The organism is Microbulbifer variabilis (assembly GCF_052468405.1).
Map to the genome: position 1 here is coordinate 4,532,823 of NZ_CP174343.1, position 115,343 is coordinate 4,648,165.

Annotated in this window: 80 protein-coding genes and 1 tRNA gene (2 of these 81 cut by a window edge); 56 read left to right on the forward strand and 25 right to left on the reverse strand. The window is 51.6% G+C overall.

Going from position 1 to position 115,343, the window contains the following annotated elements; translation table 11 throughout:
• On the reverse strand, positions 1 to 2,411 hold the 5' portion of the coding sequence (locus tag ACJJJB_RS20515; RefSeq protein ID WP_445365406.1) for a DUF6531 domain-containing protein. Its footprint begins 670 nt before the window's first position; the window shows 2,411 of its 3,081 coding nt (coding positions 1–2,411); it begins with the start codon at positions 2,409 to 2,411; its stop codon lies off the left edge, out of view.
• Between the two features lie 23 nt (positions 2,412 to 2,434).
• Positions 2,435 to 3,298: a Stp1/IreP family PP2C-type Ser/Thr phosphatase gene (locus tag ACJJJB_RS20520; RefSeq protein ID WP_020413613.1), complete on the reverse strand. Its 864-nt coding sequence runs from the start codon at positions 3,296 to 3,298 to the stop codon at positions 2,435 to 2,437.
• 191 nt (positions 3,299 to 3,489) lie between these two features.
• Here ACJJJB_RS20520 and ACJJJB_RS20525 point away from each other — a divergent pair, with 191 nt between their 5' ends.
• From ACJJJB_RS20525 to tssH, 18 genes are all read left to right on the forward strand, one after another.
• On the forward strand, positions 3,490 to 4,209 hold the full coding sequence (locus ACJJJB_RS20525) for a transposase (RefSeq protein WP_020413612.1): 720 nt from the start codon (positions 3,490 to 3,492) through the stop codon (positions 4,207 to 4,209).
• Positions 4,210 to 4,284: 75 nt separating this feature from the next.
• Entirely contained in the window at positions 4,285 to 5,781 is a 1,497-nt protein-coding gene (locus ACJJJB_RS20530; protein WP_353375733.1) for a type VI secretion system contractile sheath domain-containing protein, read from the forward strand.
• A 143-nt stretch (positions 5,782 to 5,924) separates the two neighbouring features.
• Entirely contained in the window at positions 5,925 to 7,673 is a 1,749-nt protein-coding gene (tagH, locus tag ACJJJB_RS20535; protein ID WP_444902340.1) for a type VI secretion system-associated FHA domain protein TagH, read from the forward strand.
• A 28-nt stretch (positions 7,674 to 7,701) separates the two neighbouring features.
• On the forward strand, positions 7,702 to 8,319 hold the full coding sequence (tssJ, locus tag ACJJJB_RS20540) for a type VI secretion system lipoprotein TssJ (RefSeq protein WP_245556697.1): 618 nt from the start codon (positions 7,702 to 7,704) through the stop codon (positions 8,317 to 8,319).
• A 74-nt stretch (positions 8,320 to 8,393) separates the two neighbouring features.
• On the forward strand, positions 8,394 to 9,731 hold the full coding sequence (tssK, locus tag ACJJJB_RS20545; protein WP_282951870.1) for a type VI secretion system baseplate subunit TssK: 1,338 nt from the start codon (positions 8,394 to 8,396) through the stop codon (positions 9,729 to 9,731).
• A 1-nt stretch (position 9,732) separates the two neighbouring features.
• The gene (gene icmH, locus ACJJJB_RS20550) at positions 9,733 to 10,602 is read left to right on the forward strand and encodes a type IVB secretion system protein IcmH/DotU (protein ID WP_282951869.1); all 870 of its coding nucleotides are present in this window, start codon (positions 9,733 to 9,735) and stop codon (positions 10,600 to 10,602) included.
• A 54-nt stretch (positions 10,603 to 10,656) separates the two neighbouring features.
• Complete coding sequence (gene tssM / locus ACJJJB_RS20555; protein WP_444945818.1) at positions 10,657 to 14,196, forward strand: type VI secretion system membrane subunit TssM; 3,540 nt, start codon at positions 10,657 to 10,659, stop codon at positions 14,194 to 14,196.
• Between the two features lie 16 nt (positions 14,197 to 14,212).
• Entirely contained in the window at positions 14,213 to 14,890 is a 678-nt protein-coding gene (gene tagF, locus ACJJJB_RS20560; protein WP_282951867.1) for a type VI secretion system-associated protein TagF, read from the forward strand.
• Between the two features lie 29 nt (positions 14,891 to 14,919).
• On the forward strand, positions 14,920 to 15,633 hold the full coding sequence (locus ACJJJB_RS20565) for a SapC family protein (RefSeq protein ID WP_026305104.1): 714 nt from the start codon (positions 14,920 to 14,922) through the stop codon (positions 15,631 to 15,633).
• 167 nt (positions 15,634 to 15,800) lie between these two features.
• Positions 15,801 to 16,583 (forward strand): hypothetical protein, encoded by a 783-nt coding sequence (locus ACJJJB_RS20570; RefSeq protein WP_282951866.1) that lies wholly within the window; start codon positions 15,801 to 15,803, stop codon positions 16,581 to 16,583.
• Between the two features lie 187 nt (positions 16,584 to 16,770).
• Entirely contained in the window at positions 16,771 to 18,075 is a 1,305-nt protein-coding gene (gene tssA, locus ACJJJB_RS20575; RefSeq protein WP_445365407.1) for a type VI secretion system protein TssA, read from the forward strand.
• Positions 18,076 to 18,120: 45 nt separating this feature from the next.
• A complete protein-coding gene (tssB, locus tag ACJJJB_RS20580) occupies positions 18,121 to 18,642 on the forward strand; it encodes a type VI secretion system contractile sheath small subunit (protein ID WP_020413601.1) in 522 nt (173 codons plus the stop codon).
• Positions 18,639 to 20,126, forward strand: coding sequence for a type VI secretion system contractile sheath large subunit (gene tssC / locus ACJJJB_RS20585; RefSeq protein ID WP_020413600.1), 1,488 nt, complete (start codon positions 18,639 to 18,641; stop codon positions 20,124 to 20,126). The genes tssB and tssC (ACJJJB_RS20585) overlap by 4 nt, the downstream gene beginning before the upstream one ends.
• 132 nt (positions 20,127 to 20,258) lie before the next feature.
• Entirely contained in the window at positions 20,259 to 21,746 is a 1,488-nt protein-coding gene (gene tssC / locus ACJJJB_RS20590) for a type VI secretion system contractile sheath large subunit (RefSeq protein ID WP_445365408.1), read from the forward strand.
• A 4-nt stretch (positions 21,747 to 21,750) separates the two neighbouring features.
• Positions 21,751 to 22,224: a type VI secretion system baseplate subunit TssE gene (gene tssE / locus ACJJJB_RS20595; protein ID WP_020413598.1), complete on the forward strand. Its 474-nt coding sequence runs from the start codon at positions 21,751 to 21,753 to the stop codon at positions 22,222 to 22,224.
• The gene (gene tssF, locus ACJJJB_RS20600) at positions 22,224 to 24,053 is read left to right on the forward strand and encodes a type VI secretion system baseplate subunit TssF (RefSeq protein ID WP_020413597.1); all 1,830 of its coding nucleotides are present in this window, start codon (positions 22,224 to 22,226) and stop codon (positions 24,051 to 24,053) included. The genes tssE and tssF overlap by 1 nt, the downstream gene beginning before the upstream one ends.
• The gene (gene tssG / locus ACJJJB_RS20605; RefSeq protein WP_020413596.1) at positions 24,017 to 25,147 is read left to right on the forward strand and encodes a type VI secretion system baseplate subunit TssG; all 1,131 of its coding nucleotides are present in this window, start codon (positions 24,017 to 24,019) and stop codon (positions 25,145 to 25,147) included. Before tssF ends, tssG begins: the two co-directional genes overlap by 37 nt.
• Before the next feature lie 39 nt (positions 25,148 to 25,186).
• Complete coding sequence (tssH, locus tag ACJJJB_RS20610) at positions 25,187 to 27,856, forward strand: type VI secretion system ATPase TssH (protein WP_020413595.1); 2,670 nt, start codon at positions 25,187 to 25,189, stop codon at positions 27,854 to 27,856.
• A 97-nt stretch (positions 27,857 to 27,953) separates the two neighbouring features.
• Here tssH and ACJJJB_RS20615 read toward each other — a convergent pair whose 3' ends face one another.
• From ACJJJB_RS20615 to ACJJJB_RS20640, 6 genes are all read right to left on the reverse strand, one after another.
• Positions 27,954 to 29,108 (reverse strand): lipase family protein, encoded by a 1,155-nt coding sequence (locus ACJJJB_RS20615; protein ID WP_020413594.1) that lies wholly within the window; start codon positions 29,106 to 29,108, stop codon positions 27,954 to 27,956.
• Between the two features lie 21 nt (positions 29,109 to 29,129).
• The gene (locus ACJJJB_RS20620) at positions 29,130 to 29,534 is read right to left on the reverse strand and encodes a DUF6795 domain-containing protein (protein ID WP_020413593.1); all 405 of its coding nucleotides are present in this window, start codon (positions 29,532 to 29,534) and stop codon (positions 29,130 to 29,132) included.
• A 583-nt stretch (positions 29,535 to 30,117) separates the two neighbouring features.
• Positions 30,118 to 30,411: a PAAR domain-containing contractile injection system baseplate protein gene (locus ACJJJB_RS20625; RefSeq protein ID WP_020413592.1), complete on the reverse strand. Its 294-nt coding sequence runs from the start codon at positions 30,409 to 30,411 to the stop codon at positions 30,118 to 30,120.
• 2 nt (positions 30,412 to 30,413) lie between these two features.
• Positions 30,414 to 30,992: a DUF6931 family protein gene (locus ACJJJB_RS20630; protein WP_020413591.1), complete on the reverse strand. Its 579-nt coding sequence runs from the start codon at positions 30,990 to 30,992 to the stop codon at positions 30,414 to 30,416.
• A gap of 16 nt (positions 30,993 to 31,008) precedes the next feature.
• Positions 31,009 to 32,916, reverse strand: coding sequence for a type VI secretion system Vgr family protein (locus ACJJJB_RS20635; RefSeq protein WP_282951857.1), 1,908 nt, complete (start codon positions 32,914 to 32,916; stop codon positions 31,009 to 31,011).
• Positions 32,917 to 33,079: 163 nt separating this feature from the next.
• Positions 33,080 to 33,568 carry an Hcp family type VI secretion system effector gene (locus tag ACJJJB_RS20640; RefSeq protein ID WP_020413589.1) on the reverse strand — a complete coding sequence of 163 codons (489 nt, stop codon included), beginning with the start codon at positions 33,566 to 33,568 and terminating at the stop codon, positions 33,080 to 33,082.
• A gap of 596 nt (positions 33,569 to 34,164) precedes the next feature.
• Here ACJJJB_RS20640 and ACJJJB_RS20645 point away from each other — a divergent pair.
• The 3 genes from ACJJJB_RS20645 to ACJJJB_RS20655 all read left to right on the forward strand — a co-directional run bounded on the left by ACJJJB_RS20645 (position 34,165) and on the right by ACJJJB_RS20655 (position 57,609).
• Positions 34,165 to 36,783, forward strand: coding sequence for a bifunctional serine/threonine-protein kinase/formylglycine-generating enzyme family protein (locus ACJJJB_RS20645; protein ID WP_445365409.1), 2,619 nt, complete (start codon positions 34,165 to 34,167; stop codon positions 36,781 to 36,783).
• 73 nt (positions 36,784 to 36,856) lie between these two features.
• Positions 36,857 to 38,818, forward strand: coding sequence for a ShlB/FhaC/HecB family hemolysin secretion/activation protein (locus tag ACJJJB_RS20650; protein WP_282951855.1), 1,962 nt, complete (start codon positions 36,857 to 36,859; stop codon positions 38,816 to 38,818).
• 56 nt (positions 38,819 to 38,874) lie between these two features.
• Positions 38,875 to 57,609: a filamentous hemagglutinin N-terminal domain-containing protein gene (locus ACJJJB_RS20655; RefSeq protein WP_445365410.1), complete on the forward strand. Its 18,735-nt coding sequence runs from the start codon at positions 38,875 to 38,877 to the stop codon at positions 57,607 to 57,609.
• Between the two features lie 989 nt (positions 57,610 to 58,598).
• Here ACJJJB_RS20655 and ACJJJB_RS20660 read toward each other — a convergent pair.
• Positions 58,599 to 59,045: a hypothetical protein gene (locus ACJJJB_RS20660; protein ID WP_445365411.1), complete on the reverse strand. Its 447-nt coding sequence runs from the start codon at positions 59,043 to 59,045 to the stop codon at positions 58,599 to 58,601.
• A gap of 871 nt (positions 59,046 to 59,916) precedes the next feature.
• A tRNA-Leu gene (locus ACJJJB_RS20665) sits at positions 59,917 to 60,003 on the reverse strand.
• Positions 60,004 to 60,248: 245 nt separating this feature from the next.
• On the opposite strand from ACJJJB_RS20665, the gene rnr reads away from it, so the two are divergent.
• The 6 genes from rnr (at position 60,249) to ACJJJB_RS20695 (ending at position 67,118) form a co-directional block, all read left to right on the forward strand.
• Positions 60,249 to 62,987, forward strand: a complete 2,739-nt coding sequence (gene rnr, locus ACJJJB_RS20670; protein ID WP_444945812.1) for a ribonuclease R — start codon at positions 60,249 to 60,251, stop codon at positions 62,985 to 62,987.
• 15 nt (positions 62,988 to 63,002) lie between these two features.
• Positions 63,003 to 63,758 (forward strand): 23S rRNA (guanosine(2251)-2'-O)-methyltransferase RlmB, encoded by a 756-nt coding sequence (rlmB, locus tag ACJJJB_RS20675; RefSeq protein WP_444945811.1) that lies wholly within the window; start codon positions 63,003 to 63,005, stop codon positions 63,756 to 63,758.
• Positions 63,759 to 64,001: 243 nt separating this feature from the next.
• Complete coding sequence (locus tag ACJJJB_RS20680; RefSeq protein WP_444945810.1) at positions 64,002 to 64,559, forward strand: RNA polymerase sigma factor; 558 nt, start codon at positions 64,002 to 64,004, stop codon at positions 64,557 to 64,559.
• Between the two features lie 18 nt (positions 64,560 to 64,577).
• Entirely contained in the window at positions 64,578 to 65,147 is a 570-nt protein-coding gene (locus ACJJJB_RS20685; RefSeq protein WP_444945809.1) for a hypothetical protein, read from the forward strand.
• A gap of 60 nt (positions 65,148 to 65,207) precedes the next feature.
• Entirely contained in the window at positions 65,208 to 65,756 is a 549-nt protein-coding gene (locus ACJJJB_RS20690; RefSeq protein WP_445365412.1) for a hypothetical protein, read from the forward strand.
• A gap of 81 nt (positions 65,757 to 65,837) precedes the next feature.
• A complete protein-coding gene (locus tag ACJJJB_RS20695; RefSeq protein ID WP_445365413.1) occupies positions 65,838 to 67,118 on the forward strand; it encodes a hypothetical protein in 1,281 nt (426 codons plus the stop codon).
• 129 nt (positions 67,119 to 67,247) lie between these two features.
• On the opposite strand, the gene ACJJJB_RS20700 is transcribed toward ACJJJB_RS20695, so the two are convergent.
• Both ACJJJB_RS20700 and ACJJJB_RS20705 read right to left on the reverse strand, forming a co-directional pair.
• Complete coding sequence (locus ACJJJB_RS20700; protein ID WP_445365414.1) at positions 67,248 to 68,051, reverse strand: isocitrate lyase/PEP mutase family protein; 804 nt, start codon at positions 68,049 to 68,051, stop codon at positions 67,248 to 67,250.
• A 213-nt stretch (positions 68,052 to 68,264) separates the two neighbouring features.
• Entirely contained in the window at positions 68,265 to 69,095 is an 831-nt protein-coding gene (locus ACJJJB_RS20705; protein ID WP_445365415.1) for an alpha/beta fold hydrolase, read from the reverse strand.
• 364 nt (positions 69,096 to 69,459) lie between these two features.
• On the opposite strand from ACJJJB_RS20705, the gene rpsF reads away from it, so the two are divergent.
• The 6 genes from rpsF (at position 69,460) to ACJJJB_RS20735 (ending at position 74,213) form a co-directional block, all read left to right on the forward strand.
• Positions 69,460 to 69,903 carry a 30S ribosomal protein S6 gene (gene rpsF, locus ACJJJB_RS20710; protein WP_020411627.1) on the forward strand — a complete coding sequence of 148 codons (444 nt, stop codon included), beginning with the start codon at positions 69,460 to 69,462 and terminating at the stop codon, positions 69,901 to 69,903.
• Between the two features lie 12 nt (positions 69,904 to 69,915).
• The gene (gene rpsR, locus ACJJJB_RS20715) at positions 69,916 to 70,146 is read left to right on the forward strand and encodes a 30S ribosomal protein S18 (RefSeq protein WP_020411626.1); all 231 of its coding nucleotides are present in this window, start codon (positions 69,916 to 69,918) and stop codon (positions 70,144 to 70,146) included.
• Between the two features lie 43 nt (positions 70,147 to 70,189).
• Positions 70,190 to 71,032, forward strand: a complete 843-nt coding sequence (locus tag ACJJJB_RS20720) for a hypothetical protein (protein WP_353377111.1) — start codon at positions 70,190 to 70,192, stop codon at positions 71,030 to 71,032.
• A 37-nt stretch (positions 71,033 to 71,069) separates the two neighbouring features.
• On the forward strand, positions 71,070 to 71,516 hold the full coding sequence (rplI, locus tag ACJJJB_RS20725; protein ID WP_020411624.1) for a 50S ribosomal protein L9: 447 nt from the start codon (positions 71,070 to 71,072) through the stop codon (positions 71,514 to 71,516).
• A 108-nt stretch (positions 71,517 to 71,624) separates the two neighbouring features.
• A complete protein-coding gene (dnaB, locus tag ACJJJB_RS20730) occupies positions 71,625 to 73,067 on the forward strand; it encodes a replicative DNA helicase (RefSeq protein ID WP_445365416.1) in 1,443 nt (480 codons plus the stop codon).
• Positions 73,068 to 73,121: 54 nt separating this feature from the next.
• Positions 73,122 to 74,213, forward strand: a complete 1,092-nt coding sequence (locus ACJJJB_RS20735) for a winged helix-turn-helix domain-containing protein (RefSeq protein ID WP_445365417.1) — start codon at positions 73,122 to 73,124, stop codon at positions 74,211 to 74,213.
• Here ACJJJB_RS20735 and ACJJJB_RS20740 read toward each other — a convergent pair.
• The 6 genes from ACJJJB_RS20740 to ACJJJB_RS20765 form a co-directional block, all read right to left on the reverse strand.
• Positions 74,203 to 74,877 (reverse strand): DUF6515 family protein, encoded by a 675-nt coding sequence (locus ACJJJB_RS20740; RefSeq protein WP_020411621.1) that lies wholly within the window; start codon positions 74,875 to 74,877, stop codon positions 74,203 to 74,205. The genes ACJJJB_RS20735 and ACJJJB_RS20740 overlap by 11 nt on opposite strands.
• Before the next feature lie 108 nt (positions 74,878 to 74,985).
• Positions 74,986 to 75,855, reverse strand: coding sequence for an agmatinase (gene speB, locus ACJJJB_RS20745; protein WP_445365418.1), 870 nt, complete (start codon positions 75,853 to 75,855; stop codon positions 74,986 to 74,988).
• Positions 75,856 to 75,924: 69 nt separating this feature from the next.
• Positions 75,925 to 77,118 carry a carboxynorspermidine decarboxylase gene (nspC, locus tag ACJJJB_RS20750; RefSeq protein ID WP_445366294.1) on the reverse strand — a complete coding sequence of 398 codons (1,194 nt, stop codon included), beginning with the start codon at positions 77,116 to 77,118 and terminating at the stop codon, positions 75,925 to 75,927.
• A gap of 74 nt (positions 77,119 to 77,192) precedes the next feature.
• Positions 77,193 to 78,386 carry a saccharopine dehydrogenase family protein gene (locus ACJJJB_RS20755; protein ID WP_445365419.1) on the reverse strand — a complete coding sequence of 398 codons (1,194 nt, stop codon included), beginning with the start codon at positions 78,384 to 78,386 and terminating at the stop codon, positions 77,193 to 77,195.
• A gap of 57 nt (positions 78,387 to 78,443) precedes the next feature.
• The gene (gene speA / locus ACJJJB_RS20760; protein WP_353377108.1) at positions 78,444 to 80,366 is read right to left on the reverse strand and encodes a biosynthetic arginine decarboxylase; all 1,923 of its coding nucleotides are present in this window, start codon (positions 80,364 to 80,366) and stop codon (positions 78,444 to 78,446) included.
• Positions 80,367 to 80,607: 241 nt separating this feature from the next.
• Positions 80,608 to 81,309 (reverse strand): DUF6515 family protein, encoded by a 702-nt coding sequence (locus ACJJJB_RS20765; RefSeq protein ID WP_445365420.1) that lies wholly within the window; start codon positions 81,307 to 81,309, stop codon positions 80,608 to 80,610.
• A 294-nt stretch (positions 81,310 to 81,603) separates the two neighbouring features.
• Between ACJJJB_RS20765 and panC the strand changes: the two genes are divergently transcribed.
• Positions 81,604 to 82,452 (forward strand): pantoate--beta-alanine ligase, encoded by an 849-nt coding sequence (panC, locus tag ACJJJB_RS20770; RefSeq protein WP_020411615.1) that lies wholly within the window; start codon positions 81,604 to 81,606, stop codon positions 82,450 to 82,452.
• A gap of 14 nt (positions 82,453 to 82,466) precedes the next feature.
• Complete coding sequence (panD, locus tag ACJJJB_RS20775; RefSeq protein ID WP_020411614.1) at positions 82,467 to 82,853, forward strand: aspartate 1-decarboxylase; 387 nt, start codon at positions 82,467 to 82,469, stop codon at positions 82,851 to 82,853.
• Between the two features lie 44 nt (positions 82,854 to 82,897).
• On the opposite strand, the gene ACJJJB_RS20780 is transcribed toward panD, so the two are convergent.
• A complete protein-coding gene (locus tag ACJJJB_RS20780; RefSeq protein ID WP_444945804.1) occupies positions 82,898 to 83,815 on the reverse strand; it encodes a polysaccharide deacetylase family protein in 918 nt (305 codons plus the stop codon).
• 180 nt (positions 83,816 to 83,995) lie between these two features.
• On the opposite strand from ACJJJB_RS20780, the gene ACJJJB_RS20785 reads away from it, so the two are divergent.
• The 11 genes from ACJJJB_RS20785 (at position 83,996) to ACJJJB_RS20835 (ending at position 93,767) form a co-directional block, all read left to right on the forward strand.
• Complete coding sequence (locus ACJJJB_RS20785) at positions 83,996 to 84,481, forward strand: 2-thiouracil desulfurase family protein (protein WP_444945803.1); 486 nt, start codon at positions 83,996 to 83,998, stop codon at positions 84,479 to 84,481.
• Between the two features lie 57 nt (positions 84,482 to 84,538).
• Entirely contained in the window at positions 84,539 to 84,904 is a 366-nt protein-coding gene (locus ACJJJB_RS20790; protein WP_444945802.1) for a cupin domain-containing protein, read from the forward strand.
• Between the two features lie 242 nt (positions 84,905 to 85,146).
• Entirely contained in the window at positions 85,147 to 87,084 is a 1,938-nt protein-coding gene (acs, locus tag ACJJJB_RS20795) for an acetate--CoA ligase (protein ID WP_282953634.1), read from the forward strand.
• A 194-nt stretch (positions 87,085 to 87,278) separates the two neighbouring features.
• Positions 87,279 to 87,695, forward strand: a complete 417-nt coding sequence (locus tag ACJJJB_RS20800) for a RipA family octameric membrane protein (RefSeq protein WP_020411609.1) — start codon at positions 87,279 to 87,281, stop codon at positions 87,693 to 87,695.
• Between the two features lie 231 nt (positions 87,696 to 87,926).
• The gene (locus ACJJJB_RS20805; RefSeq protein WP_020411608.1) at positions 87,927 to 88,304 is read left to right on the forward strand and encodes a VOC family protein; all 378 of its coding nucleotides are present in this window, start codon (positions 87,927 to 87,929) and stop codon (positions 88,302 to 88,304) included.
• Positions 88,305 to 88,344: 40 nt separating this feature from the next.
• On the forward strand, positions 88,345 to 88,728 hold the full coding sequence (locus tag ACJJJB_RS20810) for a DUF6632 domain-containing protein (RefSeq protein ID WP_020411607.1): 384 nt from the start codon (positions 88,345 to 88,347) through the stop codon (positions 88,726 to 88,728).
• 156 nt (positions 88,729 to 88,884) lie between these two features.
• On the forward strand, positions 88,885 to 90,384 hold the full coding sequence (locus ACJJJB_RS20815) for a catalase (protein WP_445365421.1): 1,500 nt from the start codon (positions 88,885 to 88,887) through the stop codon (positions 90,382 to 90,384).
• 54 nt (positions 90,385 to 90,438) lie between these two features.
• Positions 90,439 to 90,909: an ankyrin repeat domain-containing protein gene (locus ACJJJB_RS20820; protein WP_444902326.1), complete on the forward strand. Its 471-nt coding sequence runs from the start codon at positions 90,439 to 90,441 to the stop codon at positions 90,907 to 90,909.
• Between the two features lie 160 nt (positions 90,910 to 91,069).
• The gene (locus ACJJJB_RS20825; protein WP_020411604.1) at positions 91,070 to 92,056 is read left to right on the forward strand and encodes an SrkA family protein kinase; all 987 of its coding nucleotides are present in this window, start codon (positions 91,070 to 91,072) and stop codon (positions 92,054 to 92,056) included.
• A gap of 1 nt (position 92,057) precedes the next feature.
• Complete coding sequence (gene cysE / locus ACJJJB_RS20830; RefSeq protein ID WP_245556646.1) at positions 92,058 to 92,885, forward strand: serine O-acetyltransferase; 828 nt, start codon at positions 92,058 to 92,060, stop codon at positions 92,883 to 92,885.
• An 81-nt stretch (positions 92,886 to 92,966) separates the two neighbouring features.
• Positions 92,967 to 93,767 (forward strand): GNAT family N-acetyltransferase, encoded by an 801-nt coding sequence (locus ACJJJB_RS20835; RefSeq protein WP_020411602.1) that lies wholly within the window; start codon positions 92,967 to 92,969, stop codon positions 93,765 to 93,767.
• A gap of 37 nt (positions 93,768 to 93,804) precedes the next feature.
• Here the strand turns inward: ACJJJB_RS20835 and epmA are convergent, their stop codons facing one another.
• The 4 genes from epmA to ACJJJB_RS20855 form a co-directional block, all read right to left on the reverse strand.
• Positions 93,805 to 94,758: an EF-P lysine aminoacylase EpmA gene (gene epmA / locus ACJJJB_RS20840; RefSeq protein WP_020411601.1), complete on the reverse strand. Its 954-nt coding sequence runs from the start codon at positions 94,756 to 94,758 to the stop codon at positions 93,805 to 93,807.
• A 53-nt stretch (positions 94,759 to 94,811) separates the two neighbouring features.
• Positions 94,812 to 95,384, reverse strand: a complete 573-nt coding sequence (gene efp, locus ACJJJB_RS20845) for an elongation factor P (RefSeq protein WP_020411600.1) — start codon at positions 95,382 to 95,384, stop codon at positions 94,812 to 94,814.
• A gap of 282 nt (positions 95,385 to 95,666) precedes the next feature.
• The gene (locus tag ACJJJB_RS20850) at positions 95,667 to 96,461 is read right to left on the reverse strand and encodes an aldolase (protein WP_020411599.1); all 795 of its coding nucleotides are present in this window, start codon (positions 96,459 to 96,461) and stop codon (positions 95,667 to 95,669) included.
• A 167-nt stretch (positions 96,462 to 96,628) separates the two neighbouring features.
• Complete coding sequence (locus ACJJJB_RS20855; protein ID WP_020411598.1) at positions 96,629 to 97,339, reverse strand: iron-containing redox enzyme family protein; 711 nt, start codon at positions 97,337 to 97,339, stop codon at positions 96,629 to 96,631.
• Positions 97,340 to 98,015: 676 nt separating this feature from the next.
• Between ACJJJB_RS20855 and epmB the strand changes: the two genes are divergently transcribed.
• Positions 98,016 to 99,056 (forward strand): EF-P beta-lysylation protein EpmB, encoded by a 1,041-nt coding sequence (gene epmB / locus ACJJJB_RS20860; RefSeq protein WP_445365422.1) that lies wholly within the window; start codon positions 98,016 to 98,018, stop codon positions 99,054 to 99,056.
• Between the two features lie 342 nt (positions 99,057 to 99,398).
• Positions 99,399 to 101,486 (forward strand): EAL domain-containing protein, encoded by a 2,088-nt coding sequence (locus ACJJJB_RS20865; protein WP_445365423.1) that lies wholly within the window; start codon positions 99,399 to 99,401, stop codon positions 101,484 to 101,486.
• 82 nt (positions 101,487 to 101,568) lie between these two features.
• Here the strand turns inward: ACJJJB_RS20865 and ACJJJB_RS20870 are convergent, their stop codons facing one another.
• Positions 101,569 to 103,230 (reverse strand): alkaline phosphatase D family protein, encoded by a 1,662-nt coding sequence (locus tag ACJJJB_RS20870; protein ID WP_445365424.1) that lies wholly within the window; start codon positions 103,228 to 103,230, stop codon positions 101,569 to 101,571.
• 311 nt (positions 103,231 to 103,541) lie between these two features.
• On the opposite strand from ACJJJB_RS20870, the gene ACJJJB_RS20875 reads away from it, so the two are divergent.
• Positions 103,542 to 105,485 carry a M1 family metallopeptidase gene (locus tag ACJJJB_RS20875; protein WP_020411593.1) on the forward strand — a complete coding sequence of 648 codons (1,944 nt, stop codon included), beginning with the start codon at positions 103,542 to 103,544 and terminating at the stop codon, positions 105,483 to 105,485.
• A gap of 514 nt (positions 105,486 to 105,999) precedes the next feature.
• Here the strand turns inward: ACJJJB_RS20875 and serB are convergent.
• Complete coding sequence (gene serB / locus ACJJJB_RS20880; RefSeq protein ID WP_445365425.1) at positions 106,000 to 107,115, reverse strand: phosphoserine phosphatase SerB; 1,116 nt, start codon at positions 107,113 to 107,115, stop codon at positions 106,000 to 106,002.
• A gap of 361 nt (positions 107,116 to 107,476) precedes the next feature.
• On the opposite strand from serB, the gene ACJJJB_RS20885 reads away from it, so the two are divergent.
• The 7 genes from ACJJJB_RS20885 to ACJJJB_RS20915 all read left to right on the forward strand — a co-directional run.
• On the forward strand, positions 107,477 to 108,559 hold the full coding sequence (locus ACJJJB_RS20885) for a hypothetical protein (RefSeq protein ID WP_040628081.1): 1,083 nt from the start codon (positions 107,477 to 107,479) through the stop codon (positions 108,557 to 108,559).
• A 129-nt stretch (positions 108,560 to 108,688) separates the two neighbouring features.
• The gene (locus tag ACJJJB_RS20890) at positions 108,689 to 109,105 is read left to right on the forward strand and encodes a MerR family transcriptional regulator (RefSeq protein ID WP_020411590.1); all 417 of its coding nucleotides are present in this window, start codon (positions 108,689 to 108,691) and stop codon (positions 109,103 to 109,105) included.
• Between the two features lie 134 nt (positions 109,106 to 109,239).
• Positions 109,240 to 110,409: an isovaleryl-CoA dehydrogenase gene (locus ACJJJB_RS20895; protein WP_020411589.1), complete on the forward strand. Its 1,170-nt coding sequence runs from the start codon at positions 109,240 to 109,242 to the stop codon at positions 110,407 to 110,409.
• Between the two features lie 118 nt (positions 110,410 to 110,527).
• A complete protein-coding gene (locus ACJJJB_RS20900) occupies positions 110,528 to 112,135 on the forward strand; it encodes a carboxyl transferase domain-containing protein (protein WP_445365426.1) in 1,608 nt (535 codons plus the stop codon).
• 72 nt (positions 112,136 to 112,207) lie between these two features.
• Positions 112,208 to 113,005, forward strand: a complete 798-nt coding sequence (locus tag ACJJJB_RS20905; RefSeq protein WP_445366295.1) for an enoyl-CoA hydratase/isomerase family protein — start codon at positions 112,208 to 112,210, stop codon at positions 113,003 to 113,005.
• A 4-nt stretch (positions 113,006 to 113,009) separates the two neighbouring features.
• Positions 113,010 to 115,010: an acetyl/propionyl/methylcrotonyl-CoA carboxylase subunit alpha gene (locus tag ACJJJB_RS20910; protein WP_445365427.1), complete on the forward strand. Its 2,001-nt coding sequence runs from the start codon at positions 113,010 to 113,012 to the stop codon at positions 115,008 to 115,010.
• Positions 115,010 to 115,343, forward strand: partial view of a hydroxymethylglutaryl-CoA lyase gene (locus tag ACJJJB_RS20915; protein WP_444938240.1) — the beginning only. The gene runs 566 nt beyond the window's last position; the window shows 334 of its 900 coding nt (coding positions 1–334); it begins with the start codon at positions 115,010 to 115,012; the stop codon falls past the right edge of the window. Before ACJJJB_RS20910 ends, ACJJJB_RS20915 begins: the two co-directional genes overlap by 1 nt.

The window sequence follows — 115,343 nt, forward strand, 5'->3', positions numbered from 1 at the left end:
TCAAATTGCCAGGTTAAGGCGAGGCCACTGTCCAGGGCTGCTAGCCGGCCTGCGTCAAATTTATAGGTGCTGCGAATATCCCCCTGGACATGTATATGGTTTTGTCCGTCTATTTCAGTGCGGAGGATTGGCTCACCATTGGCGTCAATACCGTACAGGGAACCACAAGGTGTCAGGGTATAGGCTAGATCGAGATTATCGGAGCTGGCACTTTTCAGCCATCCGCGTGAGTCGTACTGATATCTCAGGCTGAAATCGCGAACGTCGCTGCTGTCGTGGTTCTCGGCGATCACCCGGTTGCGCTGGTCGTATTTAAAACGCACGGAAGAGTGTAAATTGTTGGCCTGGATCAGGCGCTGGTGCGCATCGTAATGAAATTCACTGCTCTGGCCGTTGTTGTTTCGGATTCCGGCAATGGAGCCATTTTCATTGTAATTAAAATACCAGCGGCAGTCGTTGTCGCAGTATTCGCTGATGCTGCCATCAGTATTGTAGTGCCAGCGCAATTGGCGTTTATCCGGTGTGTGAAATGAGACTAACTGGCCGACGGGGTCGTAGTGCCAGCGGTAGCTCCCTTTAGCAGTATCCAACTGGGTTAACTGGCCGTGGGCATTGCAGTGCAGTTCCCAGCTGTTGCCATCGGCAAATTGGATCTGGCATATATTGCCGGCACTATCGTATTCGCAGTGCAGGCTCTGGCTGTTGCCGGCGTGAATTGCGTAGGGTAGTCCCCGCTCTGAGTAATCCAGGCCATATTGGTGCATGCCAATTCGGGACTCACGCAATTCACCTTCCGGACCATAGCGCCATTCGCACCAAGTGTCCTCATTGACAACCAGTGCACTCATTCGCTGCCAGTGATCGTACTCAAACCCCCAAGCTTTATCCCCGTAGCGTACGGTTTGCAGCTGACCCTGCCCATCCCAGGTGAAGTCCACCCGGCCGCCCTCAGGGTCGACGATCTGCGTCAACTGCCCGCGATCGCTGTAGAGGAATTTCCACTCCTGTTTTCCTGGGTCGACGATTGTCAGCGGCCGGCCTTTATCACTAAAGCGATACAGCCATGGCTGGTCCCCATTGAGTAGTATGCCTTCGGGGAAGCCGTTCTCATCGTATTGATAACGATTGCTGGTGCCTGCGCAAGTGCTGCGTCGGATTCGTCCCAATTCATCGTAGCGGAGGAAGGTGTTCAGCCCATCTGCTCCGATATGTTGGCAGAGATTGCCGTAGGTGTCATAGAGCCAACTGCACTGGCGCTGGCCCTGGACTTCATGAATCAGTTGGCCGAAGCGATCAAAGCGAAGCTGCTGTGATTCCCTGTCGATGGTTTCTACAAGGCAGGTATTGTGCGTGTGCTGCCAGCTGAGGAGGGTCTCTGTCTCCTCTCTTCTCAACTTATGGCAGCGGCCCTGGTGGTCGTACTCAAACTGGGTACTGCCATTTCGGCTGCTGTGCGCCTCAACCAGAGAGAGATCATGGTAACTGTAGTGTTCCCTCTCGCGACCCCGGGAAACACCAGTGAGCAGCCCACCGTGAAAATCGTAAGCACACAAAGTTTGTTGCTCTTCAGGGGCGTGGCTGTTGAGCAGCCTGCTAATGCGACCACCGTGGCTGTGGAATTCCAGTACCCGCCCCCAGGAGCTTACAATTTTCCTGGGCAGTCCCTCGCTGTAGTCGATGGTCAGGGCATTGCCAAACTGATCCCGGATTTCGGTAAGAGGCAGGGCGCTGTTGACCCCGTCGGCACGAAAAATTTTGTGAGGCTCGCTAAATGCCGTGAGGCGATAGCTATGCAGGCTCTGGCGAAACAGCAGCAGGCGCTCAAAACGGTTGTAACAACCGTGGCCAATCGCGGGCAGTTGAAAGTGGACCCTACGCCCCTCCGCAGTGTGTAATTCGACGGTATTGCCCTGTACTGACAGTTTTTCGCTAAGGGAGTGGCGCCAGCCGGCGCCGATGCCACAGTCGTCGCTAATTGAGGAGCGATAGTAGCGTTTCCATTGGAAGGGCAGTGGGCCCGGTAGTGCTAAGTCAATGCTTTCGAAAGCCAGCTCGCCACTTGCCCCGTTAACCCAGCCCTCAATGCGCAGGCTGCGCTGCATTGGCGGGACACAGGTGTCGAGGGGATTGACTCCGGGAATATTGATCAGGCTTGTCGGGCCATCGCCGATACCGGGAAGTAATTGCCCCGCAGGTGCTGAGGCGAGGGTGTAGGTATTAACTGATACGTCAGGAGCCTGTGGCCACAACGGGTGGATATGATCGGTAGTATCGGTTGGTGAAAGTAAGTTCTGAATTTCAGCCAGCCAAAGGCAAGCCGCGGCCGGGTCCCCCTGTGAGAAAGTAACAGGGGGAGGGCTAAGGGTTTTGAACAGGTTGGGTACTAGCTGGGTGAGACGTTCCGGTGTCATGCTTCAGCTTCCGGCAAACAGGTTTAGCGTTGTGATTTACGGATAGTCACATCAGGTGACTGCGGTCTTTGAGTCACACTCTGCTCTTGTGCGAGCATCTGTGGCATAGATTGGGAGGAGTATTCGAGGATGCCTGCACTGATATTGTCTCGTCCCCCCAGTCTGTTGGCATCGTCGATAAAGCGGTATACGCATTCCAGAGCGGGGCGATGAGTGGCAAGGACCCGCTCGATTGCATGGTCGTCCAGATATTCAGTTAGGCCATCACTACATACAAGCAGCAGCGCGTTTTCAGTTAGTTTCCAACTGTTAATTTCTGCTTCCACACTGCTGGAGATACCCAGGGCGCGGGTAATATGATTGCGCACATTGGACTGCTTGGCCTGTTCCGGGGTCATTTGACCGCTATCGACCATTTCCTGTACCACGCTGTGATCTCGTGTAAGGCGCTGTAACCCGTAGTTGTTCCATAAATACGCCCTTGAATCCCCTATATGGGCAACGATCAGGAAGTCGCGCCACATAACTGCAACAACAATAGTTGTTCCCATTTTGGAAAATTGGGGGTTCATATTTTTGGTATTCAGAAGCGCACTATTGGCATTGTTGATGGCATCAATCAGGGTCGCGCGTAAAATCAGTTGTTGCTGTTCAGGTGTGCAGGAAATAAAGGTGTGTTCAAGCAGATTGTCCAGGTGGGATTGAATGGTCTCAGCCGCGATTTTGCTTGCTGTGGCACCGCCCGTATAGCCTCCCATACCGTCGGCTACGACCATGTAGGCGAAGGGTTTATCCGCGCTAGCATGCCAGCGGATGCTATCTTCATTTTCCTCGCGAACTTGACCGATGTCAGTGCGCCCGTTGACCGCCAGACTTATCTGATCCATGTCTGGTGCAACTCCCCTTTATTAAATAGCAATAAAATGCGGCGTAACATTATTACAACCGAATAACCAGTTCTTATGTTAACTTGGCCGCAGACTAAGTTTGAAATTTTTTTCCTTGGTTTGCGATAATAAAACCTTTAATCATCACTAGAAAAGGCACTGCGCCTGTTTAATAAGGATTCGCTGGCAAAATGCCCCGTTTGCCTAGGCTCAATCTGATAAATATTCCCCAGCACATAGTGCAGGTTGGTCACAATAACCTGCCTTGTTTCTTTGATGAGGAAGATTATCAATATTATTTGATTAGTTTGCGTAATGCCGCTGACCAGTACAGCGTAGATGTTCACGCATACGTTTTGTTACCCAATATGATCCAGATTATTGCGTCGCCACGGATTCCCGATGGAATATCCTCAATGATGCAGTCCCTGGGGCGTCGCTATGTCCAGTTTGTAAATCACCGTTACAAGCGCTCCGGTACCCTCTGGAGAGGGCGCTATAAATCAAGCCTGATTGACTCCGATGCCTACCTGCTGACCTGTTACAGGTATGTCGAGTTGCGCCCTCTCTATCTGGGATTGGCGGACTCCCTTGGGAACTACCAATGGTCGAGTTTTAATCATCATGTGAACGATAAACATGACCATTTGATTAAGGATCACCATTTATACACCGCCCTGGGAGAAAGTGCTCAGGAGCGTGCTCAGGCATACAGAAAACTTTTCCGTTACAGCTTTGATAGACGTCTGCTCGATTACATTGCAGAAACCATTAAATTAGGGCATGTATTGGGTGGCGATGCGTTTAAAGAGAAAATTGAACAAATTGCGAATCAGCGAGTACGGCCATTAAAGCGAGGCCGTCCCAGAAAGACAAAAAAAATCGAAAAAGAAGCTATAGAAACCGAATAAATAAAAACGCATGATGGGTACAGGGAAGTAGCGCTAATCGCTGCGTAGTTTTTGCCGCCATTGGAATCTTAAAAAGTGAGTAGAGCCACCATAGCGACGGGATTTGAAATTCCCGGCGACAATAAAAAAGGAAGAAATATGGATTTGGGCACTGATAATCTGAAGGTCGCAATTATCGGCGATTTTAGTGGGCGAGCCAGCCGTCGCCAGTGTGAGCCGGATACTATTGCCGAGCGCCGTGTTTACTTGTTAAACCGTGACACTTTTGAAGGCGTATTCGCCGACCTGGGGGTGAGCCTACAGCTGCCGGTTATGGAGAAACCACTGTTTCTTCCCTGTTTTGATGACTTGCACCCGGACTACCTGTACAGCCGCCTGCCGCTATTCAAAAAATTTATTGAGCTGGAGCAGCGCCTGCGCGACCCAGTGCAATTCCAGCAGGCCGCAGAGGAAATTCAGCAGTGGAAGCCCGAATTACGTGAGCCTTCTACTGAGGCTACCTCCTATTCTGCTGATCAATCCTTTCTTGATGAAATTCTTGCAGCGGGTCGCGAGCGCTATGCCAGAGAGAATGGCAATAGCCTCGAAGTGGACCAGTTGATTAAGGATATCGTTGCGCCCTATGTGCAGAAGAGTGCCGACCCTCGCCAGGGTGAATACCTTGATGCACTTACTGAAGCTACTTCGGATGTGATGCGCAAGTTGATGCATCACAGTGATTTTCGCCAGCTGGAGGCAAGCTGGCTCAGCCTGCAGTTTTTACTCAGGCGTTTAGAAGAACATCCCAATTTACAGCTGTACCTTATCGACATTAGTAAAGAGGAGTTGCTTGCCGACTTTGCCAGTGCGGAGAGTGACCTGGAAAATTCACAGGTCTTCAAATTGCTGGTCGAAAGGGAGACCGTATCAGGTAGTCGCCCATACAATTTGGTTCTAGGTGATTTTTATATCACTGATGAGGAGCGGGACCTGCATCTGCTGATCGACCTTTCAACGATCGCTGAAGCGGCTGGCAGTGCTTTGTTGTTAGGTGGTGATACCAAATTGGCGGGCTGTCCCAATCTGGCAGGGTCCGTTGACCCCGATGATTGGTATTACCCCTTGAGTGAACGTTTTGCAGAGAGCTGGCAAGCCGTGCGGGAGTACTCCGGGAGTGAGTATGTGGCGTTGGCGGCCCCCCGGTTTATGTTGCGTCTGCCTTTTGGCAGCGAAACATCTACTACTGAGCACTTTGATTTCGAGGAGTTGACTCCCGAGCAAGGGCACCAGTATTACCTGTGGGGTAACAGCGTTTATCTGCTGGCTTTGGCTATATGCCAAGGGTTCTCCGCAAGTGGCAGACTTCGTGCGCCGTCATCGGCCACTTATGAAAGCCTGCCGTTGCATTTGCGCAAACTCCCCCAGGGACAGTGGATTACGCCCTGTGCCGAGGCTTTGCTTACCGATCGCGGAGCAACAAGATTTATGCAAGCGGGGCTCAGTACCATGCGCTCTGTACAGGGACGGGACCAGATTATTCTGCCCCGATTAAGTTCCCTTGCCGGTGGGGCCCTGAAAGGCCCCTGGGACTAAAAGAAATGAACTGGATTGTCTTTGGCAGCCCGGATTAATTGACATGACTGGCAGATTTTTCCCGATCATTTTGCGTGACTTGGCGGCTTCCGGAAGCCGCCTGTGTTATTGCAAAGTCTATTAACAGCGTGAGTCAGGAAGACATGGATCTAATTCTCTCGGTATTGGCGGATCCCGCAGGGGCCAATATGCTCAAGCATACAAAACTGTTCACGAAAGAGGGGGGCAGTTTAGGTCGCTCTGCAGATAACTACTGGGTGTTACCTGATCCCGATCGCGTCGTCTCTTCCAAGCACGCACAGATCTCTTTCAGTGAGAATCAGTTTTTCCTGATAGATACCAGTACTAATGGCACCTATCACAATGATGGTGACAGCCCCTTGGGCAAGGGCAATAAAATAGCGCTTAAAGAGGGGGATATTGTTAATGTGGGAGAGTATCGACTCAAAGTGACGCTGCGAAAACCGCAGGCGCAAAGTGACTTGCCCAAGGGGCTGGACAGCGCAGATTTTCTCGATACTTCGGATCGCACAACTTTTAATGCCAGTGCCATGGCAAAGATGCAGAGCCAGGCAGAGGCTAAGCAGTTGGATAACTGGCTGGAACCTGGTGCTGGCAGCAATAGTGATATCTCTCAGACCGGTGAGTGGGGTTATGTTACTTCAGGCAGCCAGAGTGCGCCTTCAGGAGATAGCCTTCTCGGTGCGGATTCTGGGCCCCTGGATCCACTTTCTACTTTTGACAAGCCACAGGCTTTTGCTGGCACAGAGGCTCCCGGCCTGGGATCACTGCCCGGATCCACCGGCCAGAATGATTCGAGCCAGTGGTCGGACGATGAATGGTGGAAAGATGGTAGTGATCAGGACCATGTACCAGCGGATCGTCATGCAGTACATATCGCTCCAGAGCCACAGCCTGTGGAGCCAATGCCTCCCGTACAGCCGCAGGTAACACCACCACAACAGTTCCAGGCTCCCCCTGTGCAGCCTCAGTTGGCGCAACCGCAAGCGCCAATGGCTCAACCGCAGACACCTGTCACGCCTCCTCAACCCCAGGCGCCTCCGGCCCAGGTCCAACCGCAGGTAGCTCCTCAAACTCCACAAGATAACCCGTTCGCCGATTCCTTTGCGGCGATACAGGGGCAGCAGGTTGAAGGTGCTCCAGGTTTTGATACGTCTCAGGGGCTGGCGAGCGGCCCGGCCAATTTTGCCGCGCAGGGGCAGAGTTTTTCCCAGCTACAGCAGCCGCAAGCTCAACCACAGGTGCCCGAACCGCAGCCCGAACCACAACCACAAGCGGTGGCACCACCATCCGTCCCTAGTGCTGGTGTGTTGGCCTCGACCCTGGGCCTGAATATAAACCCAGCCCAACATCAGTTGGCCGATCAGCAGGCGGCGGAGATTGTACGCGAGACCGTTGCGCGCCTGATTGACCTGCTGCGTGCGCGTACCAGCATTAAAAATGAGTTGCGTGTACAGCGCACCATGATACAGACCGAGGCCAATAACCCGCTTAAATTCAGTGCTACAGAGCGCGATGCCCTCGAAGCGATGTTTGCCGGCAATGGGGCCTTTATGCAACCTAAAGAGGCTGTGCGCGATAGCTTCGATGATTTGTCGGATCATCAGGTGGCAGTGCTCGCCGGAATGCGTGCAGGTTACAGTGCGATGCTGAAATATTTCAGCCCTGACAATATCGAGCGTCGCCTGGGAAACACCTCGGGGATGTTTGGCAATAAAAATGCAAAAAAGTGGGAAGGTTTCAGTGCGATGTATCGCGACCTGGTTGGCGATCCCGATGCCTGTTATCGCAAGTTATTTGGCGATGAATTTGCAGTGACTTATGAAAATCAACTGTCTGAGCTGAAAAATGCCAGACAATTGAAAAATTAATTAATTGATCGAAAAGAGGGAGTTGGTCGTGTCGATAAGAAAATTATTGCATTTTACTTTGCTGGGAATATTAGTGATTACCCTGACGGCTTGCCAGACCACCAGGCGTACCCTGAATCTGGAGACCAGTGTGGAGTTGTCGGTAAATATCCGCGAGGACGTCAATCCCGATGATGATGGGCGGGCTTCGCCAGTTGTGGTGCGGGTATTTATGCTGGCGGATGACCGTCAGTTTGCCCGCGAGGATTTTCTGAACCTATATGAAAATGCACAGTCGCGGCTGGGCAAGGATTTGTTGGATACCGTAATCCTGAAAGAGTTTGCACCCGGAGAGCAGCGTATAGAAGAATTGCAGCTGACTCCAGATGTAAAATATATCGGCCTTCTTGCTGAATTTGTGCAGTATCAAAAGGCCGACGCTCTGCTGGTCTTGCCTATTACGGATCACAAGAAAAATGAGTACCGCGTAGCCCTGGCCGATACCCGTATCGGTACGCCAGATGATATTAATAAGCGCCGTCGCGGAATTGTTTCTCCTTTGTCTCGTCAGGATTCCGGAAAGCGCCAGAGCGATACTGTGACTATTTCCAGCGAAGATTATGAGGCGATGCAAAAACGCCTGCAGGAAATGGAAAAATCTAAATAGATCGGTAAACCTTTCTGATCAGCCCCTTTTATTGAGCCCCTCCTGAAGCGAGATGGGCCCTGCAAGGAAGACTTATGTCGGCAAACAACAAGGTGATCTGGAGCGAGGGTATGTTTTTACGCCCTCAGCATTTTCAACAGCAGGATCGCTATCTTGAACAGTTGGTTGAGGCGCGCACGGCCTCGCTGGGGCCCTATACCTGGGGTGTGATTGAGCTGGGCATCGACAGTGAGCCGCTGTCTATGGGTAAAATTTCCGTGTCCCGCGTACGCGCTATCTTTCCTGATGGTACCCCGATATTGGCACCGGAAAACGAGCACCTGCCTGACGTTTTGGATGTACCGATCAATACGCGCGATGAAGTGGTTTACCTCTGTGTGCCGATGAAACGGCCGGGTAGCCAGGAATCCATACGGGATCAGGAAGATTTTCCCCAGGCGCGCTATCAAACGGCCAATTTCGACGCGCGTAACAGCGCCGCTGCTTCTGGTGAGTCTGCCCGCATCCAGGTGGGTAAGTTGCGTGTGTGTCTCAAGCTGGAAAGTGATGACCTGAGCGGCTATGCCGCGATCGGTATTGCGCGTATACGTGAGCGCCAGCCAGAGAAGCCGGTGGAATTGGATGCGGACTATATTCCACCGCTTTTAAATACAGAAACCTCGGCGGTAATTAAAGCCTATATCGAGGAGGTTAAGGGGCTACTCGATCATCGTGGTTCGGCTCTCGGGCACCGCCTCAGTGATAGTGGCAGAAGCGGCTCTGCGGAGATCGCCGATTACCTTTTACTGCAAGTGATTAACCGTTTCGAGCCACTACTGAAACAGATTACTGCCCAGCCGCGCTTGCATCCGCACTGTCTGTTTGTGGAACTTCTCCAGCTGGCTGGTGAGCTATCGACTTTCACTTCATCGACCAAACGCCCGCCGGATATTCCCAGTTATGCGCATGAAAACCTGCAACTTAGCTTTGCCGGGCTGTTTTCGGCTCTTCGCCAGTCGCTCTCTACCGTGCTGGAGCAGACAGCCATTCCCATGGAGCTGGTGCAGAGAAAATTTGGTATTTATGTCGCGCCAGTTACCGATCCCTCACTACTAAAGGGCGCCAGCTTTGTGATGGCCGCGAAAGCGGATATGCCTGGTGACCTGCTGCGCAGCCGTTTCCCCACCCAGTCCAAAGTGGCACCGGTAGAAGCTATTCGCGAATTGATTTCTGCGCAGTTACCCGGCTTGAAATTGCGCCCACTGCCTGTGGCGCCACGGCAAATTCCCTATCATGCCGGGTTTACTTATTTTGAGTTGGAGCGCAGCGGTGAGCTGTGGCAGGCGATGTTACGGTCTGGCGGTTTTGCCGTGCATCTCGGAGCGGAGTTCCCCGGGCTGACCATGGAGCTCTGGGCGATAAGGAATAACTGATATGAGCAATGAAAGCTTTACTCCACCGCCGACACCCAATGCGGGTGACAGAACCGTAATGATTCCAACTCCGGGTGCGGCAGCCCCGGCGCAGCCGGCAGCGCCGTCCCAGCAGCCATTTTTTGCCAGCCCTGGTGGCAGTGTGGATATGCAGATCCGCAACAGCTTAAACCCGCTGGTTTCTGCCGCCTCCAAATTGCTCGGTGTGATCATCAAGCTGCGCACAACCATGAATCATTCCAATGTGCCGGATTTACACAAGCGCTTGACCAAGGAAATCCAGGCGTTTGAACGAGAGGCCAAACAGTTGGCTCTGGCTCCGGAGTCGGTTCTCACTGCGCGCTACCTGCTGTGTACTGTAGTAGATGAAGTGGTGCTTACTACTCCCTGGGGAACCGCCAGTGGCTGGAGCCAGCACTCGTTATTAAGTCTGTTCCATAAAGAGACTTTTGGTGGAGAAAAATGCTTTGCTATTTTGCAGCGCATGCTCGAAACGCCGGCCTCCCATCTGGAACTGCTGGAGCTTTTCTACTTGTGCCTAAGCCTCGGCTTCCAGGGCAAGTACCGATTGGTGCAGCGCGGCCACGAACAGATCGAACAGATACGCGATGAACTGTACCGAACGATTGAGCAACACAAGCCGGCTATGGACCGGGACCTGTCCCCCCGCTGGCAGGGCTGTGTCGAGCGCAAATCAGGCCTGATTCACTACGTGCCCTTATGGGTCGTTATGAGTGTTGCCTTGGGCCTGTTGGTCGCCACTTATAGCGGCTATCGCTGGTGGCTATACGAAACGACGACGCCAGTGGCTGATCGCGTTGTAGATCTCACAGGCAGTGACAGCGAAGCCCCGCAAGGGGAAGAAGGGTAACACTCGGACTGAACCGATCCGGCGCGGCAAAGCCCCGGGGAGATGGAGCTATTCATGAAACGCTTGCGCGACTTTTTTACCAATAAATGGGTGCTAGGACTGATCGGACTGTCAGCACTCTCTGTGCTCATTTGGTTTGGGGCGGATTACATCAAATTTGGCAGTGAAAACGCCACTCTTTCGCCAACTATTCGTATCACAATAATCGTATTTATTTTCGCCCTCTGGCTGGTGTGGAACTTGAGCCAGTGGTTGGTGGAGCGCCGCCAGAATCAGGCATTAATTAAGGGCATTGAAGAGTCTCAGGAGGCAGCACAGGATCCGGATGAGGAGCACTCCCGCGAGGAACTGGATGCACTGTCGGGGCGTTTCCGTGAAGCTATGGAAGTGTTGCGCAACGCCCGCTTCAAGTCAGACAAAGGTAAGATATCTCTATATCAGTTGCCCTGGTACATCATTATTGGTCCGCCTGGATGTGGTAAAACCACGGCTCTGGTGAATTCCGGCTTGGAGTTCCCCCTTGCGCAAAGTCACGGGAAAGAGGCTTTGGGTGGGGTTGGCGGTACGCGCAACTGCGATTGGTGGTTTACCAATGATGCGGTGCTGATAGATACCGCAGGCCGCTATACCACTCAAGATAGTCATAGGGTATATGACAACAGTGCTTGGAAGGCTTTCCTGGGGTTATTGAAGCGCTATCGTCGCCGCCGCCCGATCAACGGCGCCATGGTTGCTATCAGTTTGCAGGATTTGATGGTGCAAACTGAGGAGCAGCGCCAGCATCAGGCAAAAACAATTCGCCAACGCGTAAATGAACTGCAGCAGGAATTGGGCATTCGCTTTCCTATCTATCTCACCTTCACCAAGTGTGACCTGGTGGCGGGCTTTAGTGAGTTCTTTGATAACCTGTCCCAAGCTGAGCGTGAGCAGGTTTGGGGCGTGAGTTTCCCACGCGAAACCAATGCTACGATCGGTGCGCCTTTGGATAACTTCAAGGCGGAATTCAACCAATTGATAGAGCGCCTGAATCAGCGCGTTTTGTGGCGAGTGCACCAGGAGCGCAATGTAGAGAAGCGCGCTTTATTGCAGGGTTTCCCTGCTCGAATGGAAAATCTCGCAGATATTCTGGCCGACTTTATCAAGCAATCCTTCGAGCCAAACCGCTACGAAACTGTGCCAATGGTAAGGGGCATTTACTTTACCAGTGGTACCCAAGAGGGTAGCCCGGTAGACAGAATGATGGCTTCGGTCACCGCAGACTTTGGTCTTGAGCGCAGTGTTGCGCACAAATTCCAAGGGGCGGGGAAGAGCTTTTTCCTACACCGCTTACTCAAGGATGTTATTTTTCCAGAGGCGGAGCTGGTTGGCGTTAACCGCAGGGTAGAAACAGCCAATCAGTGGCTGCGCAGAGGGGTGTATGCCACGCTGGCGGCGGTATTCGTGGGCTCGATTTTCCTTTGGAGTGGCAGTCTTGCGTCAAATAAGCTGTCTATGGGGGAGGTTAATGACAGCCTGGCTGCCTATCAACAGGCTGAGGATGAGCTCAAGGGTAAACGGCCCACGCCAGCAAATACCTTGAAAATGCTTGAACCCCTGCGCCGGGCAACCTCAGTGTACGATCGCGAGGAGCACCCCTGGATATCTAACCTGGGTTTGTATGACAAACGCATCGACCAGGCGGTAGACCAGCTCTACCGTCATAAATTGGAAACTGTTTTCCTGCCGGCATTGTTGCGCGATATTGAGAGTAACCTCAGCCGCTTGGGCAGTGATGACCCGGCTCTGGTCAGTACGCTGAAAACTTACTTGATGTTCTTTAACCCGGACAAGCTCGATATTGCCAGTGTTGAGGGTTACTACAATTCACGCTGGGAGCGACAGTTGCCGGGGGAGGCCGGTGAGCAGGAGAATTTGCGCTATCACCTCGACCAGTTGTTAGCCCAAGCGATCCCCGCAAGTGTCCAGCAGAATGATCGCGTAGTGGCGCGTGCGCGCCAGCAGCTGCGACGTATCCCGGTACCGCAGCGTCTTTTCGCCCAGCTACAAAATAGCGATCTGGGTCAGACCTCGGTAGATCTTTATCAGGAGATTGGAGGTGATACCCAGCAGGTTTTTGGTGTAGCAGCTAATGATCCACGATTCAGTATCCCCTTCTTGTATACCAAAGCCGGATACAAGGAAATGGACTTCGGGGCCGATTCCCAGCTGATGACAAACATGGCCGAGGAGCGCTGGATTTATGGTGGCGATCTCACTGGTGAGGACTTTACCGAGGCAGATCGCGCGAAACTTGGCGAGGATGTGAAGCGTATTTATTTGAGTGAATATCTGCAACAGTGGCAGTCTTTCCTCGGCGGTTTCAGTATCCGGAGATTTAACAGTACCTCCCAGGCTCTGGAGGTTCTCTCGACATTATCTGATCCCATCTATTCACCACTACTGGCCGTGACAGAAATCACCGCGGATAACACTCGTCTGACCCCTCGCCCTGAACTGCCCGTAGATGCTAAAGGCGTGCCGCTGCCGGTATCCAGCACTACTCGCAGGCTCGGGGGCGCTGCGCTGGATAGTGCTGCAGGTGCCCTTAAGGATCACTACAAGCCCAATATTGTCGATGTGCGTTTTGAAGAGGTGCAGCGCATTACCCAAAGTGAAAAGGGCAGGCCGGCGAGGATTCAGGAGTACCTTGTCACCATCAACAAGATTCAGGAGTACCTGACTGAGATTGATAGTGCACCCGATTCCAATGAGGCCGCTTTTGCTAGCGCCAAGAGTCGTTTTGCAGGGGGCGGTGACGCTATCAAGCAGCTGAGGGTTAAAGCGGCCAATGCGCCAGCTCCCTTTGATAGGTGGCTAACAGATATTGCTGACGGCACCTGGGCACTGGTGATGAGCAAGGCAAAAGGCCATCTCAACCGGGTGTGGCGGGAGCAGGTCTATTTCAGTTATGCCAATACCCTGGCCAACCGCTACCCACTGCGCAGTGACCGCGACCAGGAAGTACCGGTGATGGAATTTAATCAATACTTCAAACCGGGTGGCATTCAGCAGAAGTTTGTCGACGAATACCTGAAGCCATTTGTCGATACTAGAAACTGGAAAGTGAAATATGTGGAGGGACAAGGCATGAGTCTTTCCCAGGAGACTCTGTCACAGTTGCGACGTGCGGAAAAAATCCGCAAGACCTTCTTCGCTGCAGGAGCAAACGCATCCTATTCGTTTCGCATTGAGCCGACCAAGTTGGATTCCAGTGTGAGACTGTTTGAGCTGGAGCTGGGAGACCAACGGGTTCCTTATTCCCATGGGCCCAAGACCAGTAAGAAACTCACTTGGCGCGGTGGTGAGAGCAACAGGGCGCGGATTATTTTTGAAGACCTGAATGAAACTGTGCACCGCAAACATTTTGAAGGGGACTGGGCATGGTACCGTCTTCTCGCCAGTTCTGATGTGGAATCTGGCCGCAGTAATGCTGAGCGATTAGTGACCTTCTCAGAAGAAGGGCGTAAGGCACAGTTCAGGCTGATCGCCTCCAATGTAAACAATCCGTTTGATCGCAGCCTGCTGCGTGGGTACAGGTGTCCAGAGACCCTGTGAGCAGAGAGAGAGTAATTTGCAAAACTCTATAGGTATTTTTGGCAAGCTGCCGGGACATGGGGATTTTATCCAACGCCAGTTACCCGCCAGCTTTGTCAGTGTGTGGGATGAATGGCTACAGCGCGTTGTACATGGCTCCCGAGAGATTATGGGCAATGAGTGGCTGGATTATTATTTAACCAGCCCGGTCTGGCGCTTTGTGCATGCTAAGGGAGTGATTGATGAAAGCGCCTGGGCGGGGATCCTGGTTCCCAGTGTGGATAGCGTTGGCCGTTATTTTCCGCTAACGATCACGGCACCGTTGCCCGCAGCTACCGATGCATTTACCTTCATGGCGCATGAAAAAGACTGGTTTCAGGGACTCTCTGAACTGGCGATCGGCGCTCTGCAAAATATGCTGCATGTCGATCAGCTATCTGTGGCTTTTGCACCAGTTCCTACGGGGTTATATACGACGATTTTGCCCGGACCTCAATCAGACTTTTATGTATCCAGTGGTGATGCATCGGGTATTGAGAGCAGTTATGCGGGGCTGCTAGGACAGTTGTGTAAAAAGAGCTTTGCCAGCTACAGCTTGTGGTGGTGTGAAGGGTCACAACATCTGGCTCCGACCAGTCTGTTATGTCCGTCACTGCCGAGTCCTGAGTTCTACTGTTCCATGCTGGGTGCAAGGCAGCCGCAAGTGGCGATGTAAGAAGTGGAGGGAAATATCGCGTGGCACAAATGATTATATTGGACAAGAACAAACACCACAGGCACAGCGTTCTGGTGGGGGATATTTCTCATAGTGATAAGCGACATGTCTGTCCGGTTTACCCTGGTGAATTCCATACGGTAGCGCAGGACTGTCCAGTTGTGTTTGCCAAGTCCGATGACGGCCAGGCGCTGGAAAGCTGTGCCATGTTGGGAATCAAGCCTGGCAAGAATCTGTTTTGGCAGGAGGGGAAGTGGCAGGGCACTTATATACCGGCAGTATTGAGAGCCCATCCCTTCTACTTACATTATCAGGATGTGGACTCCAAAAGTGCGGTGATTTGTATTGATTCATCGGCATTGTCGGCGGAAGCTGGTGAGACAGCCCACAAACTTTTTGAGGAAAACGGCGAGCCAACTCAGCATTTAGCTGGGGCCAGGAATCTGTTGTACAAAATTCATCAGCAGAAGTTGCAGGGTAAAGAGTTTATCCGCTGTCTCACTGAGTTGGATCTGTTGCAGGAGCAGGTTGTATTAGTCGACCTGCCGGGTAATACAAAACACCACCTCACCGGGGTGTTTTGTGTATCAGAGAAGCGCCTGAATGAGCTGGATGAGCGGGATTTTTTAACTTTGCGAAAGCGTGGTTATTTAGCATATATCTATGCTCATATTTTCAGTTTGAAGCAATCAGTGAATTTGAGTGGCTTGTTTAAAAAATATCACGCTCGTTCACTACATTGATTTATCGGGTCATAAGTATGGAACTCAATTAATAATAGAGTGATTGAGTTGAGAAAATAATTGATCGATGGTCTCCCCTATGGGGGGTATCGCTTGTTGGCAGGACATGCGGAGTGTGTCCAGAGGTTGCCTACCTATCAATCGCTGCAGGAAGCTAGGGTTAGGGTATGTCTTACGTGGTGGTATTTACAGGGGAAATAAGGAAGCTTTATGAAAGGCGCCGGGCAATTGCGGCACTGGATAGTGATTTTGGATTTAGTTTCAGTCAAATAAAAGCCCTGATGGCCAGCTCCAGGTCACGATTAAAGAAAACTGATGATAGGGCGGAAGCCTGTCGATTTATGCACAAATTGTGGAACTCCGGTTGGCACTCTCAATTGTACTTGGACGTTGAGCTTTTGCACTGCACTAAAGCATCCAGTGAAAGTGGTGGATCGGAGTTGCCAGTAGTACTGGGTAAACTGCACAGTACAGATCCCGGAATTTCTGTGAGTGCGCCGCGCAGCTGGAGTTCATGCGATAACCTGAATCCTGGTGCGGTGATTCAGGCTGGAAATGTAGAGGCCAATCGCTATCTGATTGTTTTGGCGCAGAACCGTTCAGAGCTTCCTGCTGAACTCACGCTTGCCGATTACGGTGAAGCGCAGATGAAGCAGTGCCTGGAGAAGGTTGCTGGCGGAGAGCGGTTGAGTGGCCCCGATCCGGTGGAACACTCATGGCAAACAGGACTTTTGTACGAGATGAGTGCGAATATTGGCCAGGATTCCGTGCAGTATCTGGTCGCTTTTTTTCAGAATTCGCAGAGTTTTTATACCTTGTTTTTGTGGACCGATTTGCAAAGCTTTACACAGAGCAAAGTAGAATTTATTCAGGTAGTGGCTACTTTCCAGTCATTACATCCTGATTCAGGTACCGCAGAAAATAAGGGCTCAGCTGTAATCACCGTGTAATGACCCCTGAAAAAATCCTAAATACTAAAAATTTAACAAAAATAATTTGCACAGCTTTGTGCTTCATGCACTTTTTTTAGGGTAATGTTGGCTCATCGTGTCATTTGCCTTGATTAGATCTTTACAACGTGTACTCTTCTCGAGATTCTTATTGAAGGAATTGTTTCGGTAGAAGGGACTTATTTTCATGGCATTCCCAAATACAATAAATATCGAAGAACTCATTGCTCCAATCACCTCGGACAGCCCCGTCGGAGAGGATATCCGAGAGGATCGCTCTCCAACCTCGGATTACTACTCCATCAAGGATGCGCGCAATAGCGCCCGGGCTGCTGAGCGCTCGGCTATGTTCGATGAAACAGATGCTGATCTTCTGGCGCCCTGGCGTGATGTAGCTAAATCTGCCGAAAAGATTCTTACCAAGAAAGGTAAGGATCTGGAGGTGGCCAGTTGGTATACCGAGGCACTTATCCGGCTGCATGGCTTTACCGGGCTGCGCGACGGTTTCCAATTGATAGACCAGCTTATAGAAGAATTTTGGGATGGCTTATTCCCGTTGCCGGATGAGGATGGCATTGAGACAAAAGTTGCCCCCCTGACAGGCCTCAACGGTGATGGTGGCGATGGTACTCTAATGATGCCGATCCGCAGTGCGCCGGTCACTCCCGAAGGAGACTACGGAGATTTCTCCTTCTTCCAGCACCAGCAGGCGCGAGATGCTGATCGCATTGCTGATGACGATGCTAAAGCCGCACGAATTGAAACTTTGGGTTATAGTTTTGAGGACGTCAATCAGTGTGTGAACAGTGCGAGTAATGAGTGGGCTCAGAACCTGATTGAGACAATAGAGTCCAGCATTGCTCACTACAAAAATATTAATGATGTGCTGCGTAAGAGTTGCGGCCATGATGCCCCTCCTTCGACCAATATTTCCTCTCTTTTGGATGAAGTGCTGCGCACAGCCAGATTTATTTATAAAACCCAGTTGGAATCGATAGCGGCTCAGGCTGAAGCAACAACGACCCAAGGTGATGAGTCAGCATCAGCTGAGGCTGTCTCAGATGATGCTGTCCCAAATGTTGCGGCCACATTGGTGGCCAATGCTATCGCGGCACCTACAGGGCCTGTGTCCTCGCGTGAGGATGCACTTCGCCTGTTAGAGCAGGCCGCCAAGTATTTCAGGACTTACGAGCCCCATACTCCGCTGGCACCAGGTCTGGAACGACTGATTGGCTGGGGGCGTATGACGGTTTCAGAATTGATGACAGAGTTGCTGCCGGATGAGCAGTCCCGAGCGCTCTATTCCCAGCTCACAGGAGTGCGCCTGGATGGCACCGATACTCAGCGCTATGTGGCGCCACCAGTATCGAGCAGCACCCCTTCGTCTGCACCGGCTGCATCTGAGCCTGCGCCTGCCACTTCTGAGCCAGCGCCTGCCTCCGATGATGCTTGGGGCGGTCAACCACAAGAAGAAGCCAGCACAGGTTGGTAGTTAATTGAGAACAGCAGTCCCTAAATCTAGGAAAGGAGACCTGAGATGTCTGAAAGCATCCACAATAAACTAAAGCGTGTGCGCAAGCCGCGTGTACATATTACTTATGATGTTGAAACTAATGGCGCAGAAGTCAAAAAGGAGCTTCCTTTCGTGGCGGGCGTTATGGGCGATTATTCAGGTGATAACACTGAAAATCGCAAGGCGTTGAAAGATCGTAAATTCGTTCAAATCGATCGTGACAATTTCAACGATGTAATGACCAAGGTAAACCCGAAGTTGAACCTACAGGTGGAGAACACCCTGTCAGGTGACGGCAGTAAAATGGCCGTGGATCTCGATTTCAGACAAATGGACGACTTTTCCCCAGAGCAGATTGTGGATCAGGTTGAGCCGCTCAAGCAGCTTTTGGAGGCGCGCAGTAAATTGCGTGACCTATTGAGCAAGGCTGACCGTTCAGAAGAGCTGGAGAAAGTTCTGGAAGATATTCTGAAGAGCACGGAAAACGTAGGCGCTATTTCCGAGCAGCTGGGCCTGAACAAGGATAAAGGAGAGGACTCAGAATGAGCACAGAAGTAGAAAATGTAGCGGAAAGCGAAGCTGAGGAACAATCTTCCAGCCTGTTGGACCAGGCGATTGCCGCAACTAAGCAAACTGAGCCTCAAGAAGCGCAAGACCTGATTGCAAACCTCACTGAACAGGTCCTAAAAGGTACCGTTACCTGGGATCGCAACCTGACTCAGACCATTAAAACTGCGGTTAGCGCGATTGACCAGGCTATGTCCAAGCAGCTGTCCGCAATCCTGCACGATGAAAAATTCCAAAAGCTGGAAGGCTCCTGGCGTGGGCTCAACCACTTGGTGATGAACTCTGAAACCGGGGCGACAATGAAGATCCGCATGCTCAATCTGAGCAAGCGTGAACTGTTCCGTGACCTGGACAAAGCTGTTGAGTTTGACCAGAGCCAGACCTTTAAGAAAATCTATGAAGAAGAGTTTGGCACCGCTGGTGGTGAGCCTTATGGCTGCATGATTGGTGATTTCGAATTTACCAGCCACCCAGAAGATATCGAGCTGCTGAGCAAGATGTCGAATGTTGCTGCAGCGGGCTTCTGTCCGTTTATTTCCGCTGCCGGCGCCGGTATGTTCGGTTTTGATGATTACACTGAGCTGTCCAAGCCCCGCGATCTCGGCGGTATTTTTGAGTCAGCTGAATACATTAAGTGGCGCAGCTTCCGCGACAGTGATGATTCCCGTTTCGTGACTTTGGTAATGCCGCGCACCCTGGCTCGTACCCCTTATGGCGCCAACACCAAGCCCATCGAAGCTTTTGATTTTGAGGAGTTTGAAGTTGATGAGTCCGGTGTTTCCCGTCCGGCTGAGCACGACCAGTACTGCTGGATGAATGCTTCTTATGTTATGGGTACCACCATGACCAAAGCTTTCGCTGAAAACTCCTGGTGTACTGCAATTCGCGGTGCAGAGGGTGGTGGTAAGGTGGAAGGTCTGCCCTCACACGTGTTTAAAAGTGATGACGGCGATCTTGACCAGAAATGCCCTACTGAAATCGGTATTACCGACCGCCGTGAAGCGGAACTCAGTGCTCAGGGCTTCCTGCCGCTGTGCCATTATAAAAATACTGACTATTCCGTATTTTTCGGTTCCCAGAGCGCACAGAAAGCCAAGACTTATGATGACCCGGACGCAACTGCAAACGCAGCTATTTCCGCGCGTTTACCTTATCTGATGGCCACTTCTCGTATCGCCCATTACCTGAAAGTAATGGCTCGGGACAAGGTGGGTTCTTTCATGGAAGCCAGTGACTGTGAGCGCTGGTTGAACAAGTGGATTTCCCAATACACCAACTCAAATCCGGATGCGAGCCCGGAAATGAAGGCGAAGTACCCGCTCTCTGAGGCCCGTGTGGAAGTGAAGGAAATTCCAGGACAGCCTGGCTGTTACAGTGCAGTTGCTTATTTGAAGCCTTGGCTGCAGATGGAAGAGCTGACTACATCCATGCGTATGGTGGCGAATATCCCGTCCGCTGGATAATGCCACAGGCCCGCCTGTTTGAGGCGGGCCACCTCTTCAAAGGGCCTTGCTCAAGGCCAGGATTCTGTCGAATCTCTCAGGAACAATGCTTGTGGGAGTTTTCCGGTGCCTTGCGCAACACATGACCAGATAATGGAAGATCACGTAGACGTACTACCGGAAAAGTTGGCCAAGGGAGAGCAGCGCGAACTTCGGCGCTTTTTAAGTGAGCCAGATGATCTGTTTGCCTTTGAATATTGGCTAACTGAAATTTGTCCCTGCTCAAAGAAGGATAATTTTTCTGTTCGCCAGTATCTCAGCCGCGTGATTATGGAGCTGGATGAGCTTATTTGTGATCAGGTAAACCGGATCATTCATCACCCTCGCTTCCAACAACTCGAAGCAAGTTGGCGTGGTTTGTCCATGCTGATTTTTAATACGCCGCACTCGGACAATATTAAGATCAAATTACTGGATGCCAACTGGCGGGATTTGAGCAAAGATATGGAAAGAGCTCCGGATTTTGATCAGTCCGGTCTTTTCCACCTAATCTATAATGAGGAGTTCGGCACTCCGGGTGGTGAGCCATTTGGCCTACTACTAGGCGATTACTATATCTGCCATCGACCAATGCCGGATCACCCCTACGATGACGTATTTACACTGCAGGGGATAGCGCATACGGCAGCAGCTGCTTTTGCTCCTTTCATTTGTGCCGCCACTCCGTATCTCTTTGGTATTGATCATTTCGATGACCTTGCAAAACCAATCCAGTTTTCCGAGGTTTTTCGCCAGAAAGAGTATATTCGCTGGAATAGTTTGCGCGACCTGGAAGATAGCCGCTTTGTTGCGGTTACCCTGCCGCATGTACTAATGCGCGAGCCTTACAGTGTTGAATTTTCCCGCTATCGTGGATTGCGATTTCAGGAGCAGGTTAATGCCTCTCACAACCGACACTATTTATGGGGTAATGCCTGTTTTGCCTTAGGCGCCGTGCTGCTGCGTGAATTTAGTGAGGTGGGATGGTTTTCCCATATTCGTGGCGTAGCCCGCGATCACCTGGGTGGCGGTCTGGTAACCCAGTTGCCGAAAATACCCTATAGACCGGATAGCAATCCTTCCATGGTGCGTATGTCCACCTCGATTCTGGTTACAGATTTTGCGGAAAGGGATTTGTCTGAGCTGGGATTTGCCTGCTTGAGCCACTGTTATGATACCCCTTACAGCGCATTTAATAGTGTGCCGTCTCTACAAAAGGCTAAGCAATACACCTCGAAAGCCGCCACAGCGAATGCGCGTATCAGTTCCATGTTACAGCAGATTCTTTGTGCGTCCCGCTTTGCACACTATATCAAGGTAATGATCAGGGATAAGGTTGGTGCCTATATGAATGCCGCTGACTGTGAACGCCAGTTACAACAGTGGCTCGATCGTTATACCACTGGCCGTGACGATCTTTCGTGGGAGATGCTTGCGCGCTATCCATTGCGCGAGGCACGAGTCAGGGTGGTTGATGAGCCTGGCAAGGCAGGTAGCTATCAAAGTGTTATCCACTTGAAAAGTCATTATACCGTTGATCATTTGGTTTCTGAACTGAAGCTGACTACGGCCTTGGCGACCATAGGTGTAGGAGGCACTTAGGTTTATGGCAAAGGAAAAGCGCCTGCTGGCACCGGTTCTGGACAGACTGCTGGATTCTTCTAGCAGAATGGATATACATCAATCCCATCAGGTTCTGAGGCAATTACGTGAGGGAGTGCGACGCGATCTCGAGTACCTATTTAATACGCGCTATCGCTGTATTTCTGCTCCTGATGGACTGGATAATCTTGAGCACTCTAATATTAATTATGGTCTCCCGGATTTATCCACAGTAAATTTATCTTCATTGGGCAGCAGGAAACAGTTTTGCCGGGATATAGAAAAAACAATCCTAAATTTTGAGCCAAGAATTCGCTCGGTAAAAGTCACAACCCAGGAAAAGGTTGATGTAGAGGATCCGAGTATTCGTTTTCGAGTCGAAGCTGTATTGCATGTGAACCCGGCGGCAGAAGTGATTGTGTTTGATTCGGCCCTGAACCCTGTGACCCAACTGGTAGACGTGTCTGAGATTATGTAATGAGTGAAAAATTAATCGATCTCTATGAGCGCGAATTAGCCTTTATTCAGCAAACTTCTGCTGAATTTGCTCGGATGCATCCCGCAGCGGCCTCGCGATTACAATTGGATGCGGAAACAGTTGACGATCCTCTCGTGGGACGCTTGTTATCGGGTTTCGCTTATATGAATGCGAGGGTACAGCAGAAACTCAGCGATGATTTTCCCGAGCTGACAGATGCTATGCTGGAAACCCTTTATCCGCATTATCTAAGGCCAATTCCCTCCTGCGCTATTGTACAGTTTGAGCCGGATGCAGATCTCGATGCTATCACTCCGGTGGCAGCTGGTACTTTATTGGAAAGTGAAAGTTTTCAAGGACAGACCTGCCGCTTTACTACTAATTATCCGGTAGATATCAGTCCATTTCAGCCCGTGAGCGCTAGTCTGATGCCCAGGCCCTTTATTGCACCTGGTTGTAATGATATCCAGGGGGCAAATGCGGTTCTTAAATTGTCCTTAAAAGCTTTGAGCCCGGATTTAAGTTTTGCGGAAATGACACCGGAAAATTTGCGTTTTTTCCTGCGCGGTCAAGCTACGCACGTATATGCTCTTTACGATTTGTTGCTGACAAAGTGTGTAAAGTTGGTAGTAGCCAATGGTGAGAGTGACCCTAAACCAACATTTCTATCTCCTGATGATATCAAACAGGTAGGGCTGGACGAAGATCAGGGATTGTTGCCTTACCCCGATACAGCATTTATTGGCTATCGGCTACTGACAGAATATTTTGCTTTTCCAGAAAAATTCCTATTTCTGGATATTGCCAATTTGCAGAATGCTCTGAATGAGAGCTATGGTGATACACTAAATCTCTATTTCTATCTTTCTGAAACCCATGAAGAATTGGAAAAACAACTGGTTCCCAGTATGTTTGCCCTTGGCTGCACTCCGGTAATCAACTTATTTAGTCAGAGTGCTGATCCAATCCCCTTGAGTCACACTCAATATAATTATCATATTGTGCCCGATGCTCGCCGCAGTGATGGCTTGGAGATTTATTCCATTGACGAGGTCGCTGCGACAGATGGTGATGGAGAAACGACCAATTACCGACCATTTTATGGCATTAAGCATAGTCAGCATCATGCGGAGCAATCGGCATTCTGGTACAGCCAGCGCAGAGATGTTATTGAAGGTGAGCATCGCAATGAACAGGCTTCAGAGGTTGATATCAGCCTGGTAGATCTCGATTTTAATCCACACAGAATCAGTGACCAGACGCTGGATATCAAGCTAACTTGCTGTAATCGCAATTTGCCAAAAAAACTACCCAGTGGAAATTCGCAACCTTATCTAGAGGTGGTGGATGGAGATGTTCCAGCCAGTCGTATTTCCAGTGTGGTTGCGCCAACAGCGACATTGAGACCTCCGAGAAGAGAGCGTGGTTTCTGGCGATTAATTTCGCACCTGAATTTGAATCATCTTTCACTATCAGGTGATCAGGGTTGTGACGCCCTCAAGGAGATATTCAGGCTATATGATTTTCGCGATTCTGCCAGCACGCGCAACTTAATTGAGTCGTTGCTTAAGTTGCAAACCAAGCCTGTTACCGCACCGATACAGATCGATCAGAGTGTAGTTTTGTGCCGGGGTACTGAAGTGGAAATAGAACTCGATTCTATGATGCTTACTGGTACTAGCCCACTCTTATTTGCCAGTATTATTGAGCGCTTTTTAGGACTCTATTGCTCTATTAATTCATTTACCAAATTGATTGCCACTATGAGTGGCAGAGATGGAGACTTGAAGAGATGGCCACCTCGCGCCGGCGAAAAAGCTTTACTGTAATAGAGCGGCTGCGCCGAGAACCCTACAATTTCGACTTTTTTCAGGCTGTACGTCTGGTAGAGCGGGCAGTGTCAATGTCGGATGGCGGGTTTTGTAAAGAGCCTATTGCCGGAGCCGCACCACCATCCAAAGAATTGGTTCGTTTTAGCGCTCAATCGGGGCTTTCATTTGTTGGGTCAGACGTTCTACGCCTTGAGAAAAAACAATCCGTTGGGGCACAAGGGCAGGACGCCGATGTCAGCCAATGGCATATGGAGGTTGGGTTTACCGGTTTGATCGGTAGTCAGGGGGTTATGCCTTACTACCTGACTGAGCTTGTGCAAAAAGAGCTGAGGGAAAATAACACGGCTCTGCGTGATTTTCTCGATATGTTCAATCATCGTCATGTGTCACTGCTCTACCAAGCTTGGTACAAATATCAACTTCCAGTGAATTATGAACGGCAGCGCCTACGCACTGAGCGTGAACCTGATCTTTTCACCCAAGCTATTGCTTCCCTGGCTGGACTCGGCACGAGTGAAATGCGTTACCGGATGCCTATACCTGATGAGGCAATGTTGGGAATGGCCGGCCACCTTGGTCAGGAGCGATGCTCTGCGGCAGCTCTGACCAGTATGATCAAGCACTACTTTAATCTTATCGTGAGTATTGAGCAGTTCCAGGGGCAATGGGATGCGTTACCCAAAGATATTCTCTGTAGACTTCCGTGTGATGAGGCTCCTGATGGGGTGAATAATTGCCTTGGTACCAACACGATCCTGGGGACTCATTGCTTCCAGGCACAGAATAAATTCCGGGTGATTATAGAACCAATGGCCTATGAGCAATTTATGACAATTGCTCCTGGAACCCAGAAATTGGAAGCATTAAAAGCGTTTATTAAGTTTAGCGCAGGTATTGAAATGGATTTTGAACTTTCCGTATCACTGCCTTCCAAGCAAGTGTCACCGGTACAGTTAAATCGGAAATCTGAACATGAGCCCCTGCTGGGATGGAATACTCATATGGCCAGTGAGCAGGAAGCTGTAGATCCAGTGCAGATTACGCTAAGTGCTGAAAATTTATCACCCGATGAAGCTTTACCAGCAGCATAAGTAATATTTAACAATAATTTTTAAAAGGACCTTTACGCCGTGATTAATATTGATCTGAAGCGGTTAGTGGATACCATGACACCGCACATGCGTGACTCTCTTGAGGGGGCTGCCGGCTTGTGTTTGGCACAGAACCAGTACAATGTAGAGTTAGAGCACTGGCTACTCAAATTGTTGGACCAGTCTGATACAGACCTGTATCACCTGCTGGAAAAACATGATTGTAACCCAGCCAATTTCGCCAAACAGTTGGCAACGGCAATTGCTGGGTTCCGTTCCGGAAGCAGCCGCCCACCGGCGCTGTCTCCGACTATTGTAGAGGCAGGTAAAAATGCCTGGATGCTTGCTTCAATTGACTATGGCCATCGTGCTATCAGTTCCGGGCATTTCCTGGCGGCGCTATTATTGGAAGAAACTTCCCGCCGACAAATCCTAGAGTCTTGTCCCGAACTCAAGAATATAGCCCCGGAATCTGTCCGTGAAACAGCTAGAGCGATGTTTGGTCAGAGCGGAGAATCCAGCCATGTAGGAGCTGCGGCAGCCAGTAGTGATGGAGCTGCTGCGGTGGCCGCAGCGGCCAGCAAGGCGCCGGCGTTGGACAAGTACACTATTAACCTCACCGAAAGAGCCAAAAAGGGTGAGATCGATCCTGTACTCGGCCGAGATGAAGAGATTCGCCAGTGTATCGATATCCTAACCCGTCGCCGACAAAATAACCCAATTCTTACCGGCGAAGCCGGTGTTGGCAAAACCGCCGTCGTGGAAGGGTTTGCATTGCGCATTGCCAGTGGTGATGTACCAGAGCCATTGCGTGGTGTCGCTGTACGTACACTCGACCTCGGCCTGTTACAGGCGGGCGCCAGCGTAAAGGGCGAGTTCGAGAATCGCTTGAAATCGGTTATCGAAGAAGTACGCGCTTCAGCTACGCCAATAATTTTATTTATTGACGAAGCCCACACCATGATTGGTGCTGGTGGTAAGGAAGGACAGGGTGATGCGGCTAACTTGCTGAAGCCTGCGTTGGCCAGGGGGGAATTGCGTACTCTCGCTGCAACGACATGGGCGGAATACAAAAAATATTTCGAGCGCGACCCAGCCCTCACCAGACGCTTCCAAGTGGTAAAAGTGGAAGAGCCAGATGAAAACAATGCTATTGATATGATGCGTGGTATTGCTACTTCCCTGGAACAGCATCACAAGGTGCGTATTCTGGATGAAGCAGTTATCGCATCAGTGAAATTGTCCCATCGCTACATTCCCGGCCGCCAGCTTCCCGATAAGTCGGTAAGTCTATTAGACACCGCCTGTGCTCGGGTGGCTTTGAGTCAGTCGGCTACACCGGGGGCAATTGAAGATGCTCGGATTAATATTAATCGCACTACTACCACTCTGGCCAAGTTGGAACGTGAAAATGCGGCAATGGGTGAGCACGAAGAGCAATTGGCTGAATTGAGAGAGTTTAAGCAAGCTGAAGAGCAGCGCCAGGCCTCTCTGGAGCAGCAACTTACTCAGGAAAATGAGCTGATTGAGCAGATTCAGAAACTGCGTGATCTGATTGACGCTGAGTTTGTAAAAACTCAGGGTGGTAATAGTGAAGAGACTCCCGATGCTGCCTTGTTGGCAGACTACCAAGAACAACTTAAAGTTCTTATCTCTGATCTGGAGGCGATCCAGGGAGATACACCACTCATGCAGCCTGCGGTGGACGAGCAGGCAATAGCTGCGGTAGTTGCCAACTGGACTGGAATCCCGGTAGGCAAAATGGTGAGCGATGAAATTGTTGCAGTGAAGACACTGGCCGACCGGCTGAATAAGCGTGTCATAGGACAGCCACACGCAATTGAGGCCGTTGCCCAGGCAATCCGTACCTCCCGTGCTGGGTTGACTGATCCCCGTAAGCCTGTCGGGGTATTTATGTTCTGCGGTACCAGTGGTGTGGGTAAAACCGAAACTGCGTTGGCTTTAGCGGATGAGCTATTTGGCGGTGAGCAAAGTATTACCACAATTAATATGGCTGAGTTCAAGGAAGAGCATAAAGTTTCCATGCTTCTGGGCTCTCCACCAGGGTATGTTGGTTACGGAGAAGGTGGTGTGCTCACTGAAGCTGCACGACGTAAGCCTTATTCAGTAATCCTGCTAGATGAAATGGAAAAAGCCCATCCGGGTGTGCAGGATATTTTCTACAATTTGTTTGATAAAGGCACGATTAAGGATGGTGAAGGTCGTGATATCGACTTTAAGAACACAGTTATTATCATGACTTCAAACGCTGGTGAAGACGCTATCAGAGCTATCTTTAACCAAGTTGAGGAAAAGCCTGAACCGGATGTATTGTTGGATAATATCCGTCCTCATCTGTTACAGAAATTCAAGCCGGCTTTCCTCGGCCGGGCTAATGTAGTTGCCTACTACCCGCTGGATGATGAGGATCTGGTTGAGATTTGTAAAATCAATATGCGCAAGATTGAGAAACGAGTGCGTGAGCACTACGGAGCATCTTTCTCATATGATGAGGATGTACTTATCAATATCGTAGCACGATGTCATGAAGCTGATACTGGCGCCCGTAATATTGAGGTGATCTTAAATAAAACTCTGTTACCTGAATTGGCTAGTGAGTGCCTGGATAAGATGGCGAAAGGTGAAGAAGTTAAGGTAATTAAAGTTTCCGCGACTGAAGAAGGTGACTTTGCCTATAACGTAGAATAATCAGAAAACTAGCCCAGTAGTGGAGTCAACTGGATTGCACTACTGGGCTGGGTACCACTTAATGCCATATTGCTATAGTTACTTCTGCTAAGTCAGATTAATGAATCATTCTTCCTGCTCTCATTACTAAGTCAGAGATAGCCCGATGCATACGTAAGAACACCATGCGTATAAATGAGACCGTGATGTCAACTCCTTCCACAATAGTCATACCGATTAACTGAGCAAATCTACGTATTAGCCGCATTACCCAGAAGGAAATATCTTTACTTACTTGGTAGGCGTTATGTAGGAATATTGCCAACCTGTCTAAGATGGTAAATGTTGTACTTCCTGCGACAACCAAAGAGATTCCAGCCAAATGACCGATCTTCTTTAAGACCCAGAGTAACGCCTCTCCTGCAATCCAAGCGGTATTCATGGATAATGAGAGAATACCATCTGATTTAAGCCAGGCTTCGATACTTTTATCCAAATTACCTTTAGGCTTTCTTTGTCTAACAGTATCCCAATCTAGACTCGTTTCATTCGGTGCGACAGAGTCAATATAGGTTTCGCTGCTATGATTAGTAAGAGGACTATAGCTTGGGCTTGGTAGTTCAAAATCTCCTATTCCACCGCTCGGTACATGAACAAATGGCCAAGTAGGCACCATAGGAACAGCATCGGCTCGATGATAAACTCGGTAGATATTGTGAGGAGTTAATCGGCGTTTACAATTATTGGAGAATTGATCAAGTCCAACCCTGGGGCTCCCATAGGTGTAGAGTTTTACAGTTTTTCCTGTGTTAGAGGAGAGCCAATCTGCAGCTAGAGTCGCTAGAGCCCCACCCAGGCTATGTCCAACGCAGTGTATTGTATGTATGTTAGATGGAAGATTTTGAGAAAAATTTTCTAGCTGGGGAAAGAAACTTTCAAAAGTATAGTAGAAGCCCTGATGTACTGACCCGCCAGTATGGAATCGTTTAATACCTGCATTTAGATCTGTTAATAGGTCGTAACCGCTGGCAGTTCCTTTCAGAGCTACAAAAGCCTGCCCTTTAAAGTTATCTTTACCACATGTCGCGATGCCCATTGCGTGAGTACTTTTTATTAGAGTAAAAGCACCTGTTTTCCCTTGTATTTTATTGGGGAGGTTTTCTTTTATGTCAAAGTCATCTTTGTATAGATCAAAGAAAATCTCTTGGTCATTAGGTTTCTTGATTAAGTAAATATCTGCAGCAAGCTGAGCACTATATTGTGGTGTGAGCATTATTTTGAATCCTTTTTATGGTTAAATAAATTTGCAAGAAGTCTTTACCGCTGACTTGAACTTTCTTTCTGTTTTTGGCTCGTCAGAGAGTTCACACGATAGATTAATTGGGTCACCGTTCATTTCTGAGTTTTCACCAGGATTTCTTTTTGCATAAATCCAAATTAAATAGTTATTATTTTCATATTCTACGTTTATACTTTGTGAGGAAATAAACTCTACAGGTAGCACCTGAGTAAATGAATTTTCAAATTTTGCAGGAAGATCAACATTTCCGTCTTCATCTGAAGTAAAGAAGTCAATTTGCTCATCTTTCCAGTCAATCGTGCGAATAATTTTTGCGCCTACGGCAGGTTCACCATTTAAGGTGAGTCGGATTTTCATTTCTGAAAATGTGCATGCTTTTAGCGGGTTTAAAAATGCCATTCCGTAAGTTCCTCCTGAAATAGATAGAAGAAGTAAAATTATTAATGTGATTTTGAGGGGCAATATTTTATTGTGCATAAGGGTAAGTTTTTCATGTTAGGATTTATGGGCTGAATTTTTAGATTTATAATTTTAAAGCTGACAAGGTTTTTTCATCTTGCCTGGTTCTATTTGACGCTGCCTGTGGATGAGTGCCATGGGTGCATGCGCTAACTAAAGCGTAATTTTTAATATTATCTATGACAAGTTAGCCTTTGTTTCCTAAGAACTATTTATCCAGTTGTAGCTGCAGGGCTGTATTCTATGAAGTGCAAGAAAAGACCTGAAGCTAATATTTGCACTTCATCCTGAGTGGATAAGAATATATAAATTTATATGCAGCTAATTAGCTTTGAAGCTAATGGATATCAGGCTAAAAAATAAAGAGGCTACTTGTTTTTTGTACGTAGCCCAGTTTTTCGTTACTGTCACCAGATTATTTTAAGATAAATAATCGCTTGTTTGTCTAAACAACGGTAGGTTCTTTATTATTTGCTCAGACAATCTATTGTTTATATACAAGGCGCCATAGGTGGAATATTATTTAGCCACCGATCAGTACTGTGGGGCATCCGATTACAATCTTGCCGCCATGGCCAGTTGTATCTCCCATGCGGGCAGCAGGCTTCTTTTGCAGCAGTACGGTAGTGCTGCCCATAGCCACAGTATCTGGTGGTCCTACACAGGTACAGGCACTGCCAACCGTAGCTGAGGGCATTCCGCCGATAATGACCGTTGGAGCACCTGGGCTGAGGATCGGCCCGCCGACGTGAGGTACAGTACCTGTCACCATCGGACAGACATGCATATCAGTAATTCGTGAAGCAGGCTTGCCCATATTTAGTCCTCTATCCTGCCATTACCGCCACGAGCCAGATCCAACCCTTGATTCATGTATCTTGCGAATCTTTTGCCGGGATCCACTGGATCAGATAAAACTGCAGCGAGAGTGACACTACCAGCGACGGCGTGTGCATAAAGATGTTCTGGCGGCTCAACCACAGGCTCACCTTCCGCCGCCAGACTTCCATGGCACCAACTCGCTGCTGTAGCAGCCCAGCTCGCTGGGGTTTTGTGCTTGGTTTTATCGCCCAGGGTTTTGCACTTTAACCGAGTCTCTTCGCTGGGCTTTTTGGCCCAGCTTTCCGCAGCGACTAATGCATTTACATTGTCTTCATCAGTTTCTGGGCTTTGAATATCCCGAGCTGCGAGACAGGCCCACCAAACAGCTTCCCGTTTGGGGAGCCCATGTGCCAATAGTTTGATCGCATCGGGATAAAGACCCGCGTCAACCAGTTGGTTAATGCTGACCTCGGGCGCAGTATCGGGCACCAGGTGCTCTTCCGCTTCTTCACTCACCTCAAAATTTTTTAGCAGTTCCGCTGCGGTAAGTGCTTGTACTTTGATCAGGTCAGTCATTCTTAGTTAATCCCCATCAGTTGATCATAGTCACGCCGCCTTTCAGGGTGAGCATGCCGCCGCCTTTAACTTCAGCTGTAGCATCTCCCTTGCAGGAAAGCATTGTACCTTTGATGGTGATTCCCGCTGGGGTTAGCTTAATACTACTGCCCCCAACCTTTAATTCAATTGAAGCTTTTGAGGATATTTTGATAGCCCCCATAGCATCTGTGGTTTGCGATCCTTTGCTAATCTTGAGTGTGTGATTGCCTGAACCAATCGTGACAGTCTGGTTTCCTTTATCCACATTCAATTTTTGGTCACCTTTGGCAATGGTGACTACTTCGCTACCATCAGTTACGGTAATGCTACGATCCTGTTTAACTTCCAGAGTTTGCTTGTTTTCTATTTTGCCAGTTTGGTCATTATGGATAACAAAGTTGTGATCCTTACCGGCTTCCATATAGATTTCTTCGTTGCCACCTTTGTCATCAAAGCGCAACTCGTTAAAGGTGCTGCCCTCATACTCGGTTTTCCAGCCACTTTGGGTGGCGGTGTAATTGGGGCCTGGATTATCGCCGTTATATACTGCACCGGTAATCAATGGTCTATCCGGGTCGCCATTAATGTAGGTAACAACCACTTCCTGGTTTACCCTGGGTACAAAGTTTGCCCCCCAGTTTTTTCCGGCAAAAGACTGCATCACTCTGACCCAGCAACTATTTTGTTGTGAGTTCCAGGGGAACTTCACTTTCAGTTGGGTGTAGGGGTCCTGAGAACTGTCGGATGCGGTTGCTTTTACTTCCAATACACGTGCCACTTGTGGTGAGTGTATTTTCTTTGCAGAAACATTCGGCTGTGGGCGTGGCATTACCGCAGAAGGAATACAGCTGAAGGTATTGTGGAAGTGGGTTTCGTTACTGTTACCGTCTGCAGCTGAAACATGCACAGACGTAATAAGATACTTCCCCTTTTCTGACGACAACGTGTGATCAAAATTAAAACGTCCGCCGGCAGTAAAGGAGGGGCAGTCACTACGTCCATGGCTGACATCAAATAGCGCTTCCTGTGCTTCCATAGCACGTTCTGCCAGTGCTTTATGGTAGCTATCAGTAAATTTGTGCTTGTGTTCACCATCAGCCTGGAAGTGGTTCAGGCCATATAAGCCGCGCATGTAGTTAGAAACATCATTCAGCTTACTGGTGGTTTTAACTTGCTGCTTATTGTCTTTGGTAGCAGTAAATTCACTGTAATCTTTGAGCTCAAAACCGCCGCCATGGTAGTTGAAGTTTCTTCTCCAGCTACTCACTGTGTTTTTTGTGGGATGGCTACCGCCTCCGTCATACTCAATTTTTTCACTTTCACAGTCGTAAAAATCTTGAGGATCATCGCAGAGTACAAGCTCATGCTGCCCTTCAGAGTGCTTGAAGTAGTAGGAAATACCCTCTTCAGCCATTAAGCGATTGATAAATTCAAAGTCGCTTTCATCAAACTGTACACAGTATTCACGGGTGATGTATTCGGCATTTAGCTTTAAGGTCAGTTTGATAACCTTGCTGTATTCACCGAGAACTTCTTCAAGAATTTGCTTGGCGGACTTCTTTTCGAAAACTCTGTTGGAGCCTCCGAGGCTCGTGAACCACAGGCCAGGTTGAAGAATTGCGCTATAACTACGCACGCCTTCGGCGTTTACATCGTGAAGGGAGAACTGGGTAACATAGCCGTTAATATGGCGTGGTGTCTCAGAGTGGTGAATCGAAACAGTTACTGGTTTGCCGACAAGATCTTTTTGCTCAATAGCGTGATCATCAGAAAGAAGTTGTACTTCATAGCGGAATAGCTTGGAGACATGCTCCTCGCCTTGTAAGGTCGTTGCGATCAAAGCATCCGAGCCGACTGGGCTGTCGACCGTAATCATTCTTTTATCTTGATTGAGTGTAGCCATGGGCAGCCCCAACTATCCCTACGGTGCCAAATAAGAAATGAGATTTTAGAAATCTGCAGTTCTTTAGGTCAGTGCTCGTATAAGCACTCAGCTAAAGAACTGGAGGGCGGTAGCCCGCAGGTACTCTGCAGGCCACCGTTCAACCCGAAAAGAGTCGAACCAATTACAGCGGAGTCGCTGTGGTGAGGTCGTATCCAACCTTCATGTTCTTCGGGTTCTTGTTAGTCTTATCAGCGTGGTCGAGTTCGGCTTCGATTTTGGCAAAGCTCAGAGATACGGACTCCTGAGGAGCACCGCCGGCAGAAGCACCAATGCTGTAAGAGGAGATGATTACGTCAGTCAGCTTGTAAACAGCGTACTTTTCTACAGAGTTGGCGCCGGTCTGTACAACATGAATCTCTACGGGCACACCTTCGTCGCCAGTGACAGAAGACTTGAACAAACCACCGGAAGAAGCGTCAATACGCTTGGTGAAAGTGACTTCGCTCAGGCTGGGGCGAGAGGCTTCACGGTTGGAGGTAGCACCGGCTTCCATGGTGATACCGCGGCCAACACCAAAGTTGAAGCTGTCAACTTCGATCCAGTCTTCGTAACCTTTGGCGGTGACGTTGCCTTTGGTGGCTTTGTTATTGAAGTTCATGTAGATAGCCATGGGGATTCCCTCTTGGTTGGCTTTTGATGTTGGTGGTTAATCCTTTACCACGGCGATGAGTCAGTAGCTCAGGTAACGTCGCAGTGGCAACTGGGGTGATTTAAACAGAGAGAAAAGCAAAAAAAAACCATAATTTTTCGTTATTTAATCGACTCTGGCACCAATTATCCGAAGCCCTTTTACTGTTGTTGGGTATATGCCCGCTGAGCGTATTCGACTCTGACACCAATTAAATATACAGAGAATTACGGTTTAATTTTCCGTCCCGCCAAAATTTGGAAGAAATATGAAAATATTAAGAATTGTTAGCTTCCTTACACCAATTAAAATTATTTCAATTATCGGGGTTGTTTAAAAAACATGCATGTAAGCCTATGTAATTGGTTGTATTCATTGGCAAGCATTCCGGTTAGCTGCACCACTACTGGGATAGTGTACTTATGACGCCTGTAGGCAAATTATTTTGAATATACCTTGATTGTTGCTCCTTAACCTGTTCGATATACTTTGCCACTTTAAATTACCTTAATTGATAAGCCCGTAACATTTTTGTTATGCATTTGGATATTTGGTAATACTTTCCCAAGGAGGCGGAATTGAACGATAAGACACGTATTGTTCGGCCGAGTGGCTCTCCGCCCGGCCCGGAGCAAGCTGCAGGTGGGTTAACGGAAGATGGTGATGTCACTGTCATTGTGCGCCAGGATGCTACCGGTTCAAATGACCATCCGCCAGTTCGTGGAGCCCAAGCGATAATTCCCAATGCTGCTGCAGATTTTGGGACTGATGCTACCGTCTTTAGTCCGGCCCCGCACAAAGCTTCTGTTCAGCAAGAAGTCGGCACTAAGTTAGAAGGTGGAATACCGGCTAATCCCATCGATACTCCTGACTCTTTCGAACCCTTACCCTCAGGTGCTGTTACAAAGACCGTGATTAAAGGGCGTTTTGAGCTTGACAAACTCTTGGGTGTTGGCGGTATGGGGGCAGTTTATAAAGCTCTCGACCGCCGAAAATTAGAAGCTAACGACAGCGAACCCTATGTCGCTATTAAGCTGTTAAACGATGATTTTCAGAAGCACCCTGATGCCTTTATTTCCCTGCAACGTGAGGCGCGTAAGTCTCAAACTCTAGCCCATCCTAACATCGTAACGGTTTATGATTTTGACCGTGATGGTGACCGCGTCTTTATGACGATGGAATTCCTGGAAGGGGCACCCTTGGATAAGCTTCTGCGAGATCATGCAGATGTGGGGCTTGAACCAGAAAAAGCGCGATCCGTATTTACGGATATTTGTCAGGCACTGATCTATGCGCATTCACATAAAATCGTCCACTCCGACTTTAAACCGGGCAATATTTTCGTCACCAGTAAGAAAGGCGCAAAGGTTTTTGACTTTGGTATTGCGCGAGCAGTATCGGAAGGAGGAATTGCGAATAAAACTGGTGAGACCACTGTATTTGATGCTGGCAGTCTTGGGGCACTGACGCCCGCTTATGCGAGCTATGAGATGTTGAAAGGGGGAGAGCCAGCCCCCTCTGATGATGTTTATGCACTGGGCTGTGTGGCCTATGAATTGTTTTGTGGTCGCCATCCCTATGACAAAACGCCTGCGGATAAGGCTTTTGAGCAGAAGTTACGTCCAAAGCGCATCAAGGGGCTGAACCGCAGAGAATGGCGTGCCCTTGAGTCTGCCTTGGAGCTGAAGCGGGAAAATCGTACCGATACCGTCGAAAAGTTTGTGCAGGCATTCTTTATTAGTAATACCTGGAAATGGGTTCTGGGTAGTGCCTTTGCCATGATGCTTATTGGCGCTGGATTTGGTTATAACCACTTGGAGCAGCAGAATACCGCCGAACAAGAGAGGGTAAAAATAGAGCTTGAACGAAAATTGCAGCAGGAGCTGTTAGAGCGCCGAATCAGTGATAAGAAAGAAGCGATTAGCCGGCTGATTAACTTGAGTATCTTAACTCCCGCCTGGGAGAACGACCTCCGTCTGGAGCTGAAGGAATACTCAGAGCTGAACCCTGGTGATGATGACTTTCTGGATGCCTCACGGCGTGAGATATCTGAGCTGTTCTTAGCTGCCGCAACTGGTCAGCTTAACTTGGGTAACCTGGACCAAGCCGACCTAATGCTTCGAAGTGCTGCTAACTGGTATGGGGTATCCAGCCGGGCAGTGGCGATTAAATCCCAGTTGGCGACTGATAGGGAGAATTTACAGGCACGTCTTGAAGCTGAGCGTTTGGAGGCTGAGCGAGAAGCGGAGCGCCTGCGCTTACAAGAAGAGCGGGCCGAGCGTCGTCGTCTGGCTACAATCAAGCAGAAACAGGTAGATGCGATTCTCAATGAGATGGAAGCGGTTCTGACTTGCAGCTTTGATATGAATGTGGGGGCTATTGGGGCGCAACTTTCCCAGCTCGCGAAAGTGGACAATATCAAGGCCCAGCAGATTCGTCCGGTTATCGGTGAAGAACTCAGTACCTGTGCTTCCAATCTGGGTGCAAAAGACCCGACCCAAACAGAGGCTCTGGTGGATGAGTTTAGGGCGCTTCTCCCCAGCTATCAGCCTCTGAAAGAGCTCAAGCTGGACTTCTGTGGGCACCTGGTACCAGGAAGTGGCGGTAGAGGAGATCGCTACAGTTGTCGTGATCGTCTTGCAGATGGTAGCAAAGGCCCGGCGATGGTCGTTATCAAAGGTGTAAGTGGCAGGCCTCTTGCTGTTGGTAAATATGAAATAAGTAATCTTGATTTGAAGCAATTCTGCAGTATCACTAAGCAGTGTAATTCGCTGGAATTCGGTGCCGACAATATGCCAGCTAATAACGTGTTATTAACTAGTGCAGAGGCATACCTAAGTTGGTTAAGCGACGAAACTGGTTATAGTTACCGTCTACCCACCGAGCAGGAATGGTTTGCCGCAGCCAGTGCGAATGGTCAGGAAGAGCTGGCTGATCGAAATTGCCACCTTAAATATGGTGGTATCGAGAAGGGAGCTGAATTTGTCCCAGCGCAATCCGGCTCTTCTAATAGGTTTGGCTTGGTGAATTCAGTCGGCAATGTGCAGGAGTGGGCACGTGGCACCGATGGTGAGTTGCTGGCCTTAGGGGGTAATCGCTTGGACCCCATGAGTCGCTGCCTGGCTACAACAAAGCGGCTCCATAATGGTCAGGCAGATGAATTTACAGGGTTTCGCATCGTTAGGGATGTTAACTAAATAATTGTAATTCGGCCTTTCCCAATTAGAAGTTCAGGGGGGCAAATAAATAAGAATTTTATTTGGGGGAGTTATGTTCTGGCTCAAACAAAGCAAACTGGCACTCTTTATTAGTGCCGGTTTTATGCTACTGCAAATGCCTGCTAAAGCTCAGGAGGAGGACTCCAGCTTTCGAAGTCGTGTAAGGCAGGCATTCGATCAAAATACACCAACTGTTAGCGAAGTAGATGTAACAAAAGACTATCTCCAGCGGACTTTTGAGGCGGAGGACCCAAACCTTAATACTGAAATCCCCGAAATTTCCCAGCGTAATCAAGGGCCACGTATTACTGTCAAAGAGTTTCGGTTTCACAGGTTAGAAGAGTATCCAGAATTTGGTATTGAGCGCACCACCATCGAGAAGATGGCTGAGGATTTGCGCATTAAATATATGAAGGAAGATAAGATTCTTGCCAGTGGATATACCGTAGAAAATTTGGAAGAGCTGGCTATCTTACTGGGGAACATGAATGCCCAATTTAATCCGGGAGGCCTTGGCCCTGCAGAATTAAAAAAGCTGGTCAGTGTTATAGAGAAGCAAAATAAGGAACGTGGACTAAGTTATGGGGACCTGGAAGATATAGCTGCAGAACTTACTAACTTTTATCGCCGTCAAGGTTTGTTCCTTGCTCAAGTACAAATACCTGCGCAAGACGTTGAAAATGGTGTAGTTACTCTCACTGTTCAGGAGGGGCTGCTGGGACAGGTTGTTGCTGAAGATAATGAGCGTTACGCCCTGGATCAACTTGCAGAGCCTTTCGAAGGCCAAAGAGGGGAATTGGTGAACCATGAAAGTATTGAGGAGGGGTTATACCTTCTCAATGATCTACCGGGCCTAAATGTTACTGGGTATTTTAGCGCTGGTGATAATCCTGGAGAAACCAAACTTAATTTGAAAGCGCGTGAAACAAGCTCTTATAAGGCTTCTTTAAGGTTGGATAATCATGGTTCTCTTTATACAGGTAATGAAAGAGCCTATGCCACGGTTGATTGGCTGAATCCACTGGGTATAGGAGATGCGTTAACGGTAAGCTATTTAAAATCTGCTCTTGAAACGGATGAAAAGCTTGGTTCTGATTTGGGTCAAATTAGATATAGTTTCCCTGTATTTTCTCCTCGTACCAGACTAGAGATTTCGGCAGATCATAATGAGTTTAATCTCTACGATGAAGAAAATAAGGAAAATGTCATCAATGCACTCAATATATCCGGTGTCAATAAAAGTTATGCCGTTTCTCTAGATCATAAATTCCGTCGCTCTCGGGATTTCAATTTGACAGGCTCTTTCGGAATAACAGAGAAGGAATCTGAGCTTGAGGGGGCGATTGCTTTTACAAACGATCATGTTTATGGCGGTGAGGTTGGTGTTTATTTGGATAGTCTCTCTAATGGCCTTTTTTCCATGTTGAATATAATGAATGTGAATCTTCAATATGGTGAGCATCAGAATGATGTTGAAGCTGGCAGAGGGGATGATTTTAATAAAGTGGCGATCAATACCAGCTCTTTGCTTTTTCTTCCTATGCCTTTTATAGATGAGCAATCAAGACTTATCCTGAAAGGACGAGCACAATATAGCGAAAGCAACTTACCCGGGTTTGAACAGATGTCATTGGGTGGGGCTAATGGTGTACGAGCATTTGCAGTGAGGGATTTTTCCGCTGATAAAGGAGCGGTCTTATCTGCAGAGTGGTACGTGAATTTTCCTGAAGCGATCAATCCGGTTCTTTTCGGGCAGCGCTTAAACGACATTGTACAGGTTGCCCTTATAGCAGATGTTGGTTATGGCTTTGTTAATAACTACGAAGAAACACTTGATGATGATTGGGCCAGGTTCTCTGGGGCGGGTGTACTCTTCAAGTTCAGTTGGGATGATCGGTTCTCAAGCAAAGTTTCTATGGCTTGGCCAATTATGTCGAGTACCTCGATAACAAATATTGCTGTTGGTGAAGATGAGCCAACGGTTTATGCTGATTTTTCAATTTTTTATAACTAATTATTAAATTTCTGAATTACTAACGAAAACAAAGTTCCTCTTCGCAGGGTTCTGGTATGAAAGCTAAAAAGAAAACGCTTGAAGTAAGAAGATTAGTAACTGCAATAAAATTATCAAGCCTTGCTTATGCTGGTGTGCTTGCGGGGATTTTGAGCCCCATGGCTTATGCGGGTCCTGAGGGCGGTGTAGTGACCGGAGGTGAAGGTACGATTGATGTAGATGGTTCAACCACAACAATCGATCAGGTCACTGATTTGCTATCGATAGATTGGGAATCATTTAACCTAAGCCCGGAAGAACTGGTCAAGTTTTTACAACCTGATTCCTCATCCATCGTACTTAACCGTATTTTAGGGCAGGATCCAACTACGATTCACGGATCAATTGAGGCGAATGGACATGTAATTCTTGTTAATCCGCGAGGAGTGCTTTTTACTGAAACTGCAACAGTGAATGTAGGTGCCATCACCGCTTCTGGGCTTGATATGAGTCCAGAAGACTTCATGAATGGGGATTTTATTTTCCAGGGTGAAGATGGTTCATCGGGCATTGTCGTAAACCGTGGGGTAATTAATGCATCCAGTGCGCTATTGGTAGGAAAACAGGTTACCAATGCATCTTCAGGGTTGATTAGTGCAGAGCTGGTTAGTTTGGCTGCGGCTGATGAAGCATTACTCACATTCGATGCGGATGGGCTTATTGGTCTCAAAATTACTAAAGAGGTCATGGAGAATGATCTGGGTGTAGATAGTGCCGTACTAAATGAAGGAGCTATTGAGGGCGCGCAAGTATTAATGGAGGCTAGCGTCTCTGGTGATCTATTTACAGCTGCAGTAAATAATGAAGGTACGATAAAGGCAAAAGGCATTGATACCAGCGGGGGAAAAATTCGCTTATTTGGTTCTGGTAGTGGTGTTGCCAACAGTGGAACTTTAGATGCCTCAGGCATAGCTGGTGGTGAAATTGTATTAGAGGGTGATACTGCTGAGCACACCGGACAAATAAGTGTTACGGGTAATTCCGGAAATGGTGGTTATGTTGCGGTGTTAGGTGACGAGGTTTTCCTTGCAGGCGATATTGATGCTCGTGGTACAGATTCCGGCGGTGAGGTACTTATCGGGGGAGATTATCAAGGAGTAAATCCCGAAATTCGCAATGCCGAATTTACGACGGTCACAAGTGAGGCAAATATTAATGCGAGTGGTATTGGAAATGCTAAGGGTGGCAAGGTCATCGTATGGTCCGATATTACTACGGAGTTTGGCGGGACTATCCTGGCGGAGTCAGGGGCTGCTGGCGGTGATGGTGGTTTAGTAGAAACTTCTGGTAAGCAATACCTTCATCTTGATGAAGAGGATATGTTTGTATCCACATTGAGCCATGGTGATGGAGAAACGGGTAACTGGCTACTGGATCCAGGCTGGATGGAAATTACTGACGATCCTTGTGTCACAAACAATTGTGTTTCGGTTTCAGCTGTAGTAAGTGCACTGGCGAATAATAATATAGAGATCAGTGTTACTGATGCTAATAATGGTTCAGGTCCCGGTGGACCTGTAACCCCATCTGGCGGTGATTTTTCAGATGGAATTCTTGTTGCTGACTCCATTGCATGGACTACGGCTCATACTTTGACGCTGACCTCGTATAGCGGTGTAAAAATTGATAATGGAGTTACAGTTTCAGCAGTAAATGGTGGCCTGACAGTTAATGCTGGAGGGTCGTTTACCAATGAAGGTTCAATTACTGTTTCCGACTTCTCTCTCTCGGTTGGTGGTACAGATGACAATACGATTAATGAACTTGGTGATATCACAGTCACAAACTCCGGGACCGTTGTAGCTAACAGTGGTGACGACTTGTTTACCCTATCAGATAGCGCCGATTCCTTAATAGTCAATGGAACTAAATCTTTTTCTATCGATGCTATCTCTTTTTCTGGGGTGGAGAAGGTTGATTTGGGGGATGGCACCGACAGCGTAACTGGCGCAGACGGTATTAACTGGGAACTCACTGGTACCGACTATCAAGCAAAAAATAGCGGGATCACCTTTAGCAATGTCGAAAATCTCACAGCGACGAATGCAGGTCTTGTGGGTACAACGAATGCAGATGCATTTATTTTACAGGCCGATGGGAATGTAAAAGCTTATGAGCTGACGGTTTCCGGCATGTCCTCCGTGAACGGCAATGGCGATAGCGATAGCGATAGCCTGGATGCCAGCGCTTACAGCGATGGCCTGGCGTTGACAGGCGCAGTGAACCAAGTCACTGCTGAATCAGGCACCCTGACTTTTGACGGTATCGCCAGCGCGGTGACCGCGACGTTGACCGGCAGCAGTGGTGTCGATGCCTTTGAGATTACCGGCAACAATGCCCTGGATGTTGCGGACATCAGCTTTAGTGGGCTGAGCACTGTCAATGCAGGTTCAGGTACCGATAGTGTTGCGGCATTGGGAGTTGTGACTCTGACCGGAGTCGATAACGAAGCCTCCACAAGTTTGATCGATTTTAGCGGTATCGACAGTGTTACTGGCGGTAGCCTGGAGGGTTCTGCGAATGCAGATACCTTCGTCGTGGTTAGCAATACCAATGTCACCGCGAACAGCATCAGCTTCACTGGTTTTAGTGGGGATATTGATACGAAGGATGGTGCCGACAGCGTAACTGGCGCAGACGGTGTTAACTGGGAACTCACTGGTACCGACTATCAAGCAAAAAATAGCGGGATCACCTTTAGCAATGTCGAAAACCTCACAGCGACGAATGCAGGTCTTGTGGGTACAACGAATGCAGATGCATTTATTTTACAGGCCGATGGGAATGTAAAAGCTTATGAGCTGACGGTTTCCGGCATGTCCTCCGTAAACGGCAATGGCGATAGCGATAGCCTGGATGCCAGCGCTTACAGCGATGGCCTGGCGTTGACAGGCGCAGTGAACCAAGTCACTGCTGAATCAGGCACCCTGACTTTTGACGGTATCGCCAGCGCGGTGACCGCGACGTTGACCGGCAGCAGTGGTGTCGATGCCTTTGAGATTACCGGCAACAATGCCCTGGATGTTGCGGACATCAGCTTTAGTGGGCTGAGCACTGTCAATGCAGGTTCAGGTACCGATAGTGTTGCGGCATTGGGAGTTGTGACTCTGACCGGAGTCGATAACGAAGCCTCCACAAGTTTGATTGATTTTAGCGGTATCGACAGTGTTACTGGCGGTAGCCTGGAGGGTTCTGCGAATGCAGATACCTTCGTCGTGGTTAGCAATACCAATGTCACCGCGAACAGCATCAGCTTCACTGGCTTTAGTGGGGATATTGATGCGAAGGATGGTGCCGACAGCGTAACTGGCGCAGACGGTGTTAACTGGGAACTCACTGGTACCGACTATCAAGCAAAAAATAGCGGGATCACCTTTAGCAATGTCGAAAACCTCACAGCGACGAATGCAGGTCTTGTGGGTACAACGAATGCAGATGCATTTATTTTACAGGCCGATGGGAATGTAAAAGCTTATGAGCTGACGGTTTCCGGCATGTCCTCCGTGAACGGCAATGGCGATAGCGATAGCCTGGATGCCAGCGCTTACAGCGATGGCCTGGCGTTGACAGGCGCAGTGAACCAAGTCACTGCTGAATCAGGCACCCTGACTTTTGACGGTATCGCCAGCGCGGTGACCGCGACGTTGACCGGCAGCAGTGGTATCGATGCCTTTGAGATTACCGGCAACAGTGCCCTGGATGTTGCGGACATCAGCTTTAGTGGGCTGAGCACTGTCAATGCAGGTTCAGGTACCGATAGTGTTGTGGCATTGGGAGTTGTGACTCTGACCGGAGTCGATAACGAAGCCTCCACAAGTTTGATTGATTTTAGCGGTATCGACAGTGTTACTGGCGGTAGCCTGGAGGGTTCTGCGAATGCAGATACCTTCGTCGTGGTTAGCAATACCAATGTCACCGCGAACAGCATCAGCTTCACTGGCTTTAGTGGGGATATTGATGCGAAGGATGGTGCCGACAGCGTAACTGGCGCAGACGGTGTTAACTGGGAACTCACTGGTACCGACTATCAAGCAAAAAATAGCGGGATCACCTTTAGCAATGTCGAAAACCTCACAGCGACGAATGCAGGTCTTGTGGGTACAACGAATGCAGATGCATTTATTTTACAGGCCGATGGGAATGTAAAAGCTTATGAGCTGACGGTTTCCGGCATGTCCTCCGTAAACGGCAATGGCGATAGCGATAGCCTGGATGCCAGCGCTTACAGCGATGGCCTGGCGTTGACAGGCGCAGTGAACCAAGTCACTGCTGAATCAGGCACCCTGACTTTTGACGGTATCGCCAGCGCGGTGACCGCGACGTTGACCGGCAGCAGTGGTGTCGATGCCTTTGAGATTACCGGCAACAATGCCCTGGATGTTGCGGACATCAGCTTTAGTGGGCTGAGCACTGTCAATGCAGGTTCAGGTACCGATAGTGTTGCGGCATTGGGAGTTGTGACTCTGACCGGAGTCGATAACGAAGCCTCCACAAGTTTGATTGATTTTAGCGGTATCGACAGTGTTACTGGCGGTAGCCTGGAGGGTTCTGCGAATGCAGATACCTTCGTCGTGGTTAGCAATACCAATGTCACCGCGAACAGCATCAGCTTCACTGGTTTTAGTGGGGATATTGATGCGAAGGATGGTGCCGACAGCGTAACTGGCGCCGATGGTGCCAACTGGATCTTAACCGGCACCAGCAAACAAGCCAGCAACAGCAGTATTACCTTCTCCAATGTAGAGTCCCTCACCGCGGTCAATGCCAACCTGCTGGGCACAGCGAGTGTAGATGCCTTCACCCTGCAATCGAATGGGGATGTTGCGGTTTACGACCTGACCGTGAGTGGTATGTCCGTTGTTGATGGCCAGGGTGGCGATGACAGCCTGAATGCCAGCGCCTACAGCGATGGCCTGACCCTGACCGGCACCAACAATCAGGTGGCCGCGGGCTCCCTGACTTTCGACGGCATTGTCAGTGCGGTGACTGCAGCACTGACCGGTACCGACAATGCCGATAGCTTTGTGGTTGATGGCAGCAATGCCGCCAGCAGCTACGGTATCGCCTTCAGCGGCTTGAGCACGATCAATGCCCTGGATGGCAGTGACAGTGTGATCGGTGCCGATGGTGCCAACTGGACCTTAACCGGCACCAGCAAACAAGCCAGCAACAGCAGTATTACCTTCTCCAATGTAGAGTCCCTCACCGCGGTCAATGCCAACCTGCTGGGCACAGCGAGTGTAGATGCCTTCACCCTGCAATCGAATGGGGATGTTGCGGTTTACGACCTGACCGTGAGTGGTATGTCCGCTGTTGATGGCCAGGGTGGCGATGACAGCCTGAATGCCAGCGCCTATAGCGATGGCCTGACCCTGACCGGCACCAACAATCAGGTGGCCGCGGGCTCCCTGACCTTCGACGGCATTGTCAGTGCGGTGACTGCAGCACTGACCGGTACCGACAATGCCGATAGCTTTGTGGTTGATGGCAGCAATGCCGCCAGCAGCTACGGTATTGCCTTCAGCGGCTTGAGCACGATCAATGCCCTGGATGGCAGTGACAGTGTGATCGGCGCCGATGGTGCCAACTGGACCTTAACCGGCACCAGCAAACAAGCCAGCAACAGCAGTATTACCTTCTCCAATGTAGAGTCCCTCACTGCAGTCAATGCCAATCTGCTGGGCACCAATGGCACAGATGCATTTGTGCTGCAATCCGGTGGGGATGTTGCGGTTTACGACCTGACCGTGAGTGGTATGTCTGCTGTTGATGGCCAGGGTGGCGATGATAGCCTGAATGCCAGCGCTTACAGCGATGGCCTGGCGTTGACAGGCGCAGTGAATCAAGTCACTGCTGAATCAGGCACCCTGACCTTTGACGGTATCGTCAGTGCGGTGACCGCGACGTTGACCGGCAGCAGTGGTATCGATGCCTTTGAGATTACCGGCAACAGTGCCCTGGATGTTGCGGACATCAGCTTTAGTGGGCTGAGCACTGTCAATGCAGGTTCAGGTACCGATAGTGTTGTGGCATTGGGAGTTGTGACTCTGACCGGAGTCGATAACGAAGCCTCCACAAGTTTGATCGACTTTAGCGGTATCGACAGTATCAGCGGGGGTAGCCTGGAAGGCTCAGGTAATAGTGACACTTTTGTAGTCACAGGCCTGAATGCGCTGACGGCTAATAAAATTGCTTTCAGCAGTATCAGTAGTGTGGATGCAAAGGGTGGTAGTGACAGCGTAACCGGCGCCGATGGTGCCAACTGGATCTTAACCGGCACCAGTAAACAAGCCAGCAACAGCAGTATTACCTTCTCCAATGTAGAGTCCCTCACTGCAGTCAATGCCAACCTGCTGGGCACCAGTGGCACAGATGCATTTGTGCTGCAATCCGGTGGGGATGTTGCGGTTTACGACCTGACCGTGAGTGGTATGTCTGCTGTGGACGGCAATGGCGGCGATGACAGCCTGAATGCCAGTGCTTACAGCGATGGCCTGGCGTTGACAGGCGCAGTGAATCAAGTCACTGCTGAATCAGGCACTCTGACTTTTGACGGTATCGCCAGCGCGGTGACCGCGACGTTGACCGGCAGCAGTGGTGTCGATGCCTTTGAGATTACCGGCAACAATGCCCTGGATGTTGCGGACATCAGCTTTAGTGGGCTGAGCACTGTCAATGCAGGTTCAGGTACCGATAGTGTTGTGGCATTGGGAGTTGTGACTCTGACCGGAGTCGATAACGAAGCCTCCACAAGTTTGATTGATTTTAGCGGTATCGACAGTGTTACTGGCGGTAGCCTGGAGGGTTCTGCGAATGCAGATACCTTCGTCGTGGTTAGCAATACCAATGTCACCGCGAACAGCATCAGCTTCACTGGTTTTAGTGGGGATATTGATGCGAAGGATGGTGCCGACAGCGTAACTGGCGCCGATGGTGCCAACTGGATCTTAACCGGCACCAGCAAACAAGCCAGCAACAGCAGTATTACCTTCTCCAATGTAGAGTCCCTCACCGCGGTCAATGCCAACCTGCTGGGCACAGCGAGTGTAGATGCCTTCACCCTGCAATCGAATGGGGATGTTGCGGTTTACGACCTGACCGTGAGTGGTATGTCCGTTGTTGATGGCCAGGGTGGCGATGACAGCCTGAATGCCAGCGCCTATAGCGATGGCCTGACCCTGACCGGCACCAACAATCAGGTGGCCGCGGGCTCCCTGACCTTCGACGGTATTGTCAGTGCGGTGACTGCAGCACTGACCGGTACCGACAATGCCGATAGCTTTGTGGTTGATGGCAGCAATGCCGCCAGCAGCTACGGTATCGCCTTCAGCGGCTTGAGCACGATCAATGCCCTGGATGGCAGTGACAGTGTGATCGGTGCCGATGGTGCCAACTGGACCTTAACCGGCACCAGCAAACAAGCCAGCAACAGCAGTATTACCTTCTCCAATGTAGAGTCCCTCACCGCGGTCAATGCCAACCTGCTGGGCACAGCGAGTGTAGATGCCTTCACCCTGCAATCGAATGGGGATGTTGCGGTTTACGACCTGACCGTGAGTGGTATGTCCGCTGTTGATGGCCAGGGTGGCGATGACAGCCTGAATGCCAGCGCCTATAGCGATGGCCTGACCCTGACCGGCACCAACAATCAGGTGGCCGCGGGCTCCCTGACCTTCGACGGCATTGTCAGTGCGGTGACTGCAGCACTGACCGGTACCGACAATGCCGATAGCTTTGTGGTTGATGGCAGCAATGCCGCCAGCAGCTACGGTATTGCCTTCAGCGGCTTGAGCACGATCAATGCCCTGGATGGCAGTGACAGTGTGATCGGCGCCGATGGTGCCAACTGGATCTTAACCGGCACCAGCAAACAAGCCAGCAACAGCAGTATTACCTTCTCCAATGTAGAGTCCCTCACCGCGGTCAATGCCAATCTGCTGGGCACCAGTGGTACAGATGCATTTGTGCTGCAATCCGGTGGGGATGTTGCGGTTTACGACCTGACCGTGAGTGGTATGTCTGCTGTTGATGGCCAGGGTGGCGATGATAGCCTGAATGCCAGCGCTTACAGCGATGGCCTGGCGTTGACAGGCGCAGTGAATCAAGTCACTGCTGAATCAGGCACCCTGACCTTTGACGGTATCGTCAGTGCGGTGACCGCGACGTTGACCGGCAGCAGTGGTATCGATGCCTTTGAGATTACCGGCAACAGTGCCCTGGATGTTGCGGACATCAGCTTTAGTGGGCTGAGCACTGTCAATGCAGGTTCAGGTACCGATAGTGTTGTGGCATTGGGAGTTGTGACTCTGACCGGAGTCGATAACGAAGCCTCCACAAGTTTGATCGACTTTAGCGGTATCGACAGTATCAGCGGGGGTAGCCTGGAAGGCTCAGGTAATAGTGACACTTTTGTAGTCACAGGCCTGAATGCGCTGACGGCTAATAAAATTGCTTTCAGCAGTATCAGTAGTGTGGATGCAAAGGGTGGTAGTGACAGCGTAACCGGCGCCGATGGTGCCAACTGGATCTTAACCGGCACCAGTAAACAAGCCAGCAACAGCAGTATTACCTTCTCCAATGTAGAGTCCCTCACTGCAGTCAATGCCAACCTGCTGGGCACCAGTGGCACAGATGCATTTGTGCTGCAATCCGGTGGGGATGTTGCGGTTTACGACCTGACCGTGAGTGGTATGTCTGCTGTGGACGGCAATGGCGGCGATGACAGCCTGAATGCCAGTGCTTACAGCGATGGCCTGGCGTTGACAGGCGCAGTGAATCAAGTCACTGCTGAATCAGGCACTCTGACTTTTGACGGTATCGCCAGCGCGGTGACCGCGACGTTGACCGGCAGCAGTGGTGTCGATGCCTTTGAGATTACCGGCAACAATGCCCTGGATGTTGCGGACATCAGCTTTAGTGGGCTGAGCACTGTCAATGCAGGTTCAGGTACCGATAGTGTTGTGGCATTGGGAGTTGTGACTCTGACCGGAGTCGATAACGAAGCCTCCACAAGTTTGATTGATTTTAGCGGTATCGACAGTGTTACTGGCGGTAGCCTGGAGGGTTCTGCGAATGCAGATACCTTCGTCGTGGTTAGCAATACCAATGTCACCGCGAACAGCATCAGCTTCACTGGTTTTAGTGGGGATATTGATGCGAAGGATGGTGCCGACAGCGTAACTGGCGCCGATGGTGCCAACTGGATCTTAACCGGCACCAGCAAACAAGCCAGCAACAGCAATATTACCTTCTCCAATGTAGAGTCCCTCACCGCGGTCAATGCCAACCTGCTGGGCACAGCGAGTGTAGATGCCTTCACCCTGCAATCGAATGGGGATGTTGCGGTTTACGACCTGACCGTGAGTGGTATGTCCGTTGTTGATGGCCAGGGTGGCGATGACAGCCTGAATGCCAGCGCCTATAGCGATGGCCTGACCCTGACCGGCACCAACAATCAGGTGGCCGCGGGCTCCCTGACCTTCGACGGTATTGTCAGTGCGGTGACTGCAGCACTGACCGGTACCGACAATGCCGATAGCTTTGTGGTTGATGGCAGCAATGCCGCCAGCAGCTACGGTATCGCCTTCAGCGGCTTGAGCACGATCAATGCCCTGGATGGCAGTGACAGTGTGATCGGCGCCGATGGTGCCAACTGGACCTTAACCGGCACCAGCAAACAAGCCAGCAACAGCAGTATTACCTTCTCCAATGTAGAGTCCCTCACCGCGGTCAATGCCAACCTGCTGGGCACAGCGAGTGTAGATGCCTTCACCCTGCAATCGAATGGGGATGTTGCGGTTTACGACCTGACCGTGAGTGGTATGTCCGCTGTTGATGGCCAGGGTGGCGATGACAGCCTGAATGCCAGCGCCTATAGCGATGGCCTGACCCTGACCGGCACCAACAATCAGGTGGCCGCGGGCTCCCTGACCTTCGACGGCATTGTCAGTGCGGTGACTGCAGCACTGACCGGTACCGACAATGCCGATAGCTTTGTGGTTGATGGCAGCAATGCCGCCAGCAGCTACGGTATTGCCTTCAGCGGCTTGAGCACGATCAATGCCCTGGATGGCAGTGACAGTGTGATCGGCGCCGATGGTGCCAACTGGACCTTAACCGGCACCAGCAAACAAGCCAGCAACAGCAGTATTACCTTCTCCAATGTAGAGTCCCTCACCGCGGTCAATGCCAACCTGCTGGGCACAGCGAGTGTAGATGCCTTCACCCTGCAATCGAATGGGGATGTTGCGGTTTACGACCTGACCGTGAGTGGTATGTCCGCTGTTGATGGCCAGGGTGGCGATGACAGCCTGAATGCCAGCGCCTATAGCGATGGCCTGACCCTGACCGGCACCAACAATCAGGTGGCCGCGGGCTCCCTGACCTTCGACGGCATTGTCAGTGCGGTGACTGCAGCACTGACCGGTACCGACAATGCCGATAGCTTTGTGGTTGATGGCAGCAATGCCGCCAGCAGCTACGGTATCGCCTTCAGCGGCTTGAGCACGATCAATGCCCTGGATGGCAGTGACAGTGTGATCGGCGCCGATGGTGCCAACTGGACCTTAACCGGCACCAGCAAACAAGCCAGCAACAGCAGTATTACCTTCTCCAATGTAGAGTCCCTCACCGCGGTCAATGCCAACCTGCTGGGCACAGCGAGTGTAGATGCCTTCACCCTGCAATCGAATGGGGATGTTGCGGTTTACGACCTGACCGTGAGTGGTATGTCCGTTGTTGATGGCCAGGGTGGCGATGACAGCCTGAATGCCAGCGCCTATAGCGATGGCCTGACCCTGACCGGCACCAACAATCAGGTGGCCGCGGGCTCCCTGACTTTCGACGGCATTGTCAGTGCGGTGACTGCAGCACTGACCGGTACCGACAATGCCGATAGCTTTGTGGTTGATGGCAGCAATGCCGCCAGCAGCTACGGTATCGCCTTCAGCGGCTTGAGCACGATCAATGCCCTGGATGGCAGTGACAGTGTGATCGGCGCCGATGGTGCCAACTGGACCTTAACCGGCACCAGTAAACAAGCCAGCAACAGCAGTATTACCTTCTCCAATGTAGAGTCCCTCACCGCGGTCAATGCCAACCTGCTGGGCACAGCGAGTGTAGATGCCTTCACCCTGCAATCGAATGGGGATGTTGCGGTTTACGACCTGACCGTGAGTGGTATGTCCGCTGTTGATGGCCAGGGTGGCGATGACAGCCTGAATGCCAGCGCCTATAGCGATGGCCTGACCCTGACCGGCACCAACAATCAGGTGGCCGCGGGCTCCCTGACCTTCGACGGTATTGTCAGTGCGGTGACTGCAGCACTGACCGGTACCGACAATGCCGATAGCTTTGTGGTTGATGGCAGCAATGCCGCCAGCAGCTACGGTATCGCCTTCAGCGGCTTGAGCACGATCAATGCCCTGGATGGCAGTGACAGTGTGATCGGCGCCGATGGTGCCAACTGGACCTTAACCGGCACCAGCAAACAAGCCAGCAACAGCAGTATTACCTTCTCCAATGTAGAGTCCCTCACCGCGGTTAATGCCAACCTGCTGGGCACAGCGAGTGTAGATGCCTTCACCCTGCAATCGAATGGGGATGTTGCGGTTTACGACCTGACCGTGAGTGGTATGTCCGCTGTTGATGGCCAGGGTGGCGATGACAGCCTGAATGCCAGCGCTTACAGCGATGGCCTGGCGTTGACAGGCGCAGTGAATCAAGTCACTGCTGAATCAGGCACCCTGACCTTTGACGGTATCGTCAGTGCGGTGACCGCGACGTTGACCGGCAGCAGTGGTATCGATGCCTTTGAGATTACCGGCAACAGTGCCCTGGATGTTGCGGACATCAGCTTTAGTGGGCTGAGCACTGTCAATGCAGGTTCAGGTACCGATAGTGTTGTGGCATTGGGAGTTGTGACTCTGACCGGAGTCGATAACGAAGCCTCCACAAGTTTGATCGACTTTAGCGGTATCGACAGTATCAGCGGGGGTAGCCTGGAAGGCTCAGGTAATAGTGACACTTTTGTAGTCACAGGCCTGAATGCGCTGACGGCTAATAAAATTGCTTTCAGTAGTATCAGTAGTGTGGATGCAAAGGGTGGTAGTGACAGCGTAACCGGCGCCGATGGTGCCAACTGGATCTTAACCGGCACCAGTAAACAAGCCAGCAACAGCAGTATTACCTTCTCCAATGTAGAGTCCCTCACTGCAGTCAATGCCAACCTGCTGGGCACCAGTGGCACAGATGCATTTGTGCTGCAATCCGGTGGGGATGTTGCGGTTTACGACCTGATCGTGAGTGGTATGTCCGTTGTTGATGGCCAGGGTGGCGATGACAGCCTGAATGCCAGCGCCTATAGCGATGGCCTGACCCTGACCGGCACCAACAATCAGGTGGCCGCGGGCTCCCTGACCTTCGACGGTATTGTCAGTGCGGTGACTGCAGCACTGACCGGTACCGACAATGCCGATAGCTTTGTGGTTGATGGCAGCAATGCCGCCAGCAGCTACGGTATCGCCTTCAGCGGCTTGAGCACGATCAATGCCCTGGATGGCAGTGACAGTGTGATCGGCGCCGATGGTGCCAACTGGACCTTAACCGGCACCAGCAAACAAGCCAGCAACAGCAGTATTACCTTCTCCAATGTAGAGTCCCTCACCGCGGTCAATGCCAACCTGCTGGGCACAGCGAGTGTAGATGCCTTCACCCTGCAATCGAATGGGGATGTTGCGGTTTACGACCTGACCGTGAGTGGTATGTCCGCTGTTGATGGCCAGGGTGGCGATGACAGCCTGAATGCCAGCGCCTATAGCGATGGCCTGACCCTGACCGGCACCAACAATCAGGTGGCCGCGGGCTCCCTGACCTTCGACGGCATTGTCAGTGCGGTGACTGCAGCACTGACCGGTACCGACAATGCCGATAGCTTTGTGGTTGATGGCAGCAATGCCGCCAGCAGCTACGGTATTGCCTTCAGCGGCTTGAGCACGATCAATGCCCTGGATGGCAGTGACAGTGTGATCGGCGCCGATGGTGCCAACTGGACCTTAACCGGCACCAGCAAACAAGCCAGCAACAGCAGTATTACCTTCTCCAATGTAGAGTCCCTCACCGCGGTCAATGCCAACCTGCTGGGCACAGCGAGTGTAGATGCCTTCACCCTGCAATCGAATGGGGATGTTGCGGTTTACGACCTGACCGTGAGTGGTATGTCCGCTGTTGATGGCCAGGGTGGCGATGACAGCCTGAATGCCAGCGCCTATAGCGATGGCCTGACCCTGACCGGCACCAACAATCAGGTGGCCGCGGGCTCCCTGACCTTCGACGGCATTGTCAGTGCGGTGACTGCAGCACTGACCGGTACCGACAATGCCGATAGCTTTGTGGTTGATGGCAGCAATGCCGCCAGCAGCTACGGTATCGCCTTCAGCGGCTTGAGCACGATCAATGCCCTGGATGGCAGTGACAGTGTGATCGGCGCCGATGGTGCCAACTGGACCTTAACCGGCACCAGCAAACAAGCCAGCAACAGCAGTATTACCTTCTCCAATGTAGAGTCCCTCACCGCGGTCAATGCCAACCTGCTGGGCACAGCGAGTGTAGATGCCTTCACCCTGCAATCGAATGGGGATGTTGCGGTTTACGACCTGACCGTGAGTGGTATGTCCGTTGTTGATGGCCAGGGTGGCGATGACAGCCTGAATGCCAGCGCCTATAGCGATGGCCTGACCCTGACCGGCACCAACAATCAGGTGGCCGCGGGCTCCCTGACCTTCGACGGCATTGTCAGTGCGGTGACTGCAGCACTGACCGGTACCGACAATGCCGATAGCTTTGTGGTTGATGGCAGCAATGCCGCCAGCAGCTACGGTATCGCCTTCAGCGGCTTGAGCACGATCAATGCCCTGGATGGCAGTGACAGTGTGATCGGCGCCGATGGTGCCAACTGGACCTTAACCGGCACCAGTAAACAAGCCAGCAACAGCAGTATTACCTTCTCCAATGTAGAGTCCCTCACCGCGGTCAATGCCAACCTGCTGGGCACAGCGAGTGTAGATGCCTTCACCCTGCAATCGAATGGGGATGTTGCGGTTTACGACCTGACCGTGAGTGGTATGTCCGCTGTTGATGGCCAGGGTGGCGATGACAGCCTGAATGCCAGCGCCTATAGCGATGGCCTGACCCTGACCGGCACCAACAATCAGGTGGCCGCGGGCTCCCTGACCTTCGACGGTATTGTCAGTGCGGTGACTGCAGCACTGACCGGTACCGACAATGCCGATAGCTTTGTGGTTGATGGCAGCAATGCCGCCAGCAGCTACGGTATCGCCTTCAGCGGCTTGAGCACGATCAATGCCCTGGATGGCAGTGACAGTGTGATCGGCGCCGATGGTGCCAACTGGACCTTAACCGGCACCAGCAAACAAGCCAGCAACAGCAGTATTACCTTCTCCAATGTAGAGTCCCTCACCGCGGTCAATGCCAACCTGCTGGGCACAGCGAGTGTAGATGCCTTCACCCTGCAATCGAATGGGGATGTTGCGGTTTACGACCTGACCGTGAGTGGTATGTCCGCTGTTGATGGCCAGGGTGGCGATGACAGCCTGAATGCCAGCGCCTATAGCGATGGCCTGACCCTGACCGGCACCAACAATCAGGTGGCCGCGGGCTCCCTGACCTTCGACGGCATTGTCAGTGCGGTGACTGCAGCACTGACCGGTACCGACAATGCCGATAGCTTTGTGGTTGATGGCAGCAATGCCGCCAGCAGCTACGGTATTGCCTTCAGCGGCTTGAGCACGATCAATGCCCTGGATGGCAGTGACAGTGTGATCGGCGCCGATGGTGCCAACTGGACCTTAACCGGCACCAGCAAACAAGCCAGCAACAGCAGTATTACCTTCTCCAATGTAGAGTCCCTCACCGCGGTCAATGCCAACCTGCTGGGCACAGCGAGTGTAGATGCCTTCACCCTGCAATCGAATGGGGATGTTGCGGTTTACGACCTGACCGTGAGTGGTATGTCCGTTGTTGATGGCCAGGGTGGCGATGACAGCCTGAATGCCAGCGCCTACAGCGATGGCCTGACCCTGACCGGCACCAACAATCAGGTGGCCGCGGGCTCCCTGACCTTCGACGGCATTGTCAGTGCGGTGACTGCAGCACTGACCGGTACCGACAATGCCGATAGCTTTGTGGTTGATGGCAGCAATGCCGCCAGCAGCTACGGTATCGCCTTCAGCGGCTTGAGCACGATCAATGCCCTGGATGGCAGTGACAGTGTGATCGGCGCCGATGGTGCCAACTGGACCTTAACCGGCACCAGCAAACAAGCCAGCAACAGCAGTATTACCTTCTCCAATGTAGAGTCCCTCACCGCGGTCAATGCCAACCTGCTGGGCACAGCGAGTGTAGATGCCTTCACCCTGCAATCGAATGGGGATGTTGCGGTTTACGACCTGATCGTGAGTGGTATGTCCGTTGTTGATGGCCAGGGTGGCGATGACAGCCTGAATGCCAGCGCCTACAGCGATGGCCTGACCCTGACCGGCACCAACAATCAGGTGGCCGCGGGCTCCCTGACCTTCGACGGCATTGTCAGTGCGGTGACTGCAGCACTGACCGGTACCGACAATGCCGATAGCTTTGTGGTTGATGGCAGCAATGCCGCCAGCAGCTACGGTATCGCCTTCAGCGGCTTGAGTACGATCAATGCCCTGGATGGCAGTGACAGTGTGATCGGTACCGATGGTGCCAACTGGATCTTAACCGGCACCAGCAAACAAGCCAGCAACAGCAGTATTACCTTCTCCAATGTAGAGTCCCTCACCGCGGTCAATGCCAACCTGCTGGGCACCAGTGGCACAGATGCATTTGTGCTGCAATCCGGTGGGGATGTTGCGGTTTACGACCTGACCGTGAGTGGTATGTCCGCTGTTGATGGCCAGGGTGGCGATGACAGCCTGAATGCCAGCGCCTATAGCGATGGCCTGACCCTGACCGGCACCAACAATCAGGTGGCCGCGGGCTCCCTGACCTTCGACGGCATTGTCAGTGCGGTGACTGCAGCACTGACCGGTACCGACAATGCCGATAGCTTTGTGGTTGATGGCAGCAATGCCGCCAGCAGCTACGGTATCGCCTTCAGCGGCTTGAGCACGATCAATGCCCTGGATGGCAGTGACAGTGTGATCGGTGCCGATGGTGCCAACTGGCTCTTAACCGGCACCAGCAAACAAGCCAGCAACAGCAGTATTACCTTCTCCAATGTAGAGTCCCTCACCGCGGTCAATGCCAGCTTGTTGGGTAGTAGCGGTGCAGATGCATTTATTCTTCAGTCTGATGGCGATGTTGAAGCCTATTCAATGGTTGTCTCTGGAATGTCTGCAGTGGATGGCCAGGGAGGAAATAACAGCCTGGATGCAGTTTCTTTTGCTGATGGTCTTGCTCTTACTGGAGCTGATAACCAAGTATCGGCCGGGAGTTTGATTTTTGATGGCATTTTTACCGCTCTCACAGGAACATTGTTCGGCACCAGTAATGCTGACAATTTTGTGGTTGATGGTAGCAATGCAGTTACAAGTTACGGTATTGCCTTTAGCGGCGTTGGTAGTGTAGATGCGCAGGGAGGCAGTGATAATGTTGTTGGGGCTAGTGGTGCAGACTGGGTTCTTGCGGGGAATAATTTCGAGGCCACTAATAGCAGCATAAGTTTTTCTGGTGTAGAAACCCTTACTGTAAATAATGCAGATTTGTTGGGCACAGGTAATGCAGATGCATTTACTTTAGTGTCTGATGGAGATGTTGAAGTGTATGGTATGACCATCACTGGTATGTCAGCGGTGGATGGCAATGGCGGTGAGGACAGCTTGGATGCCAGTACCTATAGTGATGGATTAGCACTAACCGAGACTGAAAATCAGCTTGTTGCAGGCTCGCTTATATTTAGCGGCATCTTCAGCGCTAATACTCCTGTCCTGACAAATACTAACGACTCAGCGCTTTTTGAATTGCAAGGAGCCCAGGCTCTTAAAACTGCGGGGATTAACTTCAGTGGCTTGGAGACGGTAAACACCACCGGTGCGGGTAGTTTATTGCTAGGTACCGAGGATAATGATGATTTCGTGTTGGGCTCTACTGGCGATATCAGTGTGGCCGGAATTGATTTTACCGGGCTCGAAACAATAGATGGTGCTGGCGGGAACGATTCCGTTAGCTCAGATGGGGCAGTTTGGACATCAACAAGTTCAAATAACTCACTGGTAAATGGTGGAGCTGAAGCTCTGGTAAATAGTTTAACTGTAGTTTTTGAGAATCTCGAACTAGTTCAAGGTGCAGGAACATATGTAGGACAAGATGTAAGCGGTGAATACCTGTTCAGTGCTCTGGATACGATGACCATTGGAGGAGTGACTTTTGAGGGCTTGGAAAGTCTAACTGCCGGTAGCGGAAGTGATGTCATCTATGGTGCAGATATAGATGCTGAATGGAATATTAGCGACTCTCAACAGAGTGTCAGTAGCGCGGGCGAAACCCTGATCTTCAGCAGTGTAGAATCTATTTTTGCTGGTGGAGGGGGTGACCAGTTCAAACTGTCAGGCGGAACGCTCACCGAAATTGATACAGGGGCAGGCAATGATTCAGTGCTATTGGCTGGAACCACTATCAGTACTGTGTCGTTGGGTGCTGGTGATGACTATGTGCAAGTAGATGCGGATAGTGCTCAAAATACACAGTTATCCGGTGGAAGTGGGAATGACTCCTTCCAATACAATCTCTCTGGGGCCACTTGGCAGATAAATTCAAACGGTAACCTTGTAGGTAATTTTATATTTGACGGTTTTGAATATCTGGATAATACCGATGGTTCGCTCACACTGGAGACAGATTTAGGTTTTGATTTCGTAAATGGAGGAGATAATTCCAGTAACTTTAATTTGGATGGGGCCGGACTCATATTCGCTGCCAGTGGTATGCGCCTTGGATATGATGGTGAAGGCGATATTAATATTACTAGCAGCTCATCGGATACTATTGGTGGCAGCCTTAAGGCTAGCAGAGCTGAGTTGACTGTTGCTGGTGATGTAAATATTGAAGTTGAAGTGAATACCCTTGCTATAGCGACATCTGGTGCAGATATTAATATCAGTGTTTTATCCCAGGGAGACCTGGTTATTGATGAGATAAATGCAGGCCTGGGTAATGTGGAATTGGCCAGCTCAAACTTTGGAGCACTAACCGCCGAGACATATGGTGATACCCATATTACGGCCTCTACTGTGAAGTTAGGCACAGATACGAAGCTGTGGACGATTATCGGTGAGTCAGTTAATCCTTTACGATTGGATGTATCTGACACTCTGGATATTTATTCAGTAAGTTACTATGAGCCGGACTTTATTGGCCAAGTCCCTACCGTTACCAGTACTGGTGATGAGCTTCAATCGATAGCAGGGTCTCAGGCCTCTCAAGGGCTGAAATCTGCGGTACAAAATGCGGTAGAGGATTTTACCCAAGTTGACCCGGCAATTTTCAGCGCTGTTAAACCATATAGTAGCGGTGTGGATGCAGTGAACTCTCCTGAGATGCGACTTAAGTCTGGGGAGCTATTGCCCTCTACAGTTTCTGCTGGTGGTGAACCTGTTCCAGGCTCGGAATTTGATGCAGTGCTGGATGAGGGGGTCAGCGAGGCACCTGCTGACGTTGTCGGTGAGATAGTACCTTTGGCTGGCAGTGCAGGGGGCTGATTTATCTCGGTAATTAAAGTTATTCTCTGAGTAAAAAGCCGGCCCTTGAGGACCGGCTTTTTCCTTTTGTGATTATCAGCGGTTTGCAGCTAGTAGCAAAATATTGCACCAGATTTGCACCAAGGAGTAAGGGAGCATGGCGATGTTGTGGTGGTTTCCATGGATGGCCAACTGAGCAGCAAAACTCTTGACTGGCGAAAGACTAGGCTGTTGCCGGCAAACTCTAACTATTCCGCAATCCCCATCTGGAAGGGTCAAGAGCTGATTGTGGAAGGTGTAGTTAAAGCGTCGGCTCGGTGCCATTGGGCAACCTGAGGAGTATCATAAGAGATACGACTTGCGATAAGACCCCATTATTTAATGCGCACCAGAATAAAAGAAGGCTATAGGGGTTAGATACCGCCCTATGAATTATATGGCGCACGATATAGGGCGGTGATTAGGGGATCAATGCCAGAGCAAACGAACGGTTTAATGGGGTCAAGCTTTCTGTTGGTATAAAGGGTAAGGGAGGTAAGCTATCGGGCGCACGTGCAGCCGGGCTAAGCTATGCCTCGCAGCTACCGTAAATTAAACCCGGAAGAAAACAAAGTCGCCGATGGTATATGGTGGGTACAAGCGCGGGATCTTGACGACGCCCTATTTTATGACGACGGCGAGTAGGTACACGCTGTGAATCACCTAGTAATTTTCGGCAGCGGTTCGGCTGGTTTAGTACCCGTTGCCGTATTGCCAACGTCAAAGATATTAACGACGATATTCTCGGCTGTGATTGCACCGATACACCACGGCGCATCAAGCCGGTTTAACCGGGAACAGGCCGAGCACTTGTTAAATGCGCTCCCGCTAACCGAGAGATTAGCGGCCGGAGAGTGGGGCATAGCGGTACTGAGCACCCCTGCAGACCGGGGCACTCAGATCAGCACACCTGTCACGAATTCCCCTAGTTTTGTAGAAATACCTTTTAATTATTGGTTTCCAGATAGCTTCTATCCCATTAATCCATTATTTATATAAATTTTCTCTCTTCTTAATCCATGTGGTAATGGTTGATTACCATATCGATCTCCATAAACAGCACTTATTCCTCCACTTGGTGCAAGAGTAGGGATTTCAATGCTTAACTGTTCTAAAATTGCGCCTCCGTGCTGCTGTGGTTTCATTGCCCCGTTAAATCCAGTTATCCAAAGTCCTCCAAATGCTTGCAGTTTTCTACCCGGCTCGATTCTATTTCCGTAATAATGAACATCGACTTTTACTGTTCTACGGATACCATTAAATATTGCTGCATCTTTAAAAACAAAAACGAAAGTATTTGGATACGTCACAGCACGATCGCGGACCAAAACGCTCATTTTGCTATAGGGGAGGCCATCAAGGGCCCATCGATTTATATTATTTTGATAGGTAGCATCTGCAGTACATTGGACACACATTCTCAATCTCCCATTTCGTCTTTAAGGTTTTATTTCATTGATTGTTTTGGTACCGCTGTAAGAAATTAGCACTTTAAAGAGCTGCAGTGACCAAAATGTAAGACGATGTGCTCAAGGATTAGACTTAGGATGCTTGGGAGCGGAATTAGGCCACAAAAGTGATTCGGGTGGCCATCTGATTGTGCAGTGGGGGCCGCGTAAACCTATCCAGGATCGCGGCCCCGAAGGTAGCAGAGTTGAGTAAGTTGGCAATAGCGAGATAGCCAACCCTTAGAGCCCTATTTCGATGTTTCGCATTGACCACCTGCACCAATTTCGCCGCCACCTGGGCATGGGTCGCCTCCAGCTTCAGGGCCGGCTTTGATATCAGTCTCTAACTGCATGATGTATATCCTTATCTTTAATGGGTTAACACTAAATCGATCGTCCCGAAGCGCACACGAGTTTCATTAGCGCTGACCGGTCAAATCGTTTGTGGAATTGAACGTTACTTAAAATAAAAAGATCGGACAATATTTAAGCTTGATTTGGCATGGTTTTTTGGTCGCCATTTGTACCAATCAGTTGCTCCAAAATTTTCAAGCATCAAGCATCAAGCATCGGGGGTTATATCCCGCCTTCCTTAATTCTTTTTTTTATTCTTTATCTTTGTATCCCTGTTTGTTTCTTTTGACTTGTTTATAAGTCCTGTAACTTATTGAATTTAAAAAGATTTTAGGAAACAAGAGGTGCAGATTTCTGGCCTGTAGGGTACAGATTTCTGGTTTTAAGTAGCTTGGGAAAAGTGATTTAAGGGGGTGAGATGAGAGTTTTAGAGGTGCCACATCTTTGCACCAAATTCACCATAACTCATTGATTTGTAAGAGAGTTATGGTGCCCAGGAGAGGACTTGAACCTCCACGACCGTAAGGTCACTAGCACCTGAAGCTAGCGCGTCTACCAATTCCGCCACCTGGGCAAATCAACGTGTGTTTCGTTGAGGACGCGAACTATAAGGATCCGGAAGGGGGGTGTCAACGGTTTTGTTGCGCCTATTTCAACATATCATCTGATGCTAGGGGAAATTTGGCGAAATCGCTTATAATGCGTGCAATAGCGGCGAAATCTTGATCAATTACTCTCTATCTCTGCCGCCTGCCTTTAACCGGATAACCTCCGGATGTCACCATATAGTTGGTGGCTACCTCAACAACGGATGCTGTTTTGACACAAAAGAATACCTCAGAGCCCCTTGCTTCTGATCCGCATGCTCAGCGCGAGGCGGAGAAATATGAAAAACCTGTTCCTAGTCGTGAATTTCTACTGCAGCTTTTAGAGCAACAGGCTGGACCTGTGCCTTGGGAGACAGTAGCGGAGCTTTTGGAGCTTCAGGACGAAGATCGTCGGGAAGGGGTACGCCGTCGCCTGATTGCTATGTCTCGTGATGGACAGATTGCCAGTAATCGCGCTGGCGATTTTGGTGTGCTGGATAAAATGAGCTTGGTTCGCGGTCGTGTTATTGGCCACCGCGATGGTTTCGGGTTCGTTATCCCCGGTGATGGCGGTACAGACTTGTTTCTATCTCACCGGCAGATGCGAAAAGTATTTGATGGCGATGAAGTCCTGGTACGAGAAACCCCGGGCGGTTTTCGTGGTAAGCGAGAAGGTGCGGTGGTTCGGGTTATTAAACATAACACCGAGCAATTGGCTGGACGCTTTTATCGGGAAAATGGCATCTGCTTTGTGCGGCCTGACAATCCCCGTATTAATCTCGATATTATGGTGGCGGCGGAGGATGCCGAGGGGACGGAACACGGCCAGTATGTGGTAGTGAAAATCGTGACTCAACCGGGGCGTGACCGTGTGCCCCAGGGAGAAGTCATTGAGGTGCTCGGTGATCACTTGGCGCCGGGTATGGAGATTGATGTCGCAATTCGCAACTACGGAATTCCGCATACGTGGCCCGGCGCTCTTCAGGCAGAGGTGGATGCAATTGCTGATGAGGTGCTGGAGGAGGACAAGAGGGCGCGAGTAGATCTGCGCCAGTTGCCTCTGGTAACTATTGATGGTGAAGACGCACGAGATTTTGACGATGCCGTCTTCTGCGAGTTGCAAGCAGATGACAGCTGGAAGCTCCTGGTGGCAATTGCCGACGTGTCTCATTATGTGCGCCCTGGTTCCGCCTTGGATGAGGAGGCGCACAGTCGTGGAAATTCAGTGTATTTCCCCGATTTTGTGGTGCCCATGTTGCCGGAAAAATTATCCAATGGACTCTGCTCTCTCAATCCAATGGTAGATCGGTTGTGCATGGTGTGTGAGATGCATATTGATCGAACCGGTGAAATTCTTAATTACCGTTTCTTTGAGGGTGTGATGCGCAGTCATGCCCGCCTTACCTATACCCAGGTTGGCCAAATACTCGCAGAACGCAATAACCGGGCTAGCGGTACGCGGAAGCAGTTTGCGACTCTTACTCCGCATCTAGATAACCTGCATGACTTGTATCTGGCATTACGTGGAGCTCGTGACCGTCGTGGGGCTATCGATTTTGAGACAACCGAAACCCGTATTCTCTTCGACAGTAATCGCAAAATTGAGCGCATTATTCCTGTTGAGCGAAATGATGCCCACAAGCTAATTGAAGAGTGCATGTTGGCGGCTAATGTCTGTGCGGCGAACCTGATGGAACTATCAGGGCTGCCTTCACTTTACCGTGTGCACGATGCTCCCAAGGAAGAAAAACTCAGTAACCTGCGCGAATACTTGGGGGAGCTGGGGCTGCGTCTGCCAGGTGGAGCCGAACCTCAGCCCAGAGATTTCCAGGAGTTGCTAGAGCAGATTGAGGGCCGTGCAGATGCTCATATTATCCAAGTGATGCTGCTGCGCTCCATGAACCAGGCGGTATACCAGCCGGAAAATCGCGGCCACTTTGGTTTGGATTATCGAGCTTACGCTCACTTTACATCACCTATCCGTCGTTATCCCGACCTCTTGTTGCATAGAGCCCTGCGCTGGTTGGTTCGTAATGGAAGCGCCAATGAGCAAGCTGTAGCCAAAAAGGTTCATGCAGTGCCGGGTGCCAAGCCTATCGGCCGGGAGCAGATACTGCCTTACGATATGCCAGCGATGTTACAGCTTGGTGAGCAATGCTCCATGACTGAGCGACGCGCTGATGACGCCACACGGGATGTGGTTAGTTGGCTTAAGTGTGAATATTTGCAGGATCATGTAGGCGAAGTCTACCCGGGGGTGATCAGTGCAGTGACCGGTTTCGGTTTGTTTGTTGAATTGGATAACCTCTATGTGGAGGGGTTGATTCATGTGACTGCGTTACCGAAGGATTATTATCGCTTTGAGCAGGCTCATCAGCGGCTGATTGGTGAGCGCAGTGGCAAGCGATATCACCTTGGCGATTCGGTTACTGTACAGGTAGCAAGAGTCGACCTGGAGGAACGTAAGGTCGATTTTATCCTTGAGGGGTTGATACCGCGCAGTAAACAAAATAGAGCGGCGAGTAAAAAGGAAGAGGCTACCAGGGTTAGTGCTCGAGCGATGGAAATGGCGGTAGAGCACCAGCAGGAGCGAGAACGTCGGAGCAAACAGAAGAAGAAAATGGGAAGTAAAGCAGTATCTAACCCCTGGGCTAAGCATGCGGAAACCTCTACGGAGGTAGCCCCTTTCCGCAAACGTAAAGTTGGCTCTAAAGAAACCGTTTTGGTTGAGGAGTCTGCGCAGTGCAAATCTTCTTCTGCGAGGAAAAAGACAGATGATGAGGCTGGGGATCAACAAAAAACAGATATTCCAGTCAAGCGTCGCGGCAGCAAGCGTACACCTACGCGTAAAGGTGGGAAGCGCCCTGCGGTAGCTGCGCGCAAAGCGGCGCAGAAAGCAGAAAAGGCCAAGACCCGCGCAGGCAAAGTAAAAAAGAAGAAGAGAACTTCTTCTAAAAGCAAAAAGAAATAGTGATCGAGGATTAAATTGAGCCAAGAACTGGTGTATGGCCTGCACGCGGTGCAGGCGTTGTTAAAAGGGTCCCCACAGCATGTGCGGGAGCTGATGTTATTGCGTGGCCGTAAAGACCAACGCTTACAAAAAATTATTCAACAGGCGGATAAAAATGACATTGCCATGCGCTTTGTTGACCGCCGTGCCCTGGATGAAAAAGTTGATGAGAGTGCGAATCATCAGGGCGTTATTGCCATTTGTGCTGGTAAAACAAAAGTCCACGATGAAAAATTCCTGATGGGGATGTTGGAACAGCTTGAAAAGGAAAGTGAGGCACCTTTCCTGCTGGTCCTGGATGGCGTAACAGATCCCCATAACTTGGGAGCTTGTCTGCGCTCCGCTGAGGCAGCTGGTGTTCATGCGGTAATTGCTCCTAAGGATAAGTCCGCCGGGCTAACGCCAACTGCCCGAAAAGTTGCTTGTGGAGCTGCTGAAGTGCTGCCCTTTGTCACAGTGACTAATCTCGCACGCACTTTGCAGCAATTGCAACAGGCAGGCGTGTGGATTTTTGGTGCGGCGGGGGAGGCTACGCAGGATGTTTACCAGAGCCAACTGACAGGCCCGCTGGCATTGGTGATGGGGGCTGAAGGTAGCGGCTTACGCAGATTGACACGTGAACACTGTGATCACCTGATTAAAATTCCTATGGCAGGTGAGGTTAGCAGTTTAAATGTTTCAGTTGCCACGGGTGTCTGCCTGTTTGAAGCGGTGCGTCAACGCAGTAGCTAGGCACTGCTCTTTGCCCCTTTATCACACTTACCCCCGGCGGCTAAGGCTACCGGGGCCCTCCTTCGTCACCCAAGTTCACGCGTAAATATACCTTTTCCCTACTTCTTATTTCTACGCTGCTAGATTTCTTGCACAGCTCGCACAACGAACGCTTTTCGATTTTTTCGTCTACTTGCGCAGTGTCACTCTTTTTGTAGGCACTTGGGTGCGATTTTATTATCCAAGAAATCCGGGGGTAGTGGTTTGTACACCTGGCCAAAAGCATTGTTTCACAAACGTTCCAGCCAGGAGCATTTCTCTGGCCTGGTTTACCCATATATTCGCACCATGTATCGCATGGCTTATCGCTGGACGGGGAGTCGTGTAGACGCGGAAGACTTGGTACAGGATGTATTGTCTGGCTTGTTAAATAAAGTTTCGATCCTAGAGAAAACCGAACGCCTGGGGCCTTGGTTAGTCAAGGTGCTTTATCACCGCTATGTGGATCTTTATCGCAGACAGTGCGCATCGCCAATTGATGAAAGTTTCGACTTGCAGGATGTAGAAAGCTGCAGCGATGGAAGATCTGAGCATTGTAGCAACCTGGATCTTGAGCGCCTTTTGAATCGAGCATTGCTAATGTTGGAGCCGGGTTGGCGTGATGTTGTGCTTTTACACGATGTGGAAGGGTACACCGCCAGTGAGGTGGCAGAAATCCTCGAAATAAATGTTGGTACCGTAAAATCGCGTTTGCATCGCGCCCATAAAAAATTAAAAAAAATTATTACTGAGGGAACCATTGGTGAGGTTCATCCGTGTTAACAGGTAGAGGACAAGCCAATGCCGGAAAGAGAATTTGTAAATCTGTTAAGTGATGATGAATTGCGGCGACAGTTACGTGCATTGCCACTTGATGAGCCAGATAATGGCTTTGAAATGCGGTTATTGCGCAGAGCGTTACAGCAACGAAGTCCTGAATTTCGCGCGGAGATATCTGGGTTGAAAATTGTTGGTGATTCTCTGGTGCGCCTTGGGTTAGTGGCACTGATTTTTCTCACCATGAGTACAGTGTTTGTACTTCTGCCAGGCATCAAGTCTCCTGTCGCCAATTACACAGCCCAGGAGCCAGTGCCAAGCAGGTTGTCGGAAGTTCGTTCCGTGCATTTTGTTCTGCACAGTAAACAGCAAATGCTTGGAGCAATAATCCGTATCGTGCTACCAGATAATGTTTCATTCGATGGCTATGAGCACAGAAGAGTCTTGCAGTGGGAAACCGATATTTTTGCCGGCAGGAATCGTCTTTCACTACCAGTGAAAATATCGAATGAAAAAGCGGCGGGAGAAATTTTGGTTGAGGTTAAATATCGCGGGTCCAGCAAATTGCTGCGTCAAAACCTAACCAAGCTTTAAGTTTCGAAAGTGTGATGACTAATTTATTGGATCTGATCTGAAAGCCGGAGGTAACGGGCAATGTGGAAAAAGGGATTATTAGCGGTAGGTATCACAGCAGCAGTGCTACATGCGGGGTCGGTAATGGGGCAGGACATGCCATCAGATCTGGATCTCACGCTGACAGTAGTTGAGGAAACTGAGGATGCTCTCGATGTGATGAACAATATCGAATTGCCTCCAAATCTGCAGGAAATTGCCGAGGAAACCATGGCTGCTGTAATGGCCGCTGTTGCAGCAGCGCGGGAAGAGGGCGGCCGGGAAAGTGAAGAACTTGAGGGAATAGTTAATGAAGCTATGGCTCGTCATCAGGAATTAATTGCCAATGCACGCCTCTCGGCAGAGGCTGCAAGAGAGGAGGCCCTACGCGCAGCTGAAACAGCCCGTGAGGGTATTGAGGAGGCGGTAAAAAGCGCACTCTCTGGTGCGGAGATACAAGGAGTCATTGAACAAATGATGCAGGACATTCTCGATAGCCTGCCTGCGGATATACGTGAGCAAATTACAGTGGATCTCAATGCTCTTTTTGAGCAGGCCCGAGAGAACTTGCCAGAGGATTCCGATACGTAGCTGATTGAATGCATGGATGGCCAATAAAAGGACTTATAGAGGTAAATGGTGGTGCGGAATACTTTGGGTGGAATTGTGCTTTTGGCACAGCTGATACTTTCTCCATTGGCGGTAACGGCTGGAGAATCTTTCAATACAGGTACTGAAGCATTCAAACAGGGGAAATATAAAAAAGCACTGAAATACTTTGAAGTTGAGGTGGAGTCTGGTAACAATTCCGCAAAGCTCAGGTATAACATCGGTGTTACCCTGATGAAGCTCAAACGCTATTCCGCGGCCACAATTTATTTTCATGGTTTGTTGAATGATGCCAAGTGGCGAGATTTGGCACGTTACAATTTGGCGCTTGCTGCAGAGCGTGATAAACGTAACTTGATAGCGGCGAAGCACTATCGCATTGTACGAGAGGGCGCTGCTACGGAAAAGTTACGAAATATGGCTGCTCATCGCTTGAATTATTTAGCTGGAGATAATCGTGGCGAAAAGGAGTTGCCCTGGCTGGCAACGATGAGTCTAAGCGCTGGCCGCGATGACAATGCCTTTGCGCTGCACAATGAAATCTTGTCGGATTCAACGATCGGCGCAGACAATTTTGCGGAGCTTTTTGCCTGGGGCCAATATCGACTGAGCGGCACTAAAAATAATGGCTGGCGGGTGCACGGATACGGATTTGGACGAAAATATGAGGAGTATGAGAACTTGGACCTTGCCAGCGTTCGTACGGCTCTTTCCCGTGATCGTCAATGGTTGGGTTGGAATACTGAGCTGGGACTGGCTGCTGAGATGGTTACCTTAGGTGGAGAGCCAGTCAGCCGGCAGGCATTACTGCTGGCAAAGATGGCAAAAGCCTGGGGGCGCTCGCTTGTAAGTTTCACATTTAGTCCGGGCTATTACTCAGGGGGTGAGGAGTATGCTTATCTGGATGGGTGGCGCCAGCGCGCTGAACTTAGTTGGCAGCGGCCTGTATTTTTTACTGAGACAAGATTGTTCTACCGTTACGATGATAATGACCGTGAAGGGCAGGAAAAAATCGGGGGCGATTATTATAGTTACTCCCCTGCACGTCATGCGCTGGGGGGAAACCTAGACTGGAAAATTTCTCCAAAATGGCATTTATCCACCGGAATCGAATATCGTCGCAGCCTCTACGGTGAGAAAAACCGCATTACGGATAGTCAAGGTAATGTTGACTCCTACCAGCGCGAGTCAGACCGGATCCGCTCCTGGATGGGAGCAAAGTACAGGATTACTCCCAATTTCAGTGTAAGTGGGAAATACCAACATATCGATAATGAAGAAAATCGAGACGTATATACCTATGATAAGAGTGAATTCAGTCTCGGGATTGGTTATACCTTCTGAGTAAAAGTAATAATGCCTAATTCTTTTAATATTTTAATTGGATACGCCAGCTACTGACTTTTTTTGATTAAATGGTCGGCAGCTGGTTTTCTCAAGAGCTATCCGTACTCAGAACGAATTTGATAGCCTTTATAATTTCATCGCCTCATCATTCAAATGGTTATAGTCCAGATGATGATCAAACATTCCTATTGGTGAGTAACTCTTTACTAGATTGCCTGAGAGCTGATAAAAAAGGTTATAACTAGACAGGAATAGTTCTGGCCCACTACTGAGTCTGTGAATACCAGCCTTCCAATATTGCAGGGGTGTTTCCATTCCCGGCAACAACATTAAATTAAGGGGCATAGAGATATTTTTTGTGAGGTAATGGGCATCCTCCAAAGAGGTTAGGCCCGGAATAAATCCGCCGTTGGCTCCTGCAGTTTGATATCGTGTAAGTCTTTGAGTTACTTCTACGAGTGAATCTTCGTTGTTATCTTCCTCATTCAGATAAATATCGGTGCGCGCATTAATAAAAAATGGTCGTTTCTGCAGGATAGATCTAATGGCTGTAATTTTTTCACACAGTAGTTGCGGATTTTTGTTGCCATCCTCAATATTGATTCCAGCTACACCGAGTTTGCTTAAGGTCCTGACTAGCTCGGCAACTTGTGTGGGGTTGTCGCTATAGCCGTCCTCAAGATCTATGGATACTGGTACACGGGAAACACGCAGAATACGTTTGATGGCTCCCAGATGCTCCGCTAGTGGCAGTTTGCCGCCATCGGCGTACCCCAGTGACCAGGCGAGGGCGGCACTGCTGGTGGCAATTGCGCGGGCGCCTGCTGCCTGGCAAAGCTGTGCACTGGCAGCATCCCAAATATTGGGCAAAATGAGAGGCTGGCAGCTTTGGTGCAAAGCATTGAACTGTTCTGAGTCGGTAGTTTCCATTGTTTATCCTCTGGTAATCATTTTTTGCCTGTTTGGCGGTAGAGGGGAAAATACCTTGGCAGCTTGAGAGGTGCTGGCCAGAAACGGACATGGACAGGAGAAACTGGCAAGGAAGGGAGTCGCTTAGGATTCAAGGCAGGTAATTAGAAAAGTGTCTGAACAGTTCCTGCCTGGAATCAGTGTCGAATGGCTCCAGGCAGGGTTGTCTTTTAATTAGGGGGAGGTCGCGGGTTGCCGAGCCAGCCAGCTATCCACTACTGCAATTATTGGGCGTGGATTTTTGATCCAGGAGAGGTGTGGGTTTCCCTTAGGGTAGGTTGCGGACATTTCCTGGGTTTCGCCACCGACAATCGCCGCTAGCTTGCGTGCAGCCGGCATGGGGGCAAAGGGGTCCCCAGCCAATGCGATATGCAAGGTAGGATGTTTGGCTTGTTGGCGATCACCAAACGACTTTTCTGGAGCGAAGCGGCCGCTGAATATGGAGCTTGCCCAGTCTTTCATCAACCTCCTGGCCTCGCGCCAGCCAAACCCCATTCGTGCGCCAGGGAAGTAGCCAAGCAAACTGGAGGTGATGCTGGCAATCGCCGCAAAGGCTAATAAAGCGTAGCGTCTTAGCCCGTGCCAACTACGATGGTCGACATGACCTGAGGCGATGGTTACCACCCTGGCATTACCTGTGAGGCCGGCTCGTGCAGCTAAGGTGCTGGTCTGGCCGCCGATGCTGTGGCCCAGGATCAGGGCGGGACCACCGGGGAATGACTTCTCCAGCAATGCCAACAACTGTGGGATAAAGGAAAACACCAGATCGTTGTAGCCATAGTCTGCATGTCGGTTAGGACGTGGCAAGCTTTCACCGGTACCCGGCAACTCAGTGATTGCGGTGCTATAACCGAGCCGTTGTAATTCCTCCAGCAATAGCCGGTAGCGGTCAGCGGGGACGCCCATGGCGGGAATTACTAGGGCGAGGGGGCCTTCGCCATTGTGGACAGTGGTGATTGGAACCTGGAAGGCGCCAAAAGTGAGGTTATGGGTTTCTTGGGGCATGGTACTTCTCCCTTCAATGGGAGGCACTATATGCCAGTTCATCAGTGCAAACCCATGACCAGACCGCGCACTTCAGTAGCTTAATCGATGCAAATGGTGCTTCAGTTGCAAGTTCCACAAAAGGCTGTGGGCTCAGGGAGTTGATCAACCGCTTATCGGACTGGCCAAAGTACCGCTCTAAAGTAATTGATCAACTTGCAACCGGGTTGGCGAAGGCACTGCCCTAAAGTAATTGATCAACTTGCAACCAAATCCGCAACTGCCTAGAATACGCCGCCCGCAATGGGCTCGGTATTCCCGTGCTTATTGTACTCCTTGCCTTACCGGACTGTCCGGAAGGCTGATTAACCCGTAAGGAGCTAAAATGCGTCATTACGAAATTGTATTCCTGGTTCACCCGGACCAGAGCGAACAGGTACCTGGCATGGTGGAGCGCTATACCGCTGCCATCAAGGACACTGGTGGTGAAGTTCACCGCATGGAAGACTGGGGCCGTCGCCGTCTGGCTTACCCGATCAACAAGATCCACAAAGCCCACTACATTCTGATGAATGTTGAGTGCACCGAAGAGGCTCTGGAGGAACTGACCACCAACTTCCGTTACAACGATGCGGTTATCCGTAATCTGGTAATTCGTGAAGACGAGGCGATCACTGAAGAGAGCCCGATCATGAAAGCGGAAAAAGAGAGCCGTGAGCGCAAGGCTGCCCGTGCAGAGCGCACCGAGCGTCGCGAGCGCGCTGAAGAAGAAAAGCCTTCTTCTGACGCTGCAGAAGCTTCTTCCGATAACGCTGAAAGCGAAGAGTAAGGGGATTATCAGATGGCACGTTTTTTCCGTCGTCGCAAGTTCTGCCGTTTCACCGCTGAAGGTGTTAAGCGTATCGACTACAAAGATCTCGATACCCTGAAAGCCTACATCTCTGAGACTGGCAAGATTGTTCCTAGCCGTATTACCGGTACCAAAGCCAAGTATCAGCGCCAGCTGGCCACTGCGGTCAAGCGCGCTCGCTACCTGGCCCTGCTGCCGTACACGGACAGCCACGAAGCCTAAGCCGCAGTTTGCTTAGACTCATTAATAGAGAAGCTATCTAACTATGCGCGCCGTAGCTGAATTTATTATGCGCGGACGCGTCAGGGCGGTAATCCTCACTATGGTGGGGATTCCCGTGATAAGCCCGGCGATCCTCGCTCTGGTGAGTTTACGTCGAGGTGGCAGTGACGGCCTGATGGTTTTGGCCTGGGCGCTGTTACCGGTTGTCGTTGCAGGTATGAGTGGCCATGTGCCTCCCCTGGTGACTGGTGTTTCCGCCAGCTCTTTTGCAGCAGTATTTTGCGGTGCGACGGTGCTGCGCAGCAGCCGCTCTTGGGTTGCCGCACTGCTCGCATTAACGGCAATCTCGGCTGTGGGCATATTGCTCACCTCCTACTTCAGCGGTGGTCTCCTGCAGGGATTCCTTCAGGTACTGGAGACAGCTGCGGAACAACCAAACACTGTTCCGCTCGATGAGCTGAAGAAGGTATTTCCAGGCGATTTACAATTCGCCGGTTACTGGAGCTGGGTGCTGGTAATTAGTGCCACGCTGGCCCTGGTACTGGGGCGCTACTGGCAGGCGCTGTTGTACAACCCCGGTGGTTTCCGCCAGGAGTTTCACCAGCTGCGCTTGCCGCTATGGTTGGCGGCAGTAAGTATGCTGTTGTGGGTGCTCTGCCTGGTAACACCGGGCTATGCCTTCTGGGGAGCAGTTATTGCCTTCCCGTTAGAGGTGGCGGGCATCGCGCTGATTCACTGGCTGGTCGCTAGCCGCAATTGGGGGATAGCTCCCCTGGTAGCGATGTATGTGATGCTGGTGATTGGTGGGCTGCCCCTGGCTGGATTCCTGTGTGGATTGGCCCTGGTAGATAGCTGGATAGATATTCGCGGACGCTCCTCAAAGTAGGCGCGCACCGCACAATACAGAAATTGAGGAAACCGAGATGGAAGTTATTCTGCTCGATAAAGTAGGCAAACTGGGCAACGTGGGTGACCGCGTTGATGTTAAAGCCGGTTTTGGCCGCAATTTCCTGCTGCCGACTGGTAAAGCAATTCCGGCTACTGCAGCTAACGTTGCTGAGTTCGAAGCTAAGCGCGCTGAACTGGAAGCCGCTGCTGCCGCTAAGCTGGCTGAAGCTGAGAGCCGTGCTACCAAACTGGCCGACCTGGTTGTTACCATCGCAGCTAACGCTGGCGACGAAGGTAAGCTGTTCGGTTCTATCGGCACCCGCGATATCGCTGAAGCGATCACCGCTGGTGGCGTTGAAGTAGCTAAAGCTGAAGTGAAGCTGCCGGAAGGCGCTCTGCGCGAAGTGGGTGAGTACGATGTAGACGTACAGCTGCACTCTGACGTAATTGCTGCAGTTAAAGTCGTTATCGAAGCCGAGTAAGGTTTTGCTGACGAGTGGTTGGTGCCTTGAGCGCCGGCCGCGCTACAATCGGGCGCTGCTCCCTGTCGGGTCAGCGCCTGTTTTGTTTCTGGAATACAGTAAAGTCCAATGATCGACGAATACGCCAATCCTGAAGAAGAGATCCACAGTGAGGGGAGTTCACCGCTACCGCATTCGGTAGAGGCGGAACAGTCAGTGCTGGGTGGTCTGATGCTGGACCCGGGCCGTATCGATGCCGTTGCCGAACAGCTGAGTGAAGAGGACTTTTTCAGTGCCAGCCACCGCAAGATTTTTGCGGTCATGCGCGAGCTGAGTGATGGCGAGCAGCCCCTGGATATCGTCACTCTCGCTGAAGGCCTCACCAGCCGCGATCTGCTCGGTGAAGTAGGTGGCCCTGTCTACCTGGCGGAATTGGCCGAGAATACTCCCTCCGCAGCAAACATCGTCGCCTACGCCAAGATAGTGCGAGAGCGCTCCATGCTGCGCCAGCTGATCGCCGCTGCCGGTGAGATCAGCCGCACCAGTTTTAACCCCGGTGGCCTCGCCTCTGCCGATCTGTTGCAGATGGCCGAGCGCCGGGTAGCGGAAATTGCCGAGGGGCGTGCCAAAGATGGCGGCTTCGTCGGTGTGGATACCCTGCTGAAGAAGACTGTCGAGCGTATCGACGAGCTATTCAAGACCGAGGGCGATATCACCGGCCTCAGCACCGGTCTCACCGAACTGGACCAGCGCACCTCCGGCTGGCAACCGGGAGAACTGGTTATTCTCGCGGCGCGTCCTTCCATGGGCAAGACCGCGTTGGCGTTGAATTTTATTGAGAGCGCCATGTTACTGCAGGAGCGCCCGACGCTGATTTTCAGTATGGAGATGCCCTCGGATAGCCTGGTGATGCGGATGTTGTCCTCCATTGGCCGTATCGACCAAGGGAGAATCAGGAACGGCAAGCTGCAGGAAGAGGATTGGCCCAAGCTCTCCAGCGCTGTGCAGAAGATGAAGGGCAAGGCGCTGTATATTGACGATACCCCGGCGCTCAGTCCCAGTGAAGTACGCGCGCGCACCAAGCGCACCGTGCGCGATCACATCAATAAATTAATGCGTGAGAATCCCAAGCTGAGCCGTGAGGATGCAGAGGCCAAGAGTATGCCCGCCATGATTATGGTGGACTACCTGCAGCTGATGCAGGTGAAGGGCACTACCGAGGGGCGTACCCAGGAGATCTCTGAGATTTCCCGCTCTCTCAAGGCATTGGCAAAGGAATATGAATGCCCCGTGATTGCTCTGTCGCAGCTCAATCGGGGGGTGGAACAGCGCCCCAACAAGCGACCGATGAACTCAGACCTACGGGAATCTGGGGCGATTGAGCAGGACGCAGACGTAATCCTGTTTATCTACCGAGACGAGTACTACAACGAGGACAGCCCGGACAAAGGCATGGCTGAGCTGATTATCGGCAAGCAGCGTAACGGTGAGATTGGTACCTGCCGCGCGGCCTTTGTCGGTAAATATACTCGCTTCGATAACTTGGCGGCGGAATACTACCAGGGCGAGTAATCCCTTCCGCTAAGTTTGGGGCTGCCGAGCATCGGGATCCAAGGGGGTCATATATTGTTATCCGAGCAAAAGATTCGCGCCTTGGTGCTGCAGAAACAGTTTATCCACAGCCCCTGGAATGAGGGACTTTCACGGCTATTGCAACACCTGGGCGCTTTACAGCTTGATGCTATCCAGCGAATTACCAGGGCCCACCATCACCAGCTTTACATTCGCTTGCCCCGTTACCGCGAATCACACCTGGCTGAAGCGGAGCAGCGTCGTGAAATTTTCGAATACTGGTCCCACGCCGCCGCCTATCTGCCAATGGCCCACTACCCCTATGCGCGGGTGCGTATGGATCGTATTCGCGCGGGCCAGCGCCACTGGTTTGAGAAAAACGCCAAGTTATGTCGCTATGTGCTGGATCGAGTGCGTGATGAAGGCGCTTTGCGGGCCAGTGATTTTGTGCGCACCAAAAGCGGGTGGTGGGAGTGGTCCGATGAAAAGAAAGCCCTTGAGCAGCTGTTTCACGAAGGTGAATTGATGGTCAGCCACCGTGAGGGCTTTCAAAAAATCTTCGATCTTTCGGAGCGGATACTGCCGGCAAATACACTGACCCAAGCCGCTTCGAAGCTGGAATATGGCAGCCATCTGGTGCGCACTTTTCTTGGCTGCCAAGGTATTGGCCGCATCGAGGAAATTGCCTACCTGCGCCGGGAAGATAAACCTCTTATTCAGCTGGCAGCAGATAGCATGTTGGCAACTGGAGAGCTGACCCCCCATGGTAAAGAGCTGGTACTGACCGAACAGTTGAAGCAGAGCCTGGGGCGACCATCGCGCAAGGTGCGGCTTTTATCGCCTTTTGACCCTTTGATATTGCAGCGCAAGCGCTTGCGCCGCCTGTTTGGTTTTGAATACCAGCTGGAGTGCTATGTACCGGCGGCTAAGCGCCGTTACGGCTATTTCTGCCTGCCGATTTTATACGGAGACAGATTTGTGGGGCTCGTTGATCTGAAGGCTGACCGGGACGCGGGGTTGTTGCGGGTAGAGAGTCAGCACTGGAAAGAAAAGCCCGGCGTGTCTCTCGAGGCGAGTTACCACCGGGCTCTGGGGCAGTTTGCCCGCTTTCACGGGCTGGAAAGCGAAACAGCGCTTACAGCTTGACGACTACGTAGACTTCGCGACCATCGCGCTGGGTAGGCATAAAATAGTTACCGCCATAGCGGTAGTACTGAATGCCATTGATGATCTCAGCTGCATAACCTGTAGGTAGAGTTTCCACTACCTGGCCAGGCTGAAAACCGTCGGGGCCTGGATTTGGGGTGGCGGGAACTGTGGCCGGAGCGGGAGCCGGAGCCACTGTTGGGACGGCTACTACTGGCGCTGGAACCGGTACTACAGCGACGGGAGCCGGTGGTGCTACCACCACATAAGTACGGCTGGCAGGAACCCACTGGTAATAGGCATCAGCATATCGGTAGTAGGTCGCCCCCCCCACTTGAACCTGCACGGCTCTACTTGGCAGTGTTACAACTGAAGCACCCAGAGGCGCATTAACGACGACATAACCCCTTGGGCCATGGCGATAGAAGTGTCCACCGTGGTAGTAATAAGGGTGCCCGCCTACGGCAACGCGAACATGGCCCCTGGGTAATATGGGAGCGATAAACCCAACGGAAACACGGGGGCCGCGATAGTAGCCACCACCTCGGTGATGGTGGTGATCGCCCCCGCGCTCATAGCCGCGTGCATCTGCAGAGGGGCTAAATGCAAAAGCCGCCAGCGCAATGAAGGCACTGGCGCCAAGAACTAAATTCAACTTGTTCACAGTCTCTCCAGCGAAGTGATTACTCACACCGACATACTAACCCTTATTCTGACAGCAAAGACAGGATAATTAGTTAAGAATTGTCAAAGCGCCGGAGTGGAGCCTTGGTCAGCGGTTGCGCTGGATGATACCCATCAGTTTGTACATTAGCTGTGCAGCGGCGAAGTCGTAGGCATGAAAGCCCTCGATCGGCGCGAATTCAAGCAGATCGAAGCCAATTATCTCTCTTTGCTGTGCCACAGACTCGAACAAGTTGAGGGTTTGGTACCAGCCGAGGCCGCCGGGGACCGGAGTGCCGGTGGATGGGAAGACCGATGGATCCATACCATCTACATCCAGAGTAAAGAAGACTTTTTTGGGGAAATTGTCCGGTAACTGGAATTCCTGTATGTTGTTGGGTACCAGCTGGTGAGCGTCCAGGTACCCCACGTTGTAGTCCTTGCGCGCCTGCATCTCCTCTTCGCAATAGGCGCGAATTCCCAGCTGGAACAGGGGCACACCGGCCTCTACCACCAGGCGCATAACACTGGCATGGCTATGTTTATGGCCCTCATAGCGATCGCGCAAGTCGGCGTGGGCATCAATTTGCACTACGCCAAAGTCAGTTTCTCCGGCATCCAGCAGACCTTTGATAATGCCCCAGGTCACTGAATGCTCGCCGCCGATGCCTACCGGCATTTTTCCCAGTGCCAGCACCTCCTTGGTTACTGTGGCGATATTATCCATCACCTGCTCTGCAGGACCGGAAACCGATACGGGTGGGCGGGTGTAGATGCCCAGATCACATGGATTGGAGAAGTTATCGAAAGTCTCCAGCTGCCAGGAGGCCTCGAGGATGGAGGCTGGGCCCTTACCGGTACCACCGCCGTAAGAGACGGTTTCTTCATAGGGTATAGGGATGATATGAAAGAGCGCATCTTCCGGTTTCGGCTGCTCAATTTCGGAGCCGAGAAAAATGGGATAATTTTTTTCTGACATTAAATTTCGTTCCTCAGTGGGTCGGGTCTCTGTGAGACCCACCGCATCTTAATCTCGATCGGCAGACGCTTAAGAGAGCCGTCCCTTGAAATCGTCGTAGTCAAAGCTTTTGATCATTTTCAGCTCGTCGGTTTCCGAGTTCCACAGGGCTATGGCAGGTAGGGGAATACCATTGAATGTGTTGGTTTTCACCATGGTGTAGTAAGCCATTTCCTCGAATACCAGGCGCTCTCCGACCCGGAGTGGATCGTGAAAACTGTACTCACCGATACTGTCTCCGGCCAGGCAGCTCTGTCCACCCAGGCGATAGGTGTGGGGCAGCTCACCGGGGCGCGCAGCACCGGTAATTTCAGGGCGGTATGGCATTTCCAGGACATCCGGCATATGGCAGGTTGCGGAGGCATCAAGAATGGCCAGATTCTGGCCATTCCAGGCGGTATCCACCACTTCTGCTACCAGAATACCGGCAAATAGTGAGATGGCCTCACCCGGCTCAAGGTAAACCTGCACATCGTACTTGTTGGAAAAGCTGCGCACGGCTTCAACCAACTCATCCACCTGATAATCGCGGCGGGTGATATGGTGGCCGCCGCCGAAATTAATCCACTCCATCTGTGGAAGCAGATCGCCAAACTTTTCCTCCACCGCGGCGATGGTGCGCTCCAGTGGTTTGAAATCCTGCTCGCATAAGGTGTGGAAGTGCAGACCGCTGATACCTTCCAGGGATTCGTCTTCGAACAGGGAGCGCACTATGCCCAGGCGTGAGCAGGGAGCACAGGGGTCGTAGAGATCGGTGTGGCCCTCCGAGTGCTCAGGGTTGATACGCAAACCGAAGCGCAATTCCGGGCGCTGCTTTTGCATTTCCAAGCACAGCTCCCGATAGCGCTTCCACTGGGAGAAGGAATTGAAGATTACATGGTGGGCAAACTGCAGTATTTCATGCAGCTCTTCATCTTTGTAGCCGGCACTGAATACATGTACTTCTTTGCCCTGGTCACGACCACCGTATTCTTCAAAGCCGAGCCTGGCCTCATACAAACCACTGGCGCAGGTGCCAGACAGGTACTCAGCCACGATCGGCCCTGTGCTGAACATGGAAAAGGCCTTGAGAGCGGCGAGTACCTTGGCTCCGCTACGCTCCTGTACATCGGCGAGTACTGCCAGATTATCGCGCAAGGCAGTTTCATCGACGACAAAACAGGGGGAGGGTACGCGGTGGGGATCAAAGTGACCGAAATAATCTACGCGGGGAGTGAGGTCCATGGGTGGCGTTATATCCTGATGCGACGGGATGGGCACTGACGCCCATCCCTAGGAGTATGCGGAAAAGTGCACAATTACTGGAAGGGTTTATCCAACCAGGTTTCCTGCCAGGGTAGGCCGTACTTATTCAAGTCGTCCATAAAGGGGTCTGGGTCCAACTGCTCCATATTCCATACACCCGGCTTCATCCACTTGCCCTCCATCATCATTTTGGCACCGATCATAGCGGGTACGCCGGTGGTGTAGGATATCGCCTGGGACTGCACTTCTTTGTAGCAATCCTGATGGTCGCAGGTGTTGTAGACGTAGTAGATCTTTTCTTTGCCGTCTTTGGTGCCCCGGATAATGTTGCCGATGCAGGTCTTGCCTTTGGTCAGCGGTCCCAGGCTGGCGGGATCAGGCAGCATGGCTTTGAGGAACTGGATAGGCACAATTTCCTGGCCCTGGAATTGCACAGGCTCGATGCTGGTCATGCCGACGTTTTGCAGTACTTCCAGGTGCTTCAGGTAGCTTTCCCCAAAGGTCATCCAGAAGCGCGCGCGCTCGATTTCGGGGAAGTGCTTGGACAGGGACTCAAGCTCTTCGTGATACAGCAGGTAGATGTCTTTGTCACCGATACCTTCTGGGAAGTTGAAGATACGTTTCTCTTCCATTGGTTTGGTGGTAACCCACTGGCCGTTCTCCCAGTAGCGACCGTTGGCGGAAATCTCGCGGATATTGATTTCCGGATTGAAATTAGTAGCGAACGGCAGGCCATGGTCGCCGGCATTACAGTCGAGAATATCCAGGGTTTGGATACGATCGAAATGGTGCTTCTTGGCGTAGGCGGTAAATACACTGGTTACACCGGGATCGAAACCGCTGCCCAGCAGTGCCATCAGGCCGGCCTTCTCGAACTTCTCCTGATAGGCCCACTGCCATTTGTATTCAAACTTGGCCTCTTCCGGCGGCTCGTAGTTGGCGGTGTCCAGGTAGTGGACGCCGGTTTCCAGGCAGGCATCCATGATGTGCAGATCCTGGTAAGGCAGGGCCACATTGATCACCATGTCCGGCTTCACTTTCTCGATCAATTTGACCAGCTCAGGTACGTTGTCTGCATCTACTTCGGCAGTATCGATTTTGCGCGGCAGCATGGCTGCAATCTTGTCACACTTGCTCTTGGTGCGACTGGCCAGGGTGATATTCTCAAATACATCCGCAACCTGGGCGCATTTGTGCGCAACAACCTGGCCGACGCCGCCGGCGCCGATGATCAGTACGTTGGCCATAAAGGTCTCCTCAATCTGCAGCTTTTCTTGCCGCTATCTTCTCAAAGGCGCAGGGCCTTATTTTTCAAAATAGGTGTAACCGCTCATGCTAGCGGTATAGGTCTGTAGGATCTGCTTGCGCTGCGCGGCGGTAATCAACCCCTGTTTTACCGCACGCTCCGCCAGGCGACGGAAGCGCTCGAACAGCACTTTGGGCTGGTATTCTACGTAACTCAGTACGTCTGAAATACTATCGCCGTGAATCTCGTGGCTGAAGTCGATACTGCCATCGTCCTGGATTCGCACGCTCACTACGTTAGTATCGCCAAACAGGTTGTGCAGGTCGCCAAGGGTTTCCTGATAGGCGCCGATCAGGAAGGTTCCGAGGATATAGTCCTCACCTTCTTTTAGCTCGTGCAGTGGCAGAGTTTTCTGTTCTTTTTCGCGGCCAATAAAACGGTCGATCTTGCCGTCGCAGTCACAAGTGATATCGGCAATGATGGCTGAACGTGTTGGTGCTTCGTTCAAGCGGTGGACCGGCAGAAGAGGGAACACCTGGTCGATGGCCCAGATATCCGGCACCGATTGAAATACGCTCATATTCGCGTAGTAAATATCCGACAGAACTTCTGGTAGGGCCTGTAGATCCGCTGGGATTTCCTCAGCCTCATCGAGCAGTTTGCGAATTTCCTGGGCGCCCTGCAGGAACAGGTTTTCCGCATTGGCGCGTTCGCGCAGGCTCACCTGGCCATGCAGGTAAAGGGAGCGCAATTCATCGCGGTAATAGAGGGCATCGTTGTAGCTTTCCTGCAGGTTTTTTGGAGTGATATTGCGCACCGCATCCTGCAGGTTGAGTAGCATCTGGTGATCGCCGTCACTGATCTTGGTATGTTCGAGCTCCACCGGTTCAAAACGGGTGGTATCGAGGATATCGAACAGCAACACTGAGGAGTATGCCACAGTGGCGCGACCAGACTCGGTAATAATCACCGGGTGTGCCACGCCCTCACTGTCGAGGGTGCCCATAATGGCTTCCACAACATCCACACAGTACTCATCCAGGGAATAGTTCTTGGAGTGTGTGTAGTTGGTTTTCGTGCCGTCGTAGTCCACTGCCAGGCCGCCGCCCAGGTCCAGGTAACCCATGGGGGCTCCTTCCTCCACAAGGTCGGCATAGTAGCGGCAGGCTTCCAGCACACCGGTGCGAATATCTCGGATATTCGGTACCTGTGAGCCCAGGTGGTAATGCAGTAGCTTGAGACAATCCAGCATATCGTGATTGCGCAATTGGTCGACCATGGCAATCAGGTCGTTACTGCCCAACCCGAAGATACTGCGGTCGCCGCTGGTGGCATTCCAATAGCCCCCCACTTTGGAGGCGAGTTTCACCCGCGCGCCGATATTGGGTCGTACCTGCTCGCGTTCCGCACAACGAATAATGGTCTCTACTTCGGAGGGGGTTTCCACTACAAAGAAAACCTGTATACCCAGGCGCTGTGCCTGCAGGCCGAGGTTAATAAATTCCTCGTCCTTGTAGCCGTTGCAGACAATCAGGGATTCGGTGTTATCCAGAATAGATAGCGCCGCAATTAGCTCCGCCTTGCTGCCGGCCTCCAGACCGTGGTTAAAGTGACTGCCAGCAGTGGCGATCTCCTCGATTACCTGACATTGCTGGTTTACTTTGATGGGGAAGACTCCACGGAATACGTTGCTGTAGCCACAGTTGTCGATAGCGCGAGCAAAGGATTCGTTGATGCGGGCGATCTGAGCATCGAGCAGGTTTTCGATACGCAATAACAGCGGCATGCCCAGGCCGCGTTCGGTGGCGCCGCGGGCAATCTCCATCAGGGAAACACTGTAGGACTCTCCGTTTTGGCCCTCTACCTGAACTGAAATTTCACCGTTTTCATTTAGATCGAAATAGCCGGCGCCCCAGTTGCGGATGCCGTAGAGTTCGGCCGAATCTTCGCAAGTCCAATCTTTTACTTGTTGCTGTTTCATGGCGCCTTTCTGTTGACCTTTGGCGGGCGCGAATCTTGGGCCCAGCAGGGCTGGAAAGCAATAACTATAGATAAAAAAACGCTAATTTTTGATACGGCAAAACCAAATGATTACTCAGTCAATTTGAGAGGTATTTGCGTGCTGTGACAATGCTGAATTTTTGATCGGATTTGAGGGGTATGGAAGTAGGGGGAATAAAAAAGCGGCCCGAGGGCCGCAGGAGTGGGGGGGTGGTATTGGGCTATAGCAGGCCGGGTCGTGGCACTACACGGTAACCGCGTCGTACATCGTCCCACAGATAGTAGGTATCGTAAGCGACGTAGTAGTTGTAGCCGCCGACAATCACGGTGAGTGCTGAGGCTGGCAAACTGTGTACTATGGCTCCATGGGGCGCATGGGTTACCACATAGCCGTGGGATGCCGGGCGGTAAAAAATACCCTCGCTGTAATAGAAGCCGGCTGCACCGATGCTAATACTGACGAAGTTGCGAGGCAGGTGGCGCCAGCGATAGCCATAACCATAGTGCGTCGGACGGTGGTGGGGGCGATGACCGCGATAACCGTGGCGGTAAAGGGGCCTATGAGCCGCGCGATGCCCATGCCGATGGCCTTTTCTGTGGCCTTTCTTGTAGCCTTTGTTGTAGCCATCATCGTAAGCATGGCGAATTTCGCGGCGATGTTTGCGTTCTTCCCTGCGCTGTTGTCTGCGCTGCTCTTTCTTGCGCTCCTGCCTGCGACGCTTTTTTTCCTGCTGGCGATCGTAGTGCTTATCGTGATGCTTTTTATGGCTGCGCTCAAAATGACGCTGCTCACGTTGAGCTCTCCCTTGCCCATGATGGTCGTGGTCTATTGCACGCTGGTATCCCTGGTTGACTTCGGACAGCGCTGGGGTTGCTATCAGCAGCAAGCCCGCAGTAGCGATGGCGGTAGCAAGGTGTCTCATGGCAGCACTCCCGAGCACGAGTGGCTCTGTTATGTCGTTTGAGGTCTTTTGTGTATCTTGGCGGGCAGTTTGCCTTGGCGGGTCTGAACACTTCCTGAACTGTAGGCAGACCTAGTCAAAAGAAAGGCAGCTGATGGGGGTGACTGACAATCCATTTGTCAATGTTTTCTCCAATCTGGGGAGTTGAGCGGTACACTCGTCGGAAACCTATAGATAGCGGCGATTTTTGCTCTGTTGAGACACCCGGTCGCAGCGAGTATTATGCCGCGCTGATTCACAGTGAGCGGTAGAGAGATGCAAGTCTTCCACCACGTAGCGAGCCTGCGCGAGACGCTGGCCAAAGCCCGCAGGGACGGCAAGACCGTTGGGTTCGTGCCTACGATGGGCAACCTTCACGATGCCCATATAGAACTGGTCAGGATTGCCCAGCAACATTGCGATCTGGTAGTGGTGTCTATCTTCGTTAACCGCCTGCAATTTGGCCTGAACGAGGATTGGGACAAGTATCCGCGTACCATGGAGCGGGATATGGCCAGGTTGCGCGAAGCCGGGTGTGATTTCCTGTTTCATCCTGATGAGAACGAAATCTACCCCAATGGCATGGATCAGCAGACCCGTGTGGTTTGCCCGGCTATGACCGATGTACTTTGTGGTGCCAGCCGTCCCGGTCACTTCGAAGGGGTGACGACGGTAGTGGCCAAGCTTTTCAATATTGTACAGCCGGATAAGGCCGTATTTGGCATCAAGGATTTCCAACAATTGGCGGTGATTCGCCGCATGGTGGAAGACCTGTGCATGCCAGTGGAAATTGTTGCGGCCCCGGTGCACCGGGAGGTGGATGGCCTGGCGATGAGTTCCCGCAATGGTTATATCACGGTGGATGAGAGGCCCAAGGTTTCTGTGTTGAACCAGTCGCTGAACTGGGCAAAAGACGAGATCATTGCGGGGCGTCGGGACTTTGCCGCCCTTGAAGAAGAGGCGCGCAAGCGTATAGAAGATAGCGGTTTTCGCGTAGATTATTTCTCCATCTGCTATAGCAAGGATTTACAGCCGGCGGCAGATGACGACAAACAAATTACGATTCTGGGAGCGATGTATACCAGCGCTGCACGCCTGATCGACAACGTTTCCCTGGAACTTTAAAGGGGCATCCAACTATGCAAATCGAAATGTTGAAGTGCAAACTGCATATGGCCGCGGTGACCCAGGCTGAACTCTGGTATGACGGCTCCTGCGCAATTGATGGAGAGCTGGTGGAGCTGGCCGGTCTGCGCGAATTCGAGAAAATCGATATTTATAATGTGAGTAATGGTGAGCGTTTTCATACCTATGTAATCCTGGCCGAGCGCGGCTCAGGAATCATCTCTATGAATGGGGCTGCAGCTCGCCGTGTCCAGGTGGGCGATCGTATTATTATCGCTTCCTATGCGCAGATGACCGAGGAACAGGCTGATAGCCATAAGCCCAAGCTGGTCTACCTGGATGAGAAAAACAAGGTTGAGCGCAGCACTAATACTATTCCGGTTCAGTTAGCGGAAGCCTGATTCTTCTCGCTACAGGGCGTTGTGCCCTGTAGCATCTCTGCCGCTTATTGACCAGACATTAATAACACTTCCTGTTTAAACCTCTTTTCCAGGTAGGACTCATCCAGGGTGTAATGCCAGAGGTTTTTCTTTTGTCCTTTAGCTAGAGCGATTTCGCCAATTCTGCCGGGGTTGTATTTAATTGGTTGACCGAGTTGGTAATCAGCGATGGGGTCCTGATAGGCCTCTTCCAAAGAAATTATTTCCCACCCTTCCAGCCTTAGTCGCTGAGCCAGATCGCCAATAAACAGTGCTGTGATATCCATTTCATGCAGCAATATTACGTGTTTGGGTGAACGTCCGAGATATTTAATTGCCATATCATCGTAGTAATTAATACTTGCCATAAGGACGTCGACATAAAAGTTGGAGAGTCTCTCCAAATCAACCGGATTCCCATCTTTCACTGCCGTTTGGAAAAGCTCTTCGATATACCAGTCGTAATTATTTAAGGTGATATAGGCATTGAGATAATTATGTTCCTGCAACAGGTTTCGCATGCCATCCCGTTTTTCGACAGTCTCCCCTTCGCGCAGGTAGGGGAAGCGAAAATAAGGCTTAAAATTGTCAAATTGCTGGAGTAACTGGTGTGCCTGTAGAAACTCCTTCTGGTAGGTGGGTAGCTCTGTATTTAGAAAGTTTGGATGGCTGTGAGTGTGATTGCCAATAATATGTCCGGCTCTGTCGTATAGGCGCATTCGCTCCAAGCCTTCCTTGTCCAGGAACCGGGTATTGGAAAAAAAGGTCACTTTGCCAATCTGATGCTCTTTCAGGCTATCAATTAACGTTTTGGTTCGGGTTGGTCCATCAAAGTAGCCATCGGCTTTACGAGGGGCATCATCGAATGTAATTGCCAGTTGCTTGGCGTTAGCCACAGGGGTTGTTAACAGGCAGATTATCAACAATAAGATTGAACGCTGCATGATTTCTGTCTCTAATGAGTTTATGTATGGGCAGTTCGCTAGGACCGGGTTGACCTGTCTTGCTAATCAGGCTTTCTGTCTCAATCTGCTTGCCAGGCAACTTATCCTCACCGTGTAATCTAAAGTACACTGACCATTGAACTGGATTCCCTATTGTGTCTACTTTGGCCGCAGGTGTATATGACCCAAATACTAGTTAGTTCCTGCCTCCTGGGGTGTGCCGTGCGTTACAACGGTAGTGATGTTGAGGTCTACAACAGTGATTTTGATTGGCTTGTGGAAACCCAGGAGATAGTTCCTCTGTGTCCGGAAGTTGCGGCCGGACTGCCTATTCCGAGAGCGCCGGCGGAGATCAGCGGTGGTAATGGAGCAGACATTTTAACGGGTGCAGCCAGAGTTATAGGAAGCGAAAAAAAAGATTTAACCGACCAGTTTTTGTTGGGGGCTAAACTGGCCCTCAAACTATGTCGTCGACATAATATTCGTTATGCAGTGCTTACTGAAAACAGTCCGTCTTGCGGCAGCGGTTATATTTACGATGGCAGTTTTTCAGGAAAGAAAATAGTCGGTGTTGGTGTCGTATCTGCGCTTCTTGAAAAATCGGGAATACAGGTATTTAGCCAGCATACTGTGGGTATTCTCAGAAAACTTATTGGTTCTTCTTGACCAAATTGAGTTTTGAGCATAAATAAATTTAGACCAATGATAACTAGGCATCAAAAAGTGAGTTCTGAAGTTGTCAATTTTAAAGAAAAGCTGAGTCTTTTCTCGGAACACTGGTCCCCTAAGGTAATTGCCCAGATGAATGATTACCAGTTAAAACTGGTGAAAATCCAAGGGGAGTTTACCTGGCATGATCATCCCGATACCGATGAAGTATTTATTGTAATTTCGGGCAATATGGAGATTGAATTTCGTGATAGTGTCATTTCTCTGGGGCCCGGTGAGGTGACAGTAGTGCCTAAAGGTGTGGAGCATAAACCTAAGGCTGAACAGGAATGTGAAGTCCTGCTGATTGAGCCCAAAGGGGTTGTTAATACCGGTGATGCCTGTGGAGAGTTAACTGCTGAAAATGATATCTGGATTTAATCGGTATCTGCATTTTCTGCAATAAACAGGCGATTTATTAACCGATTTTATTCCATTACCCTCTTTTTTATTGTGGCTTTATCTTACAGGGCCTGCATAGAATTATCGCCACCAATACACTGGGCTGTGAGATGTGGAGATTATTTCGCAGTGGCTATGTTATAAAGTGGCAAGAATAAAGCTCTAATAATTTCAGGTTTCTCTAAGCTGGCCTTGCTGCGCTAATAATAAAGGAGAGGATGATGTCTGAAGTGCATACCCGCCCGGTTCCCCCCAGTTTTGCTGCCAACGCGCTTATTAGCGCTGAAGACTACGAAAGAATGTACCGCCAATCGGTGGAGAGCCCAGAGGCATTTTGGGCGCAACAGGCCAAGGACTTTTTGCAGTGGGACAAGCCGTTTACGCAAGTTCTTGAGGAGGATCTGCACAAAGGCCACGCCGCCTGGTTCTCTGATGGTCAGTTAAACGTAACCGTGAACTGTATTGACCGACATCTGGCCAACCGTGGCGAGCAGACAGCGATTCTTTGGGAAGGGGATGATCCCGCGGACAGCAAGGCAATCAGCTACCAAAGCCTATACGAAAATGTGTGTCGGCTGGCCAATCTACTGAAGTCCCGAGGGGTTAAAAAAGGGGATCGGGTTTGTATCTATATGCCGATGATCCCCGAGGCAGCCTACGCTATGCTCGCCTGTGCCCGTATCGGTGCGGTGCACTCGGTCGTGTTTGGTGGCTTCTCCCCGGTATCCCTGAAAGATCGCATCCTCGATTCCGATTGTCGCCTGGTGATTACTGCTGATGAAGCGGTCCGCGGCGGCAAGCGAGTGCCCCTGAAAGCCAATGTGGATAAAGCATTGGCAGACTGCCCCAATGTGCATACGGCGATAGTGGTTAAACATACGGGCACAGCGGTGGACTGGGACAGTAAGCGGGATATCTGGTATGCCGAGTCCGTGGTCGAAATGGAAAGTGACTGTCCGCCAGAAGTTATCGGCGCAGAGGACCCTCTCTTTATTTTGTATACCTCCGGATCCACTGGAAAGCCCAAGGGAGTTTTACACAACACTGCTGGCTATCTATTGATGGCCACTATGACTTTCAAATATGTATTCGATTACAAAGAGGGCGAGGTTTTTTGGTGTACTGCTGATGTTGGTTGGATCACAGGACACAGCTATATCGTCTATGGACCCCTGTGCGCTGGCGCTACGAGTTTAATGTTTGAGGGAGTACCCACTTACCCCGATGCATCCCGGTTCTGGCAGGTTGTAGATAAACACAAAGTAAATAGCTTTTACACGGCGCCGACAGCAATTCGCGCGCTGATGGGAGCCGGTGATAAATTTGTAACAGGTACGGATCGAAGCTCATTACGTCTGCTGGGTACCGTTGGTGAGCCGATTAATCCGGAGGCCTGGGAGTGGTACTACAAGGTAGTTGGCGATGAGCGCTGCCCAATTGTGGACACCTGGTGGCAGACTGAAACTGGTGCCCATATGATCACCCCTCTGCCTGGAGCTCTGGCACTTAAACCCGGCTCCGCTAGCAAGCCATTCTTTGGTGTCCAGCCGGCGCTTTTAGATGGGAACGGCAGGGAAATTCATGGTGTAGGTGAGGGTTCTTTGGTGATCAAGAGAAGCTGGCCCTCAATAATTCGTGGAGTTTACGGAGATCGCCAGCGCATGATCGATACCTATTTCTCCATGTATCCCGGTTATTACTTCACCGGCGATGGGGCGCGCAGGGATGAGGATGGCTACTACTGGATTACAGGCCGCATAGATGATGTATTGAATGTGTCCGGCCACCGCCTGGGCACTGCGGAAATTGAGAGTGCCCTGGTATTGCACAATGATACGGCGGAAGCGGCAGTCGTTGGCTATCCCCACGATATTAAGGGGCAGGGCATTTATGCTTTTGTTACTTTGAAGTCAGGGTGCCTTCCCTCTGATGCGCTACATCAGGAGCTGATAGATCTCTGTTCCAAAGAAATAGGTCCTATTGCCAAGCCCGATTTCATCCAGTGGGCACCTGGATTACCAAAAACCCGCTCGGGCAAAATTATGCGTCGTATTTTGCGTAAGATTGCTTGTAATGAGCTGGATAACTTGGGAGATACCTCCACACTCGCGGACCCTTCAGTAGTTGACGAGCTGGTAGAGCATCGCGAAAATCGCTAATAGAGACTTACCACATCAATGCTTTGATTAGTCGCCATAGCGCGCTGAGACATAATGCAAAAGCCGGGTTTAGCCCGGCTTTTTTACTGGCAGTAAAAACAGCCATTTTATAGCTGACAAGGCTTGAACATAACGACAAGCTTTTAGCAGATTGGGGTAAGCCCAGTTGCTCAATGCAGTAAAGGAGAATCCGTTTGGAGCAGGGACAGTATCTTTGCGAGCACTACCGTTTTGCCGCAGATCAGCGACTCAAGGTATTTAATTTCTTTGTGGTATTAACTATGTTTGTCGAGGGGGGCATCTTCACCGCGGTAGAGAAAAACTTTCATCCCCTTATCCTGGCTCTGCTGGGCGGATTTGTGGTAATCCTGGTAACTGTATTCTGGCTAATGGATATCCGAAGCCGTCAACTACTTAAACTTGCTGTGCCGGCTCTTAAAACGTTGGAGCAGAATTTTCCAGAGGAAGCCAGGATCTTTTCCAATGACGCAATACGCAGGGGGGATCTCGCTCGATATACGTTTGCATTTCGTGTGCTACTAGTCGGCCAGCTTATCTTTGGTTTTGGGGTGGCGGCCTATGGATTACATCATTGGTATGTCACCCCTTAGGTGATGACGTGAATACTAAATTTTTCTGGCCAGTTTTCCTGGCCAAATTAGATATATTATTTGAGATTTGTATACGCAATGACATTCTCTACTGAGTTTTTTGTTCGCTTAAAGACAGTCTCATAGGCTGTAAAAGCCGACATGATTTTCCCCAAAAAGGGCAAACTTCAATCCGCTGGACTATCTTGCAGGTTGTCGATATTGCCGCTGCTTTACTTTGGAAGCTTATGCATGTTGGACCATATCAAAATTCCAGTTCAGGACCTTGCGCGTAGCAGTGACTTTTACCGCCAGTCCCTCACTCCTCTGGGATATGAGCTGGTGATGGAGTTTGATAATTCTGCCGGTTTTGGCTGGGCGGATAAACCTGAGTTCTGGATCTATAGTAGCGGACCTGCCAGCGGACAATTACATATCGCATTTCGCGCGGAAGAGCGCGAGGTGGTGCGTGATTTCTACCGGGCCGCGCTCCAGGCCGGAGGCACCGATAATGGTGTGCCCGACGTCTATGAGCAGTATCATCCAGACTACTATGCGGCCTACGTTTTAGATCCCGATGGCAATAACCTGGAAGTGGTCTGCCATCTTCCAGGCGACCTGCAGGGCTAGCTAAAGAGCTTAACTTTACTGATAACTGCTGGAGAGCTTTATGGATGATAATGCTCGCGCCAAGTATCTGTCTATTGCGCTGGTTGTTGTTGGCTTGATTTTTATTCTGGCTATTTTTCCAATGATGATGTGGATATGGCCTGCGGGATGGGGCTGGACTCCTCGACAACCGGAATATGAGCAGATGATAATGGGTGTATATGCCACCCTGGGAGTATTTCTAATTCGCGCGGCCAAAAACCCGGCGGCTAATGCCAGCTTAATTTGGTTTACTATTTGGTCGAGTCTGGTGCATGCAACCATTATGTTAATTCAGGCCCTTGTTGATGTTACAGAGCGAGAAAACCTGATGGGAGATATACCTGCGCTTTATTTGGTTGCTGTAATCCTTTGGTATCTGATGCCCAAGCATGTGAAAAAATAACAGGATAATTGAGGGCATTATCACTGGGGTAATTCAACTTTCTCTCTCAATTAATCCCCGCTATAAGAACGATAATAAGGTCCAATTTCCAGCTTATTGTTCGCCCCTATAAGCTTTTCCCCTGTGATAGAAACAACTACAGGGGCAAACCCAGCGATGAAATACCTTCCCTTATTTGCATTAACTATTGGCCTCATAGGAGGCGCCAATGCTGAGACACTTACCCGCGATAATGGTGCGCCGGTGGGTGATAACCAGAACTCCCAGACTGCAGGAGAGAATGGCGGTAACCTATTACAGGATGTGCACTTAATTCAGAAATTGCAACGCTTCGCGCGAGAACGTATCCCTGAGAGAGTGGTGCATGCGCGAGGAACCGGAGTTCACGGTGAATTTGTGCCTATAGCGGATATCAGCCACTTAACGCGCGCTGCGGTCTTTGAGCCCGGTAGCAAAACTCCCGTGTTTGTGCGCTTTTCTACTGTAATTCACTCTAAGGGTTCACCGGAAACCCTGCGCGATCCGCGTGGATTTGCCACCAAATTTTATACAGAAGAAGGTAACTGGGATTTGGTAGGGAATAACCTGCCGGTATTTTTTATCCGTGATGCGATTAAATTCCCGGATATGGTTCATTCGCTGAAGCCCTCCCCGGTGACTAATCAGCAGGACCCCAATCGCTTCTTTGATTTTTTCAGCCACGTGCCGGAATCCACCCATATGTTGAGTTGGGTCTATTCCGATTACGGTACACCAGCCAATTTGCGTCAGATGGATGGCTGGGGCGTTCACGCCTATAAGCTTGTTAATGACAAGGGTGATGTGAATTATGTGAAATTTCATTGGAAAACCCGTCAGGGTATTAAAAACCTGACTGCGGAAGAGGCAGCGGAAATTCAGAGCAAGGACTTCAGTCATGCTACCCGCGATATGTATGCGGCGATTGAAAAGGGCGAATATCCCCAGTGGGACTTGTATATTAAAGTGCTGAAGCCCTCGCAGCTGAACAGCTTTAATTACAATCCGTTAGATGCCACCAAAATGTGGTTGGACGTGAAAGAAACCAAAGTCGGCACTATGACGCTCAACCGTGTGCCCACTAATTTCTTCCAGGAAACCGAACAATCCGCGTTTGCGCCAGCCAATATTGTTCCCGGTATTGAGCCATCTGAAGACCGCTTGTTACAGGGGCGTGTGTTTTCCTACTCTGATACTCAAATGTATCGCCTGGGCGCCAACCACCAGCAGTTGCCGATCAACCGCCCCCGTGTGGCGGTAACCAACTGGAATCAGGATGGAGCAGGCAATTACGGTCAACAGGCTTCTACTGTGAATTACCAGCCGAGCCGCATCGATGTGCGCAATGAGGACCCGAAAGGCCTTTACAGCAGTAAACCTCTAAGTGGTCGCCCCCAGCAAAAGGCGATTGAGAAGAAGCTGCCTTTTGCTCAGGCGGGTGCCTTCTATCGCAGTCTGAGCCCGGAAGAACGCCAGAATCTGATCGAAAACCTGGCTGGCGATCTGGGTAAAGTGCGCGATGACAATACCAAGCACATTATGCTGAGCTACTTCTACCAAGCCGACAATGATTACGGACAACGCCTGACCAAAGCTGTTGGTGGAGATTTGGTTCGAGTCAGGAAACTGGTTCAGTAAATTTAGCTGGAGAGCGGGTGGCTTTGTCACCCGCAATATTTGAGAGATGCAACTATGAGATCAATATTATCCACGCTGCTCTTACTTGCCCTGGGTGTTCAGGCCGAAGAGCCAGGAAATGCCGGCTCTGGTTTTGCCGAACTCTCCCGGTATTATTTTGCTGCGGCCAGGGTCGGTGATACTGAAGTATTGCGTGAATTTTCCGAAGCGGGTTTTCCCCTGGACGTTCGCAATTCCAAAGGCTATACGGCCCTTATGATTGCTACTTATAACGGCAATGCGCAGGCGGTGAACTACCTATTGCAAAAAGGCGCTGACGCCTGTGTACAGGATCGGCGTGGGAATACTGCTCTGATGGCGGCGGTTTTCCGCGGTGAATTTGCCCTTGCCCGCACTTTACTTAAGCAGGATTGTGATCCACAGCAAGCCAATAAAGCTGGGCACTCTGCAGAGGATTTTGCCAAGGTGTTTGGCCGCGACCGCGTAGTTCAGCTATTGCAGCAACAGCGGGAAAATGGCGGTTAAAATTGCATAGAGCACGGCTGGTACGTCAGAGTGCCGAACGGCAACACTGCACTTATTTTTCTACTGAGGCCACAGCCAGGCACAACAATCTAATTCAGTGTTTGTCCCCGCCCCTGCCACCGCGTTAGCATAGCCAGCTGCAATCCAGTTGGTACCCGCTATGGCCCAGAATCACCATCCCTACGAAGCCCTCACGCCGGACGTGGTGATTGACTGCGTTGAGAGTAGTGGGCTTGTCTCTGATGCGCGTATTTTCCCTTTAAACAGCTATGAAAATCGCGTTTACCAGGTGGGTATTGAGGGTACGGAACCACTGATCGCCAAGTTTTATCGCCCGGATCGCTGGAGCGATCAGCAGATATTGGAGGAGCACCAGTTCACCCTGGAATTGGCAGAAGAGGAAATTCCCGTAGTGGCGCCCCTGCAATTTGACGGGCGCACCTTGCTGGAATCCCAAGGTTTCCGCTTTGCGTTGTTTCCCCGTCGCGGTGGGCGCCAGTTGGAAATGGATAATTTTGATCACCTGGAGCAGGTGGGGACCATGCTTGGACGCATCCATGCTGTAGGTAGTGCTAAGCCGTTTAGCCATCGCCCGTCCCTGACCCTGCAGCACTTTGCCATCGACAGCCGCGAATTTATTCTCGGTGGTGATTTCCTGCCCTTGGAGAACCGGGAGGCCTATGCCTCCGTTACGGGTCATATCATTGAGCAGGTGGCCCCACTTTTTGAGCGTGACTGGGATCTGTTGCGCCTGCACGGTGACTGCCACAGCGGCAACTTCCTGTGGCGCGATGACACCCCCTGGTTTGTTGACTTGGATGATTGCCTGATGGGGCCGGCTATCCAGGATATTTGGATGTTGATCTCCGGCAACCGCGCTGAGCAAACTGCATACCTGGACACGGTTCTCGAAGGTTATGAAACCTTCTATCGTTTTGATCCCCAGCAGTTACAGCTGGTGGAACCGTTGCGTTGCCTTCGCCAGATGCATCACGCTGCCTGGCTGGCACGTCGCTGGCAGGACCCGGCATTTCCCCAGGCTTTCCCCTGGTTCAATACGGCCCGCTATTGGGCTGAACATATACTGGCATTACGCGAGCAGCAGTCAGCGCTGCTGGAACCTCCACTGACACTGGGAGCGGTCTAACATGGAAAAACCCGCAATGAATGTCACCTGCGCAGAGGCAAAGACGGACCTGTTATGGGAAAGAATTCGTACTGAAGTAGCGCAGCAAGTAGAGCAGGAGCCCATTCTCGCCAGCTTTCTGCATGCCACTATTCTCAATCACAGCTCTCTGGAGGCGGCGCTTAGCTTTCACCTGGCCAATAAACTGGATAACGCTGTAGCACCAGCATTGTTGATCCGCGAAGTGATCGATGAGGCCCTGGAGGCGGACCCAAGTATTGGTCACGCTGCCCGCGCAGACCTGAATGCTATTTACTTGCGTGACTCTGCCTGTAACTCCCTTTTTGAGCCCTTTTTATATTTCAAGGGTTTCCACGCGCTGCAAGTATACCGGGTGGCACATTGGTTGTGGAAACAGCAGCGCCGCTCACTGGCATTATTTCTACAACATCGGGTATCTGTAGTGTTCAGTGTGGATATTCACCCCGCAGCTAAGGTGGGAGAGGGGATATTATTGGATCACGCGACCGGTATTGTTATCGGTGAAACCGCAGTGGTGGAGAATAATGTCTCCATTATGCAGTCGGTGACGCTGGGTGGCACTGGTAAAGAGAGTGGCGATCGCCATCCGAAAATCCGCTGTGGCGTCCTGATTGGCGCTGGTAGCAAAGTACTTGGCAATATTGAAGTGGGTGAATGTGCCCAGGTGGCCTCCGGCAGTGTGGTACTAAAACCGGTCCCGGAAAAGACACTGGTGGCTGGGGTACCTGCCAAGGTTCAGGGGCCGGCAACTTGTGCCCAGCCGGCTATGTCCATGGATCAATGCGCCCTTTCACAAGTGGAAAAGTAGCGATTGTTACTCCGTTTGTATTGAAACAACGGGGTAACTTCTTCCCAAGGGAAACGGATAAATGGAACTATCCTTGTACCCATGAAATACAGTCTCAGCGCCAAAAACCTCGTCTGTCGAAACCTCGAGAACCACGCCAGCTATTGTGCGGGCTTACTCAATCCAAATCACACCAAGGAAATCACCGGAATAGTGCGCAGCGATAGTGGTCTACTGTCGGGTCGTCTCAACCAGGTGGTCTCAAATTCGGTAATGCCACCGCGTATACTGCAACGGTTTGCGCTGGATTATTTTGCTGAGCGCCACAGTCCTTTTACCCTTTGGCACAGTGCCTCCAAGCCTCAGGATGACAGCGCCTTGGCAGAAATGGGTTTGCAGCGCAGGCAGTCGCAAGTGGCTATGGCGGCAGAGATCCAGCGCCTCAGCCCGGATGCTGCGGCAGGGGCAGATGAGAATGAAAAATTGGTGATATCCCCCGTAAAAAAAGAGGATCTCGCCAGCTATGCAGAAGTACAGGCGGCTGGGTGTGGCAGCGTCCAGGAAGGGGCGCAGCTGAAAAAGTTTTATCGGGCGTTGGTAGATATACCTGAACAGAAACGTGCGCGGCTCAAGTTTGTTCTCGCGCGCTTGGAGGGTACCCCAGTGGCGGCGGGTTGCCTGTTTGCCTCCGCCGATGCATTGGGTCTTTATGACCTCGTTACGTTAGAGGCATACCGGAGCCGTGGAATCGGCCGTGCACTCTTTCGTCACTTGCTTCAGCAGGCCCAGGCCAGCCACCATCGCAGCCTGGTGGCACTTGCGCCGGCGAATAAACAGCAATTGCCTCTGGATTGTGGTTTTTTTGCTGTGGGCGAAGTAGCCCGCTATGTTTACTCTCCCTAACTTACTGTACACGTTAGTGAGTAGGTATCAGTAGAATTTAGGCGCGCTCTATGGGGAAGGCGATGACATCCTCGATAGAGTCATAGCCTCCTGCCAGCATCAACAGGCGGTCCACCCCTAAAGCCACACCTGCACATTCGGGCATGCCCTCTTGCATGGCAGAAACCAGGCGTTCTTCAAAGGGGTTTGCAATGCGGTTATGGGCCCTTCGGTAGGCCAAGTCTGCCTCGAAACGACGTAGCTGTTCGGTGCTGTCGGTCAACTCCCAGTAGCCGTTTGCCAATTCCAGCCCTCCGACATAGGCCTCAAAGCGACGCGCGACCGGAATGCCCTGTTCGTCTGGAATCACTTTGGCGAGTGCGGCCTGGTCAGCGGGGAAGTCGAAGAGCAGGGTAATACCCTCGCCCATGGCGGGCTCCAGGCGATGACTCATCAGTAGATCGAGGCATTCGGCACGCTCGACAGGGGTAAAGGACAACTCCACTTCCCGTTCGACACAGGCGATCAACTCTCTGTCGCTGGCGCTGTGGGGGTCCAGTTGTAGTTCACGCTGAAAAAGCGCGCGATAACTGAGGGATTGCACCTGGGAAATACCCAGTACCTTGCGGAGTAAGTCTGCTACCTCATCCATCAGGCGGTGGTCATCCCAACCGCAGCGGTACCACTCCAGCATGGTAAATTCCGGATTGTGGCGGCTACCTGCCTCGCCCTGACGAAAGGCTTTGCCCAAGTAGTAGCAGTCGCCAATGCCTGCGGCCAGCAGCCGTTTTAAGCCGAACTCCGGGCTGGTGGCGAGGTAGGCGGGAGAGCCAATACACAGGGCACTGATAGATTCGATGTGTGGATCGCTGGTAGCGCGGCGTGATAGCACCGGTACGTCCGCCTCCAAAATCTGGCGTTGGGTAAAAAAGTGGCGGATCTTTGCTAGAAGCGAGGCGCGTTGGCGCAGGGCTTTAATGGTGGCGCTGGGGCGCCATAGGTCAGTAGTCATTGAAGTGGCTCAGGCAGCGGGCGGCCGGGTGGCCGCCCACAGGGAAGGAAAAATCAGTCTTCTTTGGCGCGGCCCAGATATTCGCCGGTGCGCGTGTCCACTTTGATGGTTTCGCCAATCTCCAGGAACAGGGGCACCTTAACTACGGCGCCGGTAGCCAGGGTAGCGGGCTTGGTGCCACCCTGGGCGGTATCACCGCGCAGGCCAGGGTCGGTGTCAGTGATTTCAAGGATCACATGATTGGGGGGGGTTACTGCCAGTGGTACACCGTTGTAAAGGGTCACAGTGCAAATATCCTGTTCCTTGAGCCACTTAGCTGCATCCCCCACGGCATCTGTACTGGCCTGGTGCTGTTCGAAAGTTTCTGGCTCCATGAAATGGTAGAACTCTCCATCGTTGTAGAGGTATTCCATTTCGCGATCCATTACATCCGCGCTTTCCAGGCTCTCGCCGGAGCGGAAGGTACGTTCCCAAACTCGTCCGGTCTTCAGGTTGCGCAGTTTTACGCGGTTAAATGCCTGGCCCTTGCCAGGTTTTACGAACTCGTTTTCCACGATAGAGCAGGGGTCGCCGTCCAGCATTACCTTGAGGCCGCCCTTAAATTCGTTGGTGGAGTAACTAGCCATAGCAAATAGAGCCCTTATAAGTCGTTTATCTATATGATTTTTAACGAGTTTTTCTTCCCGTTCAGGCCGGGTAGCTCTGTTGGCTGCCGCCAAATCTGATAGCTGCGAGCGACTCGTTCGGCTCCGGCGCAAAGAATTCACCGGCAGCCCTGAAAAGATGGGGCGAGATTATACAGGAGGGGGGTGCCTTGAACGAAGCGCTACGGCTGGGCCTAGTGGTAGATTTGAAGCAGTCCGCGAACCGCAAGGCTTGCGGACTGAAGAGGGTGACAGGAGTATGTATCAGCTCAGGGGGTTATCGCTGGTGTTATCAATGTCCCGCAGCAGGCGCCTGGCGTAATAGGCAAAGGTTGCCTGGCTGCGCTTTTCCTGCAGTATCCAATCGTGAGCCTCGCGGCCCAACTCCGGCGCTATGTCCTGAATGGTACCTGCAGATTCCGCCAGCATCTGCAGCTGGGCGGCACGCTCGCATTGCAGGGCCATGGAGCAGGCTTCCTCCACCGAGCGACATGCGATGATCAGACCATGGTGGGCAAGGAGAATGGCACGTTTGTCCCCTATTGCCTCCGCAATAATTTCGCCTTCGTTGTTTCCTACCGGTACGCCGGGCCACTCTTTGAGGAAAGCGATATCCTCATACAACATGCAGGCGTCCATATGGGAAATTTTCAGTGGACGCTCCAGCATGGACAGTGCGGAAATATGAATTGGGTGGGAATGCACAATACACTTTACATCCGGCCTTGCTCGGTAAATCCAAGTATGAAAACGGTTAGCGGGGTTAGCCATCCCTTCACCGGACAGGACATCAAGGTCTTCGTTGACTTCGAGCAGGTTGGATGCGGTAATTTCATCAAAGCCTAAGCCAAGGCGCTGGGTATAGTAATTGCCCGGGGTTTCTGCGCGGGCTGTAATTTGCCCTGCCAAACCGGAATCGTGCCCATGAGTAAATAAAATGCGGCAGGTAAGTGCAAGCTTCTCCCGCAGGGACCATTGGGGCATGTCCAAGTGTAGTTTCATGGATTTGCTGGCGCGCTCAATAAGCTCGCGTTTTTGCATGGATAGTGTTTCAGCCATGTTGTACTCCAATGCTGATAGCATAGGATTTCGAGGGGCACTGTCTTGCAGAATGCCTCTAGAAAAATCCCATTTTGAATTTATCGCAACAGGTGTGGGGTTAGTGCTATTGCCTTCACATCCTTGTGCAGTGCCCAGCTACTTTTTAGTTGCTGGGCACACACGGCTTAGGCAGGGATTGCCTGGACTTGCTCTGGGGTCATGGCGTGGTAGGCAGTTTCGATCGAGTCAAAAAACTGCTGGCGGGCTTGTACCAGGCGGCGGCCTGCATCCAGCATAACGTCGAGTTGCGAGGCATCCTGACTGCCGATCTCGATCATAATGTCACGAATGGTTTCTGCATGACCATCATCACATTCAATGTGCAGCAAGAAGAAGGTGAGATGTTTGTCAGCGATACCACAGGAGCGGAAGCCGGCAACAATATCGCTGTACAGATCCGGTACCAAGGCTTCGGCTCCCAGACACAGTGCGCCCAGACCGGAGCTTGCTCGCAGGTCGCGACAGTGCTGGAACATAGTGTCTATCAAATATTGAGTGCCCGGCAGCATTTCCGCATTTTCCAGGCTCAAGCCAAAATGCTCGAGGGTTTCACGGTAAATTTCTGCATGTGGCTTGGGGCTGTCCGGCTCCAGGCCAAGCTCCTCCATCAGGTTTTCTGCCAGTTCGTGAACCTCTTTATTACTGGGGAGATTTGCCATCATCGCACACAGGTAACGCACGAAGTAACTACTGTAAATTCCCTGTTGTACCAGGAAAATTTTCAGCTCTTCTATGGTTACAGAGCCATCGCGGCAGCGCTTGAGGAAAGGATGAGCGCGGGTCTGCTCAATCAGTAAATCTTTATTTGCCTCAAGTAATTCGAGCTGCATTTCCATCGAATTTTTCCTTTTTGTAATTCCATTTTTCTGCAGGGCTAGGTTATTACCCCGATTTAATTTTTATTGAAATTCGAGTGCACTGAATTCAAGAAAGACAAGGTTATTATTGCTTTGTCTTTGGTTAAATTAACACCGTATTAACCCTGTTGGGAATGGGGGAATTATGAAGAATTTCCTAAAGAAATTTGTACGAAAAGTAATATTTTCAATTTGATAGTTATTTTTTTACTAAGCGTGTTTCTTTATTCAAGGATAATTCTTTGTTCTCTCGGGCGGTGAAGTTGCCGCTTCGCTTCCAGGCCAAGCCCATAGGGACCTGCTGGGGCGAACCGTATTGCTACTACTGTTTTCTCAAGCCGTTTGGCGCTAGTTTATTCTTCAATTTTTTTTTACTGTTTTTGTGATGAAGTTGAATAGACAATAGTTGGAAAATATACGGATAAACTCTTGCGTTGGGCTTGCTTCATAGGGTTCAGGTCGAGCTTTTCGGCCTGGATCGATATTTGTTGGTTTGCAGTGCGCGTGACTATATGGTTCTGATCCTCTTGCTTTGATGATATTTGGCTTCGAGCCAGGCTTATTCGGGCATGCATCGCAGAGTTGCCCGGGCTGTAGTCCGCTTCTGGTACAATTGCCTCACCTCTAGTGTTTTCCCTAATGCCTGCGTAACCCTATGGCGAATCCATCACCTATCGACAGCAAACTGATCGGCACTCGTGAGTCCCGCCGCTGGCAGGATGATTTATCTGATGTGGTCACTGATCCTGCCGAGCTAATCCGGTTGTTGCAATTGGATCCAGCCCAATTACCCGAAGCCCTGAATGCTAGTAGCCAGTTTTCCTTGCGCGTGCCGCGTCCATTTATCAAGCGTATGCGACCTGCTGACCCGAAAGATCCATTACTTCTGCAGGTTTTACCCGGTGCTGCAGAGTTGGAAACAGTGGTGGGGTTTAGTGCAGACCCTCTTCAGGAGGCTGAGGCAAACCCTCTGCCCGGAGTGGTGCATAAGTATCACGGTCGCCTGCTGCTAATTACTGCAGGGCAATGTGCGGTGAATTGTCGTTACTGTTTTCGCCGCGAATTTCCCTACAGTGAGAACCACCTGAATCGAAAGCAGTGGTCGGCGGCTCTGGATTATGTGCGTGCACATACGGAGTTGCGAGAAGTGATTTTAAGCGGTGGTGATCCTTTGGTGATCAATGATCGCCAGCTCTCTTGGCTAAGTAATGAGCTGGTGCAGATAGCACATCTGGATAAACTGCGCATTCACACCCGCTTACCAATAGTGGCGCCGAGCCGTATCACCGACGAAATGCTGTCCTGGTTTACTGGCTCACGCCTGAAGCCGGTATTGGTTCTGCACTGTAATCACGCCAACGAAATTGATGATGAGATACGTAACGCACTTTCTTGTCTTCGCGCTGCTGGAGTCACATTGCTGAATCAAGCGGTACTGTTGCGTGGTATCAATGATAGTTGTGCAGCCCTGGAAGGCCTTAGCGAAACACTGTTTGACGCGGGCGTGTTGCCTTATTACCTGCACCAGTTAGATAGGGTCAAGGGTGCGGCGCATTTTGAAGTGAGTGATAGCAGGGCGTTGCAAATAATTGAAGAACTACGTCATCGATTGCCTGGATACTTGGTACCGAAATTGGTGCGGGAAATCCCCGGTGTACCCTCCAAAACACCCATAGAGTTATCTGAAAGCAACTAGAAAATACAGAAGGTTATTCCTCTATAAAGTACCAGGATTAAAGTGCTGTAAAAATAGCGTTAAATTGATCTAGGCTAAATGTACCGACTCGCCTATCTATATAGTTGCCGCCGACCTCTGGGCTCGTCTTAGGCTGTAGGTTGAAAGAGATAAGGTTTCCAGAGCCAATTAGTGATTACTAATTAGCAGATGATAATTCTAAGGCGTGCATTTACGACAGGGAGATTTGTGTGACTTGAGTCACGCGTACCACCCCGATGTGGCCTTGTATGCCACTACAGGAGGCCCCTAAACTTACCGCATGCGGTAGCGGTACGCTGCCCTGAATAAATAGAGCAAAAAATGAGTAGCAACGACACTATCCGACTTCTCCTGATTCACGATATGCCCTCCGAGGCGCAGCGCTTGGTCAGCATGCTGCACAACGCGGGTCGACCCAACCGGGCTCAGCATGTTGCCAGTGAAGCGGTCTTTACTCGCTTGGTACAGGACAAAACCTGGGACCTTGTGATCGCCGCAGAGGGTAGCACCCAGATTCCGCCGGCAGTGGCGCTACGCACCATCAGTAAGCTGCAAAAAGATGTACCGGTTATCCTGTTGACCGAACGCAGTGGTTCCCAGCCAATTGTGGAGGGGTTAAAACAGGGTGCACGGGATGTGGTGACAGTAGATGAGGACCAGCACCTTCTGCTGGTGATTCAGCGAGAGATGCTCGCCTTGGATAACCGTCGCCAGGCACGCCTGCATGATCGTCGTTACCACGCAACTCTCGGTCGTGCCAAAGAGCTTCTGGACAGTTCCAAGGATGCAATAGCCTATGTATCCGATGGGCTAATCGTTTATGCCAATGACTCTTTCGCCGAGCGCTTTGGCTATGAAAGTGGTGAGGATGTTGAGTACCAGCCACTGATCGACATGCTGGCTGAAAATGAGCAGGGAGGCGCACGGGATTTTCTCAAGCGCTGTGCGATCGATAACAATGAAGTGGAAGCTAAGGAGTGGAAGTTTACTGCTCGAACCGTTGCAGGTGATCCGTTACCCACTCGCGCGGAGGTACTCAGTACTACTTACGAAGAGGAGCGCTGCCTGCAAGTGCGCATCGCCATGCGCAAGGGCGACACTGAGCAATTGGAAGCCCAACTCAGTGATATTAAAAACCGCGACCCGCTAACTGGCCTGTTTAATCGACAGCACTTTTTATCGTTACTCGACTCCACGATTAAATCTGCAGCGGACTCCCATCGCACCGGTGGCCTGATGTTTATCCAGGTGGATCGCTTTGCCGAGGAGGTGCAAAAGACCGTAGGCGTTGCAGGTGCAGACGCACTGCAGAAAGCCATGGCTGAACTGCTACAGGGATGCCAGCGAAGCGGTGATACCCTGGCGCATTATAGTGATGACAGCTTCTGCCTGTTGAGCCCGGATACCACGCCGGACAGTATTGAGCAGCGCGCGCGCGATATCCTGAAGAAAATTTCCGATACCATTTTTGACGCTGCAGGCAAAACCCAGCAGGTTACTGCCTCTATTGGAATTTCCCTGCTAAGCGAGGCCTCCAGTGGTTCACAGCAGGTGCTCGAGCAGGCGCAGGTGGCTCATAAGCAAGCTCTGGGAGAGGAGAGGCAGGGTGGCAATTTCGTCCTGTATGAGCCGGATACCGAAAGTGGCGCTGATGCTGATACTTACCACCGCGCTCGGGTGGTACAGGCCCTGGAGGCGGGAAACCTAAAGCTTTTATTCCAGCCGATCCTGAGCCTGCAGGGCACCGGGGAGCAAATGTATGAAGTGCTGGTGCGTATGCTCGATGACAAGGAAGAACTGGCACCACTGGCGTTCCTGCAGGAATTGGGCGACGCTGGTCTTTCCGCCAAGATGGACCGCTGGGTGATTCTCACCGCGATTAAGGCTGCCGCTGCGGCTCGCGCTAAGGGTAAGGATGTATCGCTGATGCTGCATATGACCACAGCTTCCCTGCTCGATACGAGTTTGCCTGCCTGGCTGGGAGTGGCTTTCAAGGCTGCCAAAGTTCCGCCAAGCACGGTGATTTTCCAGTTGCGCCAGGAGGACATCACCAGCAACCTGCACGCAGCGCGTGATTTCACTACCCAGGTGCAGCAGCTCGGTTGCCGCGTGGCTGTGTGCCACTTCGGTACCGGCTTGAACCCCTTCAAAGCTCTGGAGCATGTAAAGGTGGATATGGCCAAGGTAGATCCGTCGTTTGTGCGTGAAGTTCAGGACGAGGGAGAGAGCAGCGAATCTTTAGCCGGGCTGGTACAGCGTTTGGGTGAGGCAGAGACCAAGGTGATTGTGCCTCATATCGAGCAGGCCAGCATGTTACCCACCCTGTGGCAAACCGGTACCGATTATATCCAGGGCTACTATGTGCAGGCTCCGGTGGAGGAAATGAGTTTCGACTTTAGTCTGGATTAATTTCCGCAAGCCTATATCTGTAAGAAAAGCGCGTTTCCCATCGGGTTACGCGCTTTTTTTTACAGGACCTAGCTCTGTGAGGTCATACGTTGTAGCGGTTGCGCAGGGCAGCGATAGCATTGCGGGCCAGGGCGCCATACTCAGGCGCAGGCGCCGGTGCATTCTCCGGGGCTGTGCTCTCGCTCCAAGCGCGTTGTACGTGGTTTTGGCCGGCCTTCTGCTTGTACATCCTCGCCAGGCTAGCGTTGTAGCTCTTACTGGTGACGGTATCCACATGGTACCAGTGGGCCTTGGCACGGGAGTGGGAAACATCCATCAGCAAATAGCCGCGCTGGGTGACATTGACCCACTTTAAGTGCGGAATTAATCCGTCCATGGCGATCGCGGCTACGTCAGTTAGATGTGACTTATCGAGGAAGCTGGAGGTTACGCCGGGAGTTACAAACTCTCCCCCGAGAGCACCGCGACCGGTAAGGCGTCCGTATTCGAGAATGCTGAATGGGTTGCTGGCCAAGTCCCAGGCCCAGGAACTGTGAATATCTCCGGTGAGCACAAAGAAGTTTTCGATGTTGTTGTTGGCAATGTGATCGAATAACCGAGTACGGGAGGCGGTATAACCATCCCACTGATCCATGTTAATGGAGAAATCCTTGGCCAGGGTGAGCTGCGCCATCATCACCTGTTGTCCGAGTACCCGCCAGCGTACACCGTCCGATTGAGATTGGGTGAGGCCGCGGTACAACCATTCTTCCTGCTGTCGGCCGAGTAAGCTGCGCTCTGGATTGTCGGCTGTTTTCTGGTCAAACCAGTTGGCCTGTTCATCCCTTGCGGCGATGCGGGTATCCAGCATCATCAGGTCCATCAGGTTTCCGTAACGGAAACTGCGATAAATGGCTCTATCCCCAAATACGTCCAGAATGCCGTTGTCGCGGATGGGCATCCACTCGAAGTAGGCCTTATTTGCCACTGAGCGACGCACATACCAGTCACCTTCGCCATCTTGGGGATCGTGGTTTTCTGCCCCACCGGCCCAGGCATTGTTTGTGGTTTCGTGATCGTCCCAAACACAAATAAACGGGTGTTGGCGATGGACTTCCTGCAAGTCGGGGTCGGAACGATACTGGGCGTAGCGCAGGCGATAATCCTGGATACCCACCATTTCCTTCGCGGGGATAGGTTCGCGTCCAAGCCCGGTGCCGGTGCCAAAGCCGCCGGGGCCGTATTCATAGATGTAGTCACCCAGGTGCAGTACCACATCCAAATCGGGACGTTGAGCGATTTCACGGTAGACGTTGAAAAAGCCCATTGGATAGTTGGAGCAGCTGGTTACTGCAAAACGCAGGCGGTCCACATGACCTACAGGCAGGGTCCTGGTTCGCCCTACAGGAGAGTCCATGCTGTTGGAATAAAAACGGTAGTAGTAAGTTGTCCCAGGCTGCAGGCCACTGGCATCCACCTTGATGGTGTAGTCCACTTCGGGGCTGGTCATGCCGTTGCCGCTGTTCACTACCAGCGCCATTTCCGGGTCCAGGGCGATTTGCCAGCTATAGGGCACCATGGACTGGAATAAAGGGTCTTCCGATGGGGTAATCCTGGTCCAGAGAATCACGCGATCGGCCAGGGGATCACCGCTGGCAACGCCGTGCTGGAAAGGCTGCTGGCCGGAGCCGTAGGCCTTAAGAAGTGGCAGGGATGCCAGGCCGGCGCTGGAAAATTGCAGAAATCGCCTCCGGGACAAAGACATAGTGCTCTCCTTTTTATGTGCTTGTTATAAAGGACACGCAGTCTGTCTTCGAAAGGTGAACGCTTTGTTAATTTCCAGTCAGATTTTTTCTGAAGCAGCTCAATTAGTCGGTAAATTCGTCCGCAGCGAGCTAAAGTGAGACTTTTGTCTATTTTGAAGGCATTAAAAAGTATGACTGTCGGCTTGAGGATGCTTTGGGGGATGACCTTAGGGCTGTTACCGCCGTCGATTAACTCCCTATCATTCCGCATCTGTGCACTCTCGGGTATGCTGTGTCGCGATTAAAAACAGAACACCCTGGGAGTAGATCCATGTTGCCCCGCTTACTTTGCACCAGCCTGATTGTCGGCGGCCTCGCCGTAGCCGGCGGGTGCTCAAAGACCGAGCCGTCTAAAGTCGAAGCTGAGAGTGCAAGCGCGTCGGTAAAAGCAGCCGCCGTGATTGAAAAGAAAAGTGCCGCTGAGAAGGCGCCTGAATCCGGTGTGGATTACCACTCCTTTGCCAACAGTAATGACTACCAGGTACAGCACCTGGATCTGGACTTGACTGTAGACTTCTCCCGCAAGGTTCTCGAGGGCGAAGCCCAGCTGGACTTCAAGCGCCTCAACGACAAGAACCTGCCGATGGTGCTCGACACCCGCGAGCTGGAAGTGGTTTCTGTAGCAGCCAATGGTGCGCCGGTGAAATTCTCCATGGGCGAGAAAGACGGTCACCTGGGCACCCCGCTGAATATTGAGTTGCCGGAAGATGCCAACAGCATCACCATCCGCTATCGCACAGTGCCTGGCGCCTCTGGCGTACAGTGGCTTGAGCCTCAACAGACGGCGGGCAAGAAGCACCCGTTCTTGTTCACTCAGGCCCAGGCGATCCATGCGCGTAGCTTTATTCCGCTGCAGGACTCCCCGAAAGTTCGTATCACTTACAAGGCGACCGTTCGTACCCCGAAAGAACTGCGCGCGGTGATGAGTGCGAACAATGACCCGCAGGCGGCCAAAGATGGCGTTTACGAGTTCGAAATGCCCCAGCGCATACCCTCCTACCTGATTGCCCTGGCGGTTGGCGACCTGCAATTCAAACCCATGGGCAAGCGCACTGGTGTCTACGCCGAACCCTCTATGTTGGAATCTGCAGCGGCGGAGTTCGCCGATACCGAATCCATGCTGGAGGTGACCGAGAAGGTTTACGGCCCCTACCATTGGGACCGCTATGACCTGCTGATCCTGCCGCCCAGCTTCCCCTTTGGCGGTATGGAAAACCCGCGTCTGAGCTTTATCACTCCAACCGTAATCGCCGGTGACAAAAGCCTGGTGGCCCTGATCGCCCACGAATTGGCCCATTCCTGGTCCGGCAATCTGGTGACCAATGCCAGCTGGCGCGACTTATGGCTGAACGAGGGCTTCACTACTTACCTGACCAACCGCATCATGCAGTTTGTCTATGGTGACGAGCGTTACCAGATGGAAATGGCCCTGGGTTATGACGATCTGCAAGCGGACCTCGCGGACAAAGAGCCCCGCGATGAGATTATGGCGATCGATCTGCGCGGCCGTGATCCCGATGAAGTGTTCTCCAATATTCCCTACGAGAAAGGTTCACTGTTCCTGTATGAGCTGGAGCAGAAAGTAGGCCGCGAAGCGTTTGACCGCTTCCTGATGGAGTACTTCAACCACTTCTCCTTCCAGAGCATCACCACTGAGGACTTCGTTAAGTACCTCGACAAGACCCTGCTGGTTGAGCACGCCGATAAACTGGATCGCGAGCGGATTCACCAGTGGATCTTCGAGCCGGGTATTCCCGAAGGTGCACCGCACCCGCAGTCCGATGCCTTCAGCAAGTTGGACCCGGTGCGTCAGCAATGGTTGGACGGTAAATTGGCGGCGAAGGATATCGATACCAAAGGCTGGACCTTCCATCAGTGGAAGTATTTCCTCGACGGTATGCCTGAGAAGCTGACGGAAGCGCAGTTGAAAGAACTGGACAGCGCCTTTGGCCTGACCAAATCCCGCAATAACGAAGTGGCCTTCAGCTGGCTGATGATTGCTGTGCGCAATGACTATGAGCCGGCCTTCGATCGTTTGGAGAGCTTCCTCACCAGCATCGGCCGCAACAAGTTCCTGCGCCCGCTGTATCGCAATATGGTTGAGTCTGGTAAACAGGATGTGGCTGCACGCATTTTCGAGCGCGCCAAGGTGGGGTATCACCCGCTGACGGTGAAAGTGAACAGCCTGGTAATTTACGGTAAGAAAGAGGGCTAGACCGACCTTCGTCGCTTGTGCGATTTTGGTGCTGTGCACCGAAATCGCCGCCCTTTATACCGATTGGGGCCAGTGCAACACTGGCTACCAACAAGTTTTCCCTGGTTTTTTATCTGCATCTTCCCGTTTTTACTCTTCCCAAAGATTAACTAAATAAATCCGCTAAAGTGGCTTTTGGGTACCGTTTGAGCGGCGGGCAATACTAAAAAATGCCTGTGTAATCTCTTGTGTAGCAAAGCTGAACGAATTGGTACAAAAAGAAGGTTTTCACGTCAATTTTCTGGCATAAAAATCATTAAACTGCTGTTCAAAGTGGAACCCTTTGCGTACCCTGCTGCTCGAATAAAAATCCATTAAGGCAAAGGGAGGTACCTATGTACAGACGGATTTTAATGCTGGCTTTTCTCAGTTTTTTGGCCGTTGGCTGTGAGTATGAGCCGAGCGCCTGTTCTGATAACAGGCCGAATTCATTTCCCTTCCCACATGCAATGACCTGACTTTTCCTGGGGCAGCTTCAGGGTTGCCCCAACTCGGCAATCTGGCGGTCGTTAAGGCCGAATAGGTATAGCGCCGCATCAAGGCCGAATAGGGTGATCGCCTGCGGTGCCTCCAGGCGTACCTTAGGCTTTGGGTGAATCGCGATACCCAGGGCACCCAGGTTCAACATGGGGATATCATTGGCCCCGTCCCCGACTGCAATCACTTGTTCCAGCGACAGCCCCATATTCCTTGCTGTTTCCTCCAGCAACAACCGCTTGCGCGTGCCGTCCACGATAGGTTCTATCACTTCACCGGTGAGTGCACCCTCGGCAAATTCCAAATCATTGGCGTATATCAAATCTACGGCAAGTCGTTCCCTCTGCAGGAAGTTGGCGAAGTAAGTAAAGCCCCCGGACAGAATGACGGTTTTGCACTCAAGCTCACGCAGGCAGTACAACAGTTTCTGTGCCCCTTTCTTTAGGGGCAATTGTTGGGCAATTTCTGCCAGGCGCTGTTCGGAGAAGCCCTTGAGTAGCGCCATACGTTTTTTGAAACTATCCCGGAAATCCAGCTCGCCACGCATCGCGGCTGCGGTGATGGCTGCTACCTGATCGCCGATACCGGTAATCTTGGCCAGCTCGTCGATCACCTCCGCATCAATTAGAGTGGAATCCATGTCGAAGCCTGCCAGTGTCGGTACTCTCTGGCTGGCCCCATCCTGTAAAACCAAGTCGGCTCCGATTTCCTCGGCCAGTTGCAGGCAAGCGAAACGCGCAGGGGAAAATTCCAACTTAGCACTGAGCTGGAGGCGAATTACCGTGCACTCATGCCGGTGGGCGAGAGTGTCGATAGTGTTGATTTGCCATTGTTGTTCGGTACAAAACTTTAGTACGCGTTGTAGCTGTGTCAGGGTGGCGGCTGGGCTCAGAAGGGTTAAACACCAAGGGGACTGTACGACTGAAGGCTTAGCACTGGGCAAGCTCAGCTCACAACTGGTGGTGTCCGGAAAAGGGTCTGCACCTCTGTATTCAAGCCCCAGTCGCGCATAGTTGCCGCTATAGGTGAGGTAGCGCACAGGGTAGTCCAGGGGCGACTGGATAACTTGTGCCAGGGGCAGATGAAATTCTTGTGCTTTTGTCTCGTCGCCCATGGCGCAGCTCCCCAATTTAATCAATAAGCGACGCATTATAGCTCTAGCGGGAATCTTCGTTAAAATCAGCGCCGCAGCCTGGGCCCGCTTATTTGTTACAAAATAAAAAAACCAGTGGAACTATTTTGTTGCCGGATCGACCAACGGCACAGGAAATTACACTGGGCCTTATTGGCTTTTTGTGAGGATAAAATACGCCGCGGCCGTAGGCCGTCGTGAGCCTAAAAACACCAGTGGGTCCATGCACCTGTGCCAGTGTTTTTGGGCGACGTCTTTATCAGTCAGGATGATTTATAAAGACGAAAGGAAAAAGAAACGCAAGGTAATAAAAAAACAAGGCAAGGTATTTCAGCCGCTTAATATGTCTGTATCGATTATTTCTCTGTTGCGCAAGTTGCCCGAACAATTTGCACGCCTATCTAAACGTATTCGCCAGCGCCTGCTGGCCGTAGCGATTTGGGTGATTCTGGCCGTATTCTGCAGCGCTGCTCTTGGCCATTACTATGGGCAGCGACATGCTGATGCTGTGGAAAAAGACCGGGCCTCGGCGCAGGCTGCCGCCAGTTTTCTCGCAGGGCAGAGCCTGGAGCGTATCGTTGCTGATGATCGAATCAGCATGCAGCTACTGGCCCGGCAATTACTAGAGTTGCCTGCCGTCATTGGTATCTCTATTGAAGATGTGGAGTCCAATAGTCTGGCAGAAGTGGGCGATTTAAAAAATGGTGAGACCATCAGTGTGCCAGTTGTGTTACACGATAGTATCGCTGGCAATGTTACCGTGGCCCTGGCTCCCGGTGCGGGTGTTACTTTTCCTTGGGCCAGTTTGTTGCTGACCCTGGTCTTTGCTTTGCCTTTTAGTGCAGTGGCGGCACTGATGGCAGGAGGCTTCTCCGCACCGCGCAGTCTGCCTTCTGAAGAGTCTCACGCATCGGTGAATATTCCTGAAGAAAAAGGGGACTCTATAGGCCTTTACCTGCGCCCCCTGAATTGGGCTCAGTTGACCAACCAACTGAGCCGCAGTGCGCTTGAGGGAATACAGCGGGAACTGGATGGGCGCATGCAGCTACTGCGCCGAATTTACGGTGCCCACCCTCTGAGTAGCGCCGGGCCTCAGGTTGGCCTGGGGTTTTCCGGCACTGATGCAGCCTTTCGCGCGGTCTGCTGTGGTCTATTGTTGCGGGAGATGCAGAGTGTCAGCCGAGCCACTGGTCTGAAGCTGGCCCTGGCTGTGGTGCCCTGCGAGCCTGGCTCACCGGACTTCTCCGCCGAGCAGCTGCTAAATCAATCTCGTGGATTGTTCCTGCATCCGGAGCTGCTGGAGGAAACCTCCCTGGCTGGACGCATCGAGCACCATGGCGCTGGCTGGAACCTGGAAGTTACGGGGCTGACGCCATCGTATCAAAAGTTGCTTAACAACCAGTTGCAACAATTATTGGGCGCCTGAATACCTACCGCTGGTCACAGCGGCGAGTAAATGACCCGTTTGCTCTCCGTAGTTATTTTTTGGCACCTGCCTTACGTTTACGTTAACGTAAACTCTTGTTAGGCTTGGTTGCGTCTCGAGGAAGTACTTATGAAAGCCAAAGCCAGTATCGTAGAGCCCCATAGTTACAGTATTTCGGAGTTGGCCCGTGAATTTGATATCACTACCCGCGCCATCCGTTTCTATGAGGACAAGGGACTGCTCAAACCTGAGCGGCGCGGCCAGACCCGTGTTTATAGCCCTGAGGAGCGGGTACGGCTGAAGCTGATTTTGCGCGGTAAGCGCTTGGGGTTCTCCCTGGATGAGAGCCGCGAGATTATCGATATGTACGATCCCGCTCATGGCAATGTGGAGCAGTTGCAGCGCCTGCTGGAGCGCATTGCCCAGAAGCGTGCACTGTTGCAGCAGCAGCTGAGAGATATAGAAAGCCTGATGGGGGAGCTGGACGAAGCCGAGGTCCGTGCACAAGCGGCCCTGGTGAAGAGCCGCAGAGAGGACAACCCCTAAACCAAAATCCTGAAAATTTCGGCAAGTGTGCGATTGCCGGTGACCTCCAGAGGTTTTACGGGGGCGCCTGATGTAACGGCAGTCGCAGGCGCGGCCAATTGAATTAAAACTCGCAAATTTAACGTGGAGTCATTATGAATACCTCCTACCCAACTCTGAATTTCGGTCTCGGTGAAGAGATCGATATGCTCCGTGACATGGTTTACAAGTTCTGCCAGGCGGAGCTGGCCCCGCGCGCGGCACAGATCGACGAAGACAACCTGTTCCCCGCCGATATGTGGAAAAAATTCGGTGAGTTGGGCCTTCTGGGTATGACCGTGGAAGAGGAGTTCGGCGGTTCCAATATGGGTTACCTGGCACACGCCGTGGCCATGGAAGAAATCTCCCGCGCCTCCGCTTCTGTGGGCTTGTCCTACGGTGCCCACTCCAACCTGTGTGTAAACCAGATTCGTAAAAATGGTACCCGCGAGCAGAAGCTCAAGTACCTGCCCAAGCTGTGTTCCGGTGAACATGTGGGCGCCTTGGCCATGAGTGAACCCAACTCCGGTTCCGACGTGGTAAGTCTGCAACTGCGCGCTGAGAAGCGCGGTGATCGCTTTATTTTGAACGGCAATAAAATGTGGATCACCAACGGTCCCGATGCCGATACCTATGTGATCTACGCGCGCACTGAGCCGGGTATCAGCTCCGGCGGTATTACTGCGTTTATCGTTGAGCGCAGTTTCGCCGGCTTCTCCCAGGCGCAAAAGCTCGACAAGCTGGGCATGCGCGGTTCCAACACCTGTGAGTTGGTGTTCGAAGACTGTGAAGTGCCGGAAGAAAATATCCTCGGTGAACTGAACGGCGGTGTACGCGTATTGATGAGCGGTCTCGACTACGAGCGCACGATTCTCTCTGGAGGCCCTGTCGGAATTATGCAGGCCTGCCTGGATGTGGTGGTTCCCTATATTCACGAGCGCAAGCAGTTCGGCAAGGCCATCGGTGAGTTCCAGCTGATGCAGGGCAAGATCGCCGATATGTACGCTGACCTGAATGCCAGCCGCTCTTACCTGTACGCTGTGGCCCGGGCTTGTGATCGCGGTGAGGACTCGCGCAAGGACGCCGCCGCTGTAATCCTGTTTACTGCGGAGCGCGCAACACAGATGGCCCTGCAGGCTATCCAGACTTTGGGCGGCAATGGCTACATTAACGAGTACGCCACTGGTCGTCTGCTGCGCGATGCCAAGCTCTACGAAATCGGCGCGGGCACTTCTGAAGTACGCCGTATGCTGATTGGTCGCGAGCTGTTTAAAGAGACCCGCTAAGGCTGGGCATTTCTTCTCGCCGCCGGCGCCTGCCGGCGGCAGCTGTCTCCAGCCGGGCACTGCGGCAATAAGCTGCGCCCTGTGGAGGTCTTTTCTCCGGGAAAGTGAATCGGACTTTATGAATCAGTTGCAGAGCAAAATAAACACGCGCGATGCCGCCTTTGGCGAAAACCGCGAGCAGATGCAGGCGCTGGTGGCAGACCTGCGCGAGAAAGTGGAAGCCATCGCCCAGGGCGGCGGCGAGCGCGCAAGGGAAAAACACCTGGCGCGAGGAAAATTATTGCCACGGGACCGTATCGATGCGCTGCTCGATCCGGGTAGCCCTTTTATGGAATTTTCCCAGCTGGCCGCTCACGAGGTTTACGGTGAGGATGTTCCGGCTGCGGGTATTATTACCGGCATCGGCACCGTCTCCGGTCAGCCCTGTGTGATAGTGGCTAACGATGCCACTGTAAAAGGTGGAACCTATTATCCCCTCACAGTAAAAAAACACCTGCGCGCGCAGACCATCGCCGAGCAGAACAATCTGCCGTGCATTTACCTGGTGGATTCCGGTGGTGCTAATTTGCCGCGCCAGGACGACGTTTTCCCAGACCGTGAGCACTTCGGTCGCATCTTCTTTAACCAAGCCAATCTCTCTGCACAGAATATTCCGCAGATCGCGGTGGTTATGGGTAGCTGCACCGCCGGTGGAGCCTATGTGCCGGCTATGGCAGACGAATCCATTATGGTGAAAGAGCAGGCCACCATCTTCCTGGCGGGCCCGCCCCTGGTGAAAGCGGCCACCGGTGAAGAAGTTTCCGCTGAGGAACTCGGCGGTGCCGAGGTGCATTGTCGCACTTCCGGGGTTTCCGATCACTACGCCAATAACGACGTACATGCGTTGCAGTTGGCGCGCCGCTCTGTAGCGCGCCTGAACCGCATCAAAAATCCCGGCCTGGATATCCAAAAGCCAGTGGAGCCGATTTATCCACCGGAAGATATTTACGGTGTGGTGCCCAAGGATTCGCGCCAGCCTTTTGACGTGCGCGAGATTATCGCGCGGGTTGTGGACGGATCTGAGTTCGATGAATTTAAAGCGTTGTACGGCACCACTCTGGTAACTGGTTTTGCCCGTATCCAGGGCTATCCGGTGGGAATTGTTGCCAACAACGGCATCCTGTTTGCGGAGAGTGCACAGAAGGGCGCGCACTTTATTGAGCTGTGTGCGCAGCGCAAGATTCCATTGGTTTTTCTGCAAAATATCACTGGTTTCATGGTGGGCAAACAGTACGAGGCGGGCGGCATCGCCAAACACGGCGCCAAGATGGTGACCGCTGTCGCTACCGCCAAGGTGCCCAAAATTACCATCCTCATCGGCGGCTCTTTCGGCGCCGGTAACTACGGTATGTGTGGCCGCGCCTACGATCCCAACTTCCTGTTTATGTGGCCCAATGCGCGCATCTCGGTTATGGGGGGTGAACAGGCTGCTGGCGTATTGGCCCAGGTGAAGCGCGACCAGAAGGCCGCCCGGGGTGAATCCTGGAGCGAAGAGGAAGAGCGCCAGTTTAAGCAGCCGATTGTGGATAACTACGAACACCAGGGGCACCCCTACTACGCCTCCGCGCGCTTGTGGGATGACGGCGTTATCGATCCGGCGGATACCCGCCGCGTGCTCGGTCTGTGCCTGGCGGCGGCCAGCCACAAGGAACCGGAAGAGACCAGGTTCGGCGTGTTCCGCATGTAAGGAACCGTGGTTGCGGCGCCAATGAAATGTTCCGGTGCCGCTTTTGAGAGACGCCCCAATCGAGGAATAACAATGAGCGATAAATTGCTGTGCGAAGTGGATAGCGAGGGCGTGGCCACGGTCACCCTGAACCGGCCGGAAATCCACAACGCTTTTGATGATGAACTGATCCACGAGCTGGCCACCACCTTTGACACCCTGGCGCAAAACCCCGCTGTACGTGTGTTGGTACTGGCTTCCAATGGCAAGAGCTTTTCTGCCGGAGCCGACCTCAACTGGATGAAGCGCATGGCGACCTACTCAGAAGAGGAAAACCGCCGAGACGCCGCTGCGCTTGCCGCCATGCTGTACAAGCTCGACACTTTCCCTGCGCCCACCATTGCGCGAGTACAGGGCGCCGCTTTTGGCGGGGCCGTGGGCCTGGTGAGCTGCTGCGATATGGCCGTGGCCTCTGAGCGCGCCAGCTTCTGTTTGTCTGAAGTCAAAATCGGGCTGCTGCCCGCCACCATCAGCCCCTATGTCATCAATGCGATCGGCACTCGCCATGCGCGTCGTTACTTTGTCACAGCGGAACGTTTCCCCGCCGAGCGCGCGGAACAAATGGGCTTGGTATCCGAAGTCTGCGCCGAGGGCGACCTAGACCTGCATGTGCAGAAATTAGTGAATGCCATTGCCGATAATGGCCCCAAAGCGGTCGCCATGGCCAAGCAACTGGCCATGTCCATGTCCAACCGGGTTATCAACGATGAATTGCAGGGCCAGACCAGCGCGCTGATCGCTGCCGTGCGTGTATCGCCGGAAGGACAGGAAGGGTTGAGTGCGTTTTTGGAAAAGCGCGCACCCAAGTGGATGAATGGTGGCGAAGGATAATTTTATGATTCGCAAACTGTTAATAGCTAATCGCGGCGAAATCGCCTGCCGTATTATAAAGACCGCCCGCCGCCTGGGGGTGGCCACCGTTGCCGTCTATTCCGATGCGGATGCCGACGCCCTGCATGTGCAGATGGCGGACGAAGCGGTGCACTTAGGTCCGGCCCCGGCCAGGGATTCGTACCTGGATATCGACAAGGTATTGGGTGCTGCGAAGCAAACAGGCGCGGATGCCATCCATCCGGGTTACGGCTTCCTGTCGGAAAATGCCGAGTTTTGCCGCGCCTGCGATAGCGCCGGCATTATTTTTGTCGGCCCGCCCACCGGCGCGATTGAGGCGATGGGCTCCAAGTCCGCCGCCAAACGTATTATGGAAGAGGCCAATGTGCCCCTGGTGCCCGGTTACCACGGCACCAACCAAAATGAAGAGCTGCTGGAAGGTCACGCCAACCGCATCGGTTACCCGGTATTGCTGAAAGCCGCTGCCGGCGGTGGTGGTAAGGGCATGCGCCGTGTCGACAGTGCCGGTGAATTCCACGAAGCACTGGGCGCTGCCAAGCGTGAGGCCATGAATGCCTTTGGCGACGACATCATGCTGCTGGAGCGCTATGTGGTGAGTCCCCGCCATGTGGAAATTCAGGTGTTCTGCGATCAGCAGGGCAACGGTGTCTATCTGTTTGAGCGGGATTGCTCGGTGCAGCGCCGCCACCAAAAAGTAGTGGAGGAAGCTCCCGCACCGGGCATGACTCCGGAGCTGCGCGCCCGCATGGGTGAAGCGGCTCTGCGTGCGGCCCACGCGATTGGTTACGTGGGTGCCGGCACGGTGGAATTCCTGCTGGATGCCAGCGGTGCCTTCTACTTTATGGAAATGAATACCCGCCTGCAGGTGGAGCACCCGGTTACGGAAATGATCACTGCCCAGGACCTGGTGGCCTGGCAGCTGTCAGTTGCCGCTGGCGATACCCTGCCCATGGGCCAGGATGAGCTGCAGATCAATGGCCACGCCATGGAAGTGCGCATCTACGCCGAAGACCCGGATAATGATTTCCTGCCGGCAACTGGCGTGTTGGTGCGCCACCAGCCCCCGGCGGAAGGCGAGGGTGTGCGGGTGGATACCGGTGTGCAGACTGGCGATGAAATCAGCGTGCATTACGACCCGATGATCGCCAAATTGATCTGCCACGGCCGCACCCGCAAAGAAGCCCTGGCCAAATTGGATCGCGCACTGCGTGATTATCAGATTGCCGGTGTGCGCCACAATATCGAATTCCTGCGCCGAGTGATCAATCACCAGGCATTTGCCAGCGGTTGTATTTCGACGCACTTTATCGAGGACTACGAGGCGGAAGTACTGCACCAGGAGCAGACACTGACGCGGCTGAAATGTGCTGCTATTGCCGGCTATTTGCAGCAGCGTGAAGAGCGCGATCTGCGCAATAGCGCACCCCAGCGGGATCCTTTCTCTCCCTGGCACAATGGCGATAACTGGCGCAATGCTCTGGCTGGCAGTCGCACCCAGACGGTGGACTACCGTGGCCAGCACGCTCAAATTCGCTTTGTTGCGGAGGGCGATAGCCTGCGCTGGACTTGCGATGCCTTGCCTGAGGAACAAAACAGCGGTGAGATTCGCCTGCTCCCGGGACGTGACTTGATGTTGGTGGATGGCCGCCGCATGAGTTTCTCCGCCGTGGATACCCGCGATGGCGGTGCTGTATTTATCGATGGCACCCAGGTGGAATTCAAGCTGTTGCCACCAGATATCGGTGAGAGCAATGACCAGGCCCACGGCCTCGATGCCCCCATGAACGGCACCATAATTTCGCTGCTGGTTGAGCCCGGCTCTACGGTGGAAAAAGACCAGCCGCTACTGGTAATGGAAGCCATGAAAATGGAACACACCCTGCGGGCTCCAGCCGCCGGCACCGTGCAGCAGTTCTTCTGTGCCGAAGGTGAATTAGTGGATGGCGGTAGTCTGCTGGTGGATTTTGCCGGGGAGGAGCAATAATGACTTTGCCCAAACAGGTCAAAATCGTCGAAGTGGGCCCCCGCGATGGGCTGCAAAATGAAAAGCAGCCTATCTCTGTGGAGACCCGTATCGCTCTGGTGGACAAGCTCAGTGCCAGTGGGCTGTCGGTTATTGAAGCCGGCAGTTTTGTCAGCCCCAAGTGGGTACCGCAAATGGCCGCCAGCGAGGAAGTGCTGGCGGGTATCCAGCGCAAAGACGGAGTTATCTACAGCGCGCTCACGCCAAACTTAAAAGGCTATGAGCGTGCAGTGGAAGCCAAAGCGGATGAGGTCGCCGTATTCGGCGCGGCCTCAGAAGCCTTCACCCAGAAAA

What these genes read in the sequence shown, in the direction of transcription:
- tssC (WP_020413600.1), top strand. Translation starts at nt 18,639, where the DNA reads ATGAGCACAGAAGTAGAAAATGTAGCGGAAAGCGAAGCTGAGGAACAA.
- ACJJJB_RS20885 (WP_040628081.1), top strand. Translation starts at nt 107,477, where the DNA reads ATGTCTGTATCGATTATTTCTCTGTTGCGCAAGTTGCCCGAACAATTT.
- ACJJJB_RS20815 (WP_445365421.1), top strand. Translation starts at nt 88,885, where the DNA reads ATGAAATACCTTCCCTTATTTGCATTAACTATTGGCCTCATAGGAGGC.
- ACJJJB_RS20910 (WP_445365427.1), top strand. Translation starts at nt 113,010, where the DNA reads ATGATTCGCAAACTGTTAATAGCTAATCGCGGCGAAATCGCCTGCCGT.
- nspC (WP_445366294.1), bottom strand. Translation starts at nt 77,118, where the DNA reads ATGGACCTCACTCCCCGCGTAGATTATTTCGGTCACTTTGATCCCCAC.
- ACJJJB_RS20705 (WP_445365415.1), bottom strand. Translation starts at nt 69,095, where the DNA reads ATGCCCCAAGAAACCCATAACCTCACTTTTGGCGCCTTCCAGGTTCCA.
- ACJJJB_RS20895 (WP_020411589.1), top strand. Translation starts at nt 109,240, where the DNA reads ATGAATACCTCCTACCCAACTCTGAATTTCGGTCTCGGTGAAGAGATC.
- ACJJJB_RS20630 (WP_020413591.1), bottom strand. Translation starts at nt 30,992, where the DNA reads ATGACTGACCTGATCAAAGTACAAGCACTTACCGCAGCGGAACTGCTA.
- dnaB (WP_445365416.1), top strand. Translation starts at nt 71,625, where the DNA reads ATGATCGACGAATACGCCAATCCTGAAGAAGAGATCCACAGTGAGGGG.
- rplI (WP_020411624.1), top strand. Translation starts at nt 71,070, where the DNA reads ATGGAAGTTATTCTGCTCGATAAAGTAGGCAAACTGGGCAACGTGGGT.
- ACJJJB_RS20570 (WP_282951866.1), top strand. Translation starts at nt 15,801, where the DNA reads ATGTCTTACGTGGTGGTATTTACAGGGGAAATAAGGAAGCTTTATGAA.
- ACJJJB_RS20685 (WP_444945809.1), top strand. Translation starts at nt 64,578, where the DNA reads ATGCCGGAAAGAGAATTTGTAAATCTGTTAAGTGATGATGAATTGCGG.
- speB (WP_445365418.1), bottom strand. Translation starts at nt 75,855, where the DNA reads ATGTCAGAAAAAAATTATCCCATTTTTCTCGGCTCCGAAATTGAGCAG.
- ACJJJB_RS20805 (WP_020411608.1), top strand. Translation starts at nt 87,927, where the DNA reads ATGTTGGACCATATCAAAATTCCAGTTCAGGACCTTGCGCGTAGCAGT.
- ACJJJB_RS20660 (WP_445365411.1), bottom strand. Translation starts at nt 59,045, where the DNA reads ATGTGTGTCCAATGTACTGCAGATGCTACCTATCAAAATAATATAAAT.
- tssG (WP_020413596.1), top strand. Translation starts at nt 24,017, where the DNA reads ATGGCCACCTCGCGCCGGCGAAAAAGCTTTACTGTAATAGAGCGGCTG.
- panC (WP_020411615.1), top strand. Translation starts at nt 81,604, where the DNA reads ATGCAAGTCTTCCACCACGTAGCGAGCCTGCGCGAGACGCTGGCCAAA.
- ACJJJB_RS20850 (WP_020411599.1), bottom strand. Translation starts at nt 96,461, where the DNA reads ATGGCTGAAACACTATCCATGCAAAAACGCGAGCTTATTGAGCGCGCC.
- ACJJJB_RS20875 (WP_020411593.1), top strand. Translation starts at nt 103,542, where the DNA reads ATGTTGCCCCGCTTACTTTGCACCAGCCTGATTGTCGGCGGCCTCGCC.
- ACJJJB_RS20810 (WP_020411607.1), top strand. Translation starts at nt 88,345, where the DNA reads ATGGATGATAATGCTCGCGCCAAGTATCTGTCTATTGCGCTGGTTGTT.
- tssA (WP_445365407.1), top strand. Translation starts at nt 16,771, where the DNA reads ATGGCATTCCCAAATACAATAAATATCGAAGAACTCATTGCTCCAATC.
- ACJJJB_RS20865 (WP_445365423.1), top strand. Translation starts at nt 99,399, where the DNA reads ATGAGTAGCAACGACACTATCCGACTTCTCCTGATTCACGATATGCCC.
- cysE (WP_245556646.1), top strand. Translation starts at nt 92,058, where the DNA reads ATGGAAAAACCCGCAATGAATGTCACCTGCGCAGAGGCAAAGACGGAC.
- ACJJJB_RS20655 (WP_445365410.1), top strand. Translation starts at nt 38,875, where the DNA reads ATGAAAGCTAAAAAGAAAACGCTTGAAGTAAGAAGATTAGTAACTGCA.
- ACJJJB_RS20720 (WP_353377111.1), top strand. Translation starts at nt 70,190, where the DNA reads ATGCGCGCCGTAGCTGAATTTATTATGCGCGGACGCGTCAGGGCGGTA.
- tssE (WP_020413598.1), top strand. Translation starts at nt 21,751, where the DNA reads ATGGCAAAGGAAAAGCGCCTGCTGGCACCGGTTCTGGACAGACTGCTG.
- ACJJJB_RS20620 (WP_020413593.1), bottom strand. Translation starts at nt 29,534, where the DNA reads ATGGCATTTTTAAACCCGCTAAAAGCATGCACATTTTCAGAAATGAAA.
- tssC (WP_445365408.1), top strand. Translation starts at nt 20,259, where the DNA reads ATGGAAGATCACGTAGACGTACTACCGGAAAAGTTGGCCAAGGGAGAG.
- ACJJJB_RS20635 (WP_282951857.1), bottom strand. Translation starts at nt 32,916, where the DNA reads ATGGCTACACTCAATCAAGATAAAAGAATGATTACGGTCGACAGCCCA.
- ACJJJB_RS20780 (WP_444945804.1), bottom strand. Translation starts at nt 83,815, where the DNA reads ATGCAGCGTTCAATCTTATTGTTGATAATCTGCCTGTTAACAACCCCT.
- ACJJJB_RS20900 (WP_445365426.1), top strand. Translation starts at nt 110,528, where the DNA reads ATGAATCAGTTGCAGAGCAAAATAAACACGCGCGATGCCGCCTTTGGC.
- ACJJJB_RS20520 (WP_020413613.1), bottom strand. Translation starts at nt 3,298, where the DNA reads ATGGATCAGATAAGTCTGGCGGTCAACGGGCGCACTGACATCGGTCAA.
- ACJJJB_RS20820 (WP_444902326.1), top strand. Translation starts at nt 90,439, where the DNA reads ATGAGATCAATATTATCCACGCTGCTCTTACTTGCCCTGGGTGTTCAG.
- panD (WP_020411614.1), top strand. Translation starts at nt 82,467, where the DNA reads ATGCAAATCGAAATGTTGAAGTGCAAACTGCATATGGCCGCGGTGACC.
- ACJJJB_RS20525 (WP_020413612.1), top strand. Translation starts at nt 3,490, where the DNA reads ATGCCCCGTTTGCCTAGGCTCAATCTGATAAATATTCCCCAGCACATA.
- ACJJJB_RS20650 (WP_282951855.1), top strand. Translation starts at nt 36,857, where the DNA reads ATGTTCTGGCTCAAACAAAGCAAACTGGCACTCTTTATTAGTGCCGGT.
- ACJJJB_RS20765 (WP_445365420.1), bottom strand. Translation starts at nt 81,309, where the DNA reads ATGAGACACCTTGCTACCGCCATCGCTACTGCGGGCTTGCTGCTGATA.
- ACJJJB_RS20755 (WP_445365419.1), bottom strand. Translation starts at nt 78,386, where the DNA reads ATGGCCAACGTACTGATCATCGGCGCCGGCGGCGTCGGCCAGGTTGTT.
- icmH (WP_282951869.1), top strand. Translation starts at nt 9,733, where the DNA reads ATGAGCAATGAAAGCTTTACTCCACCGCCGACACCCAATGCGGGTGAC.
- epmA (WP_020411601.1), bottom strand. Translation starts at nt 94,758, where the DNA reads ATGACTACTGACCTATGGCGCCCCAGCGCCACCATTAAAGCCCTGCGC.
- ACJJJB_RS20565 (WP_026305104.1), top strand. Translation starts at nt 14,920, where the DNA reads ATGATTATATTGGACAAGAACAAACACCACAGGCACAGCGTTCTGGTG.
- ACJJJB_RS20700 (WP_445365414.1), bottom strand. Translation starts at nt 68,051, where the DNA reads ATGGAAACTACCGACTCAGAACAGTTCAATGCTTTGCACCAAAGCTGC.
- tssF (WP_020413597.1), top strand. Translation starts at nt 22,224, where the DNA reads ATGAGTGAAAAATTAATCGATCTCTATGAGCGCGAATTAGCCTTTATT.
- tagH (WP_444902340.1), top strand. Translation starts at nt 5,925, where the DNA reads ATGGATCTAATTCTCTCGGTATTGGCGGATCCCGCAGGGGCCAATATG.
- efp (WP_020411600.1), bottom strand. Translation starts at nt 95,384, where the DNA reads ATGGCTAGTTACTCCACCAACGAATTTAAGGGCGGCCTCAAGGTAATG.
- tssM (WP_444945818.1), top strand. Translation starts at nt 10,657, where the DNA reads ATGAAACGCTTGCGCGACTTTTTTACCAATAAATGGGTGCTAGGACTG.
- tssB (WP_020413601.1), top strand. Translation starts at nt 18,121, where the DNA reads ATGTCTGAAAGCATCCACAATAAACTAAAGCGTGTGCGCAAGCCGCGT.
- ACJJJB_RS20890 (WP_020411590.1), top strand. Translation starts at nt 108,689, where the DNA reads ATGAAAGCCAAAGCCAGTATCGTAGAGCCCCATAGTTACAGTATTTCG.
- rpsF (WP_020411627.1), top strand. Translation starts at nt 69,460, where the DNA reads ATGCGTCATTACGAAATTGTATTCCTGGTTCACCCGGACCAGAGCGAA.
- rpsR (WP_020411626.1), top strand. Translation starts at nt 69,916, where the DNA reads ATGGCACGTTTTTTCCGTCGTCGCAAGTTCTGCCGTTTCACCGCTGAA.
- serB (WP_445365425.1), bottom strand. Translation starts at nt 107,115, where the DNA reads ATGGGCGACGAGACAAAAGCACAAGAATTTCATCTGCCCCTGGCACAA.
- tssK (WP_282951870.1), top strand. Translation starts at nt 8,394, where the DNA reads ATGTCGGCAAACAACAAGGTGATCTGGAGCGAGGGTATGTTTTTACGC.
- ACJJJB_RS20825 (WP_020411604.1), top strand. Translation starts at nt 91,070, where the DNA reads ATGGCCCAGAATCACCATCCCTACGAAGCCCTCACGCCGGACGTGGTG.
- ACJJJB_RS20855 (WP_020411598.1), bottom strand. Translation starts at nt 97,339, where the DNA reads ATGGAAATGCAGCTCGAATTACTTGAGGCAAATAAAGATTTACTGATT.
- ACJJJB_RS20835 (WP_020411602.1), top strand. Translation starts at nt 92,967, where the DNA reads ATGAAATACAGTCTCAGCGCCAAAAACCTCGTCTGTCGAAACCTCGAG.
- ACJJJB_RS20785 (WP_444945803.1), top strand. Translation starts at nt 83,996, where the DNA reads ATGACCCAAATACTAGTTAGTTCCTGCCTCCTGGGGTGTGCCGTGCGT.
- ACJJJB_RS20640 (WP_020413589.1), bottom strand. Translation starts at nt 33,568, where the DNA reads ATGGCTATCTACATGAACTTCAATAACAAAGCCACCAAAGGCAACGTC.
- ACJJJB_RS20690 (WP_445365412.1), top strand. Translation starts at nt 65,208, where the DNA reads ATGTGGAAAAAGGGATTATTAGCGGTAGGTATCACAGCAGCAGTGCTA.
- ACJJJB_RS20870 (WP_445365424.1), bottom strand. Translation starts at nt 103,230, where the DNA reads ATGTCTTTGTCCCGGAGGCGATTTCTGCAATTTTCCAGCGCCGGCCTG.
- ACJJJB_RS20905 (WP_445366295.1), top strand. Translation starts at nt 112,208, where the DNA reads ATGAGCGATAAATTGCTGTGCGAAGTGGATAGCGAGGGCGTGGCCACG.
- ACJJJB_RS20625 (WP_020413592.1), bottom strand. Translation starts at nt 30,411, where the DNA reads ATGGGCAAGCCTGCTTCACGAATTACTGATATGCATGTCTGTCCGATG.
- acs (WP_282953634.1), top strand. Translation starts at nt 85,147, where the DNA reads ATGTCTGAAGTGCATACCCGCCCGGTTCCCCCCAGTTTTGCTGCCAAC.
- epmB (WP_445365422.1), top strand. Translation starts at nt 98,016, where the DNA reads ATGGCGAATCCATCACCTATCGACAGCAAACTGATCGGCACTCGTGAG.
- speA (WP_353377108.1), bottom strand. Translation starts at nt 80,366, where the DNA reads ATGAAACAGCAACAAGTAAAAGATTGGACTTGCGAAGATTCGGCCGAA.
- ACJJJB_RS20615 (WP_020413594.1), bottom strand. Translation starts at nt 29,108, where the DNA reads ATGCTCACACCACAATATAGTGCTCAGCTTGCTGCAGATATTTACTTA.